The 111,479-nt window shown below is 68.8% G+C and carries 109 protein-coding genes, 3 tRNA genes and 2 pseudogenes (2 of these 114 cut by a window edge); 79 read left to right on the plus strand and 35 right to left on the minus strand.

Annotated elements, in window-relative coordinates:
• Together G5B46_RS00415 and cobA are read left to right on the plus strand one after the other, a co-directional pair.
• Positions 1-1,511, plus strand: the 3' portion of a protein-coding gene (locus tag G5B46_RS00415) for a nitrate reductase (protein ID WP_165255141.1). The gene continues 1,189 nt to the left of window position 1, outside the view; the window shows 1,511 of its 2,700 coding nt (coding positions 1,190-2,700); its start codon lies beyond the left edge, outside the window; it ends in the stop codon at positions 1,509-1,511.
• Complete coding sequence (cobA, locus tag G5B46_RS00420) at positions 1,504-2,286, plus strand: uroporphyrinogen-III C-methyltransferase (RefSeq protein ID WP_165255143.1); 783 nt, start codon at positions 1,504-1,506, stop codon at positions 2,284-2,286. Before G5B46_RS00415 ends, cobA begins: the two co-directional genes overlap by 8 nt.
• A gap of 3 nt (positions 2,287-2,289) precedes the next feature.
• On the opposite strand, the gene mdoH is transcribed toward cobA, so the two are convergent.
• Positions 2,290-4,197: a glucans biosynthesis glucosyltransferase MdoH gene (mdoH, locus tag G5B46_RS00425; RefSeq protein ID WP_276611477.1), complete on the minus strand. Its 1,908-nt coding sequence runs from the start codon at positions 4,195-4,197 to the stop codon at positions 2,290-2,292.
• 229 nt (positions 4,198-4,426) lie between these two features.
• Positions 4,427-5,581 (minus strand): cystathionine beta-lyase, encoded by a 1,155-nt coding sequence (gene metC, locus G5B46_RS00430; RefSeq protein WP_165255146.1) that lies wholly within the window; start codon positions 5,579-5,581, stop codon positions 4,427-4,429.
• Between the two features lie 156 nt (positions 5,582-5,737).
• Here metC and G5B46_RS00435 point away from each other — a divergent pair, with 156 nt between their 5' ends.
• Positions 5,738-6,274 carry a hypothetical protein gene (locus tag G5B46_RS00435; protein ID WP_165255148.1) on the plus strand — a complete coding sequence of 179 codons (537 nt, stop codon included), beginning with the start codon at positions 5,738-5,740 and terminating at the stop codon, positions 6,272-6,274.
• A gap of 362 nt (positions 6,275-6,636) precedes the next feature.
• Here G5B46_RS00435 and G5B46_RS00440 read toward each other — a convergent pair whose 3' ends face one another.
• The 5 genes from G5B46_RS00440 to G5B46_RS00460 form a co-directional block, all read right to left on the minus strand.
• The gene (locus G5B46_RS00440; protein WP_165255149.1) at positions 6,637-8,133 is read right to left on the minus strand and encodes a GDL motif peptide-associated radical SAM/SPASM maturase; all 1,497 of its coding nucleotides are present in this window, start codon (positions 8,131-8,133) and stop codon (positions 6,637-6,639) included.
• A gap of 98 nt (positions 8,134-8,231) precedes the next feature.
• A complete protein-coding gene (locus tag G5B46_RS00445; RefSeq protein WP_165255150.1) occupies positions 8,232-8,411 on the minus strand; it encodes a DUF1843 domain-containing protein in 180 nt (59 codons plus the stop codon).
• 5 nt (positions 8,412-8,416) lie between these two features.
• Complete coding sequence (locus G5B46_RS00450; RefSeq protein ID WP_165255152.1) at positions 8,417-8,590, minus strand: DUF1843 domain-containing protein; 174 nt, start codon at positions 8,588-8,590, stop codon at positions 8,417-8,419.
• Between the two features lie 230 nt (positions 8,591-8,820).
• Entirely contained in the window at positions 8,821-9,675 is an 855-nt protein-coding gene (sseA, locus tag G5B46_RS00455; protein WP_165255154.1) for a 3-mercaptopyruvate sulfurtransferase, read from the minus strand.
• A 50-nt stretch (positions 9,676-9,725) separates the two neighbouring features.
• A complete protein-coding gene (locus tag G5B46_RS00460) occupies positions 9,726-10,520 on the minus strand; it encodes a LytTR family DNA-binding domain-containing protein (protein WP_165255155.1) in 795 nt (264 codons plus the stop codon).
• A gap of 137 nt (positions 10,521-10,657) precedes the next feature.
• Here G5B46_RS00460 and G5B46_RS00465 point away from each other — a divergent pair, with 137 nt between their 5' ends.
• Complete coding sequence (locus G5B46_RS00465; protein ID WP_165255157.1) at positions 10,658-12,247, plus strand: carboxylesterase family protein; 1,590 nt, start codon at positions 10,658-10,660, stop codon at positions 12,245-12,247.
• Here the strand turns inward: G5B46_RS00465 and G5B46_RS00470 are convergent.
• The 4 genes from G5B46_RS00470 to G5B46_RS00485 form a co-directional block, all read right to left on the minus strand.
• Complete coding sequence (locus G5B46_RS00470; RefSeq protein ID WP_165255159.1) at positions 12,195-13,193, minus strand: cysteine synthase A; 999 nt, start codon at positions 13,191-13,193, stop codon at positions 12,195-12,197. The genes G5B46_RS00465 and G5B46_RS00470 overlap by 53 nt on opposite strands.
• Positions 13,194-13,307: 114 nt before the next feature.
• The gene (locus G5B46_RS00475; RefSeq protein ID WP_116489535.1) at positions 13,308-13,592 is read right to left on the minus strand and encodes a hypothetical protein; all 285 of its coding nucleotides are present in this window, start codon (positions 13,590-13,592) and stop codon (positions 13,308-13,310) included.
• A gap of 13 nt (positions 13,593-13,605) precedes the next feature.
• Entirely contained in the window at positions 13,606-14,832 is a 1,227-nt protein-coding gene (locus G5B46_RS00480) for a cyclopropane-fatty-acyl-phospholipid synthase family protein (RefSeq protein WP_165255160.1), read from the minus strand.
• Between the two features lie 87 nt (positions 14,833-14,919).
• Positions 14,920-16,374, minus strand: a complete 1,455-nt coding sequence (locus G5B46_RS00485) for a deoxyribodipyrimidine photo-lyase (protein ID WP_165255162.1) — start codon at positions 16,372-16,374, stop codon at positions 14,920-14,922.
• Between the two features lie 70 nt (positions 16,375-16,444).
• Here G5B46_RS00485 and kdsA point away from each other — a divergent pair, with 70 nt between their 5' ends.
• From kdsA to G5B46_RS00500, 4 genes and pseudogenes are all read left to right on the plus strand, one after another.
• Positions 16,445-17,311: a 3-deoxy-8-phosphooctulonate synthase gene (kdsA, locus tag G5B46_RS00490; protein WP_165255163.1), complete on the plus strand. Its 867-nt coding sequence runs from the start codon at positions 16,445-16,447 to the stop codon at positions 17,309-17,311.
• Positions 17,308-17,371, plus strand: a pseudogene (locus G5B46_RS24230) (hypothetical protein); the annotation flags it as partial. The gene kdsA and the pseudogene G5B46_RS24230, both read left to right, overlap by 4 nt.
• 86 nt (positions 17,372-17,457) lie before the next feature.
• Positions 17,458-18,459 carry an ADP-glyceromanno-heptose 6-epimerase gene (gene rfaD / locus G5B46_RS00495; protein WP_165255165.1) on the plus strand — a complete coding sequence of 334 codons (1,002 nt, stop codon included), beginning with the start codon at positions 17,458-17,460 and terminating at the stop codon, positions 18,457-18,459.
• A 103-nt stretch (positions 18,460-18,562) separates the two neighbouring features.
• A complete protein-coding gene (locus G5B46_RS00500; RefSeq protein WP_165255166.1) occupies positions 18,563-20,041 on the plus strand; it encodes an OB-fold domain-containing protein in 1,479 nt (492 codons plus the stop codon).
• A 7-nt stretch (positions 20,042-20,048) separates the two neighbouring features.
• On the opposite strand, the gene G5B46_RS00505 is transcribed toward G5B46_RS00500, so the two are convergent.
• Together G5B46_RS00505 and G5B46_RS00510 are read right to left on the minus strand one after the other, a co-directional pair.
• Positions 20,049-20,429: a type II toxin-antitoxin system VapC family toxin gene (locus tag G5B46_RS00505; protein ID WP_205691418.1), complete on the minus strand. Its 381-nt coding sequence runs from the start codon at positions 20,427-20,429 to the stop codon at positions 20,049-20,051.
• Positions 20,426-20,680, minus strand: coding sequence for a type II toxin-antitoxin system VapB family antitoxin (locus G5B46_RS00510; RefSeq protein WP_165255168.1), 255 nt, complete (start codon positions 20,678-20,680; stop codon positions 20,426-20,428). Before G5B46_RS00510 ends, G5B46_RS00505 begins: the two co-directional genes overlap by 4 nt.
• Positions 20,681-20,738: 58 nt before the next feature.
• Here G5B46_RS00510 and G5B46_RS00515 point away from each other — a divergent pair, with 58 nt between their 5' ends.
• The 6 genes from G5B46_RS00515 to G5B46_RS00540 all read left to right on the plus strand — a co-directional run bounded on the left by G5B46_RS00515 (position 20,739) and on the right by G5B46_RS00540 (position 26,903).
• Positions 20,739-21,941, plus strand: coding sequence for an acetyl-CoA acetyltransferase (locus tag G5B46_RS00515; protein WP_165255169.1), 1,203 nt, complete (start codon positions 20,739-20,741; stop codon positions 21,939-21,941).
• A 32-nt stretch (positions 21,942-21,973) separates the two neighbouring features.
• Positions 21,974-23,113: a DUF3089 domain-containing protein gene (locus tag G5B46_RS00520; RefSeq protein WP_165255171.1), complete on the plus strand. Its 1,140-nt coding sequence runs from the start codon at positions 21,974-21,976 to the stop codon at positions 23,111-23,113.
• 329 nt (positions 23,114-23,442) lie between these two features.
• Entirely contained in the window at positions 23,443-25,842 is a 2,400-nt protein-coding gene (gene lon / locus G5B46_RS00525; RefSeq protein WP_165255173.1) for an endopeptidase La, read from the plus strand.
• Positions 25,843-25,988: 146 nt separating this feature from the next.
• On the plus strand, positions 25,989-26,267 hold the full coding sequence (locus G5B46_RS00530) for an HU family DNA-binding protein (protein WP_110117750.1): 279 nt from the start codon (positions 25,989-25,991) through the stop codon (positions 26,265-26,267).
• A 106-nt stretch (positions 26,268-26,373) separates the two neighbouring features.
• Positions 26,374-26,448 (plus strand) — tRNA-Val (locus G5B46_RS00535).
• Between the two features lie 86 nt (positions 26,449-26,534).
• Positions 26,535-26,903, plus strand: coding sequence for a GFA family protein (locus G5B46_RS00540; RefSeq protein ID WP_165255175.1), 369 nt, complete (start codon positions 26,535-26,537; stop codon positions 26,901-26,903).
• 70 nt (positions 26,904-26,973) lie between these two features.
• On the opposite strand, the gene G5B46_RS00545 is transcribed toward G5B46_RS00540, so the two are convergent.
• Positions 26,974-28,224 carry a glycosyltransferase gene (locus tag G5B46_RS00545; protein ID WP_165255177.1) on the minus strand — a complete coding sequence of 417 codons (1,251 nt, stop codon included), beginning with the start codon at positions 28,222-28,224 and terminating at the stop codon, positions 26,974-26,976.
• Between the two features lie 272 nt (positions 28,225-28,496).
• Here G5B46_RS00545 and G5B46_RS00550 point away from each other — a divergent pair, with 272 nt between their 5' ends.
• On the plus strand, positions 28,497-29,660 hold the full coding sequence (locus G5B46_RS00550; RefSeq protein ID WP_346764869.1) for a glycosyltransferase: 1,164 nt from the start codon (positions 28,497-28,499) through the stop codon (positions 29,658-29,660).
• A 16-nt stretch (positions 29,661-29,676) separates the two neighbouring features.
• On the opposite strand, the gene G5B46_RS00555 is transcribed toward G5B46_RS00550, so the two are convergent.
• The 3 genes from G5B46_RS00555 to G5B46_RS00565 all read right to left on the minus strand — a co-directional run bounded on the left by G5B46_RS00555 (position 29,677) and on the right by G5B46_RS00565 (position 31,054).
• A complete protein-coding gene (locus G5B46_RS00555) occupies positions 29,677-30,690 on the minus strand; it encodes an LLM class flavin-dependent oxidoreductase (protein ID WP_165255180.1) in 1,014 nt (337 codons plus the stop codon).
• A gap of 141 nt (positions 30,691-30,831) precedes the next feature.
• Positions 30,832-30,908: transfer RNA gene (locus G5B46_RS00560), tRNA-Asp, on the minus strand.
• Positions 30,909-30,977: 69 nt separating this feature from the next.
• Positions 30,978-31,054: transfer RNA gene (locus tag G5B46_RS00565), tRNA-Asp, on the minus strand.
• Positions 31,055-31,254: 200 nt separating this feature from the next.
• Between G5B46_RS00565 and G5B46_RS00570 the strand changes: the two genes are divergently transcribed.
• The 27 genes from G5B46_RS00570 to G5B46_RS00700 all read left to right on the plus strand — a co-directional run bounded on the left by G5B46_RS00570 (position 31,255) and on the right by G5B46_RS00700 (position 55,218).
• Positions 31,255-31,632 carry an NADH-quinone oxidoreductase subunit A gene (locus G5B46_RS00570; RefSeq protein ID WP_165255182.1) on the plus strand — a complete coding sequence of 126 codons (378 nt, stop codon included), beginning with the start codon at positions 31,255-31,257 and terminating at the stop codon, positions 31,630-31,632.
• Positions 31,602-32,207, plus strand: coding sequence for an NADH-quinone oxidoreductase subunit B (locus G5B46_RS00575; protein WP_101712996.1), 606 nt, complete (start codon positions 31,602-31,604; stop codon positions 32,205-32,207). Before G5B46_RS00570 ends, G5B46_RS00575 begins: the two co-directional genes overlap by 31 nt.
• The gene (locus G5B46_RS00580) at positions 32,204-32,806 is read left to right on the plus strand and encodes an NADH-quinone oxidoreductase subunit C (protein ID WP_101719851.1); all 603 of its coding nucleotides are present in this window, start codon (positions 32,204-32,206) and stop codon (positions 32,804-32,806) included. Before G5B46_RS00575 ends, G5B46_RS00580 begins: the two co-directional genes overlap by 4 nt.
• Before the next feature lie 3 nt (positions 32,807-32,809).
• Positions 32,810-34,060, plus strand: a complete 1,251-nt coding sequence (locus G5B46_RS00585; RefSeq protein WP_165255184.1) for an NADH-quinone oxidoreductase subunit D — start codon at positions 32,810-32,812, stop codon at positions 34,058-34,060.
• Complete coding sequence (locus G5B46_RS00590; RefSeq protein ID WP_165255185.1) at positions 34,057-34,389, plus strand: nuclear transport factor 2 family protein; 333 nt, start codon at positions 34,057-34,059, stop codon at positions 34,387-34,389. The genes G5B46_RS00585 and G5B46_RS00590 overlap by 4 nt, the downstream gene beginning before the upstream one ends.
• On the plus strand, positions 34,386-35,069 hold the full coding sequence (nuoE, locus tag G5B46_RS00595; RefSeq protein WP_165255187.1) for an NADH-quinone oxidoreductase subunit NuoE: 684 nt from the start codon (positions 34,386-34,388) through the stop codon (positions 35,067-35,069). Before G5B46_RS00590 ends, nuoE begins: the two co-directional genes overlap by 4 nt.
• A complete protein-coding gene (locus tag G5B46_RS00600; protein ID WP_165255189.1) occupies positions 35,069-35,305 on the plus strand; it encodes a hypothetical protein in 237 nt (78 codons plus the stop codon). The genes nuoE and G5B46_RS00600 overlap by 1 nt, the downstream gene beginning before the upstream one ends.
• On the plus strand, positions 35,302-35,562 hold the full coding sequence (locus G5B46_RS00605; RefSeq protein WP_101719846.1) for a hypothetical protein: 261 nt from the start codon (positions 35,302-35,304) through the stop codon (positions 35,560-35,562). Before G5B46_RS00600 ends, G5B46_RS00605 begins: the two co-directional genes overlap by 4 nt.
• Before the next feature lie 4 nt (positions 35,563-35,566).
• Complete coding sequence (gene nuoF / locus G5B46_RS00610; protein ID WP_165255190.1) at positions 35,567-36,886, plus strand: NADH-quinone oxidoreductase subunit NuoF; 1,320 nt, start codon at positions 35,567-35,569, stop codon at positions 36,884-36,886.
• Between the two features lie 5 nt (positions 36,887-36,891).
• On the plus strand, positions 36,892-38,952 hold the full coding sequence (gene nuoG, locus G5B46_RS00615; protein WP_165255192.1) for an NADH-quinone oxidoreductase subunit NuoG: 2,061 nt from the start codon (positions 36,892-36,894) through the stop codon (positions 38,950-38,952).
• A 3-nt stretch (positions 38,953-38,955) separates the two neighbouring features.
• Complete coding sequence (gene nuoH, locus G5B46_RS00620) at positions 38,956-40,020, plus strand: NADH-quinone oxidoreductase subunit NuoH (protein ID WP_101719843.1); 1,065 nt, start codon at positions 38,956-38,958, stop codon at positions 40,018-40,020.
• Positions 40,017-40,259, plus strand: coding sequence for a hypothetical protein (locus G5B46_RS00625; protein ID WP_165255194.1), 243 nt, complete (start codon positions 40,017-40,019; stop codon positions 40,257-40,259). Before nuoH ends, G5B46_RS00625 begins: the two co-directional genes overlap by 4 nt.
• On the plus strand, positions 40,256-40,747 hold the full coding sequence (nuoI, locus tag G5B46_RS00630; protein WP_058346359.1) for an NADH-quinone oxidoreductase subunit NuoI: 492 nt from the start codon (positions 40,256-40,258) through the stop codon (positions 40,745-40,747). The genes G5B46_RS00625 and nuoI overlap by 4 nt, the downstream gene beginning before the upstream one ends.
• An 82-nt stretch (positions 40,748-40,829) precedes the next feature.
• Positions 40,830-41,447 (plus strand): NADH-quinone oxidoreductase subunit J, encoded by a 618-nt coding sequence (locus G5B46_RS00635; RefSeq protein WP_101719842.1) that lies wholly within the window; start codon positions 40,830-40,832, stop codon positions 41,445-41,447.
• Positions 41,444-41,749, plus strand: coding sequence for an NADH-quinone oxidoreductase subunit NuoK (gene nuoK / locus G5B46_RS00640; protein ID WP_101719841.1), 306 nt, complete (start codon positions 41,444-41,446; stop codon positions 41,747-41,749). Before G5B46_RS00635 ends, nuoK begins: the two co-directional genes overlap by 4 nt.
• Positions 41,750-41,753: 4 nt before the next feature.
• A complete protein-coding gene (gene nuoL, locus G5B46_RS00645; RefSeq protein ID WP_165255196.1) occupies positions 41,754-43,847 on the plus strand; it encodes an NADH-quinone oxidoreductase subunit L in 2,094 nt (697 codons plus the stop codon).
• Positions 43,848-43,857: 10 nt separating this feature from the next.
• A complete protein-coding gene (locus tag G5B46_RS00650; RefSeq protein ID WP_165255198.1) occupies positions 43,858-45,342 on the plus strand; it encodes an NADH-quinone oxidoreductase subunit M in 1,485 nt (494 codons plus the stop codon).
• Between the two features lie 8 nt (positions 45,343-45,350).
• Complete coding sequence (nuoN, locus tag G5B46_RS00655) at positions 45,351-46,790, plus strand: NADH-quinone oxidoreductase subunit NuoN (protein WP_165255199.1); 1,440 nt, start codon at positions 45,351-45,353, stop codon at positions 46,788-46,790.
• 1 nt (position 46,791) lies between these two features.
• Positions 46,792-47,562 (plus strand): biotin--[acetyl-CoA-carboxylase] ligase, encoded by a 771-nt coding sequence (locus tag G5B46_RS00660; protein ID WP_165255201.1) that lies wholly within the window; start codon positions 46,792-46,794, stop codon positions 47,560-47,562.
• Positions 47,559-48,347, plus strand: a complete 789-nt coding sequence (locus G5B46_RS00665) for a type III pantothenate kinase (RefSeq protein WP_165255203.1) — start codon at positions 47,559-47,561, stop codon at positions 48,345-48,347. The genes G5B46_RS00660 and G5B46_RS00665 overlap by 4 nt, the downstream gene beginning before the upstream one ends.
• Entirely contained in the window at positions 48,344-50,023 is a 1,680-nt protein-coding gene (locus G5B46_RS00670; RefSeq protein ID WP_165255205.1) for a ribonuclease J, read from the plus strand. Before G5B46_RS00665 ends, G5B46_RS00670 begins: the two co-directional genes overlap by 4 nt.
• Before the next feature lie 7 nt (positions 50,024-50,030).
• Positions 50,031-50,777: a rhomboid family intramembrane serine protease gene (locus G5B46_RS00675; protein WP_165255206.1), complete on the plus strand. Its 747-nt coding sequence runs from the start codon at positions 50,031-50,033 to the stop codon at positions 50,775-50,777.
• A gap of 62 nt (positions 50,778-50,839) precedes the next feature.
• Positions 50,840-51,259 carry a methylmalonyl-CoA epimerase gene (gene mce, locus G5B46_RS00680; RefSeq protein WP_165255208.1) on the plus strand — a complete coding sequence of 140 codons (420 nt, stop codon included), beginning with the start codon at positions 50,840-50,842 and terminating at the stop codon, positions 51,257-51,259.
• A complete protein-coding gene (locus G5B46_RS00685; protein WP_165255210.1) occupies positions 51,259-51,519 on the plus strand; it encodes a DUF1467 family protein in 261 nt (86 codons plus the stop codon). The genes mce and G5B46_RS00685 overlap by 1 nt, the downstream gene beginning before the upstream one ends.
• Before the next feature lie 417 nt (positions 51,520-51,936).
• Entirely contained in the window at positions 51,937-53,265 is a 1,329-nt protein-coding gene (proS, locus tag G5B46_RS00690) for a proline--tRNA ligase (RefSeq protein WP_165255211.1), read from the plus strand.
• The gene (locus G5B46_RS00695; protein WP_165255212.1) at positions 53,265-54,539 is read left to right on the plus strand and encodes a lipoprotein-releasing ABC transporter permease subunit; all 1,275 of its coding nucleotides are present in this window, start codon (positions 53,265-53,267) and stop codon (positions 54,537-54,539) included. Before proS ends, G5B46_RS00695 begins: the two co-directional genes overlap by 1 nt.
• On the plus strand, positions 54,532-55,218 hold the full coding sequence (locus G5B46_RS00700; RefSeq protein ID WP_165255213.1) for an ABC transporter ATP-binding protein: 687 nt from the start codon (positions 54,532-54,534) through the stop codon (positions 55,216-55,218). Before G5B46_RS00695 ends, G5B46_RS00700 begins: the two co-directional genes overlap by 8 nt.
• Positions 55,219-55,221: 3 nt before the next feature.
• On the opposite strand, the gene G5B46_RS00705 is transcribed toward G5B46_RS00700, so the two are convergent.
• On the minus strand, positions 55,222-56,178 hold the full coding sequence (locus G5B46_RS00705) for a nucleoside hydrolase (protein ID WP_165255214.1): 957 nt from the start codon (positions 56,176-56,178) through the stop codon (positions 55,222-55,224).
• A gap of 173 nt (positions 56,179-56,351) precedes the next feature.
• Between G5B46_RS00705 and sidA the strand changes: the two genes are divergently transcribed.
• From sidA to G5B46_RS00820, 23 genes and pseudogenes are all read left to right on the plus strand, one after another.
• A complete protein-coding gene (sidA, locus tag G5B46_RS00710) occupies positions 56,352-56,441 on the plus strand; it encodes a cell division inhibitor SidA (RefSeq protein WP_058346375.1) in 90 nt (29 codons plus the stop codon).
• A 22-nt stretch (positions 56,442-56,463) separates the two neighbouring features.
• A complete protein-coding gene (gene dnaE, locus G5B46_RS00715) occupies positions 56,464-59,895 on the plus strand; it encodes a DNA polymerase III subunit alpha (protein WP_165255215.1) in 3,432 nt (1,143 codons plus the stop codon).
• A 330-nt stretch (positions 59,896-60,225) separates the two neighbouring features.
• Complete coding sequence (locus G5B46_RS00720) at positions 60,226-60,576, plus strand: GFA family protein (protein ID WP_165255216.1); 351 nt, start codon at positions 60,226-60,228, stop codon at positions 60,574-60,576.
• A 427-nt stretch (positions 60,577-61,003) separates the two neighbouring features.
• Positions 61,004-61,103 (plus strand): annotated as a pseudogene (locus G5B46_RS00725) (IS5/IS1182 family transposase); the annotation flags it as partial.
• An 866-nt stretch (positions 61,104-61,969) separates the two neighbouring features.
• Positions 61,970-62,788: a 30S ribosomal protein S2 gene (gene rpsB, locus G5B46_RS00730; protein WP_165255217.1), complete on the plus strand. Its 819-nt coding sequence runs from the start codon at positions 61,970-61,972 to the stop codon at positions 62,786-62,788.
• A 110-nt stretch (positions 62,789-62,898) separates the two neighbouring features.
• On the plus strand, positions 62,899-63,840 hold the full coding sequence (gene tsf, locus G5B46_RS00735; protein WP_165255218.1) for a translation elongation factor Ts: 942 nt from the start codon (positions 62,899-62,901) through the stop codon (positions 63,838-63,840).
• Positions 63,841-64,042: 202 nt separating this feature from the next.
• On the plus strand, positions 64,043-64,774 hold the full coding sequence (gene pyrH, locus G5B46_RS00740) for a UMP kinase (RefSeq protein WP_165255219.1): 732 nt from the start codon (positions 64,043-64,045) through the stop codon (positions 64,772-64,774).
• Positions 64,775-64,801: 27 nt separating this feature from the next.
• Complete coding sequence (frr, locus tag G5B46_RS00745) at positions 64,802-65,368, plus strand: ribosome recycling factor (RefSeq protein WP_165255220.1); 567 nt, start codon at positions 64,802-64,804, stop codon at positions 65,366-65,368.
• 65 nt (positions 65,369-65,433) lie between these two features.
• On the plus strand, positions 65,434-66,210 hold the full coding sequence (gene uppS, locus G5B46_RS00750) for a polyprenyl diphosphate synthase (protein WP_165255222.1): 777 nt from the start codon (positions 65,434-65,436) through the stop codon (positions 66,208-66,210).
• Entirely contained in the window at positions 66,188-67,036 is an 849-nt protein-coding gene (locus G5B46_RS00755) for a phosphatidate cytidylyltransferase (protein ID WP_165255223.1), read from the plus strand. The genes uppS and G5B46_RS00755 overlap by 23 nt, the downstream gene beginning before the upstream one ends.
• Positions 67,024-68,214, plus strand: coding sequence for a 1-deoxy-D-xylulose-5-phosphate reductoisomerase (gene dxr, locus G5B46_RS00760; protein ID WP_165255225.1), 1,191 nt, complete (start codon positions 67,024-67,026; stop codon positions 68,212-68,214). The genes G5B46_RS00755 and dxr overlap by 13 nt, the downstream gene beginning before the upstream one ends.
• 63 nt (positions 68,215-68,277) lie before the next feature.
• Complete coding sequence (locus G5B46_RS00765) at positions 68,278-69,444, plus strand: M50 family metallopeptidase (RefSeq protein WP_240903281.1); 1,167 nt, start codon at positions 68,278-68,280, stop codon at positions 69,442-69,444.
• 17 nt (positions 69,445-69,461) lie between these two features.
• A complete protein-coding gene (gene bamA, locus G5B46_RS00770) occupies positions 69,462-71,837 on the plus strand; it encodes an outer membrane protein assembly factor BamA (RefSeq protein WP_165255228.1) in 2,376 nt (791 codons plus the stop codon).
• Positions 71,838-71,859: 22 nt separating this feature from the next.
• A complete protein-coding gene (locus G5B46_RS00775) occupies positions 71,860-72,528 on the plus strand; it encodes an OmpH family outer membrane protein (RefSeq protein WP_165255230.1) in 669 nt (222 codons plus the stop codon).
• A gap of 136 nt (positions 72,529-72,664) precedes the next feature.
• Positions 72,665-73,690 carry a UDP-3-O-(3-hydroxymyristoyl)glucosamine N-acyltransferase gene (lpxD, locus tag G5B46_RS00780; protein ID WP_165255232.1) on the plus strand — a complete coding sequence of 342 codons (1,026 nt, stop codon included), beginning with the start codon at positions 72,665-72,667 and terminating at the stop codon, positions 73,688-73,690.
• Positions 73,687-74,163, plus strand: a complete 477-nt coding sequence (gene fabZ, locus G5B46_RS00785; protein WP_109101924.1) for a 3-hydroxyacyl-ACP dehydratase FabZ — start codon at positions 73,687-73,689, stop codon at positions 74,161-74,163. The genes lpxD and fabZ overlap by 4 nt, the downstream gene beginning before the upstream one ends.
• Positions 74,160-74,954, plus strand: a complete 795-nt coding sequence (gene lpxA, locus G5B46_RS00790) for an acyl-ACP--UDP-N-acetylglucosamine O-acyltransferase (RefSeq protein ID WP_165255234.1) — start codon at positions 74,160-74,162, stop codon at positions 74,952-74,954. The genes fabZ and lpxA overlap by 4 nt, the downstream gene beginning before the upstream one ends.
• 2 nt (positions 74,955-74,956) lie before the next feature.
• Positions 74,957-75,790, plus strand: coding sequence for a UDP-2,3-diacylglucosamine diphosphatase LpxI (gene lpxI / locus G5B46_RS00795; protein WP_165255236.1), 834 nt, complete (start codon positions 74,957-74,959; stop codon positions 75,788-75,790).
• Complete coding sequence (gene lpxB / locus G5B46_RS00800) at positions 75,790-76,974, plus strand: lipid-A-disaccharide synthase (protein ID WP_165255238.1); 1,185 nt, start codon at positions 75,790-75,792, stop codon at positions 76,972-76,974. The genes lpxI and lpxB overlap by 1 nt, the downstream gene beginning before the upstream one ends.
• A 70-nt stretch (positions 76,975-77,044) precedes the next feature.
• Positions 77,045-78,709: a flagellar hook-length control protein FliK gene (locus G5B46_RS24795; protein ID WP_165255240.1), complete on the plus strand. Its 1,665-nt coding sequence runs from the start codon at positions 77,045-77,047 to the stop codon at positions 78,707-78,709.
• On the plus strand, positions 78,706-78,969 hold the full coding sequence (locus G5B46_RS00810) for an EscU/YscU/HrcU family type III secretion system export apparatus switch protein (protein WP_101720286.1): 264 nt from the start codon (positions 78,706-78,708) through the stop codon (positions 78,967-78,969). Before G5B46_RS24795 ends, G5B46_RS00810 begins: the two co-directional genes overlap by 4 nt.
• A gap of 79 nt (positions 78,970-79,048) precedes the next feature.
• Positions 79,049-79,753 (plus strand): glutathione S-transferase N-terminal domain-containing protein, encoded by a 705-nt coding sequence (locus tag G5B46_RS00815; RefSeq protein ID WP_165255241.1) that lies wholly within the window; start codon positions 79,049-79,051, stop codon positions 79,751-79,753.
• An 82-nt stretch (positions 79,754-79,835) separates the two neighbouring features.
• On the plus strand, positions 79,836-80,405 hold the full coding sequence (locus G5B46_RS00820) for a 2'-5' RNA ligase family protein (RefSeq protein ID WP_165255243.1): 570 nt from the start codon (positions 79,836-79,838) through the stop codon (positions 80,403-80,405).
• Position 80,406: 1 nt separating this feature from the next.
• Here the strand turns inward: G5B46_RS00820 and G5B46_RS00825 are convergent, their stop codons facing one another.
• From G5B46_RS00825 to G5B46_RS00835, 3 genes are all read right to left on the minus strand, one after another.
• Positions 80,407-80,601 carry a hypothetical protein gene (locus G5B46_RS00825; RefSeq protein WP_165255245.1) on the minus strand — a complete coding sequence of 65 codons (195 nt, stop codon included), beginning with the start codon at positions 80,599-80,601 and terminating at the stop codon, positions 80,407-80,409.
• Between the two features lie 71 nt (positions 80,602-80,672).
• On the minus strand, positions 80,673-81,116 hold the full coding sequence (locus G5B46_RS00830) for a YbaN family protein (RefSeq protein ID WP_165255246.1): 444 nt from the start codon (positions 81,114-81,116) through the stop codon (positions 80,673-80,675).
• Positions 81,094-81,693 carry a biliverdin-producing heme oxygenase gene (locus G5B46_RS00835; RefSeq protein WP_165255248.1) on the minus strand — a complete coding sequence of 200 codons (600 nt, stop codon included), beginning with the start codon at positions 81,691-81,693 and terminating at the stop codon, positions 81,094-81,096. The genes G5B46_RS00830 and G5B46_RS00835 overlap by 23 nt, the downstream gene beginning before the upstream one ends.
• Positions 81,694-81,824: 131 nt before the next feature.
• Here G5B46_RS00835 and G5B46_RS00840 point away from each other — a divergent pair, with 131 nt between their 5' ends.
• The 9 genes from G5B46_RS00840 to der all read left to right on the plus strand — a co-directional run bounded on the left by G5B46_RS00840 (position 81,825) and on the right by der (position 89,563).
• Positions 81,825-82,172 carry an ArsC family reductase gene (locus G5B46_RS00840; protein ID WP_165255250.1) on the plus strand — a complete coding sequence of 116 codons (348 nt, stop codon included), beginning with the start codon at positions 81,825-81,827 and terminating at the stop codon, positions 82,170-82,172.
• A 123-nt stretch (positions 82,173-82,295) separates the two neighbouring features.
• The gene (locus G5B46_RS00845; protein ID WP_346764850.1) at positions 82,296-82,967 is read left to right on the plus strand and encodes an HAD hydrolase-like protein; all 672 of its coding nucleotides are present in this window, start codon (positions 82,296-82,298) and stop codon (positions 82,965-82,967) included.
• Between the two features lie 115 nt (positions 82,968-83,082).
• Positions 83,083-83,478, plus strand: a complete 396-nt coding sequence (locus G5B46_RS00850; RefSeq protein ID WP_165255252.1) for a DUF6249 domain-containing protein — start codon at positions 83,083-83,085, stop codon at positions 83,476-83,478.
• A gap of 33 nt (positions 83,479-83,511) precedes the next feature.
• On the plus strand, positions 83,512-84,087 hold the full coding sequence (locus G5B46_RS00855) for a sigma-70 family RNA polymerase sigma factor (RefSeq protein ID WP_165255253.1): 576 nt from the start codon (positions 83,512-83,514) through the stop codon (positions 84,085-84,087).
• Positions 84,080-84,460, plus strand: a complete 381-nt coding sequence (locus tag G5B46_RS00860) for a hypothetical protein (RefSeq protein WP_165255255.1) — start codon at positions 84,080-84,082, stop codon at positions 84,458-84,460. The genes G5B46_RS00855 and G5B46_RS00860 overlap by 8 nt, the downstream gene beginning before the upstream one ends.
• 54 nt (positions 84,461-84,514) lie before the next feature.
• The gene (gene panB / locus G5B46_RS00865; RefSeq protein WP_165255257.1) at positions 84,515-85,342 is read left to right on the plus strand and encodes a 3-methyl-2-oxobutanoate hydroxymethyltransferase; all 828 of its coding nucleotides are present in this window, start codon (positions 84,515-84,517) and stop codon (positions 85,340-85,342) included.
• A gap of 257 nt (positions 85,343-85,599) precedes the next feature.
• Positions 85,600-86,349: a tetratricopeptide repeat protein gene (locus G5B46_RS00870; protein ID WP_165256458.1), complete on the plus strand. Its 750-nt coding sequence runs from the start codon at positions 85,600-85,602 to the stop codon at positions 86,347-86,349.
• Complete coding sequence (locus G5B46_RS00875; RefSeq protein ID WP_165255258.1) at positions 86,346-87,773, plus strand: PQQ-like beta-propeller repeat protein; 1,428 nt, start codon at positions 86,346-86,348, stop codon at positions 87,771-87,773. Before G5B46_RS00870 ends, G5B46_RS00875 begins: the two co-directional genes overlap by 4 nt.
• 122 nt (positions 87,774-87,895) lie before the next feature.
• Positions 87,896-89,563 carry a ribosome biogenesis GTPase Der gene (der, locus tag G5B46_RS00880; RefSeq protein ID WP_165255260.1) on the plus strand — a complete coding sequence of 556 codons (1,668 nt, stop codon included), beginning with the start codon at positions 87,896-87,898 and terminating at the stop codon, positions 89,561-89,563.
• A 108-nt stretch (positions 89,564-89,671) separates the two neighbouring features.
• Here der and G5B46_RS00885 read toward each other — a convergent pair whose 3' ends face one another.
• From G5B46_RS00885 to radA, 6 genes are all read right to left on the minus strand, one after another.
• Positions 89,672-91,171 carry a methyl-accepting chemotaxis protein gene (locus G5B46_RS00885; RefSeq protein ID WP_165255262.1) on the minus strand — a complete coding sequence of 500 codons (1,500 nt, stop codon included), beginning with the start codon at positions 91,169-91,171 and terminating at the stop codon, positions 89,672-89,674.
• Positions 91,172-91,438: 267 nt separating this feature from the next.
• Positions 91,439-92,191, minus strand: a complete 753-nt coding sequence (locus G5B46_RS00890; RefSeq protein ID WP_165255263.1) for an SDR family NAD(P)-dependent oxidoreductase — start codon at positions 92,189-92,191, stop codon at positions 91,439-91,441.
• Positions 92,192-92,237: 46 nt separating this feature from the next.
• Entirely contained in the window at positions 92,238-93,221 is a 984-nt protein-coding gene (locus G5B46_RS00895) for a bile acid:sodium symporter family protein (protein ID WP_165255265.1), read from the minus strand.
• Between the two features lie 110 nt (positions 93,222-93,331).
• A complete protein-coding gene (purF, locus tag G5B46_RS00900) occupies positions 93,332-94,834 on the minus strand; it encodes an amidophosphoribosyltransferase (RefSeq protein WP_165255267.1) in 1,503 nt (500 codons plus the stop codon).
• Positions 94,831-95,454: a CvpA family protein gene (locus G5B46_RS00905; RefSeq protein WP_165255269.1), complete on the minus strand. Its 624-nt coding sequence runs from the start codon at positions 95,452-95,454 to the stop codon at positions 94,831-94,833. Before G5B46_RS00905 ends, purF begins: the two co-directional genes overlap by 4 nt.
• Positions 95,451-96,833, minus strand: a complete 1,383-nt coding sequence (gene radA / locus G5B46_RS00910) for a DNA repair protein RadA (RefSeq protein WP_165255270.1) — start codon at positions 96,831-96,833, stop codon at positions 95,451-95,453. Before radA ends, G5B46_RS00905 begins: the two co-directional genes overlap by 4 nt.
• Before the next feature lie 183 nt (positions 96,834-97,016).
• Here radA and G5B46_RS00915 point away from each other — a divergent pair, with 183 nt between their 5' ends.
• Entirely contained in the window at positions 97,017-98,210 is a 1,194-nt protein-coding gene (locus tag G5B46_RS00915) for a Yip1 family protein (protein ID WP_165255272.1), read from the plus strand.
• A 22-nt stretch (positions 98,211-98,232) separates the two neighbouring features.
• On the opposite strand, the gene alr is transcribed toward G5B46_RS00915, so the two are convergent.
• From alr to rpsF, 7 genes are all read right to left on the minus strand, one after another.
• A complete protein-coding gene (alr, locus tag G5B46_RS00920) occupies positions 98,233-99,315 on the minus strand; it encodes an alanine racemase (protein WP_165255273.1) in 1,083 nt (360 codons plus the stop codon).
• Positions 99,316-99,374: 59 nt separating this feature from the next.
• A complete protein-coding gene (locus G5B46_RS00925) occupies positions 99,375-100,061 on the minus strand; it encodes a MarC family protein (protein ID WP_165255275.1) in 687 nt (228 codons plus the stop codon).
• Between the two features lie 72 nt (positions 100,062-100,133).
• Positions 100,134-101,654, minus strand: a complete 1,521-nt coding sequence (locus G5B46_RS00930) for a replicative DNA helicase (protein ID WP_165255277.1) — start codon at positions 101,652-101,654, stop codon at positions 100,134-100,136.
• Between the two features lie 148 nt (positions 101,655-101,802).
• Positions 101,803-104,244 (minus strand): TonB-dependent receptor, encoded by a 2,442-nt coding sequence (locus G5B46_RS00935; protein WP_165255279.1) that lies wholly within the window; start codon positions 104,242-104,244, stop codon positions 101,803-101,805.
• Between the two features lie 193 nt (positions 104,245-104,437).
• Positions 104,438-105,019, minus strand: coding sequence for a 50S ribosomal protein L9 (rplI, locus tag G5B46_RS00940; protein ID WP_101712928.1), 582 nt, complete (start codon positions 105,017-105,019; stop codon positions 104,438-104,440).
• Positions 105,020-105,032: 13 nt separating this feature from the next.
• Positions 105,033-105,314 carry a 30S ribosomal protein S18 gene (gene rpsR / locus G5B46_RS00945; protein WP_109101895.1) on the minus strand — a complete coding sequence of 94 codons (282 nt, stop codon included), beginning with the start codon at positions 105,312-105,314 and terminating at the stop codon, positions 105,033-105,035.
• A gap of 14 nt (positions 105,315-105,328) precedes the next feature.
• Positions 105,329-105,736: a 30S ribosomal protein S6 gene (gene rpsF, locus G5B46_RS00950; RefSeq protein ID WP_165255280.1), complete on the minus strand. Its 408-nt coding sequence runs from the start codon at positions 105,734-105,736 to the stop codon at positions 105,329-105,331.
• A gap of 313 nt (positions 105,737-106,049) precedes the next feature.
• Here rpsF and G5B46_RS00955 point away from each other — a divergent pair, with 313 nt between their 5' ends.
• Both G5B46_RS00955 and G5B46_RS00960 read left to right on the plus strand, forming a co-directional pair.
• On the plus strand, positions 106,050-106,688 hold the full coding sequence (locus tag G5B46_RS00955) for a hypothetical protein (RefSeq protein WP_346764851.1): 639 nt from the start codon (positions 106,050-106,052) through the stop codon (positions 106,686-106,688).
• A 146-nt stretch (positions 106,689-106,834) separates the two neighbouring features.
• The gene (locus G5B46_RS00960) at positions 106,835-108,994 is read left to right on the plus strand and encodes a TonB-dependent receptor (protein WP_165255283.1); all 2,160 of its coding nucleotides are present in this window, start codon (positions 106,835-106,837) and stop codon (positions 108,992-108,994) included.
• 154 nt (positions 108,995-109,148) lie between these two features.
• On the opposite strand, the gene G5B46_RS00965 is transcribed toward G5B46_RS00960, so the two are convergent.
• On the minus strand, positions 109,149-109,685 hold the full coding sequence (locus G5B46_RS00965) for a peroxiredoxin (RefSeq protein ID WP_165255285.1): 537 nt from the start codon (positions 109,683-109,685) through the stop codon (positions 109,149-109,151).
• Positions 109,686-109,844: 159 nt separating this feature from the next.
• Between G5B46_RS00965 and fabD the strand changes: the two genes are divergently transcribed.
• Together fabD and fabG are read left to right on the plus strand one after the other, a co-directional pair.
• Positions 109,845-110,789 carry an ACP S-malonyltransferase gene (gene fabD / locus G5B46_RS00970; protein ID WP_165255286.1) on the plus strand — a complete coding sequence of 315 codons (945 nt, stop codon included), beginning with the start codon at positions 109,845-109,847 and terminating at the stop codon, positions 110,787-110,789.
• A gap of 78 nt (positions 110,790-110,867) precedes the next feature.
• Positions 110,868-111,479, plus strand: the 5' portion of a protein-coding gene (fabG, locus tag G5B46_RS00975) for a 3-oxoacyl-[acyl-carrier-protein] reductase (protein WP_165255288.1). It continues 129 nt past the right edge of the window; only the first 612 of its 741 coding nucleotides appear in the window; its start codon is at positions 110,868-110,870; the stop codon falls past the right edge of the window.

Raw genomic sequence — 111,479 nt, forward strand, 5'->3', positions numbered from 1 at the left:
AGATCAAGGCGATCTGGGTGATGGCCACCAACCCGGCCGTCAGCCTGCCCGACGCCGGCGCGGTGCGCGAGGCGCTGGAAGCGTGCCCGTTCGTGGTCGTCTCCGACTGCGTCGAGACCGACACGACCGCCTATGCCCACGTCAAGCTGCCGGCCCTGGCCTGGGCCGAGAAGGACGGCACGGTCACCAATTCCGAGCGCCGGATCTCGCGCCAGCGGGCCCTGTTTCCAGCTCCCGGCCAGGCGCGCGCCGACTGGCGGATCATGGCCGACGTGGCCCAGGGCATGGGCTTCGACGGCTTTAGCTGGCCCTCGCAGGCCTCGATCTTCCGCGAGTGGGCCCGCCTGACGGCCTATGAGAACCTGGGTGCGCGCCTGCTCGACCTGACCGGCCTCTCGGCAATGACGCCCGAAGACTATGCCGCCATGGCCCCGATCCAGTGGCCGGTCCGCGTCGAAGGGCAGGGGACGCCCCGCCTGTTCGTCGATGGCCGCTTCCAGACCCCGGACGGTCGCGCCCGCACGGTTCCCGTGCGTCCCAAGGGGCCGGCCGACGCCGTCAGCGACGCCTTCCCGATGTCGCTCAACACCGGCCGCATCCGCGACCAGTGGCACACCATGACCCGCACGGGCCTTGCGCCCGACCTCTGCCGCCACGCGCCCGAGCCCTTCGTCGAGATCCATCCGCGCGACGCCGAGGCGGCCGGGATCAAGGACGGCGCCCTGACCCGCGTCTCCACCGCCCGCGGCGAGGCCGTGGCTCTGGCCAAGGTCACCGATCGGCAGCGCGTGGGCGGCCTGTTCATGCCGATGCACTGGACGGACGCCTTCGCGCCGTCGGGCAAGTCCAACCACCTGATCGCGCCGAACCTGGATCCCGCCTCCGGCCAGCCGGAGTTCAAGCACACCCCGGCCCGCGCGCGGCCCTATCGCGAGACCTGGAAGGGTTTTTTCCTGAGCCGCGAGAGCATCGCGGCCCCGGCCAATCTCGATCTGGTCTGGCGGCGCATCCCGCAGGACGCGGCCCAACTGCACGAGTTCGCAGGCCGCGGCGACGCCGCCGAGCGCGAGGCCTTGCGCAAGCGTCTGGTCAAGGGGCTGACCGGCGAGACCACCGTGTTCGAGGACGCCGGCGCCGGCTCGCGTCGCGAGGCCTGGATCGAGAACGGCAAGCTGGTCGCCGTGCTGTTCCAGACCGCCGCCGGCCGCCTGCCGCCGCGCGACTGGCTGGCCGACCTATTCACCCTGGATGTGCTGACCGCCGAGGCCCGCTCGGCCCTGCTGATCGGCCGTCCGCCCGGCGCGCCGGTCGACAAGGGGCCGATGGTCTGCGCCTGCCTGAAGGTGGGCGCCAAGGCCGTTGACGCCGCCATAGCCGCCGGGGCCGCCACCGCCGATGCGGTGGGCGCAGCGACCGGCGCCGGAACCAACTGCGGCTCGTGCCGTCCGGAGATCGCCCGGATGATCGCGGCCGCCGCTTCCCTCAAGGCCAAGGAGACCGCTCATGCGTGACGCTGCTCTCGGAGACGTGCTGCTGGTCGGCGCCGGTCCTGGTCCGGTCGACCTGATGACCCTGCGGGCGGCCCGCGCGGTCGAGAGCGCCCAGGCGCTGCTCTACGACGCCCTGGTCTCGGACGAGGCCATCGCCCTGGCCCCGGCCGGCTGCGTGCGGATCCTCACCGGCAAGCGCTCAGGCCGGCCCAGCATGAAGCAGGAGGCGATCAACCGCCTGATGCTGCGCCTCGCCCGCCGGGGCCTGAGGGTCGTGCGGCTGAAGGGCGGCGATCCCTCGGTGTTCGGCCGGGTGGGCGAGGAGGCCGAGTTCCTGCGCGCCCATGGCGTGAGCGTCGAGGTCGTGCCCGGCGTCACCGCCGCCAGCGCCGCGGCCGCCCAGTTCAACTTCCCCCTGACCCATCGCGGCGAGGCTCGGCGGGTGATCTTCACCACGGCCCGGGTCGGCAGCGGCGACGTCATCGAGGACTGGGCCGCCGCGTCTGATCCTGAGGCCACGGTCGCCGTCTACATGGGCGGCGAGGCGGCCGCCGAGCTTGGCCGCCGCCTGATCGCCGCCGGTCGTTCGCCCGGCACGCCCGCGCTGGTCGTCGAGCGGGCGGGAGATCCGGCCGCGTCGCTGCGGACCGGGCGTCTCGACGCCCTGCCGCAGCTTCTGGCCGGCGGGACCGGAGGTCCGGTCCTGATCGTCATCGGCGCCGTGGCCCGCCGCGCCCAGGACCTGCGCTGGACGCCGGAATTTGCGCGGATCCAGGCCGAGGCGATCTGGGCCTAAGCCTCAGGCCGTGGCCATCGCCGCCGCGCCGTCGTCTTCTTCGCGCAGACGCATCTGCGGTCCGGCCGCCCGGCCGTAGGCCTCGCGCAGAAGACGCGAAGGCGAAAGCTCGCACGGGGCGACCAGCAGGCCGCGCTTGCGAAGCGCCAGGCCCCAGCGGGCGCTGCCGGTCAGCACCGAGGCGGCGGGCGCGATCATCAGGCCGATGGCTGCGGGCAGGATCCACACGCCCAGGGCCGGACCCGCCAGGGCGGCGCAGCCTAGCAGCAGGCCGCCGGCGACGATCTCGGGCGTGTGCCGCTTGAGGGCCTCGCGCCAGAGCGTGCCTTCGGCGTCGCGGCGCTGGGCCGCCCAGCCGGAGTCGCGGCCCGCCAGGATGTCGACCAGGCAGCGGGCGTGACCGAACAGGATGGCCGGCGCGGTCAGGGTCGAATGCAGGGTCTCGACCGCCACCGAGGCCAGCAGCGACCCGACGCCGCCGAAGCCCTCGGCCTTGCCTTCCTTGCAGGTCAGGATCACCGCCAGCAGCTTGGGCGCGAACAGGAAGCCCAGCGACACGGCGAAGGCGGCCGCGGCTCCCTCGACCAGGAACAGTTCGGCCCGCGCCCCGCCCAGGACCGGGAAGGCGGCCAGCATGGCGCTCAGCACCACCAGCAGCAGCCAGACCGGGGCCAGCGCATAGGCCAGGGCGCCGCGCAGCAGGTGCAGGCGGCTGACCGGATGCAGGCCCTTCACGCCCAGGATGCCCAGGTGCTGCAGGTTGCCCTGGCTCCAGCGGCGGTCGCGCACCAGCATGTCCGACAGGGTGGGCGGGGCCTCCTCGTGCACGTCGTCCAGCGACGGGGCCATGCGCACCGCCCAGCCGCCGCGGCGCATTAGGGCGGCCTCGACGAAGTCGTGGCTGAGGATGGAGCCGCCGAACGGCGCCTTGCCGGGCAGGTGCGGCAGGCCGCAGCACTCGGCGAAGGCCTTGGTGCGGATCATGGCGTTGTGGCCGAAATAGTTGGCCTCGGCGCCGCTCCACCAGGCCAGGGCCCAGGTGGCCAGCGGGCCGTAGACCCAGCTGGCGAACTGTTCGGCGCGGCCGAACAGGGTGGTGCGGCCGACGATCGTCGTGCCGGCCTGCAGCACGCCCAGGGTCGGCTCGGTCTCCATCGCGCCGGCCATGCGGCGCAGCGAGCGGGCGCTGATCAGGCTGTCGGCGTCCAGCACCGCCATGCACTCGTAGGCGCCGCCGAACCGGCGGACCCATTCGGCCAGGTTGCCGGTCTTGCGGTCGGTGTTCTGCTCGCGCCGACGGTAGTAGAGGCGGGTGGGCGAGGGGCTGGAGCGGGCGGCGATCACCGCCAGGCGCTCGGCCTCGGCGATGTCGGGATCGCGGGTGTCGCTGAGCACGAAGACGTCGAAGGTGGACGACAGCCGCTCGCGGTCGAGATCGGCGCGCATCGCCTCGATCCGGGCGAACACGGCCGCGACGTCCTCGTTGTAAATCGGCGCCAGCAGGGCGACCTTCTTGCGCAGGTGGGGCGGCGGATCGTCGAGGCGCCGCTCCCAGGTGTCGGGGTTCAGCGCCAGCTGGAAGCCGCCCAGGGCCGCGGCGCAGGAAAAGCCGGTCCAGGCCAGCAGCACCGCCACCAGCAGGGCGTCGATCCATTCCAGAAGGGTGACGCCGCCGGCCGTGAAGGCGTCCAGCATCGTCGTCAGGCCGAAGGCGAAAGCCAGGATGGTGAAGGCGCCGAGCGCCAGCCGCCGCCGCTGCCGCGAGCGGGCTAGGCGGCGCCAGCCGACATCGGGATCCGACAGTTCGCGAACGGGCATTTCCATCGCGGACTCGGCGGGGAGCCAGGCGGCCGGCGGCGCCTCATCGGGAACGTTGCAAGGCGGAAGCCGGTCGGCGAGGCGTATGTCCATCAAGGGTCCTTTCGCGCGAAGAACCCCCACGGCGACGATCAGTTGCGATGCGAAGGAAATATAACCACGGTCAAGTTTCCCTGGGCGTGGCCGCGCGTATGTACTGCTGAATAACTTCGCATATTCAGCCGTTTGGGCATAATCTGGCCCTGCTTGCGGCAGGGATGTGGCGCCGTGTTGCGGTGCGGAAACAGTCCGTTCGGCGCGCCGCAACCCGCCCCCTTCGTCCTCAGGCCGCCGCCAGCGCCCGGAAGCCGCGCTCCAGGTCGGCGATCAGGTCGATCGGATCCTCCAGCCCGATATGCAGGCGCAGCAAGGGGCCTTCGAAGTTGACCGGCGTGCTGCGGCTCTTCAGCTGCGGGTCGCAATGGATCGCCAAGCTCTCGAAGCCGCCCCAGGAGAAGCCGAGGCCGAACAGGGTGAGCGCGTCGAGGAAGGCGTGCACCGAGCGCTGCGTCGTCGGCTTCAGCACCACCCCGAACAGTCCGCAGGCGCCGGAGAAGTCGCGCTTCCAGATCGCATGGCCGGGATCGTCGGGCAGGGCTGGGTGCAGCACGCGGGCGACCTCGGGCCGCTGCTCCAGCCAGCGGGCCACGGTCAGGCCGTTCTGCTCGTGGCGGGGCATGCGCGTGGCCAGGGTCCGCAGGCCGCGCAGCATGGTGTAGGCGTCGTCGGGCGACACCGACCAGCCCACGTCCCACATGGCGTTGCCCAGTTCGTCGCCGATCACCGGGTCCATCGTGGTGGCGCTGCCCATGAAGCAGTCGGAGTGGCCGCCGACATACTTGGTCAGGGCCTGGACGCTGATGGTCACGCCATGGGCCAGCGGCTTGAAGAGCAGGCCCGCGCCCCAGGTGTTGTCGATCAGGGTGAGGACGCCGCGCGCATTGGCGGCCGCGGCGATGGCCGGCACGTCCTGCATCTCGAAGGTCAGCGAGCCGGGCGCCTCCAGCAGGATCAGCCGGGTGTTGGGCTGGGCCAGGGCCAGCAGGGCGTCGGCGTCGAGGGCCGGGTCGTAATAGCGGGTGGTGACGCCGAAGCGGGTCAGGAACCGGTCGCAGAACCGGCGCGTGGGCTTGTAGGCGCTGTCGACCACCAGCACGTCGTCGCCGGCCTTGAGAACCGCCATCATCGCCCCGGTGATCGCCGCCAGGCCCGAGGGGTAGAGGGTCACGTCGGGCGAGCCTTCCAGTTCCGCCAGGGCCGCCTGCAGGGCGGCGGGCGAGGACAGGCCGGTGATGCCGTAGGTCAGCTGGCTGTCGTCGTACAGCGAGGCGGCGCTGGGCATCAGCACGGTGGAGCCGCGCTGGATCGGCGGATTGACGGTCCGCGCCAGGGACGGGGCCTGCAGGCCCGAGCGGATCAGGCGGGTCTTTTCGTCCATGGCGGCGGGACTCGTAAGCACGGGAGGGAACCCGTCGTTTAAGGGCGCGGGCGGGCGGGGTTCAAGCGTTCGATCAACGTCATGGCGAGCGGTGCGGGGAATCGGCCATCTAGGCGCGGACGTCCGGCGGGGGCCGGCGTCGCATCGGGGGATGAGATGAGAGTTCCGGTTCTGCTCCTGGCGCTGTCGGCGTCGATGGCCGCGGCCGTCGCGCGGGCCGAGGATCCGCCGCCCGCGCCGCCGCCGGCCGAGGTTTCGGCCCTGGCCGGCTGCTGGAAGGGCGAGGGGACGGTGATGGGCAAGCCGGTGAGCATCGCTCTTGCGGCCAGGCCGATCGTCGGCGGCGCCATGATGCTGGTCGAGGCCGACAGCGCGGCCAAGGCCGATCCCGCCGACACCTACGCCGCCCACCTGCTGTTTGGCGGGCGCGCGACCAAGGCCGGCGAGCCGGCCGCGATCGTTGGCCTGTGGGCCGACAGCTTCGGCGGCGACGGCGCCTCCCAGGGCGCGGGCCAGGCAGCCGCTGACGGTTTCGAGGTCAGCTACCCCTATGGCGAGGCTGTCTTCGTCAATCGCTGGGCTTCGGCGGGAGAGCATCTGGGCTGGTCCATCGTCATGCGTGGGGCGGGCGGCAAGGAGCAGGGGTTCGCCAGCTACGCGCTGGTCCGGGCGGAGTGTCCGAAGGGCCGCTGAACCGCCGGCGCTGGCCCCTCCGGCCCTCCGTCCATAATGCTCCCCCTGAAGGGGGAGCTGTCGCGGAGCGACTGAGGGGGAAGGGACTTCCCTCGTTGGGGCCCGGCTCAGGCTCATCAGGAACTTCCCCCTCCGGCCCTCCGGGCCACCTCCCCCTTCAGGGGGGTCTTGATCGGCGGACCTCCCCCACAGGGGGAGGATCTGCGGTTGGCGGCTTGCGTCCTTCGAGGCCCGCTGTGCGGGCGCCTCAGGATGAGGAAGGCGATGCAACGCAGCCACCTGCGTCCTCATCCTGAGGAGCGAGGCGAAGCCGAGCCTCGAAGGACGCACGGCTTCCCGGCTATGGCGATGGAGAAGGATGGCTAGGCGGGGCCTATGCCGTCCAGGACGCGGCGGGCCTGCTGGATCAGGGCGCGGCGGTGTTCGGCGGCTTGCGCGTGCTGGCGTTCGACCTCGGCGAGGTCGGCCGCGCAGTGGGGGCATTCGGTTTCGTGGGGCCAGACGTACTGGTCGCAGGAACGGCAGACCTTCAGCCTGGGGGGCAGGGCGCCGCCGGCGGCCGTGCGTTCGCGGTGGGCGATGTGCACCCCGGCCGGGTCGCGGACGGGCAGGGGCTGCGTCTGGGCGCCGGGTATGGCCTCGCGCACCAGGGCGAACTCGCCGATGGCGAAGCTGGCGGCGGGCGCATCCTTGACCTTGGTCACCCGTTCGCGCCAGCCGTGACGGGCGAGATCGAGCACCCGGTGGTGGCAGTAGGGATTGTTGCCGCGCTTGCCCAGCAGCGATTCCGAGGTCCAGGTGCAGCCGGCCCGGCAAACGTCGGCATAGTAGCAGGTGCGGCAGTAGTCGTAGAGCTCCTCGACGTCGCGCACGCGGCCGAAGGCCATCTTCTCGCTGTGGCGCCAGATGTCGGCGATGCTCATCTCGCGCACGTTGCCCGCGGCGTAGAGCGAGGTGGCCAGCGAGGGACAGCCCTTGATCGTGCCGTCGGCCTCGATGCCGATGCCGCCCTGGCCGGCGGCGCAGCCGTTCCAGTGGTCGGCCTCGTCGCCGAGGCCCCGCCACATGCGCTCATAGGGGCCGAAATAGCCGACATTGTTGCCAACGATCATCAGCAGGCCCCGCTTCTGCCCCTCGCGATAGAGCCGGGCCAGCAGCGGCATGACCTCGAGCAGCTGATAGGGCTGGAGCAGCAGGTCGGGGTTGTCGACGGCGTTGCCCATCGCCACGGTCAGCTGGATCTGCCAGTGCGTGGCCCCGGCCGCGATGATCCGTTCCATCAGTTCGGGCAGGTGGGCCGCGGTCTCGGCGCCGATCTGGGTGTTGACCGACACGGCCAGCCCTCGGGCCTTGGCCCGCTGCAGGGCGCTGATCGCCTGGTCGTAGGAGCCAGGTACGCCGCGCACCCGGTCGTGCAGGTCGGGCAGACCGTCGATCGACACGCCGATGCCCTGCAGGCCCGCGTCGGCGGCCTCGTCCAGGCGCTTGTCGGTGAGGTTGCGGGCGCCGGTCTGGACGGCGGTGCGGATGCCGTGGGCGCGGCTCCTGCGGATCAGCTCGATCCAGTCGCGGCGCAGATAGGCCTCGCCGCCGATCAGGGTGAGCTCGCGCGTGCCCAGGGCGGCCAGGTGGTCGATCAGCTCCAGCGCCTCGGCGGTGTTCAGTTCGTCCGGACGCGGCCGGCCGGCGCGCGAGCCGCAGTGCTGGCACTTGAGATTGCAGGCGAGAGTGACCTCCCAGACCACGTGGACGGGGGTCAGCTCGGCATAGTCGCGCTCGGTGCGGAAGCGGACGGACTTGCCTTCGGGCGTCGCCCGGGCGCCGGCCGGCGCGGTTTCGGAGGGCAGGGTGTCGGTCATGGGCGCGCTTTCCCCCCGAAATATCTTGGCCCTGAAGTATCTTGGCCTCGAACGCGAAACGGAGGCGGCGTCTCCACAAGGGAGGCGCCGCCCGCGCGTCAGTAGCTCTTCTTGGCTTCCAGCTTGGCGATCTCCAGCCGCAGCAGCGGCAGCAGGGTCGCCACGTCGCCATACTGGTCCAGGTGGGCCTGGGCGGCGGCTTCGGCTTCCTTCAGGCGCGAGAGGTCGCCCGAGGCGATGGCGTCGGTCACGGCGACGCCGTAGGGCTTGATGTTCATGGTGGTCAGGCCTCGGCTTTGGCGATTTCGATCTTCAGGGCGGCCAGCAGGGTGGCGATGTCGCCGTACTGGTTGAGGTGCTCCTGGGCTTCGGCCTCCAGCTTTTTTAGCTGTTCGAGATCGCCGGCGGCGACGGCGTCGGTGATGGTGACGGCGTAGAGCGGTCGGAACGACGACATGGCGTTTTCTCCCCACGGGCGCGCCGACGGCTCCGCCGGTCGCGCGGTTGCGTGCTCGGCGCGGTCTGCGCCGAAGTCCTTAAGCTGACGGGCACTGGCGGGGAGCGACGCGCGGCCTGGCCGCGCCTCTAGGCGGCGAAAGGCCGACCCCCAACACGTCGAGGGTCGGCCACATGGGTCGCCTTGTCAATTCAGGATTGTATTTGAAAATCGCGTAACTTTGGGTGTTTTTACACAGCCGGGCCGGTCGCGACCGGGGCGTCGTCGCGGCCGCCCCACTCGGTCCACGAGCCGTCGTAGACGGCGGCCCGCGGCTTGCCCAGGCGATGCAGGGCCAGCGACACCACCGAGGCGGTGATGCCCGAGCCGCAGGTGGTGGCGATCGGCTTTTCGATGTCGACCCCAGCCTCGGCGAAGACGGTTTTCAGCTGGTCGGCGGACAGCATGGCGCCGTCGGGGCCCAGGAGGGCCGACAGCGGGACGTTGCGCGAGCCGGGGATGTGGCCGCTGGCCAGGCCCGCGCGCGGCTCGGGGACCTCGCCGTTGAAGCGGCCGGCGGCGCGGGCGTCGATCACTTGCTCGCGGCCGGTCTCCAGGTTCTTCTTCATCTGGTCGAACGAGCGGACGAGGTCGGCCTGCAGGCGCGGGGTGAAGTGGCGTTCCTGCGGGGCGGCGGGGCCGTCCTCCAGCGGGCGGCCCTCCGCGATCCACTTGGGCAGGCCGCCGTCCAGCACCACCACGTCCTCGTGGCCCATGACGCGGAAGTTCCACCACACGCGGGCGGCCGGCAGGATGCTGGTGCTGTCGTAGACGACGATGCGCGAGCCGTCGCCGAGGCCCAGCTTGCGCACCCGCGAGGCGAACTTGACGCCGCTGGCCAGCATGTGGGGCAGGGGCGAGGCCTCGTCGGAGATCTCGTCGATGTCGAAGAACACCGCGCCGGGGATGTGGCCGGCCAGGAACTCTTCCTTCGGGTCGCGCGGCGTGCCGGGCATGAACCACGAGGCGTCGACGATGCGCACGTCCGGGGCGTCTAGGTGGTCGGCCAGCCAGGCGGTCGAGACGAGAGGATCGGCGTTGGTCATGGCTGGCCTTTCGGGAACAGGAACGCGTCCCTTGCGACGGGCGCGCAACTTCACGTGAGCGGGCGCTCCACGCAAGCATCAAGACGGTCGACCAGCGCTCGCCGGTGATTGCGCGAGAGCCGAAGGCGCGCGCCGTCGCTCATGCGCACCTCGGCGTCGCCGTTGGTCAGCGGCGACAGGGCCTCGACATGGGCCACCGCGACGAGCGTCCGGCGGTGGATGCGCACGAAACGGCCGGGATCCAGTTCGCGTTCGAGGGAGGCCAGGGTCCGGCGCACCAACCGCAGGCCGTCCGGCGTGCGCAGGGCCTGGTAGTTGCCCTGGCTCTCGATCCATCGGACCTGGTCGAGGTCGATGACCGTGATCCGCCCGCGCTCGCGTTCGACCAGGCGGCGGACCGGGGATGCGGCCGGGGCCCTGGCCTGCGCCCGAGTCTGGGCCAGGTGGACGATGCCGAGAAAGACGGCCAGGCCGAACGCCAGCAGGGCGAGGTTGGCCGAGAGCTGGCTCACGACGTCGGCGGGCGTGGGCAGCCAGCGGCCCTGCAGCAGCCAGGCGGCCAGCAGGCACGAGACGACCACGAGGGCGGGCGCCAGCAGGACCACGCCCAGCGCCTGCTCGATCCATTTTCCCCGGCGGGCCAGCACCAGCAGGGCCGGCGCGCTGGCCGAGCCGAGCACGCCGGCGCCGAGCAGGCGAACGATCTCGGAGGTCCAGTCCGGCGGAAGGCCGCCGCGCAGGTTGCCGGGTTCTAGTGCGCAGACCAGGCCGAACCAATAGAGGAAGGCAAGGCCCGTCCAGCGGCGGACGGCGGCTGCATCGGGTGCGGAAGCGGAAGCGAGCATGGCGGCATCTGACAGCGCCGCTCGGGCTGCGTCCAGCTGGCCCGGCCGCGAGTGACGAGGCGGGGCTGGGGCGGGACGGGCCGGTCTTGGCCGCGACCGCCGCCGTCTCCCAGTCTCGACGGACGGAGGAGGCTCGCATGAGACGACGACTTTTGGCGCTGCTGATCGGGCTGGGCCTGGCGCACGGGGCGATCGCCGGGCCGGTGGCGCGCGTCGAGACCGGGCGGCTGGAAGGGATCTCGCAAGGCGGCGTGGACGCCTTTCTCGGGACGCCCTACGCCGCGCCGCCGACGGGGGAGCGGCGGTGGCGGCCGCCGGTCGCCGCGAAAGCCTGGCGGGGCGTGCGGCGCGCCGACGCCTATGCTCCGGCCTGTCCGCAGGCCGGGGTCTCGATGCCGGGCGAGTCGCCGCCCCGCACGGACGAGGACTGCCTCTATCTGAATGTGTGGCGGCCGGCGACGCGATCGGGCGAGCCGCTGCCGGTGGTGGTGTGGATCCACGGCGGCGGATGGAACAACGGCGCGACCTCCCTGCCGCTCTATGCGGGCGACCGGCTGGCCGCGCGGGGCGTGGTCTTCGTCTCGATCGCCTACCGCCTGGGCGCGCTGGGCTTTCTGGCGCATCCGGCCCTGAGCGCCGAAGGCGGCGGCCAGTCGGGCGACTACGGCCTGATGGACCAGGTCGCCGCGCTCCGCTGGATCCAGCGCAACATCGCCGCCTTCGGGGGCGATCCAGGACGGGTGACGATCGCGGGGCAGTCGGCCGGGGCCATGTCGGTCAGCGCCCTGATGGCTTCGCCGGAGGCAGAGGGGCTGTTCCATCGGGCCATCGCCCAGAGCGGGGGCCTGTTCGAACCGCTGGAGCTGGCGCCGAACTACCGCCTGGCCGGGGCCGAGAAGGACGGCGCGGCCTGGGCGGCGGACGAGGGGGCGCGCACGACGGGCGAGCTGCGGGCCTTGCCGCTGGAAAGGCTGTTGACGCCTGCCGCCCGCCGCCTGGCTCATCCAGTGGTCGGAACCCGCGTGCTGCCGCTGTCGCCTTACGAGGCCTATGTCGCGGGGCGGTGGAACCGGGTCCCGCTGCTGCTGGGCTACAACGCCGAAGAGGCGCGGTCGCTGGTCGACCTGGCGCCGGTGACCGCCCGAAGCTTTACGGCCGAAATCACTCGTGACTGGGGACCGCTGCCGCCGGCCCTGCTGGCGGGCTATCCCTTCACCGACGACGCCGGAGCGCGCCGGGCGCGCGCGGACTTCGAGCGCGACCTGCGGTTTTCATGGGACATGTGGGCGTGGGCGAGGCTGCAGGCCGGCGCGGGCCAGCCGGTCTGGCTCTACCGCTTCTCCCGCCGGCCGCCTTTTCCGGCCGACAGCGTCCGCGCCGACTGGGGCGCGGGCCATTTCGCCGAGCTCTGGTACATGTTCGACCACCTGGAGCAGGAGCCCTGGGCCTGGACGGCGCAGGATCGCGCCCTGGCCGAGGTCATGGCGGGCGCCTGGGCCGCGTTCGCCCGCGAAGGCCGGCCCGGCGAGCACTGGCCCGCCTATCGGCTCGATGAGCCGAGCCTGCTGGACCTGGGCGAGGTCGCAGCGCCCGGTCCGGTTCCCGAACTGCCGGGCCTGCGGGTGTTCGACGCCGTCTATGACGCGGTGCGAGGACGGCCTTTCGGCGCGCCGCCTACAGCCAGGGCGGGGTCGGAAGGCCCTTCTCGGCCAGGAAGGCGGGATTGAAGAGCTTGCTCTGGTAGCGCGAGCCGTGGTCGCAGAGGATGGTCACGATGGTGTGGCCGGGCCCCAGGTCGCGGGCCAGGCGCACGGCGCCGGCGACGTTGATCCCCGTAGAGCCGCCCAGGCACAGGCCCTCGTGCTGCACCAGGTCGAAGATCTGCTGCATCATCTCCTCGTCGGAGACGCGGTAGGGGTGGTCGATGGCCAGGCCTTCGAGGTTGGCGGTGATCCGGCCCTGGCCGATACCCTCGCTGATCGAATTGCCCTCGGCCTTCAGTTCGCCGGCGGCGTACCAGTTGTAGAGCGAGGCGCCGCCCGGGTCGGCCAGGCCGATCTTCACGTCCGCCTTGCGCTCGCGCAGGGCCTGGGCCACGCCGGCCAGGGTACCGCCCGAGCCCACGGCGCAGATGAAGCCGTCGACCTTGCCGGCGGTCTGTTCCCAGATCTCCGGACCGGTCGTGTCGTAGTGGGCCTGGCGGTTGGCGACGTTGTCGAACTGGTTGGCCCAGATCGCGCCGTTGGGCTCGGTCTTGGCCAGTTCCTCGGCCAGGCGGCCCGAATAGCGGACGTAGTTGTCGGGGTTGGAGTAGGGGACGGCGTCGACCTCGACCAGCTCGGCGCCGAGCAGGCGGATGGCGTCCTTCTTCTCCTGGCTCTGGGTGCGCGGGATGACGATGGTGGTCTTGTAGCCGAGCGCCGAGGCGACCATGGCTAGGCCGATGCCGGTGTTGCCGGCCGTGCCCTCGACCACGCGGCCGCCGGGGCGCAGCAGGCCTTTCGCTTCGGCGTCGCGGATGATGCTGAGCGCGGCGCGGTCCTTGACCGACTGGCCGGGGTTCATGAACTCGGCCTTGCCCAGGATCTCGCAGCCGGTGGCCTCGCTGGCCCGATTGAGGCGGATCAGCGGGGTGTTGCCGATGGCGTCGAGAACGTTGGCGGTGACGGGCATGGTGGAAAATCTGCGGCTTCGCGCGAAGAGGCGCCGTTGAAGGCCAGGGTAGATCGCGATGCGGCCGCCCGGATCAATCGAGTTTTCCTGAAAGCGGCGGCCGGCGAGCCAGGTTCAGTGGGCCGTGGGCTCGGTCTGGATGACGTTGAGCAGGGCCAGGCCCCCGGCGGCGGCCGTCGCCGCGCACCAGGCGCCGCACAGGCCGTCGATGCCCACCAGGCTGTTCTCGACCGCGTCGGCCATGATGCCTTCGGCCACCAGCGAGGACGGCTCGCCCAGCAGCTGGTTGTCATGCAGTTCGCGGCACCAGGCGCCGACCGCCTCGACGGGCGTCGCCGCGTCGAACTGCGAGAGGTAGGTGCCGCCGTGGTAGTCGAGGACCAGGGTGAAGAGCGACACGCTTGATCCTCCTCTAGCCGCGGGCCAGGCCAAGCTGGACGACGTTGGTGCGTTCGGTGCGGAAGCCCGCCTCGCAGTAGCTCAGGTAGAAATGCCAGAGCCGGCGGAAGCGCTCGTCGAAGCCGAGCGGGCGGATCTGGTCCCAGGCCGCCTCGAAGCGCCGGGCCCATTCGGCCAGGGTGTCGGCGTAGTCCTGGCCAAAGCGCCGCACGCCGTCCCACGAAAGGCCGGCCTTGTCGGTCTCCTGCCGCAGCCGCGTCTCGCTGGGCAGCATGCCGCCCGGGAAGATGTAGCGCTGGATGAAGTCGGTGTGCCGGCGATAGCTGTCGAACAGCTCGTCCTTGATGGTGATGATCTGCAGACCGGCGCGGCCGCCGGGGGTGAGCACGTCGTGGATCTTGCCGAAATAGGTGGGCCAGTACTCCTCGCCGACGGCCTCGAACATCTCGATCGAGGCGACGCCGTCGAACTTGCCCTGCACGTCGCGATAGTCGATCAGCCGGATGTCGGCCTTCTCGGCCAGGCCTTGGTCGAACAGGCGCTTCCTGGCGAAGTCGTGCTGGGCGGGCGAGATGGTGATGCCGGTGACCTTGGCGCCGACTTCCTTGGCCGCGTACTCGGCGAAACCGCCCCAGCCGCAGCCGATCTCCAGCACGTGCTTGCCGGGCGCCAGGCCGATGGACTGGGCCAGGGCCTCGTACTTGCGGGTCTGCGCCGCGTCGAGCGAGGAGGCCGCGTCCTTGTCGTAGAGGGCGGACGAATAGGTCATCGTCCGGTCCAGCCACTGGGAATAGAAGGCGTTGCCGAGGTCGTAGTGGGCGTGGATGTTGCGCTTGGAGCCGCTGCGGTCGTTGCGGTTCATCCAGTGGAAGATGACGTTGATCAGGTGCATGACGGGATTGCCCCGCACCAGCGCCGCCAGCTTGTCGAAGTTCAGCGCGAAGGCCGTCAGCACCGCCGAAAGGTCGGGCGTGTCCCACTCGCCGGCCATGTAGCCCTCGGCGAAGCCGATGTCGCCCGAGGCGAAGGCGCGGCGGATGAAGCGATAGTCGCGCACGTGGACCACGGCGTCGGGGCCGGGCGTCTTGCCGTCGATACGCAGGGGCTTGCCCGAAGGCAGGACGAAGGTCAGGGAGCCGATCGCCCAGTTCTCGACGGCGATGCGCAGCGCCGTGCGGAAGGCCGGCGGCGCGGCCCGGAGATCTTCGTCTCGCCACGAGGCGGGCAAGGTGTCGGTCATCAGCGCTCCCAATCCCTTGTGTGGGACAAGTAAGACCCCCGAAAGCCGAACTGTAAATGGGGCCGCTGAGCAACGTTCACCAGGGGATCATTCGTCGGCGGCGTCTCCTCGCAGCTGGCGATAGGCCTCCAGCGCCGCGGCCCGGGCGCGGGGATGGTCGACGATCGGCTTGCCGTAGACGGCCTTTGCGCCGGCGCTCAGCCGTTCGGGCGCGGTCCACGGCTGGTGGACGACGTCGGCCGGCAGGTTGGCCAGTTCCGGGATCCAACGTTTGACGTAAGTCCCCTTGGGGTCGAACTTTTCGCCCTGGCCGATCGGGTTGAAGATCCGGAAGTAGGGTGAGGCGTCGGCGCCGCTGCCGGCCACCCACTGCCAGTTGCCGACATTGTTGGCGAGATCGGCGTCGACCAGCGTGTCCCAGAACCAGGCCTCGCCCTCGCGCCAGTCGACCAGCAGGTGCTTGATCAGGAACGAGGCGGTGATCATCCGCACGCGGTTGTGCATGAAGCCGGTGGCCCAGAGCTCGCGCATGCCCGCGTCGACCAGCGGATAGCCGGTGCGCCCTTCGGTCCAGGCCTCGAAACCTCGCGGGTTCTGCGACCAGGGGAAGGCGTCGAACTCGGGGCGGAAGTTCTTGGTCGGCAAGTCCGGCCAGTTGAACAGGATCGCGTGGTTGAACTCGCGCCAGCCCACCTCCGACAGGAACTTCTCGATCTCGCCATGCGGGGCGTCGCCGGCCTCGGCGGCGTTGCGGGCGGCGGTCCAGACCTGGCGGGGGCCGATCTCGCCAAAGTGCAGGTGGGGAGAGAGGCGCGAGGTCGCCTCCAGGCCCGGAACGTCGCGACCCTCGCCGTAGCCCTCGACCGGCCCGGACAGGAAGTCGTCCAGCCGCGCCAGCGCGCCGGCCTCGCCCGGCGTCCAGATGGAAAAGCCCTTCGACCAGTCGGGCTTGCGGGGGTGAAGGTCCCAGCCGTCCAGCGCGTCGCTGTGAGGCCAGTGCTCGGGCGCCTCGAGCCGCTTGGGGGCGGCTTCGGCCTCGACGTGAGTCAGGTGCGCGCGGGCCGCCCGCCAGTAGGGGGTGAAGACCTTGTAGGGCTGCTTGGAGCCGTTCACGACGGTCCAGGGCTCGTTCAGCAGGCCGGCGAGGCAGCTTTCGACGACCACGCCGTCGGCCTTCAGCGCCGTCTTGATCTGCGCGTCGCGCTCGATGGCGGCGGGCTCGTACAGGCGGTTCCAGGCGACGCCGGCCGCGCCTGCGTGGACGATCACGTCCTTGAGCACCTCCTGGGCGGGGCCGCGCCGCAGGATCAGCTTCGAGCCGATCGCCTTCAGGCTCTCCGAAAGCGCCCGCAGCGACTTGTCGAGCCACCACAGCGAGGCCGCGCCCATCGGCCGCACGCCGCTGGTCTCGTCGAGGATATAGAGCGGGATCACCGGCCGACCCGTGTCGGCGGCGGCTTTCAGCGCCGGATTGTCGGCCAGGCGCAGGTCGTTGCGCAGCCACACGATGACGGGTCCGGGGACGCCTGGATCGATCCGCACTTGCACCTTTCCGCCGTTGGGGCCACCTGTGGGGCCAATTCAGCGCCCACCCTTATTCGGAAGTTCCGCCTTGAGTCAGCCCGTCGCCCCCAACGCCGTCGTCGAAGTGAAGACGGAGACCGGCAAGGCCGTCCGTATCGGCAACGCCGAGCGCCTGACCCTCATCGCCGGTCCGTGCCAGATGGAGAGCCGCCAGCACGCGCTGGAGACGGCCCACGCGCTGAAGGAGATCGGCGAACGCCTGGGCGTCGGCCTGATCTACAAGACCAGCTACGACAAGGCCAACCGCACCTCGGCCACGGCCGCGCGCGGCATCGGCCTCTATGACAGCCTGCCGATCTTCCAGGAGATCCGCGAGGTCACTGGCCTGCCGACCCTGACCGACGTGCACGAGATCAGCCACTGCGATCCGGTGGCCGAGGCCGTCGACGTGATCCAGATCCCGGCCTTCCTGTGCCGCCAGACCGATCTCTTGCTGGCCGCCGCCAAGACCGGCCGGGCGATCAACATCAAGAAGGGCCAGTTCCTGGCCCCGTGGGACATGAAGAACGTTATCGCCAAGGTGACCGGCGCGGGCAACCCCAACGTCATGGCCTGCGAGCGCGGCGCCTCGTTCGGCTACAACACCCTGGTGTCGGACATGCGCAGCCTGCCGATCATGAAGGAGATCGGCTGCCCGGTGGTGTTCGACGCCACCCACAGCGTGCAGCAGCCGGGCGGGCAGGGCACCTCGTCGGGCGGCCAGCGCGAGTTCGTGCCGGTTCTGGCCCGCGCCGCGGTCTCGATCGGCGTGGCCATGGTGTTCATGGAAACCCACCCGGATCCGGATCACGCCCCGTCGGACGGTCCCAACATGGTGCCGCTGAGCCAGTTCGAAGGCCTGGTGGCCGAACTGCTGGAGTTCGACGCCCTGGCCAAGCGCAAGCGGGCGGCCTGATCACTGCGTCCTTCGAGGCTCGGCTGAGCCTCGCACCTCAGGATGAGGTCGGTTTCGCACTGAATTCCTCATCCTGAGGCGCCCGCGACGCGGGCCTCGAAGGACGCACGGCTTGCCCGCTCCGTCCCCTGTGCCATAACCCGCCCATGTCCAGACGCATCGTTCTCGTCACCGGCGGCGCCGGGTTCATCGGCTCCAACATCGTGGCCAAGCTCTGCGAGGATCCGGCGCTGGACGTCGTGGTCTGCGACTGGCTGGGCCAGGCGGGCGAGGGCAAGTGGCGCAATATCGCCAAGCACCCGATCGCCGACTTCGTCGCGCCCGAGCAGATGTTCGACTGGCTGGCCGAGCGCGGCGCCGAGGTCGAGCTGGTCATCCACATGGGCGCGATCTCTTCGACGACGGAAGCCGACGCCGACCTGATCGTGCAGTCCAACTTCGTGCTGTCGCGCGACATCTGGCGGTGGTGCGCCAGGAACGGCGTGCGCCTGATCTACGCCTCGTCGGCCGCCACCTACGGCGACGGCACGCAGGGCTTCGACGGCAAGGACGACATCGACACGCTGATGGGCCTGCGCCCGCTGAACGCCTACGGCTGGTCCAAGGCGCTGTTCGACGTGTTCGCCGTGCGCGAGGCAGCTCGCGGCCACGCCCCGCCCCAGTGGGCGGGCCTGAAGTTCTTCAACGTCTATGGCCCCAACGAGGACCATAAGGGCGGCATGAAGTCGGTGGTCTGCCAGATCTGGCCGAAGATCGCCGCCGGTGAAGGCGTGCGCCTCTTCAAGTCGCATCACTCCGACTACGAGGACGGCGGCCAGCTGCGCGACTTCGTCTATGTGCGCGACGTGGCCGACGTGATCGCCTGGCTGGCCAAGAGCCCGCACGTCAACGGCGTCTACAACCTGGGCTCGGGCCATGCGCGGTCTTTCAAGGACCTGGCCGAGGCCACCTTCGCCGCTGTCGCCCGCGAGCCGGACATCACCTATTTCGACATGCCCGAGGTGCTGCAGGGCAAGTACCAGTACTTCACGCAGGCCGACATGAGCCGCCTGCGCGCGGCCGGCTACAACGCGCCGATGACCTCGCTGGAGGACGGCGTGGCCGACTATGTGGCGGGTTTCCTCAACACCGACGATCCCTACCGCTGACGCGCGCTTCGGTTGACCAAGGGGCACGCTTGCGGACCCCTGCCGTGCGCGTAACCTGAACCCTGATAAGTCGCCGAGACAGGCGTCGGTCAGGGAGTGGAACATGGTCGGCATCGCCGCCTGGGGCGCTTATGCGCCGCGTCTTCGCCTCAGCCGCAAGGCCGTCGTCGCCGCCAACGCCTGGGTCGCGCCCGGCCTGGCGGGCAAGGCCAAGGGCGAACGGTCCATGGCCAACTGGGACGAGGACGCTCTGACCATGGCCGTCGAGGCCGCCCGCGACGCCCTGGGTCCCGACGACGAGGGCCGGACGGCGATCGAGGCGGCGATCTTCGCCTCGACGACCGCGCCCTTCGCCGATCGCCAGAACGCCGGGATCCTGGCCGCGGCCCTGACGCTTGAACCCTCGATCGCCTCGGCCGACGTCACCGGTTCGCAGCGTTGCGGCCTGACCGCGCTTGGCCAGGCGCTGGACGCCGCCGCTTGCGGCAAGCGGGTGCTGGTGGCCGCTGGCGAGCACCGCCGCGCCCGCGCCGCCTCGCCCCAGGAGCTGGATTTCGGCGACGCGGCGGCCGCCTTCGTCGTCTCGCCGGACGGCGGAGCGGCCACCTTCCTGGGACGCGGCACGGTCACCGACGACTTCGTCGACCACTTCCGCGGTTCGGACGCGCAGTTCGACTATGCCTGGGAGGAGCGGTGGATCCGCGACGAGGGGATCGTCAAGCTCGTGCCGCCCGCCGTGCGCGCGGCCCTGGACGCGGCGGGGCTGGACGCCGCCGCCGTCGATCATTTCTGCTTTCCGTCGGTGTTCGCCGGCATGGGCGCGACCCTGGCCAAGATGCTGGGGATCAGGCCCGAGGCGGTGCGCGACACCCTGGGCCTGCAGTTGGGCGAGGCCGGTTGCGCGCACGGCCCGCTGCTGCTGGCCCACGCGCTGGAAGAGGCCCGACCCGGCGAGGTGGTGCTGGTCGCCCAGTTCGGCCAGGGCGCCGAGGCGCTGGTCTTCCGCGTCGGGGAGGCGAGCGTGCGCCCCGCGCGCGGCGTGACCGGGTCGCTGGCCGACCGCCAGGAAGAGTCCAACTACCTGAAGTTCCTGGTCTTCAACGACCTCGTCGAGTGGGACCGGGGCATGCGGGCCGAGAAGGACAACAAGACGGCCCTGACCACGCTCTATCGCAACCGCGACCAGATCCTGGGCCTGGTCGGCGGCCGCTGCCGCGAGACCGGCGTCGTGCAGTTCCCGCGCACCCGCATCTCGGTGGCGCCCAACAACCCCGCCGTCGACACCCAGGAACCCTACCGTTTCGCCGAACGCGCCGCGCAGGTGCTGACCTATTCGGCCGACTACCTGACCTTCTCGATGAGCCCGCCCAACCACTACGGCATGGTCGTCTTTGCGGGCGGCGGCCGGATCATGCTCGACATCACCGACGTCGCGCCCGGCGAGGTCGAGACCGGCCTGCCGGTGAAGATGGTCTTCCGCATCAAGGACCGCGACGAGAAGCGCGGCTTCGTCCGCTACTTCTGGAAGGCCGCGCCGGACCGGACGGCGGTGGCCGCGGCTTCGGCCCAGGCGGCGGAGTAGGGCGGTGTCAGACCGCGCGCTTCACGTCTGTGGCGGCGAAGTCCTCGCCCTTGAACAGCAGCGGCAGGTCGCGGGCCTTGGCCAGGGCGTAGGCGAAGAAGTCGCCGAAGTTCAGGCCGTGGCGGCCTTGGCGATATCTGTCGTAGGCGTCTTTGGCTATCGCCAGTTGTCCCTCGTCGAAGGCCTCGGTGATCACGTCGAGTTCGGACAGGAACCGCTCCACTATTTCGACGTCACCCCTGCGGTGCAGGCAGACGGCGTGGAGTTCGAGGCGCGTGCTCGCCGAGATCAGCACGCTGTTCGTCACGGAGACAGCCCTCATGAAGTCTTCGGCTTCAGGTTCATTCCAGATGATGGCCAGAACCGCCGAGGTATCGAGGACGATCATTTCGGCAAGCCGTATTCGTCATACAGGATGTCGTCGGGGTCGCGCGGGTCGAGTACGGGAAGCTTCGCGCTCCGCTCCTGCAGCATGCGCATGAAAGCCATCTTCTCTTCGGGCGTGCGTGGCTTGGCGGATGTGCGCTCGAGGCGTTCACGCAGGGCTACGACGACGGCTTCGGTCAGGGTTTCTCCCGTCCGTTCCGTCAGTTGTCGGGCCAGTCGGTCGGCCTCGGCGTTGCGGATATAGAGGCTCATGGCCCTGTATATACACCCGATCAATACGCCCGAGAAGGCGAGCTAGGGAGAGACCCCAATGGCCAGCGGCATTCGCGACAAGGTCGCCATCCTCGGCATGGGCTGCAGCAAGTTCGGCGAGCGCTGGGACGCCGGGCCCGACGACCTGATGGTCGAGGCCTATGTCGAGGCCATGGCCGACGCCGGGATCGAGGCCAGCCAGCTGGACGCGGCCTGGTTCTCGACCCACATCGACGAGATCGGCACGGGCAAGGGCGGCACGCCGCTGTCGATCGCCCTGCGCCTGCCCAACATCGCCGTCACCCGGGTGGAGAACTTCTGCGCCTCGGGTTCTGAGGCGTTCAGGGGCGCGGTCTACGCCGTCGCCGCGGGCGCGGCCGATATCGCGCTGGCCGTCGGCGTCGAGAAGCTGAAGGACACCGGCTATGGCGGCCTGCCGTTCGGGGCGCCGGGCACGCTGGCGCCGCAGGTCATGCCCAACGGCTCGGCCCCCGGGAACTTCGCCCAGCTGGCCAGCGCCTATCGCGCCAAGCACGGGGTCTCCAAGGAGGACCTCAAGCGCGCCATCGCCCACGTTTCGGTCAAGAGCCACGCCAACGGCGCCAAGAACCCCAAGGCCCACCTGCGCAAGCCCATCACCGAGGAGCAGGCGCTGAAGGCCCCGATCATCGCCGAGCCTCTGGGCCTGTTCGACTGCTGCGGGGTTTCCGACGGCGCGGCCGCGGCCATCGTCACGACGCCCGAGATCGCCCGGGCGCTGGGCAAGCATGACCTCGTCACGGTCAAGGCGCTGCAGCTGTCGGTCTCCAACGGCTACGAGAGCCAGTACAACGGCTGGGACGGCAGCCACTTCCACACCGCCCGCATCGCCGCCGGCAAGGCCTACAAGGAGGCGGGCATCGAGCGCCCGCGCGAGCAGATCTCGATGATGGAGGTGCACGACTGCTTCTCGGTGACCGAGCTGGTGACCATGGAGGACCTGTTCATCTCGGCCGAAGGGCGCGGCTGGCGCGACGTGCTGGACGGCTTCTACGACGCCGACGGCGCGGTGCCGTGCCAGATCGACGGCGGCCTCAAATGCTTCGGCCATCCGATCGGCGCGTCGGGCCTGCGGATGCTCTACGAGATGTACCTGCAGCTGCAGGGCAGGGCGGGCGAACGGCAGTTGCGCGACCCGGTTCTGGGCATGACCCACAATCTGGGCGGCGCGCCGGCCAGCAATGTCTGCTCGGTCGCCATCATCGGGCGGGAAGGGGCGTAGTGCGACGCCCCGACCTGGTGTAGTCGAGAGGCATGTCGGGACGCTTCAAGGGCTTCAAGCGCTGGATCTTCGCCGGATGCGTCCTGGTGCTGGGGCTCGTCCTGACGGCGGCGTTCTACTGGCGCTACGACATCCTGCGCACGACGCTGGATCCGAAGGTTCCGTTCCAGACCTACGACCCGCCGCCGGCTCCCAACTATGCCGACCCGGCCGCCTGGGCGCTGCTGCCGCGGGGCGCGACGGGCATGGACCGCGCCGCCGACGTGTTCTTCGTCCACCCGACCACCTTCGACGGCGGGCGCGACTGGAACGCGCCCTTCGACCAGCCCAAGGCCAATCGCTATCTCAACCGGGTGGTGCTGCCCAACTACGCCGCGCCGTTCTCGCGGGTCGGGCGGATCTTCGCGCCGCACTACCGCCAGGCCAGCCTCTACACCTTCCTGACGCTGCGCGACGACGCCCGCGAGGCCCGCCGCTTCGCCTATGGCGACGTGCGCGACGCCTTCCGCGCCTGGCGCGACCGCTACGACCAGGGCCGGCCGCTGGTGCTGGTCGGGGTGGAGCAGGGCGGCGGCCTGCTGGCCCGCCTGGTGGCCGAGGAGATCGCGCCCAACCCCGCGCTCAAGGCCCGCCTGGCCGGCGTCTATCTGATCGAGACCGCCGTGCCGGCCGACGAGTACGGCCCCGGCGCGTCGGTTCCCGCCTGCGCGCGCCGCGACGAGGCCGGCTGTGTGGTGGCCTGGGCCTCGCTGACCGACGGCGACTTCCAGAAGGCCCAGGAGTGGCTGGGTCGCTCGCTGACCTGGCGGGGCAGCGACCAGCTGGAAAACCTCAACGGCCGCAAGCCGCTGTGCGTCAATCCGCTGCTGGGCGCCAGGACCGAGGAGAGGGCCCCCGCGCGCCTCAACCTGGGTTCGGTCAACGCCACGGGCCTGGAGTGGGGCGCCCGCCCGGCCTTCCTCAAGCGCCAGGTCTGGGCCCAGTGCGAGAACGGCCTGCTTCACACCGGCCGGCCCAAGTCGGCCTCGTTGCGCGACACGGGCTCGTGGACCGATCGCCGCAAGGTCGACGGCTACAACCTGTTCTGGGCCGACATCGAGGCCGACGCGGCCGCCCGGGTGGCCGCGCTTGAAAAGCGTGAGCCGCCGGTGATCAGGGCCTCGCAGCCCTAGGACGTTGCGGAACCTCTTTTTCGAAGGGGCTCAAGGGCCCGCGCTGCGGTGCGGCAGCGGACGATTTTACCGCCAAGCCCGCGGCCAAGCCGCCGATCTTGCCTCCGGCGCGCTCCGCCCAGCTTGTTTTTCTGCAGCTCCACCACCACGGCGCGACTTGTCGCCGCTGGAAGGCGAGCGCGCTTGAACCGCGTCGCAAAAGGTCCACATAAATAACGACCATCCGCCCAGTCCCGGGCGGACGGACTGTACGACTCAGGCGCATCGTCTGAAGTGACGGCAGTCCGCATGGCAAGGCGCGGGTTCTCGCGCCGGCCGGGAGTGAAAATATGTCTGAGATCCGTACGCTTCCTGTGTTGCCCCTGCGGGATATCGTTGTGTTCCCGCACATGGTGGTTCCGCTGTTCGTGGGCCGCGACAAGTCGGTTCGCGCCCTCGAGGAAGTGATGCGCGGCGACAAGCAGATCCTGCTCGTCACCCAGAAGAACAGCGCCGACGATGATCCTGCCCCGACCGACATCTATGATGTCGGCGTGCTGGCCACCGTGCTTCAGCTGCTGAAACTGCCCGACGGCACCGTCAAGGTGCTGGTCGAGGGCAAGGGCCGCGCCGCGGTCGTGCGCTTCACCGACCAGGAGGCCTATTACGAGGCCCAGGTCGGCGAGGTCAGCGAGGACCAGGGCGCCGGCCCCGAGGCCGAGGCGCTGTCGCGCGCGGTCGTCGAGCAGTTCGAGAACTACGTCAAACTCAACAAGAAGGTGCCGCCCGAGGCCCTGGCCGCGATCCCGCAGATCGCCGAGCCGGGCAAGCTGGCCGACAGCATCGCCGCCCACCTGTCGGTGAAGATCGGCGACAAGCAGCACCTGCTGGAAATCTTCGACGTCACCAAGCGCCTGGAGAAGGTCTTCGCCCTGATGGAAGGCGAGATCTCGGTGCTGCAGGTCGAGAAGAAGATCCGCTCGCGCGTGAAGCGCCAGATGGAGAAGACCCAGCGCGAGTACTATCTGAACGAGCAGATGAAGGCGATCCAGCGCGAGCTGGGCGACCCCGACGACTCGCGCGACGAGCTGATCGAGCTCGAGAAGCGCATCAAGAAGACCAAGCTTTCGAAGGAAGCCCGGGCCAAGGCCGAGGGCGAACTGAAGAAGCTGCGCAACATGAGCCCGATGTCGGCCGAGAGCACCGTGGTCCGGAACTATCTGGACTGGCTGCTGTCGATCCCGTGGGGCAAGGCCAAGGGCAAGAAGATCGATCTCGCCGAGAGCGAGGACATCCTCGACGCCGACCACTACGGCCTGGAGAAGGTCAAGGAGCGGATCCTGGAGTACCTGGCCGTGCAGGCCCGGACCAATTCGCTGAAGGGCCCGATCCTGTGCCTCGTCGGCCCTCCGGGCGTCGGCAAGACCTCGCTGGGCAAGTCGATCGCCAAGGCCACGGGGCGTGAGTTCGTGCGCATGAGCCTCGGCGGCGTGCGCGACGAAGCCGAGATCCGCGGTCACCGCCGCACCTACATCGGCTCGATGCCCGGCAAGGTCATCCAGTCGATGAAGAAGGCCAAGACCACGAACGCCTTCGTCCTGCTGGACGAGATCGACAAGATGGGCAGCGACTATCGCGGCGATCCCGCCTCGGCCCTGCTCGAAGTGCTCGATCCGTCGCAGAACTCGACCTTCGGCGACCACTACCTGGAGGTCGACTACGACCTGTCGCAGGTGATGTTCGTCACCACGGCCAACAGCCTGAACATGCCCCAGCCGCTGCTGGACCGCATGGAGATCATCCGCATCCCCGGCTACACCGAGGACGAGAAGCTGGAGATCGCCAAGCGCCACGTCCTGCCCAAGCTGGCCAAGGATCACGGCCTGAAGGACAGCGAGTTCATCGTGCCGGACGCGGCCATCCGCGACCTGATCCGCTACTACACCCGGGAAGCCGGCGTGCGGTCGCTGGAGCGGGAACTGGGCAACCTGGCCCGCAAGACGGTGCGTGACCTGGCCCGCGAGAAGCTGACCAGCATCACGATCGACGACGCGCGCCTGGCCAAGTACGCCGGCGTCAAGAAGTACCGCTACGGCGAGACCGACGAAGTCGACCAGGTCGGCATCGTCACCGGTCTGGCCTGGACGGAGTTCGGCGGCGACATCCTGACCATCGAAGCCGTGAAGATGCCGGGCAAGGGCCGCATGACGGTCACCGGCAACCTCAAGGAGGTGATGAAGGAGTCGATCTCGGCGGCCAACAGCTACGTCCGTTCGCGCGCCACCTCGTTCGGCATCAAGCCGCCGATCTTCGAGAAGACCGACGTCCACGTGCACGTGCCGGACGGCGCTACGCCCAAGGACGGTCCGTCGGCCGGTATCGCCATGGCCCTGGCCATGGTCTCGGTACTGACCGGCATCCCGATCCGCAAGGACATCGCCATGACCGGCGAGATCACCCTGCGCGGCCGGGTCACGGCCATCGGCGGCCTGAAGGAAAAGCTGCTGGCGGCCCTGCGTTCGGGCGTGAAGACCGTGCTGATCCCGCAGGAAAACGAGAAGGATCTCGTCGACGTGCCGGAAAGCGTGAAGTCGGGTCTCGAGATCATTCCGGTCTCGACGGTCGACGAAGTGCTCAAGCACGCCCTGGTTGGACCGCTGACTCCGGTGGAGTGGAGCGAATCGGAGGAGCCCCTTTCGGGCCCCGCCAAGGCCGACGACGCCGGGGACGACGCAGTTCTTACGCACTGACAGTAACTTATTGTTGATAAGTAGGGCGGCGCGGGATCTTTCCGCGCCGCCTTCGTTTGACGGGGCTTGCGAAGCCCGCATACTTCCACGCGAGCGAAGCGGCGTAAGCTGTTGCAGCGCCGCCGCTTATTGGCTGGGAGACAAAAATGACCACGAAAGCCGAACTCGTCACGGCGATCGCCGAAAAGGCGGGCATCAACAAGAACCAGGCGAAGGACGCTCTGGAAGCTTTCATCGACACCGTCACCGCTTCGCTGAAGTCGGGCTCGGACGTGCGTCTGGTGGGCTTCGGCACCTTCAAGGCCGTGACCCGCGCCGCCGGCACCGCGCGCAACCCGCGCACCGGTGAGACCGTCGAGCGTCCGGCCTCGAAGACCGCCCGCTTCCAGGTCGGCGAAGGCCTGAAGACCACCCTGAACGGCTGATCCCGTTTCGGATTCTAAGGGGCGGGACGTTGGATGACGGCCCGCCCTTTTCTATGCGCGCTTCCCATCTCGCCCGACTGCGGCTAGAAGGCGCGACCCTGCGAAAGGGCGGTTAGCTCAGCGGTAGAGCGTCTCGTTTACACCGAGAGGGTCGGGGGTTCGATCCCCTCACCGCCCACCAGGATCTCCAGCGGCGCATGCTGACACCAGGCTGTCAGCGGGCCTTGGGCAGTCTCCCCGGCGTTCGACGCCACAAGGGAGATCGTCATGTCCGTCAAGGGAAGCTGCCACTGCGGCGCCATCCAGTTCGAGGTCGAGACCGGACCGACCGAACTGACCGACTGCAACTGCTCGTTCTGCGCCAAGCGCGGCAATCTGGTCGCCTACTACCAACCTTCCAGCTTCAAGCTGCTGACCGCCCGCGACCGGGTCTCGACCTATCAGTGGGGCGCGTACATGGGCTCGCACCATCACTGCAGCATCTGCGGCTGCGGAACCCACGGCGAATTCCCCGACTTCAGCAGCGGCGAGGCCGACTACGACCATCCGCGCATCAGCATCAACGTGCGGCTGCTGGAGAATTTCGACCTTTCGCCGCTGCCGGTGGTGTACCTGAACGGGCGGGATGACTGGTAGGGGGGCATTCAAGATCTGTCATCCCGGCCGTCCGCTTCGCTGCGGCCGGGATGACAATGAAAGTAGCGTTCTAGACTAGCGCCTCCAGCGCCCGGGCCGCGCTGCGGCCCTCGGCGTCGCGGGCGATCCTGGCGCCCAGCGTTCTGGCCGCCTGGCCATAGCTCGGATCGTCCAGAAGCTGGCCCAGCGCATGGGCGATCTTCTCCGGCGAGGCGTCTGGCGAGAGCGTGATGGCCGCGCCGCGGTGGGCGGCGCGTATGGCGTTGTCGTTCTGGTCGCGGCCCATCGGCAGGCACAGCAGCGGAACGCCGGCCATCAGCGGGCGCAGGGTCGAGCCGTGTCCGGCGTGGGTGATGAAGGCGGCGGCCTGGCCCAGCACCGCGCCATGGGGCGCGCTGCGTACGACCTTTACATGCGGCGGGGCCTCGAACTCGGCGGGATCCAGCGTCGGCCCGGTCGTGACCAGGGCGCGGACGGGCAGGCCGGAAAGGGCGGCGATCACGTTGCGCAGCGTCTGCTCCTGCGCCTGGTAGAGGCTGGAGAACGACACCACCACCAGCGGCGCATCGCCGTCCGGCAGCGGGGCGGGGCGGGCCCAGGCCGGATCGGCGAGATAGGGGCCGACATGGGCGAACGGGGCGGGCAGGGGATCGGGGGCGAAGTCGAAGGCGGCGCTGGTGGCCAGCAGGATCGCGTCCGCCGCGTCGAACTGCGCGAACAGGTCGTCCAGGGGCGCAAGACCGTGCTCGGCGCGGGCGGCGTTCAGCGCGGGCAGGCCCGACTGGAAGAGACCGCGCGCCATCTGGGCGACCATGGCGTGCATGGACCGTTCCTGGTCGTCGGCCGCCGGGGCCATGCCGGCGCCGAACGGCGGGGCGCCGGCCAGGTTGGGCAGCGACCAGATGTTGGCCGACAGCAGGGCGAGCCTGGTCCCACGCGCCTGGGCCGCGACCATCACGCCCAGCAAGAGTTCCTGGGTGACGATCACGTCGGCGGGGAAGTCGTCCAGCGCGCCCAGCACATCGTGGGCGTAGGCGGCGGACGGGCCGGTCATCACCCGATCCAGCAGGCGTTCGATCACGGCCATCGGATTGTCGGCTTCGAAGTCGCGCAGGCGATCGTCGTCGCGGGTCTTGCCGGTCTGGAACGGCGCGCTCGTCCAGGCGCGGAACGGAACGCCGAGGGCCTGGGCGTCCGCGGCGTTGGCCGGATCGCTGATCGCCAGCACTTCGTGGCCGCGGGCGATCATGTCGGCGGCGACCAGCAGCAGCGGCTGCACGTGGCCGCCGCCTTCCCAGGTGGTGAACAGAAAACGCGCCATGTCGGATACCCCCGTTTGGCCCCTCGTACGACGGCCCGGGCGTTCAATCCAGGCGAACCGAAATATGGTTTTTGCGCCGATGCGCGACGCGACGTAGGGTGGCGTCGGGTCGCTGGACAACGGCCCAGCTTCGGAGGAACCTCCCGGCGCTCGAGCACCTTATCGCTTGGCGGCCGCGCAAGATGGCTCCTTCTGCAGTAGCGAGGTACGGCGTGATCGATTTGCTGCCCTCTTCCCCGCCGAGCCCGGACGCCGGCGCGCCGCAGGACCAGATCAGATCAGCTTCCGGCCGGCCGGCCCGTCTCATCGACACGACGATGCTCTATGCGCCCCGTAGCGGCGGGGTGCGCCGCTACCTCAACGCCAAGCGCTCCTGGCTGGCCGAGAATCGGCCCGGCGTGCGCCACACGCTGGTGGTGCCGGGGCCGCGCGACGCCCATGACGGCCACGGCCGGGTGTCGATCTACGCCGCGCCGCTGCCGTTCGGCGACGGCTATCGCTGGCCGATCGGCAAGACCAGCTGGATGGAGCGCCTGATCCGCCAGCGGCCCGACGTCATCGAGGCCGGCGATCCCTACACGCCGGGCCTGGCGGCGCTGAAGGCCGGGGCCGCCCTGGGCGTGCCGGTCGTCGGATTCTGCCACACCGACCTGGGCGCCCTGGCCGCGCTGCACATCGGCGAATGGGCGGAAAAGCCGGTCCAGAAGCGCTGGGCGGCGATCTATCGCCAGTTCGACCAGGCCGTGGCCCCCAGCCATTTCATCGCTGGCCGGCTGATCGAAGCGGGGGTCCGCGACGCCATCGGCCTGCCGTTGGGCGTGGATGTCGACACCTTTCATCCGATGCGGGGCGACCGCGCGGCCTTGCGCCAGCGCCTGGGCCTGACCGACCGCCACCGGATCCTCGTCTTCGCTGGCCGCCCGGCGCGGGAAAAGAAGCTGGACGTGCTGGTCGACGCGGTCGAGCGGCTGGGCGAGCCCTATGTGCTGCTGCTGATCGGGGCCGGCGCGGGCGCGCGGGCCAGCGATCGCGTGATCTGCATGGATTACCAGCGCGACCCGGAGGCCCTGGCCGCCGTGCTGGCCGGCTGCGACGCCTTCGTCCACGCCAATGACAACGAGCCGTTCGGGCTGATCGTGCTGGAGGCCCTGGCCTGCGGCCTGCCCGTGGTCGGCGTCGCCGCCGGCGGGGTCGCCGAAAGCGTCGACGAGCAGGTCGGGGTGCTGGCCCAGGCTTCGGAAGGCGGCGTGTTCGCCGAGGCGGTCGAGGCGCTGTTCGCCCGCGACATGGCGGCCCTGAGCCGCGCCGCGCGCCTGCGGGCCGAAACCCGCCACGGCTGGACGCCGGTGTTCGAGCGGTTGACCGAAATCTATGGCCGGCTCAGCGGCGCGCGGGCCTTCCTGGGCGAAGCGGCCGCGGCGGCCGCTTCGCACTGATAGAAGAAGACAGGCCTCAGGCGGCCTTGCGCAGATCTTCGCGCAGGGACGCCAGGATCTCGTAGCTGCGCAGGCGCGCGGCGTGGTCGTGGATCTGCGAGGCGGCCATCACCTCGTCGGCGCCGGTGGCCTCGATCACCGCCCGCAGCTTGGCCGACACGGTCTGGGGCGAGCCGATCGCCGAGTAGCGGAAGGTGTTGTTGACGCCGGCCAGTTCGGCGGGCGAGGCGATGGCGCTGATGTCGTCGACCGGCGGCGGCAGCAGGCCCGGATTGCCCCGGCGCAGCGCCAGGAACTGCTGCTGGGTCGAGGTGTGCAGGCGCTGGGCCTCCTCGTCGGTGTCGGCCGCGCAGACCCCGATGCAGATCATGAAGTAGGGCTTGTCGAGCTGGGCCGACGGGCGGAAGCCGCGGCGATAGACCTCGACGGCCTGCATCAGCTGCTCGGGCGCGAAGTGGGCGGCGAACGCGTAGGGCAGGCCCAGCGCCGCGGCCAGCTGCGCGCCGTAGGTGCTGGAGCCCAGCAGCCACAGCGGCACGTCCTGGCCTTCGCCGGGAATCGCGCGCACGGCCTGGTCTTCCGTGGCCGGCTTGAACCAGTGCTGCAGCTCGACGACGTCCTCGGCGAAGCGGTCGACCGAACCCGCATAGCGACGCAAGGCGCGGATCGTGGCCTGGTCGGTGCCCGGCGCGCGGCCCAGACCCAGGTCGATTCTGCCCGGATGCAGGGCTGCGAGCGTGCCGAAAGCCTCGGCGATCATCAGCGGCGCATGGTTGGGAAGCATGATCCCGCCCGATCCGACCCGGATTTCTTTGGTTCCGGCGGCGACGTGACCAATAACCACGGTTGTGGCGGCGCTGGCGATACCGGGCATGTTGTGGTGCTCGGCCAGCCAATATCTGTGGAAACCTAGCGACTCGGCATGTCGCGCGAGGTCCAAAGTATTGGCGAGCGCTTTACTGACCGTTGTTCCTTGAGGAACCGGCGACAGGTCGAGGACGGAAAAAGGGAGATCGGCGGACTGGGTCATGCCCGCTACATCGGGATGCGACCGGTCGGTAACAACCGCCTGGCGACACAATTTGTCGCAGTCGTGCCGGCGGACGCGCGCGCAAACGGCAGCGCTCGACGCTTAAACGGGCAACTTGAAAAAGTGGGGGGGAGGGGAAAGTGGCGCGAATGACGGGGCTCGAACCCGCGACCTCCGGCGTGACAGGCCGGCGCTCTAACCAACTGAGCTACATCCGCGTCGCGTAGGGCCGCAAAACCCTACGAAGCGCTCGCTTTTACCTCGGATCGCTGCCTTCCAGAAGAAGGTGGCGCGAATGACGGGGCTCGAACCCGCGACCTCCGGCGTGACAGGCCGGCGCTCTAACCAACTGAGCTACATCCGCATTTGCTGTCCGCCGAGGCGGAAGTGCGACCCGCCGTGCGGCGAGGGGCGTCTGATATGTCGGGCCGAGACTCGTGTCAACGGCCATGTCGCAGAACCTGTGGATGGCTTGCAGTTGCGATCGTTTCTCAATGTGCCCCAGGCGTTTGAAGCGTGGGAAATGCTGGGCTACAACGCGGCCGATTCAAGCCAAGGGCTGTCATGACCGCCTTCCTTCTCCAGTACCTGCCGATCGTGATCTTCATCGGGATCGCGGCTGTTATCGGCATCGTCTTCATGTTGGCCGCCGCCGTGCTCGCGCCCAAGGCGCCGGACCCGGAAAAGCTGTCCGCTTACGAATGCGGCTTCAACGCCTTCGACGATGCGCGCATGAAGTTCGACGTCCGGTTCTACCTGGTGTCGATCCTCTTCATCATCTTCGACCTCGAAGTGGCGTTCCTGTTCCCGTGGGCCGTCACTCTTATGAAGTTGCCTGCCGACGTCGCCGCTTACGCCTTCTGGTCCATGCTGGCCTTCCTGGGCGTTCTGACCGTCGGCTTTATCTACGAATGGAAGAAGGGCGCCCTCGAATGGGAGTGATCGTTCCCGCCAACAGCTCGCCCGTCGTTCCGGCCGGCGCCGCTGGCCGCTCGACCGTGCAGGGCTATGACCCCAAGCTGCACGACGCCTTCTTCGACGGCGTCTCCCAGCAGCTGGCCGACAAGGGCTTCATCACGGCCGCCGCCGACGACCTCATCACCTGGGCCCGCACCGGCTCGCTGATGTGGATGACGTTCGGCCTGGCCTGCTGCGCCGTCGAGATGATGCACTCGGCCATGCCGCGCTACGACCTGGAGCGCTACGGCTTCGCCCCGCGCGCCAGCCCGCGTCAGTCGGACGTGATGATCGTCGCCGGCACGCTGACCAACAAGATGGCTCCGGCTCTGCGCAAGGTCTACGACCAGATGCCCGAGCCCCGCTACGTCATCTCGATGGGCAGCTGCGCCAACGGCGGCGGCTACTATTACTATAGCTACAGCGTCGTGCGCGGCTGCGACCGCGTCGTGCCGATCGACATCTACGTGCCGGGCTGCCCGCCGACGGCCGAAGCGCTCGTCTACGGCGTGCTGCAGCTCCAGAAGAAGATCCGTCGCACGGGGACCATCGAGCGATGAGCCAAGACCTCGAAGCCCTCGGCCAGGCGATCGTCGCCAATTCGGCCGGCGCGATCTCGTCGTATCACGTGGCGTTCGGCGAGCTGAACGTGCTGGGTTCGACCAATCGCGTGGTCGAGCTGCTGACCTATCTGCGCGACCACCCCGACTACCGCTTCCACCAGCTGGTGGACCTGACGGCGGTCGACTACCCCGAGCGCGCCGCGCGCTTCGACGTGGTCTACCACCTGCTGTCGATGGTGAAGAACGTCCGCATCCGCGTGAAGGTGCAGACCGACGAAGACACCCCGGTTCCGAGCGCCACGCCCGTGTTCCCGGTCGCCGACTGGTTCGAGCGCGAAGTGTTCGACATGTACGGCGTGTTCTTCGAGGGCCACCCCGACCTGCGCCGCATCCTGACGGACTACGGTTTCCACGGCCACCCGCTGCGGAAAGACTTCCCGATGACCGGCTATGTCGAGGTCCGCTACGACGACGAGCTCAAGCGCGTCGTCTACGAACCCGTGAAGATCACCGAGTACCGCGCATTCGACTTCCTCTCTCCGTGGGAGGGCGCCAAGTACGCCCTGCCGGGCGACGAGAAGGCGGAGAAGGCTTAAGTCATGACTGGCACGAACGCTCCCGCCGCGGCGACCGACTTCTTCCGCGATGAACCGACGGTTCCGGCGATCCCGGAAACCCCGGTCCGCAAGTTCAACATCAACTTCGGCCCCCAGCACCCGGCCGCGCACGGCGTGCTGCGTCTGGTGCTGGAGCTCGACGGTGAAATCGTCGAACGCGTCGATCCGCACATCGGCCTGCTGCACCGCGGCACCGAGAAGCTGATGGAAGCGCGCACCTACCTGCAGAACATCCCGTACTTCGACCGCCTCGACTACGTGGCGCCGATGAACCAGGAACATGCGTTCTGCCTGGCGATCGAGAAGCTGCTTGGCGTGGAAGTGCCCAAGCGCGGCCAGATCGTCCGCGTGCTGTTCTGCGAGATCGGCCGCATCCTGAACCACCTGCTGAACGTGACGACCCAGGCCATGGACGTCGGCGCCCTGACGCCGCCGCTCTGGGGCTTCGAAGAGCGCGAAAAGCTGATGATCTTCTACGAGCGCGCCTGCGGCGCTCGTCTGCACGCCAACTACTTCCGTCCGGGCGGCGTCCACCAGGACCTGACCCCGAGCCTGATCGACGACATCGAGAGCTGGGCGAAAGCCTTCCCGAAGGTGTGCGACGACATCGAGGGCCTGATCACCGACAACCGCATCTTCAAGCAGCGCAACGTCGACATCGGCGTCGTCAGCAAGGAAGACGCCTGGGCCTGGGGCTTCTCGGGCGTGATGGTGCGCGGTTCGGGCATCGCCTGGGACCTGCGCCGCAACCAGCCGTACGAGAACTACAACGAGTTCGAGTTCGACATCCCGCTGGGCAAGAACGGCGACTGCTACGATCGCTATCTCTGCCGCATGCAGGAAATGCGCGAGAGCACCAAGATCATCCTGCAGGCCGTGGCCATGCTGCGCGCCACGCCGGGCCCGGTGCTGAGCGAGGACAACAAGGTCAGCCCGCCCCGTCGCGCGGAGATGAAGCGCTCGATGGAAGCCCTGATCCACCACTTCAAGCTCTACACCGAGGGCTTCAAGACGCCGGAAGGCGAGGTCTACGCGGCCGTCGAAGCCCCCAAGGGCGAGTTCGGCGTCTACGTCGTCAGCAACGGCACCAACAAGCCGTACCGCTGCAAGATCAAGGCTCCGGGCTTCTCGCACCTGGCCGCCATGGACTGGATGAACCGCGGCCACCAGCTGGCCGACGTTTCGGCCATCCTGGGCTCGCTCGACATCGTGTTCGGCGAGGTCGACCGATGAGCCTCGAGACCATCGCCCAGGCCCAGCTCGACGCCTACAACGCCCAGGACCTGGACGCCCACTGCGCCCACTTTTCGGACGACGTGGTCGTTGCCGGCCTGAACGGCGAAGTGGCGCGCACGGGCATCGAGGCCTATCGCGCCTTCTACGCCAAGACCTTCGCCGAGTTCCCCAAGAACAACGCCAAGCTGCTGAACCGCATCGTGGTCGGCTCGAACGTGATCGATCACGAGCACGTCGACCGCGGCAACGGCGACGAACCCTTCCAGGTCGCCGCCATCTACACCTTCAAGGGCGACAAGATCGTCCGCGTGGATTTCGCCCGATGAGCGTCCGTCGTCTCGCCAAGGAACAGCCCGAGAGCTTCGCTTTCTCGAAGGAAAGCCAGGCCAAGGCCGACTGGTGGAAAGCCAAGTACCCCGCCGCCCGCAAGCAGTCGGCGGTGATCCCGATGCTGTGGCTGGCCCAGAAGCAGGAAGGCTGGGTGCAGGAGCCCGCGATCCAGGAGATCGCGCGCCAGCTCGAGATGCCGGTCATCCGCGTTCTGGAAGTGGCCACCTTCTACGTGATGTTCCAGCTGGCCCCGGTGGGTAAGACCGCCTTCGTCCAGCTGTGCGGCACCACGCCCTGCCAGCTGCGCGGCGCGCTCGACCTGCGCTCGGTGCTGGAAAAGAAGATCGGCCCGGCCCACTCGGTGTCGGCCGACGGCAAGTTCAGCTGGGAAGAGGTCGAGTGCCTCGGCGCCTGCTGCAACGCCCCGATGGCGGCGATCAACGACTACTACTACGAAGACCTGACGCCGGAGAGCCTGGCCCAGATCCTCGACGACTTCGCCGCGGGCAAGGCCCCGCAGCCGGGCAGCTATGAGGGCCGCAAGGCCTCGGAGCCGAAGGACAAGATCCAGACCCTGACCGATCCGAAGCTGTACGACGGCTCGGCGGCCAAGAAGATCAAGATCCCGAACCTGCCCGAGAAGCCGAAGAAGACCAAGGCGGAGCCCGCCGCCTGATGACCGACGTGGCCGTCCAACAGAAGAAGCGCTTCACGACGATGATCGCCATCGACGTCGTGTGCTTCCTGCTGGCCGGCGCGGCGATCGTCGGCCACGTGGCCATGGGCGTGGGCTGGCTGCTGCCGGTCTTCGTCCTGGCCATCGTCGCGGGCCTGGGCGCCCAGATCTGGTTCGTGGTCGGGTGGCTGAAGGCCACCAAGCCGCAGGATCCGCAAGCGGGGAGGGCGCCATGAGCGACGACCTCGCCGACAAGCGTCGGGCCTACGTCGCCACGATCCGGAGCCTGTACCGCAAGGAACGGGCCTTCGGGTTCCTGGCCAGCTTGGCCGGGGTGCTGCTGCTGATCTGGGGCCGGGAGGTCCCCGGCGCGCCAGCCTGGGCTACGCCCACAGGTCTTTTGGTGATCGGCGCCGGTTGGCTGCTTTTCGCCTATGTCATCGTCCGGCGGACGCGCTATGTCCGCACCCATCCATTCGATCCGCAAAGCTAGAGTCATGGTCGGTATCCTCGAAGACAAGGATCGCATCTTCACCAACCTTTACGGGCTCCAGGACTGGGGTCTGGAAGGTGCGAAGGCGCGCGGTTGCTGGAACGGCACCAAGGATATTCTGGACGCCGGGCGCGACTGGATCATCGAGAACATGAAGAACTCCGGTCTGCGAGGCCGTGGGGGCGCTGGTTTCTCGACCGGTCTGAAGTGGTCCTTCATGCCCAAGGAAGTGAAGGAAGGTCGTCCGCACTATCTCGTCGTCAACGCCGACGAGTCCGAGCCGGGCACCTGCAAGGACCGGGAGATCATGCGGCATGACCCGCACCTCCTGATCGAGGGCTGCCTGATCGCCTCGCGCGCCATGCTGGCCCACGCCTGCTACATCTACATTCGCGGCGAGTACGTCTTCGAGCGCGAACGCCTGGAAGCGGCGATCAAGCAGGCCTACGAGGCCAAGCTGGTCGGCAAGGACAACATCCACGGCTGGGACTTCGACATCTACGTCCACCACGGCGCCGGCGCCTACATCTGCGGCGAAGAGACGGCCCTGCTGGAAAGCCTGGAAGGCAAGAAGGGCCAGCCGCGCCTGAAGCCGCCGTTCCCGGCCGGCGCCGGCCTCTACGGCATGCCGACCACGGTCAACAACGTCGAGAGCATCGCGGTCGCCGGCACCATCCTGCGCCGCGGCGCCTCGTGGTTCGCGGGCTTTGGCCGTCCCAACAACGCCGGCACCAAGCTGTTCTGCGTCTCGGGCCACGTGAACCTGCCCTGCAACGTCGAAGAAGCCATGAGCATCCCCTTCCGTCAGCTGATGGAAGACCACTGCGGCGGCATCCGCGGCGGCTGGGGCAACCTCAAGGCCGTGATCCCGGGCGGCTCGTCGGTTCCGATGATCCCGGCCGAGCAGTGCGAAGACCTGCCGATGGACTTCGACGCCCTGCGCAACCTGCGCTCGGGCCTGGGCACCGCCGCCGTCATCGTCATGGACAAGTCCACCGACCTGGTCCGCGCCATCGCCCGCCTGTCGTACTTCTACAAGCACGAGAGCTGCGGCCAGTGCACGCCGTGCCGCGAAGGCACCGGCTGGATGTGGCGCGTCATGGAACGCATGGCCACCGGCGAAGCCGATCCGAAGGAAATCGACACCCTTCTGGACGTCACGACCCAAGTCGAGGGTCACACCATCTGCGCCCTGGGCGACGCGGCCGCCTGGCCGATCCAGGGCCTGTTCCGCCACTTCCGCCACGAGGTGGAGGAGCGGATCGCTTCCTATCGTAGCGGTCGCCTGCACGTGCAGGGCGCCAAGCTGATCGCGGCGGAGTAACGAGAATGGCAATCGCCAAGGTCAACGGCGTCGAGGTCGAGTTCGAACCCGGCATGACGGTTCTGCAGGTCGCGGAACTGGCTGGGGAAGAGATCCCGCGCTTCTGCTATCACGAGCGTCTGAGCATCGCCGGCAACTGCCGCATGTGCCTGGTCGAGGTTAAGCCCGGTCCGCCGAAGCCGCAGGCTTCGTGCGCCCTGCCGGCCGCCGAGGGCCAGGAGATCTTCACCAACACCCCGATGGTCAAGAAGGCCCGCGAAGGTGTGATGGAGTTCCTGCTCATCAACCACCCGCTGGACTGCCCGATCTGCGACCAGGGCGGCGAGTGCGACCTGCAGGACCAGGCCGTCGGCTACGGCCGCGACGACAGCCGCTACGACGAGAACAAGCGCGCGGTCGAAGAGAAGGCCATGGGCCCTCTCATCAAGACCGTGATGACGCGCTGCATCCAGTGCACCCGCTGCGTCCGCTTCATCACCGAAGTCGCCGGCTCGCCGGAGATCGGCCTGATTTCGCGCGGTGAAGACGTCGAGATCACGACCTACCTCGGCGCCGCGGTGACCTCGGAACTGTCGGCCAACGTCATCGACCTGTGCCCGGTCGGCGCGCTGACCTCCAAGCCGTACGCCTTCGAAGCCCGTCCGTGGGAACTGAAGAAGACCGAAAGCATCGACGTGATGGACGCGCTGGGCTCGTCGATCCGCGTCGACGGCCGCGCCAACGCCGTGCTGCGCGTGCTGCCGCGCATCAACGAGGACGTCAACGAAGAGTGGATCTCCGACAAGACCCGCTACGCCGTCGACGGCCTGCAGCGCCAGCGCCTGGACCGTCCGTACGTCCGCGTCGACGGCAAGCTGAAGCCGGCCACTTGGTCGGAGGCTTTCGCCGCCGTCTCGGCCAAGATCAAGGCGACCGCGCCTGAGCGTATCGGCGTCATCGCCGGCGACCTGCAGGACGCCGAAAGCCTGAAGGCGACCAAGGACCTCTTCACCGCCCTGGGCGTGAAGAACCTGGACGCCCGCCAGGACGGCGCCGCCCTGGGCGCCGGCCCGCGCGAAAGCTGGCTGTTCAACTCGACCATCGCCGGCATCGAAGACGCCGACGTCGTCCTGTTCGTCGGCTCCAACCCGCGCCTCGAGGCTCCGGTCCTCAACGCCCGCTTCCGCAAGCAGTGGCTGGCCGGCAAGACCCGCTTCGGCGTCATCGGCGAGCAGGTCGACCTGACCTTCGGCTACGACTACCTCGGCGCCGGCGCCAAGACGCTGTCGGGCCTGGCCAAGGCCAAGAACGACTTCGTGGCCGCCTTCAAGGCCGCCGAGCGTCCCGCGATCATCATCGGCCAGGGCGCCATCGCCCGCGCCGACGGCGCGGCGATCCTCAAGGCCGCCGCGGGCCTCGCCAAGACCTTCAAGGTCGTGCGCGAAGGCTGGAACGGCTGGAACGTGCTGCACACCGCCGCCGCCCGCGTGGCCGGCCTCGACCTGGGCTTCGTCCCGGCCGAGGGCGGCCTGGCCGCCGGCGACATGCTGAAGCCGGGCGCGCTGGACGTGCTGTTCCTGCTGGGCGCCGACGAGTGCGAAAGCGCCGCTTCGGACGCCTTCAAGATCTACCTCGGCACCCACGGCGACGCCGGCGCCCACAAGGCGGACGTCATCCTGCCGGGCGCGGCCTACACCGAGAAGAACGGCCTGTACGTCAACACCGAAGGCCGCGTCCAAATGGGCAAGCGCGCCGTGTTCCCGAAGGGCGAGGCCAAGGAAGACTGGTCGATCCTGCGGGCGCTGTCGGAAACCCTGGGCCAAAAGCTGCCGTACGACAGCCTGGACCAGCTGCGCGCCAAGCTGTTTGCCGATCACCCGACCTTCGGCCAGATCGACTTCGCCCCGGGCTCGGTTGCCACCGTGTTCGACCTCGCCGCCGTCGGCGGGGAAGGGGAGGTCTCCGACGCTCCGTTCGAGAGCCCGGTGAAGGCCTTCCACCTGACCAATCCCATCGCGCGCGCCAGCGTGACCATGGCCGAGTGCGCGGCCAACGTCTCGGCCGCCTCCAAGATCGCCGCGGAGTAAGCCGTGAACGAGATCAATCCGCTTCTCTGGTTCGGCCTCACGCTCGGCGGCATCCTGCTGGTCGTGATCTGGGTTCTGCTGAGCCTGGCCTTCCTGCTGCTGGCCGACCGCAAGATCTGGGCCGGCGTCCAGATGCGCAAGGGTCCCAACGTCGTTGGTCCCTTCGGCCTGCTTCAGTCGTTCGCCGACTTCGGCAAGTTCGTGCTGAAGGAAATCGTCATCCCGGCCGGCGCCGACAAGGCCATCTTCCTGCTGGCCCCGCTGATCAGCCTGGTTCTGGGCTTCATCGGCTGGGCCGTGGTGCCGTTCGCTCCGGGCTGGGTCGTCTCCAACCTGAACGTCGGCATCCTCTACCTGCTGGCGATGAGCTCGCTGGGCGTCTACGGCATCATCATGGGCGGCTGGGCTTCGAACTCGAAGTACCCGTTCCTGGGCGCGCTGCGTTCGGCCGCGCAGATGGTGTCGTACGAAGTGTCGATCGGCCTGATCATCATCACGGTGATCCTGCTGGCCGGCTCGATGAACCTGTCGACGATCGTCGAAGCCCAGTCGGGCTGGATCTGGAACTGGAACGTCTTCGGCGGCGGCCTCAAGAACATCGTCCTGCTGCCGGTCATGGTGATCGCCATGGGCATGTTCTACATCTCGGCCCTGGCCGAGACGAACCGCCCGCCGTTCGACCTTCCGGAAGCTGAATCCGAACTCGTGGCCGGTTACCAGGTCGAGTACTCCTCGACCCCGTACCTGCTGTTCATGGTCGCCGAGTATTCGAACATCGTTCTGATGTGCGCCATGATCAACGTGCTGTTCTTCGGCGGCTGGAACCCCGGCTTCCCGACGGACTTCATGGCCACCTGGCCGACGTTCGCGGCCAACCTGCTGCTGGCCTTGGTGTTCTACGCCAAGATCTGCTTCTGGTTCTTCATGTTCGCCATGGCCAAGGCCATCGTGCCCCGCTACCGCTACGACCAACTGATGCGCCTGGGCTGGAAGGTCTTCCTGCCGATGTCGCTGGTGCTGGTCGTCCTGGTCGCGGCCTGGCGCGTCTTCTCGCCGGTGGCGGGATGAGGCGTCCGCTCGCCCTGGCCCTGACGGGGCTGGCCCTGGTCTCGACGGGCGCGTGCGCGACCGCCGAGACGGCCGGTTCCTATTCGCTGGGGCGAGGGATCGTGAACTACGACGAGCTGCGTCGGGCCGGCGACAAGTGCCAGGCCGAAGGCGGAACGTTGCAAGCCAAGATGGACGGGGGAGATCCCGCCCAGCTTTCGAACTACACCTGCGTCATTCCGAAGGTTAAGCGGCCATGATGAGTCGTATCACCCAAGCCGTCAAAGGCGTCGCCCTGCTGGACTTCGCAGGCGCCTTCGGCCTGGCCATGAAGTATCTGGTCGCGCCGAAGAAGACCGTGATCTATCCGAACGAGCGCGGCCCGCAGTCGCCTCGTTTCCGGGGCGAGCACGCTCTGCGCCGCTATCCCAACGGGGAAGAGCGCTGCATCGCGTGCAAGCTGTGCGAGGCCATCTGCCCGGCCCAGGCCATCACCATCGAGGCCGAACCGCGCGAGGACGGCAGCCGCCGTACGACCCGGTACGACATCGACATGGTCAAGTGCATCTACTGCGGCCTGTGCCAGGAGGCCTGCCCGGTGGACGCCATCGTCGAAGGCCCGAACATCGAGTTCGCGGTCGAGACGCGTGAAGAGCTCTACTACGACAAGGAAAAGCTGCTCGACAACGGTGACCGTTGGGAGCGGCTGATCGCGAAGAATCTGGAGTTGGACGCTCCGTACCGGTAAACGGTCGGCGCGAATCCGAGGTTGGCGGCGTGCGCTTCGCACGTCGCTGTTATTTGAACTTATCAGGGGAGCACCTGGGCCAATGGCCTTGCAGGCGATAGCTTTCTACTTGCTGGCGTTCGTGACCATTGCGGCGGGTCTTCTCGTCGTCTCGGCCAAGAACCCCGTGCACTCGGTGCTCTTCCTGATCACCGCCTTCTTCTCGGCCGCAGGCCTCTTCGTCCTCCTGGGCGCGGAGTTCCTCGCGATGCTGCTGATCGTCGTCTATGTGGGCGCGGTCGCGGTGCTGTTCCTCTTCGTCGTCATGATGCTCGACATCGACTTCGAAGCGCTTCGGGACGGCTTCGCCCAGTACCTGCCCATCGGCGGTCTGGTCGGCGGCGTCCTGACGATCGAGATGATCATGGTCGCCGTCAGCGTGGCCACCAACGGCGCGGCCGCCAAGAACGCCGCTCCGCTGGCGTCGCCGGGCGGTGTCAGCAACACCGAGGCCATCGGCCGGGTGCTCTACACCGACTACATCTTCTTCTTCCAGGCGGCGGGCCTGGTGCTGCTGGTCGCGATGATCGGCGCCATCGTCCTGACCCTGCGTCATAAGCCGGGCGTCAAGCGCCAGGACATCGGCAAGCAGGTCGCCCGCACGCCCAAGACCGGAATGGAACTCGTGCAGATCAAGCCGGGCGAGGGGATCAGCGAATGATCGGCCTTCCGCATTACCTCATCGTCGCCGCCATCCTGCTGACGATCGGCGTCTTCGGGATCTTCGTGAACCGCAAGAACATCATCGTCATCCTGATGTCGATCGAGCTGATCCTGCTGGCGGTGAACATCAACCTGGTCGCCTTCTCGGCCTACCTGCACAACGTGGTGGGCCAGATCTTCGCGATGTTCGTGCTGACCGTGGCGGCCGCCGAGGCCGCCGTCGGCCTCGCCATCCTGGTGACCTTCTTCCGGAACCGCGGCGACATCGCGGTCGACGACGCCAGCATGATGAAGGGCTGACCCAGTGCAATCGCTCGTCACCATTCTCGTCTTCGCCCCGCTCGTGGGCGCGATCATCGCCGGCCTGTTCGGCCGGCGGATCGGCAACGTCGCTTCGCAAGCCGTCACCACGGGCCTGCTGATCCTGGCCTGCGCGCTGTCGTGGGTCACCTTCAGCCAGTGGACCTGGGGCCACATGGAGGCCTTCACGGTCTCGCTGCTGCCCTTCATCCACGTGGGCGACTTCATCGCCAACTGGTCGATCCGCATCGACGCCCTGTCGGCGACCATGCTGATCGTGGTCACGACCGTCTCGGCGCTCGTGCACATCTATTCCTGGGGCTACATGGCCGAGGACGACAGCAAGCCGCGCTTCTTCGCGTACCTGTCGCTCTTCACCTTCGCCATGCTGTCGCTGGTCACCGCCGCCGACTTCATGCAGCTGTTCTTCGGCTGGGAAGGCGTGGGTCTGGCCTCGTACCTGCTGATCGGCTTCTGGTTCAAGAAGCCGTCGGCCAGCGCGGCCGCCATCAAGGCCTTCGTCGTCAACCGCGTCGGCGACTTCGGCTTCGCGCTCGGCATCATGACCGTCTACTGGGCGTTCGGCACGATCAACTTCGCCGAGCTGTTCCCGATGATCCAGGCGGGCGCCGCCCGCAGCTGGGAGTTCGCCGGCCATCAGTGGCCGCTGGTCGACATCGCCTGCTTCCTGCTGTTCATCGGCGCGATGGGCAAGTCGGCGCAGTTCTTCCTGCACACCTGGCTTCCTGACGCCATGGAAGGCCCGACCCCGGTGTCGGCCCTGATCCACGCGGCCACCATGGTGACCGCGGGCGTCTACATGCTGTGCCTGCTGTCGCCGATGTTCGAATACGCCCCGGTGACCAAGAACATCGTCACGGTCATCGGCGCGGTGACGGCTCTGTTCGCCGCCACGGTCGGCCTGACCCAGAACGACATCAAGCGCGTGATCGCCTACTCGACCTGCTCGCAGCTGGGCTACATGTTCTTCGCGGCTGGCGTCGGCGCCTATCAGGCGGCCATGTTCCACCTGTTCACGCACGCCTTCTTCAAGGCGCTGCTGTTCCTGGGCGCCGGTTCGGTGATCCACGGCATGCACCACGAACAGGACATGCGTCGCTACGGCGCCCTGGCCAAGATGCTGCCGGTGACCTTCATCGCGATGACGATCGGCACGATCGCCATCACGGGCCTCGGCTTCCCGCCGCTGCACCTGGGCTTCGCCGGCTTCTACTCGAAGGACACCATCATCGAAGCCGCGTTCGCCGCGGGCGGCCACAACCAGATCGCCATGTTCGCGTGGGTGATCGGCGTGCTGGTCGCGGGCCTGACCTCGTTCTACTCGTGGCGCCTGGCCTTCTTCACCTTCAACGGCAAGGCTCGCTGGGGTCATGACGATCATGGCCATGACGCTCACGCGGCTCACGGCCACGACGATCACGCGCACGCCGCCCATGGTCATGACGACCACGCCCACGGCGCGCACGACGATCACGGTCACGACGACCATGGCCACGGCCATGATCACAAGCCGCACGAGAGCCCGGTGGTGATGCTGTTCCCGCTGGTCGTGCTGGCCCTGGGCGCGATCTTCGCCGGCTTCTTCTTCGTCGACTTCTTCGTGGGTCACCACGAGGCCGAGTTCTGGCGCGGCGCCATCGCCACGGCCCCTGGCAATCACGTGCTGCATGAAGCGCACGAGGTCGCCAACTGGGTGAAGTGGAGCCCGCTGATCGCCTCGCTGATCGGCCTGGCCATCGCGATCTACGTCTACCTGATCAGGGGTGACGAGCGCCTGGGCCTGAAGCTCGCCGAGCGCAAGGGTCCGCTGTACGTGTTCTTCTACAACAAGTGGTTCTTCGACGAGCTCTACGACGCCACCTTCGTGCGCGCCGCCAAGTTCCTCGGCGACCTGTTCTGGAAGGGCGGGGACCAGAAGATCATCGATCGCCTGGGTCCCGACGGCGTCAGCGCCGTCTCCTACGCCGTCGGCCGCAAGACGGGCAAAGCCCAGACCGGCTACGTGTACCACTACGCTTTCGTCATGCTGCTCGGCGTCGCCGGCCTGCTGACGTTCGCCCTTTACGCATTCCGTTGAGGACGGATCGATGACTGGTCTGCTCAGCCTTACGACCTTCGCTCCGCTCGTCGGCGTGGCCCTGATCCTGGCGGCTCGCGCCGCCAAGGGGACGGGCGCGGCCACCGACGCCCTGGCCAAGTGGATCGCGCTCGCGACCACGCTGGTGACCTTCGCCCTGTCGCTGGTGGTCACCCTCCAGTTCGACGCCAAGAACCCGGGCTTCCAGTTCGTGGAAGACTTCGCCTGGTTCGCCGGCCTGCACTACCGCATGGGCGTCGACGGCATCTCGGTGCTGTTCGTCCTGCTGACCGCCTTCCTGCTGCCGATCTGTATCGTGGCCAGCTGGAAGTCGGTCGAGAAGCGCGTCGTCGAGTACCTGATCGCCTTCCTGGTCCTGGAGACCCTGGTGATCGGCGTGTTCTGCGCGCTGGACCTGGTGCTGTTCTACCTCTTCTTCGAAGGGGGCCTGGTGCCGATGTTCCTGATCATCGGCATCTGGGGCGGCAAGCGCCGGATCTACGCGGCCTACAAGTTCTTCCTCTACACGCTGCTCGGCTCGGTGCTGATGCTGGCGGCCATCCTGGCGATGATCTCGATCGCCGGCACCTCGTCGATCCCCGAGCTGATGGCCTTCAAGTTCGCCCCGTGGTTGCAGACCTGGCTGTGGCTGGCCTTCTTCGCCTCGTTCGCGGTGAAGATGCCGATGTGGCCGGTGCACACCTGGCTGCCTGACGCCCACGTGGAAGCCCCGACGGCGGGTTCGGTCATCCTGGCCGGCATCCTGCTGAAGATGGGCGGCTACGGCTTCATGCGCTTCAGCATCCCGATGTTCCCGAACGCTTCGGAGCTGTTCCAGCCCCTGGTGTTCGCGATGTCGGCCATCGCCATCGTCTACACCTCGCTGGTCGCCTTCCGTCAGACCGACATCAAGAAGCTGATCGCCTACTCGTCGGTGGCCCACATGGGCTTCGTGACCATGGGCATCTTCTCGGGCAACGCCGCGGGCGAGCAGGGCGCTCTGTTCCAGATGCTGAGCCACGGCGTGATCTCCGGCGCGCTCTTCCTCTGTGTCGGCGTCGTCTACGACCGCATGCACACCCGCGAGATCGCCTTCTACGGCGGCCTGACGGCCCGCATGCCGCACTACGCCTTCGTGTTCCTGCTGTTCACGATGGGCAATGTCGGCCTGCCGGGCACCTCGGGCTTCGTCGGCGAAATCCTGACGATGACCGGCGTCTACCAGGCCTCGACCTGGACGGCGATCGTGTCGGCCACCGGCGTGATCCTGTCGGCGATGTACGCCCTGACGCTGTACCGCCGCGTCATGTACGGCGAGATCGTCAACCCGGAACTGAAGACGATCACCGACCTCGACGCGCGCGAGATCCTGCTCTTCGTGCCGCTGATCATCATGACCCTGGTGCTCGGCATCTATCCTAATCTTGTGTTCAACCTGACCGCGTCGTCCGTCGACGGGCTCGTCGGCGCCTGGCGCGCCGCCGTGGGCGGGTGAGGGATCCCATGACGTTCTCCGCCAACATCTCCCTCGTTCTGCCGGAACTGGTCCTGGGCGTCTCGGCCCTGGTCCTGCTGGTCTGGGGCGCCTTCTCCAAGAAGACCACGCCGGTCTTCACGGGCGCCTCGGTGCTGGCGCTGCTGGCCGCCGCCGTCCTGGCGGCGATCGGTCCGCACGGCCACGCCTTCAACGGCGTCTACTCGGCCGACGCCGCCGCCAGCTACGCCAAGGTTGCGATCTTCCTCTTCAGCGCCGTGGCCGTCGTGCTGGGCGACCGCTGGCTGGCCGCCCGCGGCGACCAGAAGTTCGAGTTCCCGGTCCTGGTCGTGCTGTCGGCCGTCGGCATGGGCGTCACCGCCTCGGCCGGCGACCTGATCAGCCTCTATATCGGCGTCGAGCTGCAATCGCTGGCCCTGTACGTCCTGGCGGCCTTCCGCCGCGATGACGCCAAGGCCTCGGAAGCGGGCCTGAAGTACTTCGTGCTGGGCGCGCTGTCGTCGGGCATCCTGCTGTACGGCGCCTCGTTGATCTACGGCTTCGCCGGTTCGACCCGCTTCGCCGACATCGCCGCCGCCTCGCACGGCGCCCACGGCCTTGGCCTGCTGTTCGGCCTGATCTTTGTGATCTGCGGCCTGGCGTTCAAGGTTTCGGCCGCGCCGTTCCACATGTGGACCCCGGACGTCTATGAAGGCGCCCCGACCCCGGTCGTCGGCTTCTTCGCCGCCGCGCCGAAGCTGGCCGCCATGATGATGTTCGCCCGCGTGCTGGGCGACGCCTTCCCCGACGCCGTGGCCCAATGGCGCCAGGTGCTGATCATCGCCGCCCTGCTGTCGGTGTTCGTCGGTGCCTTCGCGGGTCTGGCCCAGACCAACCTCAAGCGCCTGTGGGCCTACTCCTCGATCGCCAACGTCGGTTACGCCCTGCTGGGCGTGGCGACCGGCGGCGAGACCGGCCTGCACTCGATGCTGGTCTTCATGGTGCTCTACATGGTGGACGTCACCGGCTTCTTCGCCTGCCTGCAGGCCCTGAACCGCGACGGCAAGCCGATGGAGACCATCGAGGACATGGCCGGCCTGGTGAAGGAACGTCCGGGCATCGCCCTGGCCATGACCGCGTTCTCGCTGTCGGCCCTCGGCCTGCCGCCGTTCTCGGGCTTCTGGGCCAAGTTCTACGTCTTCAAGGCCGCCATGGGCTCGGGCGACGTGCCGCTGCAGTGGGCCGCCGTTCTGGGCCTGGTCGGCAGCGTCGTGGCCGCGTTCTACTACCTGCGTCTGATCAAGACGATGTGGTTCGACGCGCCCGTCGGCGGCGTGGACAAGCCGCAACCGACCGCTCGCGCGATCGGCTTCGCCGCGGCCCTGTTCTCGTTCCCGATCGTGCTGGCCGCCCTGGTCTGGCTCGACCCCGCCGCCAAGGCGGCGGCGGCCGCCTTCGGCCACCTCTGACGTGACGGGCGGCCCCCCGTTCGACAACGGGGCGGGCAAGGGGCCGCCCGTCGTCGTTCTCGACGAGATCGACTCGACCAACGCCGAGGTCCGCCGCCGCGCAGAAGCGGGGCGGACCGAGCCCGTCTGGATCGTCGGCCTGCGACAGACCGCGGGCCGAGGCCGCCGGGGCCGCGCCTGGGAAACCGGCGACGGCAACCTGGCCGCCACGCTTCTGCTCACCCTCGACAAGCCGCCTGCCGAAGCCGCCCAGGTCTCGTTCGTCGCCGCCCTGGCGGTGGCCGACCTGCTGGCCGCCTACGTGCCCGAGCGCCTGGTCAGCCTGAAATGGCCCAACGACCCGATGGTCGGCGGCCTCAAGATCAGCGGCATCCTCATCGAGTCCGGCAACTCGCCGGACGGCGGCCTGTGGCTGGCCGTGGGGATCGGGGTGAACCTTGCCCGCAAGCCCATCGACAGCGAGCGCCCGACCACGGCCCTGCCGACCTGGCGCGCCGAACCGCCGCCGTCTCCGGTCGAGGCGATCGGAGTGCTGGCCGCCGCCTTCGCCCGGTGGCTGGACGTCTGGATGCGCCTGGGCTTTCCCGCCATCGCCGACGCCTGGACCGCCAAGGCCCACGGAATGGGCGAACCCTGCATCGCCCGGCTCGGCAACGAGACGGTCGAGGGCATAGCCGAGGGCCTGGACGGCGACGGGGCCTTGCGCCTTCGTCTCGCTGACGGCCAACTGCGCCGGATCACCGCCGGCGACGTCTTCTTCGGAGCTTCGTGATGCTGCTGGCCATCGAACAGGGCAACACCAACACCATGTTCGCCATCCACGACGGCCAGTCGTGGATCGCCCAGTGGCGCGCGGCCACCGAGAGCACCCGCACCGCCGACGAGTACGTCGTGTGGCTGTCGCAACTGATGTCGATGCAGGGCTTGAGCTTCCGCTCGCTGGACGCCTGCATCATCTCCAGCGTCGTGCCCCAGTCGCTGTTCAACCTGCGCAACCTGTCGCGCCGCTATCTGAACGTCGAGCCGCTGGTCATCGGCGAGAACGCCAAGCTGGGCGTCGATATCCGCATCGACAAGCCGTCCGAGGCCGGCGCCGACCGCCTGGTCAACGCCGTGGGCGCCAGCATGCTCTACAAGGGCCCGCTGATCGTCATCGACAGCGGCACGGCCACCACCTTCGACGTCGTGGCCGCCGACGGCGCCTTCGAGGGCGGCATCATCGCCCCGGGCATCAACCTCTCCATGCAGGCGCTGCACGAAGCGGCCGCCAAGCTGCCCCGCATCGCCATCCAGCGTCCCGCGCGCAACCGCGTGGTCGGCACCGACACCGTCAGCGCCATGCAGTCGGGCGTGTTCTGGGGCTACATCTCACTCATCGAAGGGCTCGTCTCGCGCATCAAGAAAGAGCGCGACGAGGCCCTGACCGTGGTCGCCACCGGCGGCGTCGCCTCGCTGTTCGAGGGCGCCACCGACAGCATCGACCACTTCGACCCTGATCTGACCATCCGTGGTCTCCTCGAAATTCACCGCCGCAATACCCACCTAGAGACCGAATGAAAAAGCAAACCAACGACGAACTCGTCTTCCTGCCGCTGGGCGGGTCGAACGAGATCGGCATGAACTTCAACCTGTACGGCTACGGGCCCGCGCACGATCGCAAGTGGATCGTCGTCGACCTGGGCGTCACCTTCGGCGACCAGACGACGCCGGGCGTCGAGATCATCCTGCCCGACCCCGAGTACATCGTCCCCTATGCCGACGACATCCTCGGCATCGTCCTGACCCACGCGCACGAAGACCACCTGGGCGCGGTCGCCTGGCTGTGGCCGCAGCTGAAGGCCCCGGTCTACGCCACGCCGTTCACCGCCTTCCTGCTGCGCGAGAAGCTGCGCGACGCCAACCTGTTGGACGAGGTCGAGATCATCGAGGTGCCGCTGAGCGGCAACTTCGACCTGGGCCCGTTCCACCTGGAAATGGTCACGCTGACCCACTCGATACCCGAGCCGAACGGCCTGGCGATCAAGACGCCGCTGGGCACTGTTCTGCACACCGGCGACTGGAAGATCGATCCCGATCCCCAACTGGGCGCCGCCACCGACGTCGACGCCCTGCGCCGCCTGGGCGACGAGGGCGTGCTGGCCATGGTCTGCGACAGCACCAACGTCTTCGTCGAGGGCGAGTCCGGCTCGGAAGCCGACGTCCGCGTCGAGCTGAACAAGCTGATCGGCAGCCTGACGGGCAAGATCGCCGTGGCCTGCTTCGCCTCGAACGTGGCGCGCATGGACACCGTGATCCGCGCCGCCCAGGCCGCGGGCCGCAAGGTGTGCCTGGCCGGCCGCTCGATGCACCGCATGGCCGCCGCCGCCCGTTCGGTGGGCCTGCTGGACGGCCTGGACCCGTTCGTCACCGACGACCAGGCCAAGCACATGCCGGAAAACGAGATCCTCTATCTCTGCACCGGCAGCCAGGGCGAGGCGAGGGCGGCCCTGGCCCGTATCGCCGAGGGCAACCACCCGCACGTCAAGCTGTCGTCGGGCGACCACGTGGTGTTCAGCTCGCGCGTGATCCCGGGCAACGAGATCCCGATCCGCAACCTGCAGAACAAGCTGGCCGATCGCGGCGTGCGCCTGCACACCGAGCGCGACACCCCCGGCATCCACGTCAGCGGCCACCCGTGCCGCGACGAACTGAAGCAGATGTACCAGTGGGCCCGGCCGCAGATCGCCGTGCCGACCCACGGCGAGCGCCGCCACCTGCTCGAGCACGCCGCCTTCGCCAAGGATCTGCAGGTTCCCCACGCCGTCAGCCCGCGCAACGGCGACATGGTTCGCCTGGCGCCGGGCCACCCGGAGATCATCGACGAGGTGCCGGCGGGGCGCCTGTACGTCGACGGCGGCGTCGTGACGCCCGAGAACGGCGAGGCCCTGCGCGAGCGTCGCCACGCGGCGTTCAATGGCGTGCTGGCCGTGTCGATCGTGCTCGACGGCCGCAACAAGATCGTTTCGGGCCCGCAGGTTCGTGGCCTGGGCCTGGCCGGCGACGAGGAGTATCCCCTCGACGAAGCCCTGGACGACCTGGCCGAAGAGGCCGAAGAGGCCTTCAAGCGCCTGTCGGGCGACGACCGCGAGATCGACGAGACCATCGAGAACGCCATCTCGCGCGCGGTGAAGAAGGCCGCCTTCCGCATCTGGGAACGCAAGCCGGTCGTCGAGACGACCGTCCTGCGCCTCTGATCGCCGCATGAGCACCGACGACCAGACCCCGAACGGTTCCGACACGCCCCCGCGGCGCGAAGGGCTGTTCGGGCGCAGCCCGGCCATCCTGTGGTTCGAGGCCTGGCCGATGGTCGTCGTGCTGGCGCTGATCTGGCTGGCCTTCCTGGTCCAGTCGGCCTTCGAGCTGATGGGGCAGGGGCAGCTGGCCTTCGCCCTGGGCGGACTGTGGAAGCCCGGCGTCTACCAGGGCCTGTGGTGGACGCCGCTGACCCACATGTTCATGCACATGAGCTGGGGTCAGTCCTGGGGCTGGCTGCACATCGTGTTCAATAGCGGCGCCCTGGTGGCGCTGGGGCCGGCGATCGCCCAGCGGTTCGGCCGCGACGCCCTGGGCGGGGTGCTGTTCCTGTTCTTCTACCTCGCCTGCGGCCTGGCCGGGGCGGGCGCCTTCCTGCTGCTGGGACCCGACCAGGTGCTGGCCGTCGGGGCCTCGGGCGCCATCTTCGGCCTGTGGGGCGCGGTTGCGCGGCTGAGCGGGCCGGGCGAAGCCAGGCTCGCGCCGATCCTGGCGCCTTCGGTGCTGCGCCAGGTCGGTTCGGCGCTGATCTCCAACCTGGTCGTCCTGGGCGCGGCGTTCGGCTACGGCGCGCTGTCGGGCGGGGGCGGCGGCATCGCCTGGCAGGCCCACCTGGGCGGTTTCGTCGCCGGCTTCCTCCTGATCCAGGTCATGCCGGTGCGCTTCCACTGGCTGAAGGGCCTTCGCGGCGCTTGACTGCCGCGACCGGAGGCGCGGTTAGTTGGGCTCCAACACCGCTCCAGCCCGGGACAGGAACCATGATCGGCAGGCTCAACCACATCGGCGTCGCCACGCCCTCCATCGACGAGTCGGTGAAGATGTACCGCGAGCTGCTCGGGGCCACCTCGGTGACCGACAAGTGGGCCATGCCCGAGCAGGGCGTCTGGGTCTGCTTCGTCAACCTGCCCAACAGCCAGATCGAACTGATCGAGCCCTATGGCGAGAAATCGCCGATCCACGCCTTCCTGGCCAAGAACCCCAAGGGCGGCCAGCATCACGTCTGTTTCGAGGTCGAGAACATCTATGAGGCGCGCGACGCGCTGGTCGCCAAGGGCGCGACCGTGCTAGGCGAGCCCAGGATCGGCGCCCACGGAACGCTGATCATCTTCGTTCACCCCAAGGACATGGGCGGCATGCTCGTGGAATTGATGGAAAGCCCCAAGGACGCGCATCACTGATGGGCCCGATCACCAGCGTCGCGATCTTCCTGACCATCTGGTGGACGGTGCTGTTCGCCGTGCTGCCTCTGGGCACGCGCAGCTACCACGAGATGGGGATCGAGCCGCCGCCGGGAGCCGATCCCGGCGCGCCGGTGAACCCCAATCTGAAGCGCAAGTTCCTCACCACCACCTGCGTGGCGCTCGTGCTGTTTGCGATTCTGTGGCTGGTGGTGAAGTTCCAGCTGGTCAGCCTGCCGGACCTGCCCGCGACCTACTGAAAACTTTTGCAGCCGGGGGCTGGGCGCCCAAGGCTTGTGCGAACGGCGATCTCCTGCCCGTCAAACGCCCATGTCTTGGGCGAAACGCGCGGAGCTTGAACGCCAGCGGCAATCGCATGCCCCAACAGTCGTTCGACGGTCGTACATTGTCATGACGAGGCCGGGTTCGGCCTTGCTCTGTGGCGTCTTCCCCGACGATGAACTTGAACGGCCGCGCGATTGAACCGCGCGGCCTTCTTTTCGTTTAGCCTGGCCCTGGGGGCTTCAGCGAAGGCGTCGAGCGGCCTGGCCGCCCAACTCTTTCGGCAGTCGGACGCTCTCGACACTCAAAACGTCATCTTTTCGCCGCGCGCGTTGCCAAGCTGAATGGCGACCGGCTATCTCAACGCCTCGAATACTCCCGGAGACGTCTCGTCCATGCGCCTGTCGCGCTACTTCCTGCCCGTCCTGAAAGAAGCTCCTTCCGACGCCCAGATCGCCTCGCACCAGCTGATGCTGCGCGCGGGCATGATCCGCCAGGAGGCCGCCGGCATCTACGCCTGGCTGCCACTGGGCCTGCGGGTGCTCAACAAGATCGAGCAGATCGTCCGCGAGGAAATGGATCGCGCCGGCGCCATCGAGCTCCTGATGCCGACCCTGCAGCTGGCCGACCTGTGGCGCGAGTCGGGCCGCTACGACGCCTACGGCCCGGAGATGCTGCGCATCACCGACCGCCACGAGCGCGAGCTGCTGTACGGGCCCACCAACGAGGAAATGGTCACCGAGATCTTCCGCGCCTCGGTGCGGAGCTACAAGGATCTGCCCAAGAACCTCTACCACGTTCAGTGGAAGTTCCGCGACGAGCGCCGCCCGCGCTTCGGCGTGATGCGTGGCCGCGAGTTCCTGATGAAGGACGCCTACAGCTTCGACCTCGACGCCGAGGGCGCGCGCAAGTCGTACAACCGCATGTTCGTGGCCTATCTGAACTTGTTCTCGCGCATGGGCCTGAAGGCCGTGCCGATGCGGGCCGATACCGGCCCGATCGGCGGGGACCTGTCCCACGAGTTCATCGTGCTGGCCGAGACGGGCGAAAGCGCCGTCTTCTGCCACAAGGACCTGGTCGAGATGGCCGCGCCTGGTCCCGACGTCGACTGGTACGGCGACCTGCAGCCGCTGGTGAACGAGCGCACCGCGCTCTACGCCGCGACCGAGGAAATGCACGACGAAGCCGCCTTCGACGCCATCCCCGAGGGCGAGCGCCTGTCGGCCCGCGGCATCGAGGTCGGCCACATCTTCTCGTTCGGCACGAAGTATTCCGAGCCGATGAAGGCCCTGGTCATGGGTCCCGACGGCAAGGAAACGCCGGTCCAGATGGGCAGCTACGGCGTCGGCGTCTCGCGCCTGCTGGGCGCGATCATCGAGGCCAGCCACGACGACGGCGGCATCATCTGGCCGGAAAGCGTCGCGCCGTTCCACGTCGGCATCGTCAACATGCGCCAGGGCGATGCGGCCTGCGACGCGGCTTGCGACGAGGCCTACAAGGCCCTGCAGGCGGCCGGCGTCGACGTGCTCTATGACGACACCGACGCACGCGGCGGCGCCAAGTTCGCCACCATGGACCTGATCGGCCTGCCCTGGCAGCTGATCGTCGGCCCCAAGGGCATCGCCGAGGGCGTGGTCGAGCTGAAGAACCGCAAGACCGGCGAGCGCGTCTCCGAGCCGCTCGACGCGGTGATCGCCCGCCTGACCGGCAAGGCCGCCGCCTGATGGCGTTCGGCGCGGGGCCCTTCGGGATCTGGGAACGGACGGTCGCCTGGCGTTACCTGCGCACCAAGCGCAAGAACGGCGGCGTCGCCCTGATCTCGGTGATCTCGTTCAGCGCGGTGATGCTGGCGGTTTTCGCCCTCATCACCGTGATGAGCGTCATGAACGGCTTCCGCGCCGAGCTTCTCGGCCGGCTGCTCGGCTTCAACGGCCACATCTACGCCCAGGGGCCGCTGGTCAACGGCCCCGACCGCGAGGGCGTCATCGCCCGCATCAAGGCCAGCCCCGGCGTGGTCCAGGCCGCGCCCCTGGTCGAGGCCCAGGCCATGGTGATCGGCCCCAACCAGGTGACCGGCGCCATCGTCCGCGGCGTCAATCCGGCCGACCTGCGCGGCATGACCCTGATCTCCAAGAACATCAAGCAGGGCTCGCTCAACGGCTTCGGCGAGGGCGAGTACGGCGGCGACATGGTGCTGATCGGCGATCGCATGGCCCGCAACCTGGGCCTGTCGGTCGGCGACCCGATCACCCTGATCTCGCCCTCGGGCCCGGCCACGGCGTTCGGCACGTCGACGCGCGAGAAGGACTACGTCGTCGGCGGCGTGTTCAGCGTCGGCATGAGCCAGTTCGACGAGAGCTATGTGATGATGCCGCTGGCCCAGGCGCAGCTGTTCTTCGGGCGCGACACGGCCATCGACTATGTCGAGGTCAAGCTGACCGATCCGGACGACGCCAAGCAGGCCAAGGCCGCCATCGAGCAGGCCGTCGGCCCCGGCGCCTTCATCACCGACTGGATGGACAAGAACAGCAGCTACTTCAACGCGCTGCAGGTCGAGCGCAAGGTGATGCGCCTGATCCTGTTCTTCATCGTCGCCATCGCCACGCTGAACATCATTTCCGGCCTGGTCATGCTGGTGAAGAACAAGGGCCGCGACATCGCCATCCTGCGCACCATGGGCGCCAGCCAGTCGTCGATCCTGCGCATCTTCATCATGGCGGGCGCCTCGATCGGCGTGGCCGGAACCCTGACCGGCCTGCTGCTGGGCGTGCTGTTCTGTGCCAACATCACCGCCATCCAGAACTTCGTCGAATGGGCCACCGGCACCGCCGTGTTCAGCGCCGACATCTATTTCCTGGCCCACATCCCGGCCAAGATCGACTGGGTCGAGGTCGGCGGTGTCGTCTCGATCTCCACCCTGATGAGCGTGCTGGCGACCCTGCCGCCGGCGCTGCGGGCCTCGCGCCTCGATCCCGTTGAGGCCCTTCGCTATGAGTAGCCCCGTCCTGTCGCTGCGCGGCGTCGAGCGCACCTACGTCACCGAGGCCGGCAAGCTGACCGTGCTGCGCGGCGCGGATCTCGACGTCTATCCGGGCGAGGTCGTGGGCCTGATCGGCCCGTCGGGCTCGGGCAAGTCGTCGCTGTTGCACGCGGCAGGCCTGCTGGAGCGCCCCGACGCCGGCATCATCGCTGTCGACGGCAAGGACTGCTCCAAGCTGTCCGAGCGCCAGCGCACCAAGGTTCGCCTGTCGACCGTGGGCTTCGTCTACCAGTTCCACCACCTGCTGCCGGAGTTCACGGCCGGCGAGAACGTGGAGCTGCCGCAGATGATCGCCGGCCGCCGCCGCGCCGAGGCTCGTGAACGCGCCGTCGGCCTGCTGGGGCAGCTGGGCCTGGCGGCGCGGGTAGACCACCAGCCCGGCCAGATGTCGGGCGGCGAACAGCAGCGGGTGGCCATCGCCCGGGCCCTGGCCAATTCGCCCAAGCTGCTGCTGGCCGACGAGCCGACCGGCAACCTCGATCCGGCCACCTCGGCGGCCACCTTCCAGGCGCTGTACGACCTGGCGCGCGGGCAGGGCGTCGCCGCCCTGATCGCCACCCACAACATGGAGCTGGCCCGCTACATGGACCGGGTCTTCGCCCTGCGCGACGGCCACCTGGAGCCGCAGAGCTTCTAGGCGCTAGAGCAGCGCCTGCCGCATCGCCGCGAAGAACCCCGCCTGGTCGATCTTCTTGATCACCCGGGCGTTGGGCTCGCGGCGCTTGAGGGCCGGGTCGGCGATCTCGATGTCGGGCAGGATCGAGTGCGAGACGCTGAGATAGCCGCGCGTCAGCTCGCCCATGGTCTCCACGTCGATCACGCAGCGCTCGGCTTCCAACACCAGGGCTTCGTCCAGCATGGCCGCGCAGGTCAGGGCGTCGGGGTGCAGGCTGCCGTCCAGGCCCTCGGTGTCGCGGGCGAAGGCCAGCGAGGCCTCGTTGACCTTGGTGAAGAACCTGGCGCGCGGCGTGCCCAGGGCGTCGAGCTCGCCCAGCTGCGCCGTGGTCAGCAGTCCGTCGCGCAGGGTTTCGGTCCAGGTGACCACGTGCAGGTCGAAGCCGGCGTTGACGACGATCTTGGCCGCCTCGGGATCGACATAGAAATTGTACTCGGCCGCCGGCGTGACGTTGCCGACGCCGTTGTCGGTGCCGCCCATCACCCACAGGGCCTTGGCGGCCTTCGCGATTTCCGGCTCGCGCAGCACGGCCAGGGCGATGTTGGTCAGCGGGGCCTGGGCCAGCAGGGTGATCTCGCCGGGCGCCTGCATCACCCGCCGCACGATCTCGTCGGCGGCATGGCCGGGGCAGGGGCGCTGGGCGGCCTTGGGGAGCGCTGCATCGCTCATGCCGTCGGCGCCGAACACGTAGGCGGCGTCCAGCGGGATGCGGCTGAAGGGCTTCTGCGCGCCCATGTAGACCGGCACGCCGGCCGCCTCGCAGGCTTCCAGCGTCACCAGGGCGTTCTCGGCGTGCTGTTCGAAGCCGACATTGCCGTGGCTGATGGTGATCGCCTCGACGCTGACGCCGGGGCGGCGCAGGGCGAGCATCAGGGAGAAGACGTCGTCTCCGGCGGTGTCGGTGTCGATGATCAGGCGCATGGCGCGGCTTCTGCCGCGTTCCGGCCGGGAAGGCCAGAGCCGCCCGGTTGATCCGCGACGATCGGCCCCTTGCGGCAAAAAAGCTCGCAACTTGCCTGTGGACTATTGCGGTGAGAACGAAAGGGGAATATGGAACAAAAAGGCAACTGGCCAACGAGCTGTGGAGGGATGTTATGGTCCGGATCGCGCGTGAGTCTTTGGCGCTTGTATCTGTCGCCGGCTTCGTCTGGATGATGTGTTCGGTCGCCCAGCTGGTGGCCTGAGTCGAATAGCGAGGGTCTTGTGATGTCGGGTGTGGAAGGCCAGGGTTTCGTCCACCTCCGCGTCCGGTCGGCCTATTCGCTGCTGGAAGGGGCCATCAAGGCCGACAAGATTCCGGGCATGGCCGCCGCCGGCGGCATGCCCGCCGCGGGGATCGCCGATCGGGCCAACCTGTTCGGCGCCCTGGAGTTCTCCGTCTATTCCAAGGACAACGGCGTTCAGCCGATCATAGGCTGCGCCCTGCCGGTGAAGGGCATCGGCGCCAAGCCGTCCGAGCGCTGGTCGCGCGAGCCGACGATCACCCTGCTGGTGCAGAACGAGCGGGGCTATCTGAACCTCTCGGAGTTGTCGTCGCTGGCCTATCTGGAAAGCGGCGAACTGGCCGAGCCGGTCGTGCCGTGGGCCAAGGTGGTCGAGTACTCCGAAGGCCTGATCCTGCTGTCGGGCGGCACCGACGGCCCGGTCGACAGCCTGTTCGCGGCCGGCAAGACGTCCGAGGGCGTCGCCGCCCTGGCCGAGATGCAGAAGGTGTTCGGCGACCGCTTCTATGTCGAGCTGCAGAGGCATGGCCTGCCGCAGCAGGCCGCGGCCGAGCCGGGCCTGGTGGACTGGGCCTACGAGCACGACGCGCCGCTGGTCGCCACCAACGACTGCTACTACGCCAAGCCCGAGCTCTACGACGCCCACGATGCGCTGCTGTGCATCGCCGACGGCTCGTTCGTGGGCCAGGACGAGCGTCGCCGGGTGACGCCCGAGCACTGGTTCAAGCCGGCCGACGACATGCGCAAACTGTTCGCCGACCTGCCCGAAGCCTGCGACAACACGCTCGACATCGCCCGCCGCTGCGCCTTCATGGTCAAGAAGCGCGACCCGATCCTGCCCAGCTTCCCGACGGGCGACGGCCGCAACGAGGCCGAGGAACTGGCGCACCAGGCGCGCGAAGGGCTGCGCAAGCGGCTCGACGGCCTGACCCTGGCCATGGAAGAGCACGTCTATTGGGAGCGGCTCGACTTCGAGCTCGGCATCATCGTCAAGATGGGCTTCCCCGGCTACTTCCTGATCGTTTCCGACTTCATCAAGTGGGGCAAGGATCACGGCATCCCGGTCGGTCCGGGGCGGGGGTCGGGCGCCGGCTCGCTGGTCGCCTGGGTGCTGACCATCACCGACCTCGACCCGCTGCGCTTTGGCCTGCTGTTCGAGCGCTTCCTCAATCCCGAACGGGTCTCCATGCCCGACTTCGACGTCGACTTCTGCCAGGAGCGTCGCGAAGAGGTGATCTCCTACGTGCAGGAGAAGTACGGCCGCGACCGCGTGGCCCAGATCATCACCTTCGGTTCGTTGCAGGCCCGCGCCGTGCTGCGCGACGTCGGCCGGGTGATGCAGCTGCCGCTGGGCCTGGTCGACCGTCTCTGCAAGATGGTGCCCAACAACCCGGCAGCGCCGGTCACTCTGGCCCAGGCCATCGACATCGAGCCGCGCCTCAAGCAGGCCAAGAACGAGGACGCCAACGTCTCCAACTGCCTGGACGTGGCCCTGCAGCTGGAAGGCCTGTTCCGCAACGCCTCGACCCACGCCGCCGGCGTGGTGATCGGCGATCGCCCGCTGACCCAGCTGACGCCGCTCTACAAGGATCCGCGCTCGGACCTGCCCGCCACCCAGTTCAACATGAAGTGGGTCGAGAGCGCCGGCCTGGTGAAGTTCGACTTCCTGGGCCTGAAGACCCTGACCGTGCTCGACCGCGCGGTGAAGCACCTGCGCAAGCGCGGCATGGAGGTGGACCTGGGCCGCCTGCCGTTCGACGACGCCAAGAGCTACGAACTGCTGGCCTCGGGTCAGACGGTCGGCGTGTTCCAGCTGGAAAGCCAGGGCATGCGCGACACCCTGCGCAAGATGCGCTGCGGCTCGATCGAGGAGATCACCGCGCTGATCTCGCTCTATCGCCCGGGTCCGATGGACAACATCGACACCTTCGTCGACTGCAAGTTCGGCCGAAAGCCCGTCGACACCCTGCATCCCTCGCTCGAGAACGTGCTGCGCGAGACCTACGGGGTCATCGTCTACCAGGAGCAGGTGATGCAGATCGCCCAGATCCTGGCCGGCTACAGCCTGGGCGAGGCCGACCTGCTGCGTCGCGCCATGGGTAAGAAGAAGAAAGAGGAGATGGATCTCCAGAAGATCCGCTTCGTCTCCGGCGCCAAGGAAAAGGGCGTGCCGGAAGAGCAGTCGGGCTCGATCTTCGAACTGGTGGCCAAGTTCGCCGGCTACGGCTTCAACAAGAGCCACGCGGCCGCCTACGCCCTGATCGCCTATCAGACGGCCTGGCTGAAGGCCAACACGCCGGTCGAGTTCCTCGCCGCGTCGATGAGCCTGGATATCTCCAACACCGACAAGCTGGCGGTGTTCCACCAGGACGCCCGCCGCTTCAACATCACCGTGCGGGCCCCGGACGTGAACCGCTCGGGCGCCGACTTCGAGGTCGAGAACGGCGAGGTGCTCTACGCGCTGGGCGCGGTGCGCAACGTCGGCCTGGAAGCGATGAAGCATCTGGTGGCCGTGCGCGAGGAGGGCGGGCCGTTCCGCGACATCTTCGACTTCGTCGAGCGCGTCGATCCCAAGCAGGTCAACAAGCGGGCCATCGAAAACCTGGCGCGGGCAGGGGCCTTCGACTCGTTCAACAAGAACCGCGCCCAGGTGTTCGCCAACGCCGACGTGCTGATCGCCCACGGCCAGAGCGTCGCGGCCGATCGCCAGGGCGGCCAGCACGCGCTGTTCGGCGGCGATGCGGCCGCCAGCCGTCCGCGCCTGAAGAAGGTCGAACCCTGGACCCAGGTCGACCTGCTCGACGAGGAACTGTCGGCCGTCGGCTTCTACCTGACCGGCCACCCGCTGGAGGACATGGTCGGCATGCTGCGCCGCCGGCGCACCGTGATGCTGACCGAGGCCATGGCCCAGGCCGAGGCCGGGGCCGAGGCCCTGCGCATGTGCGGCATCGTCCGTCGCCGCCAGGAGCGCGCCTCCCAGAGCGGCGAGCGTTTCGCCTTCGTCTCGCTGTCGGATCCGTCGGGCGAGTACGAGGTGCTGTTCCCGCCAGAGTCCCTGCGCAAGTGCCGTGACGTGCTGGAGCCCGGCAAGGGCGTGGTCATCAAGGTCCGCTCCAAGGCCCGCGACGGCGAGGTGCGCTTCTTCGGCGACGACGCCGAGCCGATCGAGAAGGCCATCGAGAACGTGGTGGCGGGGCTGCGCGTGCACCTGTCGCCGGCGGCCACCGAGATCGAGGCCCTCAAGCGCCGCATCGAGCCGGCCATGACCCAGAAGGGCGGCGAGATCAGCTTCGTCGCAGCCCTGGGCGGCGGACGCGAGATCGAACTGAAGCTGCCGGGCCGCTACACGCTCGACGCCTCGCTGCGCGGCGCGTTGAAGACCGCGCCGGGCGTGGCGCTGCTGGAAGACATCTAGGCGCGCGCGGCGCCCTGATCGGGCTCGTTGCGCCTTGGGGCGGGAGCGGGCTTGGACTGGCCGAGAACCTCGGTGGCCCGAGGCTGGATCGTCGCTGGCGGTTTCGCGCGGCGGTCGCGGTGGATTGGTTTCGTCGGCGTGGCGGGCGGCGCTGCTCCGCGCCGGCCTGGTGCCGGCTGCGCCTGGGCAGCCCGAGCAGTACGGGCGGCGCGGGTGGCCTGTGTACGGCGTGGTCGGTGCATGTCCTGCGCCGTCGGTCGCATGGCGTGGGCTGGTGAGAGACGACAAGACCGCCGGATCCGCGGCCCGGCGTATCCAAGGGAGGAAGCCATGAGCAAGCATACCGGCGGCTGCCAATGCGGCAGGGTCCGTTTCGAGGTCGAGGGCGATCTGTCTCAGACCATCGCCTGCAACTGTTCGCGCTGCGCCAAGCTGGGCTCGGTTCTGGCCTTTGCGCCCATCGAAGCCTTCACGCTGCTGTCGGGCGAGGACGCCCTGACCGAATACCGGTTCAACACCGGCAAGATCCAGCACCTGTTCTGCGCCGACTGCGGCATCGAATCCTTCGCTCGCGGCGAGGCGCCGAACGGCGCGAAGATGGCGGCGATCAACGTCCGCTGCATCGACGGCGTCGACGTCTTCGCCCTGGAGCCGCAGCAGGTGGACGGCAAGTCCTTCTAAGCGCGGGGGCGGCGTAAGCCGAGCGGCCGGGAAGGGCGGGGCGGTGTTCGATCGCGCTGCCGCGCCGGCCTGGCTCTCGGCGTCTTAGGGGGCGCTGGCAGTCACCCGGCACGGGCTTCCAAACCCGCTTCTCTGCGCGGTGGAGATCTAAGCGCGGTCAGCGGGGCGTCCTCGGCCCCGCCACCCCTTGGGAGACAGCTTGGGCCCCCGCCTTCGCGGGGGAATTCGGAGGGAAGTTGGCCGGTTAGCGTAGTGTCGATCCCGCTCTAGCCGGCTCAACTGCCGTAGGCTTCGCTGGGAGGCGTCTCGACGATCTGAGGTCTGTCATCCCGGCCGCAGCGAAGCGGAGCGCCGGGATCCCCCGCAATTGGCGAGCCTGTAGACGTGGGACGTCCTGGCTCTACGAACAGCTGACGCGCTTCTTCGGAAGGCGCACCGCTCGGCGGCGGGCACAAAGGGGAGGCTTCCTCCAAGCCATAGGTCGCTCGCGCGGCGGCCGCACGACCAAGGTTCACGGCTTGGTCGATGAGCGCGGCAAGCCGCGAGCGTTGCTGTTCAGCGCTGGGAACATCAACGTTATCAGCATGGCGGCGGCCCTGATCCGGGCCGCCGGCCATTCCGTCGCCCGCTCGCCGTCCGGGCCTTCGACGCTAGCCATTTCGGCCAGAGACTGGCCGAGCGCGGCGCTGTCATTCCTTCCACGCCGGAACCCAAGTACAGTACCCAGGTCGAAGTAGAACGTTCTGCCGGGCGGCGACGCCGAGCGGGCGAACGACATTGAGCTGGGACGACCGAGAAGTCTTGGAGAGGGTCCGGTCGAAGTCGTTGGGCGACCTGCGTGGGCCTGGCCGGGAAGCCCGACTGTGGGGACTTTGAGTGGCGGCGAGGCTCCCGTGAGAGGCACGCGAGGGATCAGGAGCAGGGATGCGGCGATGGGCGCTGCCGCCAAGGCGGTCAGCGTCCGCCAGGGTGAGCGTCCCAGATGGCTCCATCCGGGCGCTGCTGGGGCCGTCGCCGTCGAGGCGCGTTCCATTCAGGCCCAAGGCCGCGAGCACGGCGCGCCTCTCCTTGCCCGTCTTGGCCGCCCGAGTGACTGGAGCCCCGAGCGCGCCGCCCGGTCGCGATTCTCCTCGAACTCGTCCATGACGGGGAAGGGGCGGGGCCGCGCGTACCGCCACGGCGGCGTTTCGGGTCCGATCCGGCCCCGGACGGGGGGCTGCGGGCCTTTTGGCTTGCTTTTCGACGGGCGAGCGACTATCTGCGCGCCATTCCACACGTGGACGTTCGGCAGCGCCGGGGAGACATCCCGTCGTCGCCGTTCCGGTCCCGTCTCCAGAATGGTCTGGAGCGGGGGTGTCCACGGAGGTTCAACCGGAAAAAGGATAAAGGCCCGATGGCTCTTCCCGAATTCTCCATGCGTCAGCTCCTGGAAGCCGGCGCCCACTTCGGCCACCAGACGCACCGCTGGAACCCGAAGATGGACCGCTACATCTTCGGTTCGCGCTCGAACATCCACATCATCGACCTGTCGCAGACCATCCCGCTGCTGCACCAGGCCCTGGTGAAGGTCCGTGAAGTCGCCGCCGCCGGCGGCCGCGTGCTGTTCGTCGGCACCAAGCGTCAGGCTTCGGATCCGGTCGCCACGGCCGCCAAGCGCTGCGCCCAGTACTACGTCAACCACCGTTGGCTCGGCGGCACGCTGACCAACTGGCGCACCGTCTCGGGTTCGATCGCGCGTCTGCGTGAACTCGAAGGCGTCCTGTCGGGCGAAGGCGTGGGCCGTTCCAAGAAGGAACTGCTGCAGCTGACCCGCGAGCGCGACAAGCTGGAACTGTCGCTGGGCGGCATCAAGGACATGGGCGGCATCCCCGACATCATGTTCGTGATCGACACCAACAAGGAAGCGATCGCGATCCTGGAAGCCCGCAAGCTGAACATCCCGGTCGTCGCCATCCTCGACACCAACTGCGACCCGGACGGCATCACCTACCCGATCCCGGGCAACGACGACGCCGCCCGCGCCCTGCAGCTGTACTGCGACCTGATCGCCGACGCCGTCCTGGACGGCCTGGCCGCTGGTCAAGCCGCTTCGGGCGTGGACCTGGGCGCTTCGGCCAACCCGGTCGAGCCGGCCCTGGCCCGCGAACTGGCCCCGGAAGCCGCCGCTGAAGAAGCCGTTGCTCCGGCCGCCGACGAATCGGCCGCTGGCTGATTTTTCTTCGGCCGCCGGCTCTCCTGACGAGGGCCGGCGGCCGTCGCGCTACCGACACGCGACCGGGCTATCAAGCTCGGTCGCTAAACGTTTGAATCTGGAGATTTTCCATGGCTGAGATCACGGCTGCGCTGGTCAAGGAACTGCGCGAGAAGTCCGGCGTCGGCATGATGGACTGCAAGAAGGCCCTGGCCGAGAACAACGGCGACATCGAGGCCTCCATCGACTGGCTGCGCGCCAAGGGCCTGTCCAAGGCCGCCAAGAAGGCCGATCGCGCCGCCGCCGAAGGCCTGGTGGCCATCGCCGTGTCGGAAAACGGCGCGGGTGAAACCGCCACCGCCGTCGAAGTGAACGCCGAAACCGACTTCGTGTCGCGCAACGACCTGTTCCAGGTCGCCGCTCGTCAGATCGCCGGCGCCGCCCTGGGCACCGACGGTTCGATCGACGCCATCACCAGCGCCAAGCTGGCTGGCGGCGAGACCGTTCAAGACCACCTGACCAACCTGATCGCCACGATCGGCGAGAACATGATGGTCCGTCGCGCCGCCAAGCACAGCGTCGAGAACGGCGTCGTCGCCTCGTACGTCCACAACGCCACCGCGCCGGACCTCGGCCGCATCGGCGTGCTGGTCGCCCTCGAGTCGACCGCCGGCGACAAGGCCGCCCTGCGCGAGCTGGGCCGCAAGATCGCCATGCACGTGGCCGCGACCGCCCCGCTGTCGCTGTCGCCGGACGATCTGGACCCGGCCGCCATCGAGCGTGAAAAGGCCGTGTTCACCGAGCAGGCTCTGGAATCGGGCAAGCCGGCTTCGGTCATCGAGAAGATGATCGAAGGCCGCATCCGCAAGTTCCTGGAAGAAGTCGTGCTGCTGAAGCAAGCCTTCGTCATGAACCCGGACCAGACCGTCGAGCAGCTGGTGGCCGAAGCCGGCAAGACCCTGGGCGCCCCGATCACCGTGAAGGGCTTCACCCGTCTCGCCCTCGGCGAAGGCGTGGAAAAGAAGCAAGACGACTTCGCCGCCGAAGTCGCCTCGATGACCGGTCAGGCCTAAGGCCGATCAAGACAGTGAAAGCGGCGAGCCTCGGGTTCGCCGCTTTCAAGGTCTACAAAGCAAGGGCGCGGCGCGGATCGAACGCGCGCCGCGCCCTTTTTTTGCGCTTGCACGGCGTCGCGCCGTGATGGCGCAAAACCGATCCCACTTTTGTGTAACGCGCTCTATGGTGCGTGCCGACGACTCAGGAAGAGCCCGGTCCATGTCTGATCCCACCCCCGCCAAGCCGTATCGTCGCCTTCTGCTGAAGGTTTCCGGCGAAGTGCTGATGGGCGACACGCCCTACGGGATCGACACCAACACCGTCCAATCGGTCGCGCTGGATATCGCCGAGATCGTCAAGTCGGGCGTCGAGCTGTGCCTGGTGATCGGCGGCGGCAACATCTTCCGCGGCATGGCCGGCGCGGCCAAGGGCATGGAGCGCTCCAGCGCCGACTACATGGGCATGCTGGCCACGGTCATGAACGCCCTGGCCATGCAGGACGCCCTCGAGCGCATCGGCGTGGAAACGCGCGTGCAGTCGGCCATCCCGATGGCCACGGTCTGCGAGCCCTACATCCGTCGCCGCGCCCAGCGCCACCTCGAGAAGGGCCGCGTGGTGATCTTCGCCGCCGGCACCGGCAACCCGTTCTTCACCACCGACACCGCCGCCGCCCTGCGCGCCGCCGAGATGCAGTGCGACGCGCTGTTCAAGGGCACCAGCGTCGACGGCGTCTACACCGCCGATCCCAAGAAGGATCCGACCGCCCAGCGCTATGATCGCCTGAGCTACATGGACGTGCTGGCCAAGGACCTGCGCGTCATGGACGCCTCGGCGGTCGCGTTGATGCGCGACAGCAACATCCCGATCGTGGTGTTCTCGATCAAGGGGCGGGGCAACCTGCTCAGCGTGCTGCGTGGCGAAGGCACGCACACCGTCGTCGCGAACGCCTGATTTCATAAAGCGAAGAGAGCCCTAGCCATGGCCGCCGCCGAAAAGCCCGTCCTTTCCCGCTACAAAGACCGCATGGACAAGGCCGTGCTCGCCCTGAAGGACGAGTTCGGCTCCCTGCGCACCGGCCGCGCTTCGGCCAGCCTGCTCGATCAGGTGATGGTCGAGGCCTACGGTTCGACCACGCCGCTGAACGCCGTGGCCTCGGTCAGCGTGCCCGAGCCCCGCCAGATCAACGTCAGCGTCTGGGACCGCGGCGTCGTCGTCTCGGTCGAGAAGGCCATCCGCGCCTCGGGCCTGGGCCTGAACCCGGTGGTCGAAGGCCAGAACCTGCGCATTCCGATCCCGCCGCTGACCGAAGAGCGCCGCAAGGACCTCTCGAAGATCGCCGGCAAGTACGCCGAACAACAGAAGATCGCCGTTCGCAACGTCCGTCGTGACGCCAACGACGACCTGAAGAAGGCGGAAAAGGACGGCGTCATCAACGAAGACGACCGCAAGAAGATGGAAACCGAGGTTCAGAAGCTGACCGATGAAGCCGTCAAGCGCATCGACGAGGCCTTGAAAACCAAGGAACAAGAGATCATGCAGGTCTGATCGTCCTCTCTGGTCAAACCCGATTAGCGGGCTCCTGGGGGATGAGAAGGGAAGGCTAAGAGCGCATGTCGCCGAAGACCGGCCTGCAGACCAAGACCGCGCGCCCCGGGGGCGAGGCCGGCGCGGGACTGCATGCGGCCATCATCATGGACGGCAACGGCCGGTGGGCCAAGCGACGCGGCATGCCGCGCGCGCTTGGGCACCGGGCCGGCGTCAACGCGCTCAAGCGTACCGTCGAGGGCGCGCCGTCGGCGGGCGTCGGCGTGCTGACGGTGTTCGGCTTCTCGACCGAGAACTGGCGCCGCCCGGCCCAGGAAGTCTCCGAACTGATGGGCCTGCTCAAGGCCTATGTCGAATCGGACCTCGACCGGCTGAGCCGTGAGGGCGTCCGTGTGCGGATCATCGGCCGCCGCACGGGCCTGTCGCCCGACGTGCTCGAAGTGATCGAGCGGGCCGAGCGCCGCACCGCCCATAACGACCGCTTCCTGCTGCAGGTGGCTTTCAACTATGGCGGCCAGGCCGACATCGCCGACGCCGCGCGGCGCTTCGCCGAGCGGGTCGAGCGGGGCGAGGCGAGGGCGGCCGACCTGGACGAGGCGATGTTCGGCTCGTTCCTGTCGACCTCGGCCGCGCCCGCGCCCGACCTGATCGTGCGCACCAGCGGCGAGCACCGCATCTCGAATTTCCTGCTCTGGGAATGCGCCTACGCCGAGCTGGTGTTCCAGGACGTGCTGTGGCCCGACTACGGGCCCGAGCACCTGGCCGCCGCCGTCGCGGAGTATCGTAGCCGTGACCGGCGCTATGGAGGCATTGCGGCCGATGACGTCGCCGTCGCCGGCTAAGCGCTTCAACTGGGGCAATCTGGGAACGCGCGTGGCTTCGGCCACCGTGCTCGTTCCCACGGTCGTGGCCGCCGTGTGGTTCGGCCAGGTGTGGTTCCTGCTGCTGCTGGCCGTCTGCACCGCGCTGCTGGCGCGCGAGTGGGGCATGATGAGCGCCCCCAAGGCCCCGATCGGGGTTGCGGTCGCCGTCGGCGTGGCGGTGCTGATCTCGCTGGTCGCCGCCTTCCGCGGGCACTACATCCTGACCTGGCCGCTGGCCGCCGCCGGCGCGGTCGCCGCCGCCCTGCTGGCCCGCGGCGCCGTCGAGCGCCGGGCCGACGCGGCCTATGGCGTGATCTACATCGCGCCGGCCTGCATCACCCTGCTGTGGCTGCGGCTGAGCCCCGCCGGGCTGTCGTGGACGCTGCTGCTCTTCGCGGTGACCTGGTTCGCCGACATCTTCGCCTACGTCACCGGCAGCATCTTCAAGGGGCCCAAGCTGTGGCCCCGGTTCTCGCCCAACAAGACCTGGTCGGGCTTCTTCGGCGGCCTGCTGGCCGCGGCCCTGGCGGCGGTCGGCGTCGACCAACTGGCCGAGGCCCTGCCGCGCCTGCCCGACATGGACCTGACCTGGCCGGTGGCCGCCGTCATCGGCTTCCTCGGCGGCCTGGCCACCATGACCGGCGACCTCTGGGAATCGATGCTCAAGCGCCGCTTCGGCGTGAAGGACTCCGGCGACCTGATCCCGGGCCATGGCGGGCTGCTCGACCGGGTCGACGGCCTGATGTTCGCCGCCATCGTCGTGGCCGCCGTACGCCTGTTCGACCAGTGGGGATGGCTGCCTTGACCGCACGTAAGGTGGTGGTGCTCGGTTCGACCGGCTCCATCGGCGTTTCCACCCTCGATCTCTTCGAGCAGTCCAAGGTTCCGGTCGAGATCCTGGCCTTGGCGGCCGGCCGCAATGTCGAGCGGCTGGCGCAGCAGGCGCTGCGCTGGCGTCCAAAGCTGGCGGTGATCGAGGACGAGGCCCTTCTGGGCGAGCTTCGCGAGCGCCTGGCCGGTTCCGGCGTCGAGGCCGCCGCCGGCTCGGACGCGGTCGCGCAGGCCGCCGCCATGGGCGCCGACTGGGTGATGTCGGCGATCGTCGGCGCCGCCGGCCTTGCGCCCACCCTGGCCGCAGCCCGCACGGGCGCGGTCGTGGCTCTGGCCAACAAGGAAAGCCTGGTCTGCGCCGGCCCCGAACTGCTGCGCATCTCGCGCGCGGCGGGCGGGACGGTGATCCCGGTTGATTCCGAGCATTCGGCGATTTTCCAGGTGCTGCAGCCGGCCTGCTTGGACCGCGTCGCCCGCCTGATCCTCACCGCCTCGGGCGGCCCGTTCCGCACCTGGACCCGTGAGCAGATGGCCGCGGCCACGCCCGAGCAGGCGATCGCCCACCCGAACTGGTCGATGGGCGCCAAGATCTCGGTCGATTCCGCCTCGATGATGAACAAGGGGCTCGAGATGATCGAGGCCTCGTACCTGTTCGACACGCCCGAGGAGCGGATCGGCGTCGTCATCCATCCCCAATCGGTGATCCACAGCCTTGTGGAGTACACCGACGGCTCGACCTTGGCGCAGCTGGGCCCGCCCGACATGCGCAGCCCGATCTCCTACGCCTATTCCTGGCCCGAGCGCCTGGCCTGGCCGGCCAAGCCGCTGGACCTGGGCGCCTACGCCCAGCTGACCTTCGAGGATCCGGACCTTTCGCGCTTCCCGCTGCTGGGCGTCGCGCGCGAGGCGCTGCGCCTGGGCGGAGGGGCTCCGACGGCGATGAACGCCGCTAACGAAATCGCCGTCGCGGCTTTCCTTGACCGGCAGATCGGCTTTCTCGATATTGCCGCGTCGGTTGAGGGGACGCTGGAACGCATGAACGGGGTAGGGGACCTCGCCGTAACGGCGGGTGACGTTCTTGATACAGCCGTCATGATCGACGGTTCCGCTCGCCGTATTGCGGCCGAGGTTGTCGCTCACAAGCGGCATTAGGAAAAGTGACCGGGGAGCTCTGATTCCAAGCCGATGATCAGTCTTCTGATCGCGATCGTGTCCATGATCATCGTGTTGTCCGTCGTGGTGACGGTGCACGAGCTGGGACACTATTGGGCCGCGCGGGCCTGCGGGGTGGCGATCGATCGCTTCTCCATCGGCTTTGGCGCGCCCCTGGTTTCCTGGCGCGACAAGCGGGGCGTCGAGTGGCGCATCGCCACGATCCCGCTGGGCGGCTACGTGCGCTTCGCCGGCGACGAGAACGCCGCCAGCGTGCCCGACCAGAACGACCTGGACGCCATGAAGGCCGAGATCGCCCAGCGCGAGGGCGCCGAGGCGGTCAAGAAGTACTTCCATTTCAAGCCGATCTGGCAGCGGGCGGTGATCGCCGCCGCCGGCCCGTTCGCCAATTTCGTGCTGGCGACGCTGATCTTCGCCATCGTCCTGCTGTTCGTCGGCGACCTGAAGTCGCCCGCCACCGTTTCGGCGGTGATCCCGGGCGGCGCTGCGGCCGAGGCGGGCTTCCGCCCTGGCGACACCATCGTCCGCATGGACGGCCGCAACGTGAAGGACTTCCAGCAGGTCCAGCGCTACGTCAACCTGCGCGCCAAGCTGCCGATCGAGTTCGTCGTCGAGCGCGGCGGCCAGACCGTCTCGCTGACCGCCACTCCGCGCCTGGTCGAGCAGAAGGACCGGTTCAGCGGCCGCGTGAAGGTCGGCCGGCTGGATCTCGAAAGCCGCAGCCGACCCTATCTGCAGAAGTCCACCCTGCTGAGCGCCATTCCTGACGCCGTCGGTCAGGTCTGGGACATGATCAAGACCATCGGCTTCTATCTGGGGCGTCTGCTGACCGGTCAGCTGCCGGCCGACCAGATCAGCGGCATCATCGGCATCGGCCACTCGGCCGGCGCGGTGACCAAGGCCAGCGTCGAGGGCGCGCCTGACGTCGGCACGGTGATGCTGCGGTTGCTGTTCAACCAGCTGCTGTTCATCGCCAGCCTGTCGGTCAGCATCGGCTTCATGAACCTGCTGCCGATCCCGGTGCTCGATGGCGGCCACCTGCTGCTCTATGCCTATGAGGCCGTGTTCCGGCGTCCTCTGCGAGCCGATTTCCAGGCCGCCGGTTTCCGGGCTGGCCTTGCCTTGATCCTGTGTTTCATGCTGTTCGCGGCCTGGAACGACCTCAACCGCTTCGACGTGTTCAAATTCATCGGCGGCCTGTTCACGTGAACGATCGCCGCCCGTCCATGATTGGTCCCATGAGCAAAATTCGCGCCCATAGCGCCGCGTTCGCCACCGGCGTTGCGCTTCTCTTCGGCTCCACCGCCCTGATCGCGCCCCAGGTCGCGTTCGCACAGGCCCAGACCTCGGGCGTGGTGCAGCGCATCGTCGTGCAGGGCAACGAGCGGATCGAGGCGGGCACGGTGCTCTCCTACCTGCCGATCCAGCCCGGCGAGACGGTCGATCCGGCCCGTCTCGACCTGGCGCTGAAGACCCTGGCCCGCACCGACCTCTTCGCCGACGTCTCGATCGAGCTGGTCGGCGGCGACCTGGTGGTCAAGGTCGTCGAGAACCCGATCATCAACCAGGTGGTCTTCGAGGGGAACTCGGCCCTCAAGGAAGACAAGCTGAAGGACGAGGTGCAGATCCGTCCGCGCGGCATCTTCACCCGCGCCAAGGTGCAGGCCGACGTCCAGCGCATCATCGAACTCTATCGCCGCTCGGGCCGCATCTCGGCGACCGTGACGCCGAAGGTGGTCGAGCTGCCGCAAAAGCGCGTCGACCTGGTGTTCGAGATCAACGAAGGCCCCAAGAGCGGCGTCCTGGGCGTCAACTTCCTGGGCAACAAGGAGTTCTCGGACAACGAGCTCTCCGACGTCATCGTCACCAAGGAGTCGCACTGGTACAAGTTCCTGACCAGCAACGACAACTACGACCCTGACCGGATCGAGTACGACCGCGAACAGCTGCGCAAGTTCTACCGCAACCGCGGTTTCTTCGATTTCCGTGTCGTTGCCACCACGGCCGAACTGGCGACCGACAAGAACGGCTTCGCCGTCACCTACACGATCGACGAAGGCCCCAAGTACAAGTTCGGCAAGGTCACCGTCGAAACCGAGCTGAAGAAGCTGGACGGCAACCTGCTGGCCCAGATCCTGCCGATCAAGACCGGCCAGATCTACGAAGACGAGCGCATCGAGCAGGCCACCGACGCCCTGACCTTCGCGGCGGGCGCGGCCGGCTTCGCCTTCGTTGACGTGCGTCCGCGCTACGTGCCCAACCGCGAGACCCAGACGGTCGACGTGGTGTTCTCGGTGCGTGAAGGCCCGCGGGTCTACGTTGACCGCATCGACATCGTCGGCAACACCGCCACGCTCGACTACGTCCTGCGCCGCGAGATGGAAGTCGCCGAAGGCGACGCCTACAACCGCGTCCTGGTCGACCGCTCGCGCAACAACATGCGCCGCCTGGGCTTCTTCAAGGACGTGACCATCGAGGAAGTGCCGAGCAACGCTCCGGACCGCACCAACCTGCGGGTCAAGGTCGAGGAGCAGCCGACGGGCGAACTGTCGTTCAGCGCCGGCTACAGCTCGGTCGACCAGCTCGTGCTGGACGTCGGCGTCACCCAGCGCAACTTCCGCGGCCGCGGCCAGAACCTGCGCGCCCGCGTTTCGGTCGGCTCGCTGCGTCAGCAGGTCGACTTCGCCTTCACCGAGCCGCGTTTCCTGGGCCGTAATTTGGCCGCGGGCGTGAACCTCTATTCGTACCGATATGACCTCAGCGAGTTCGCGGCCTACGACACCAAGTCGCTCGGCGGCGGCTTCACCATGGGCTTCGGCTTGACGCAAAACACCTCGATGAGCCTGCGGTACACCCTGCGCCAGGACGAGGTGGACGTGGCCGACAGCTACTGCGTGCCCGACTCCAGCGGCGTCACGCAGGTCTCCACGGTGCTCTGCGCCCAGCGCGGCGCCTACATGACCTCGCTGATCGGCTATGGCCTGCGGCTCGACAAGCGGAACGATCCGCTGCGTCCGACCCGCGGCTTCTTCGCCGACCTGAACCAGGACCTGGCCGGCTTCGGCGGCGACGTGAACTACCTCAAGACCGAGGTGGACGGCGGCTGGTACTGGGGCTTCAACAAGGACTTCGTGTTCAGCGCCACCGGTTCGGCGGGCTACATCGAAGGCTGGGGCGGCGACAGCGTCCGGATCAACGACCGCTTCTACAAGGGCGGCCAGTCCTTCCGCGGCTTCGAGACGGCCGGTATCGGCCCGCGCGACACGCTGACCGACAACAGCGCGCTGGGCGCCAAGCTGTATGCGATCGGCTCGCTGGAGCTGACCATTCCGACCTTCCTGCCCGAACAATACGGCATCAAGGCCGCGCTGTTCTCCGACTTCGGCACCGCCGGCCAGCTGGACGACATCGACCGCCTGCTGCCCAACGGCGAGTTCAGCGAGACGATCAAGGACAACCTTGGTCTGCGCGCCTCCGCCGGCGTCAGCATCGACTGGAAGTCGCCGATGGGACCGATCCGGTTCGACATCAGCCGCATCCTGGCGAAGGAAGACTACGACCGGACGGAAACCTTCCGTTTCTCCACCTCCACTCGTTTCTAATCTCCACAAGGCTTTAGACGACATGTCCTCCAAGTTCTTCGCCGCCGCCGCTTCGGGCCTGGCCGCGTTCGCCGTGGCCTCGGGCGCCTTCGCTCAAGCCGCCGCCCCGCTCGCCAAGGCTCCGGCCGCTCCGGCCGCCCCGGCGATCACCCATGGCGCGCCGATCGCCAGCCTGTGCGTGTTCTCGGCCGGCGCCGTTCGCGGCACCTCGGCCACCGGCAAGGCGCTCGACGCCCGCCTGAAGGCCCTGCAGACGACGGCCGAGGCGCCGCTGTCGGCCCGTGAAAAGGCCCTGCAGACCAAGATCGACGCGTTCAACGCCGCCGCCAAGACCCCGGCCGCCGACATCAACGCCCGCGAAAAGCAGAAGTCGGACCTGGAACTGGAGCAGAGCGCCCTGCAGCGCGATGCCGCCCACACCCAGATGGAACTGGTCGCCACGGCCGACGCCGCCCAGCAGACCTACTCGGTCGAGCTGCAGCCGGCCGTGATCTCGGCCTACCAGTCCAAGCAATGCGGCGTGCTGCTCGAGCGCAGCGCCGTGGCCATCTTCAACCCGGCCATGGACATCACCCCGCAGATCGTCAGCGCCCTGGACGCCCGCGGCAAGGCCGCTTCGTTCCAGGCCCTGGAGCGCACCAAGCTGACCCCGCAGCAAGCCGCCCAACTGGCCGCCCAGCTGCAGCGCTAAGCACTGTGAGCGCCCGCTCGGCCTTTCCGGCTGGGCGGGCGCTTTCCGTTACGGCATTGACTCGGGGCGGCTTTGGGCCGCCTACACTTCGTCCGTATCGGGCGATTCCCGTGACGGCCGTCGTCGAGAGGTTTGCATGCCGGACCCCCGCTTTTTCGAGACCCTGGGTCCGGTTTCCGTGTCCGATCTGGCGCTTGCCGGCGGAGCGGAACTGGCTGATCCGGGCCTTGGCGAGCGCCTGATCGCCACCGTCGCGCCGCTGGACGGCGCGGGCCCGAACGCCGTCTCCTTCCTTTCCGATCCGCGCAGGGCCAAGGGCCTGTCGGCCTGCCAGGCCGGCGCGATCTTCATGCGTCCCCAGCATCGCGAGTTCGCGCCGCAAGGCTGCGCCGTGCTGCTGACCCCGCATCCTCAGGCCGCCTGGGCCGCCGCCGCCGCGCTGCTGCATGCGCCGCGCCGTCACGAGGCCGGCGCGCCCGCCATCCATCCGTCCGCCGTGCTGGAGGAGGGCGTGCGCCTGTCGCCGGGCGTGGTCGTCGGCCAGGACGCCCGCATCGGCCGCGGCACGGTGATCGGCCCCGGCGCCGTCATCGGCCCCGGCGTCGCTATAGGCCGCGACGGCTTCGTCGGCGCCAACGCCGTTGTCGGCTTCGCCCTGATCGGCGACCGCGTCAGCCTGCACGCCGGTTCGGTGATCGGCGAGGCGGGCTTCGGCGCCGCGCCCGGCGCCAAGGGCGTGGTCGACCTGCCGCAGTTGGGCCGCGTGGTCCTGCAGGACGGGGTGACGCTGGGCGCCAACAGTTGCATCGATCGCGGCGCCTTCGACGACACCACGGTGGGCGAGAACACCAAGATCGACAATCTGGTCCATGTTGCGCACAACGTGCAGCTGGGCCGTAACTGCGTGCTCGCGGCCTATACCGGGCTGTCGGGCACCACGGTCGTCGGCGACGGCGTCGCCTTCGGCGGCAAGGCCGGCGTCGCCGACCACTTGACGATCGGCCCCGGCGCCAGCATCGGGGCGTCCGCCTCGGTGTTCAAGGACGTGCCGGCGGGCGAGACATGGACAGGGTTTCCCGCGCGACCGATCAAACGGTGGCTGCGAGAGACCGCATGGCTGTCGCGCAGCGCGCGCAGTCGGGGGATGAAAGACGAGGCATGAGCCAGACCGAAACCGCGGCCCCGCAGACCGACATCGACATCGCCGAGATCCTCAACCGGATCCCGCACCGCTACCCGTTCCTGCTGGTCGACCGGGCCGAAGCCTACGAGCCGCACAAGTCGATCGTCGGCATCAAGTGCGTGACGGTGAACGAGCCGTTCTTCCAGGGCCATTTCCCGGGCAACCCGGTGATGCCGGGCGTGCTGATCATCGAAGCCTTGGCCCAGACGGGCGCGGTGCTGATGAGCAAGTCGCTGGAAGTCGACACCGCCGGCAAGACGATCTTCTTCATGTCGGTCGACAACGCCCGCTTCCGCAACCCCGTGCGCCCGGGCGACGTCCTGCGCATGGAGGTCGAGGTGCTGCGCGCGCGGTCCAGCATCTTCAAGTTCAAGGGCGTGGCCAAGATCGGCGACAAGGTCGCCGCCGAGGTCGAGTTCGCCGCCATGGTCGTGGAGACCCCGACGAAATGACCAAGATCCATCCGACCGCCATCGTCGACGCCGCCGCCAAGCTGGCTGACGACGTCGAGATCGGGCCGTTCTGCATCGTCGGCCCGGACGTGACCCTGCAGGCCCGCGTGCGCCTGCTGTCGCACGTGGTGGTCGATGGCGTCACCACCATCGGCGAGGACACCGTCGTCCACGCCTTCTCCGCGCTGGGCGGTCCGCCCCAGCATCTGGGCTACAAGGGCGAGCGCACCGAACTGCTGATCGGTCCGCGCAACGTGATCCGCGAGCAGGTGACGATGAACACCGGCACGGCCTCGGGCCGTGGCGTGACCACGATCGGCGCCGACGGCTTCTTCATGGCCGAGGCCCACGTCGCCCACGACTGCACGGTCGGCGACAATGTGGTGCTGGCCAAGGGCGCGACCCTGGGCGGCCATGTCGACGTCGGCAACTTCGTGTTCGTCGGCGGCCTGGCGGCCATCCACCAGTTCTCGCGCGTGGGCCGCTACAGCTTCATCGGCGGCCTGGCCGCCGTGACCAAGGACGTCATCCCGTACGGCTCGGTGTGGGGCAACCACGCCCACCTAGAGGGCCTGAACCTAGTGGGCCTCAAGCGCCGGGGCTTCTCGCGCGAGAGCATCAACGCCCTGCGCGCGGCCTACCGCCTGATGTTCGCCGACGAAGGCACCTTCCAGGAGCGCCTGGACGACGTGGTCGAGACCTATTCGGCCGTGCCTGAGGTGATGGAGATCGTCGACTTCATCCGCGCCGACGGCAACCGTCCGCTGTGCCTGCCCGAGCGCGAGGTCTGATCTTGCGCAAGCTTGGACTGATCGCCGGCGGCGGGGCCCTGCCGATCGAACTGGCCGCCCACTGCGAGCGGGCCGGCCGGCCGTTCTCGGTGATGCGCGTCAAGGGCTTCGCCGATCCGTCGCTCGAGCAGTATCCCGGCGCCGAGGTCGGCATCGCCGAGTTCGGCAAGGCCTTCAAGGCGCTGAAGGAGGAGGGCTGCGAGGCCGTCTGCTTCGCCGGCGTCGTCGATCGCCCCGACTTTTCGGCCCTGATCCCCGATTTCCGGGGTGTGAAGGTGCTGCCGGGCCTGATCAAGGCCGCGCGCGAGGGCGACGACGCCCTGCTGCGCCGCGTGCTTACGGAGTTCGAGAAGGAAGGCTTCATCGTCGAGGGCGCCCACGAGGTGCGCGGCGAGATGACCCTGCCGGCCGGCCCGCTCGGCCGCTACGCTCCGCGCGAACAGCACGGCGCCGACATCGATCGCGCCCTGACCGTGGCCCGCGCCATCGGCGGGCTGGACGTGGGGCAGGGGGCCGTGGTCTGCGACGGCCTCGTTCTGGCCGTCGAGGCCCAGGAAGGCACCGACGCCATGCTGCGGCGGGTCGCCGACCTGCCGCAGGCCGTTCGCGGCTGCCCCGAGGCGCCCAAGGGCGTGCTGGCCAAGGCGCCCAAGCCGATCCAGGAAACCAAGGTCGACCTGCCGACCATCGGCGTCGCCACCATCCAGCGCGCGGCGCGCGCGGGCCTGGCCGGTGTCGTCGGCGAGGCGGGCCGCCTGCTGATCGTCGACCGTGACCAGGTGATCGCCTGCGCCGACGACCTGGGGCTCTTCGTCTACGGCGTCGAGCCGCGCTGATGAGCGCCGGCCGGCCGCTGACGGTCATGCTGGTCGCGGCCGAAGCCTCGGGAGACAATCTCGGCGCGGGCCTGGCCAAGGCGCTGCGGGCGCGGCTGGGCGGCCAGGTGCGCTTCGTCGGCCTGGGCGGCGCGCGTATGGCGGCCGAAGGCGTGCAGAGCCCCTTCGACATCTCCGAACTGTCGATCCTGGGCCTGTTCGAGGGGCTGAAGGCCTATCCGCGCGTGCTGCGCCGGCTGAAGGACGTCGAGGCCCTGGCCGTGCGCGAAAAGCCCGACGTGGCCGTGCTGATCGACGCCTGGGGCTTCAACATCCGCTTGGCCAAGCGCCTGCGGGCGCTCGATCCTTCCATGGCGCTGATCAAGTACGTCGCGCCGCAGGTCTGGGCCTCGCGTCCGGGGCGGGCCGCCACCCTGGCCCAGGCCGTGGACCTGCTGCTGGCCACCCAGCCGATGGACAAGCCGTTCTTCGACGCCGTGGGCCTGCCTAGCGTCTTCGTCGGCAACCCGGCCCTGGCCCGCGACTTCAGCGGCGCCGACGCCGGTCGGGCGCGCGCGGCCATCGGCGCGGGTCCGGACGATCCGATCCTGGCCGTGCTTCCCGGCAGCCGTCCGTCCGAGATCGAGCGCGTGCTGCCGGCCTTCGAGGACGCCGTGCGCATCCTCAAGGCCGACCGCCCCGGCCTGCACGTGGTGGTTCCCGCTGCCCAGACGGTGGCGGCGGCGGTGAAGGCGCGCGTCGCCGGCTGGCCGTTCCGCGCCCACGTCATCGAGGACGACCAGGCCAAGGACGACGCCATGAAGGCCGCGACGGTGGCCCTGGCCTGCAGCGGCACGGTGACCATCGAACTGGCCCTGGCCGGGGCGCCGATGGTCGTGGGCTACAAGATCGGCGCGATCACCTACGCCCTGCTCAAGCGCCTGATGACGCCGCGCTGGGTGACGCTGTTCAACATCGCCGCCGACCAGGAGGTCGCGCCCGAACTGCTGCAGCACGCGTGCACGGGCGAGCGGCTGGCGGCGGCGCTGGCCCGGCGGCTGGACGATCCGGTGCTGCGCGAGCGGCAGGTGGCGCAGCAGTTCGCGGCGCTCGAACGCCTGGGGCGCGGCATGCCCGACCCGGCCGAGGCGGCCGCCGAGGCCATGCTCGACTTCCTGGAAAAGCGAAGCGCTAAAACGGGTTAAGACCCGCTTCACGCCTGTGGATTAATCTCGCGGCAACCTTCTGCGCTCTTGCGCCGCCGTGGAGTCCGCCGTGTCGGTCCAGCCGATTGGAACCGTCGTTCCCAACCTCGCCCCGGTGCAGCCGACGGCGATGGTGGCGGCCGCCGGCCTCCAGGGCGGCCAGACGGGGCAGGCGGGCCTGCCGCCGCCGGCCATGCTGGCCCAACTGGCCATGGCCGAGGCGACCGAGGCGCTGGGCAAGATCGCCGCCCAGCCCGGCGCCGCTCCCGAAACGCCCGACACCGTCGAGAGCCTGCTGAAGGGCGGGGCGACGGGTCAGGCCCGCGAGATCCTGCTGGCCAGCCCGACGATCCAGGCCAGGGTGGTTTCCGACATGGTCGGCCGCGCCGCGTCGGTGCAGGGCGGCATGGCGCCGTTGCTGGCCGACCTGGAGCGGGTCTCGACCTCACCCCAGGCGCCGGCCCTGGTGCGCCAGGCCGCCGCCAACATGCTGGCCCTGCGCTCGCCCATCGACGGCGCGGTGACCGCCGGCGAGATCCGCCAGGCCTTCGGCCGCTCGGGCCTGTTCATGGAAAGCCGCCTGGCCGAGGAGGCGCCCGCGCCGGGCGCCGCGCCGCTGGCCGCCAAGGACCTGAAGGCCGCCATGCTGGTGCTGCGGGCCGCCGTGGCCAGCTGGAGCGCCCAGACCGGCCCGGCCACGCCCCAGGCCCCCCTGACGTCCCGGGCTCCGTCGGCGACGCCCACGCCGATCCCCGCCGCGCCGCAGGGCGCGGCCGCTCCGCCGTCGACCTTGACGGCGAGCGCTCCGGGCCTTCCGCAGCCGATCGCCGAACCGCCTGCCGGCGCCCTTGCGGCCACGCCCGGCGCGCCGCCGCCGGCCGCGATGGCCTCGACGGCCCAGGCCGCGGCCAGGAGCGATCCGCAGCCGCTTCCCGCGACGCCGACTTCCGTTCAGGCCGACGAGGCCGCCGACTCGCCCGTCGCCCGCTTCCTGGCGGCCGTCGCGCCGCCGCCGGCCCCTCGGCAGGCGGCCCAGCCCGCTGCAGCCCTGTTCGTCCTGGCCCAGGAGGCCGCCGCCGGTTTCGAGGAGACGCCTGTCGCCCGGCAGGCCGTGACGCCGCTGGCGCCGCCGCCTGGCAAGGGACCGCCGCCGCCGTTCGCCGGTGGGCCCGTGGTCGCCCAGGCGGCCGCGCCCTCGACGCTGGCGCCCGGCGCCGCGCCGGCTCTCGTGGCCCAGCAACTTGCCAAGGGCGTCGATGCTGCCCTTGCCCGGCAGGAGCTTCTGCAGGCCGCCTCGCTGCCCGAACGAGCGGAGACCGTCCGCCCGTTCGAGAACCGGCTCGTCGACGACAAGCCGGGGCCGCGCTGGGTGTTCGACGTGCCGTTCGCAACGCCGCAGGGCTCGGCCGTGGCCCAGTTCGAGATCAGCCGCGACGGCGGCGGGGGCGGGGCCGCAGGCGGCGTCGCCGAGGCCCGCACTTGGAAAGTCCGTTTCTCGCTCGACGTCGAGCCCATGGGCCGCATCGACGCCCAGCTGGCCCTGACTGGCGAGCGCGCCCGCGTGTCGCTGTGGGCCGAGCGTCCGGAGGCGATGGCCCGGCTGCGCGGCGGCGAAGAGATGCTCAACGCCGCTCTGCGCGAAGCCGCCCTGGAGCCGGAGGTGGCCTTCCACGCCGCCGCGCCGCCGGTCGCGACGCCGGCCGCGCCCGGCCGCTTCCTGGACCAGGCCACATGACCCGCGTCTCCGGTCCCCGCATCGCTGTCGCCCTGCGCTACGACGAGCCGAACGCCCCGCGCGTTGTCGCCAGCGGCCGCGGCTGGGTGGGCGACAAGATCGTCGAGACCGCCCGCGAGCACGGCGTGCCGCTGGAGGAGAACCCCGCGCTGGCCCAGGCCCTGTCGACCATCCCGATGGAGGAGGAGATCCCCGAGGCGCTCTACGTCGCCGTCGCCGAGATCCTCGGCTTCATCCTGCGCTCCGCCAATCGTAACTGACACCAAGAAAGTTACGGTAGGGGGCTGGGCCACGCTCGCGCGGCGCCTATATCGGCCTGGACCCCTTCGAGGAGCTTCCATGACCGACCTCTCGGCCTTCCCGATCGCCAGCCGCTGGCCCGCCGCCCATCCGGATCGCATCCAGCTCTATTCGCTGCCCACGCCCAACGGCGTGAAGGTGTCGATCATGCTGGAGGAGGTGGGCCTGCCGTACGAGCCGCACCTGATCGACATCGGCAAGAACGAGACCTGGACCCCGGAATTCCTCAGCCTGAACCCCAACGGCAAGATCCCGGCGATCATCGATCCCGACGGTCCGGACGGCAAACCCTTCGGCCTGTTCGAGAGCGGCGCGATCCTGGTCTATCTGGCCGAGAAGGCCGGCAAGCTGCTGCCGACCGATCCGGCCGCGCGCTACGAGACCCTGCAGTGGGTGTTCTTCCAGATGGCGGCCGTCGGCCCGATGTTCGGACAGCTGGGCTTCTTCCACAAGTTCGCGGGCCGCGAGTACGAGGACAAGCGCCCGCTGGAGCGCTACCGCGCCGAAAGCCAGCGCCTGCTGGGCGTGCTGGAGACCCGCCTGGAGGGCCGCGATTGGCTGATGGGCGACGACTACACTATCGCCGACGTCGCCACCCTGGGCTGGGTGCGCAACCTCGTCGGCTTCTACGAGGCGGCCGAACTGGTCGACTTCAAGAGCCTGAAGAACGTGCCGGCCTGGCTGGAGCGGGGTCTCGCCCGTCCGGCCGTGCAGCGCGGTCTCAACATCCCGGCGCGCGGCTGATCCCGCAGCGGAGCGGGCGGCGACAGCCGCCTGCTCCGGCGCCATAAGGCAGGCCACCCCTCAACGGCCGCCGATTCTCGTCATGTCGCTGTTTCCCGAACTGGATGGCCCGCCGTCCGACCGCCTGTTCTTCGGCGTCTTCCCCGAGCCGGCCGTGGCCGAGACGATCGCCGGCCGGGCCCGCGATCTGCGGGGGCGGCTTGGCCTTTCCGGCGCGCCGCTGACGCCCGAACGCCTGCATGTCACCCTGCACCACATCGGCGACTACGCCGGCCTGCCGCGCGGCATCGTCGCCCAGGCGCTGGAAGCCGGCGAGGCGGCGTCCTCGGCCGCGCCGTTCGGCGTGACCTTCGACAAGGCCGCCAGCTTCAACAATCGCGGCAACAACCCCTGCGTGCTGCAGGGCGGGGAGGGGCTGCTCGCCCTGCACGACTTCCAGAAGGCGCTGGGCCTTTCCATGGCCCGCGCGGGGCTGGGCAAGCAGGTCGCCAGGCAGTTCAACCCGCACGTGACGCTGCTCTACGACCGCGCCCTAGCGCCGGAGACGCCGGTCGAGCCCGTGTCGTGGGGCGTCTCCGAGTTCCTGCTGATCCACAGCCTGCTGGGCCAGACCCGGCACATCGTGCTTGGGCGCTGGCCCCTGAAGGGATGATCTAGCGATCCTGCACGTTGCCGGAATGGCTGGTGTTCTGGCGCAGGTTCCCGTGCCGGCCCTGTTCGGCCAGGTTGACGTCGGCGTTGCCAGGATCGGGTGATTGCAGGCCTTCGCGGCTGGCGTGGCCTTCGATGTCGGGCTTCTGGCCCTTGAAGGCGCGTTGCTCGCGCGGAATGGGCGGGGCCTTGGACATGGCTTCCTCCTTGGGGTTGTCGGAGGAAAACCGTCGGGGCGCGGGCGGCGTTCCCAGCGCCCAGCTTGCCGTCAGGCCGCCGGCGGAGCCGGGCGCGAGACCACGAAGGCCGCGCACGCGGCCATGATCGCGCCCACCAGCAGGCCCAGCCACAGCTTGGGACGGGCCGCGACCAGGAAGATCGCCATGCCGCTGGCCATCCCCAGGCAGGCCAGCACCTTGGCCTTGCGCGGGATCGCGCCATTGGCGCGCCAGGCGCGGATCGACGGGCCGAACCGCGGATGGTTCAGCAGCCAGGCCTCCAGCCTGGGCGAGGACTTTCCAAAGCAGCCGGCCGCCAGGATCAGGAAGATCGTCGTCGGCAGCAGCGGCAGGAAGGCCCCGGCTATGCCAAGGCCGGTGAACGCCAAGCCGGCGACCAGGTAGCCGACCCGCAGGCCGCGCGAGGCGGGCAGGGCCGCCTCCGGGGCGTCCAGTTCCAGGGAAGGCGGTTCAGCCGAAGGCGGCGTCGACATAGGCCTGCACCCGTGAGAAGGCGGCTTCCGCGCCGGCGATGGCGCGCGCCTCGCCCGCTTCGTCCAGCCCGGCCGCGTCCAGGGAGGCGGTGAACTGGCGCCAGTGGGCGGCGCGACCGTCAGGATGACCCGCAAGGTGGCGCGCGCCGAAGGTCTCGTCCAGGCCGAGCTTGGCGGCGGCCTTGAACAGGAACGCCGCGCCCAGGTTCGAGCCTTCGGCCACGTAGAGCCAGCCCAGGGCGGTGGCGAGATCCGGCTCGTCCTCGGCCGTGAAGGCCGGCGGCGGCAGGTCGGCGAGGGCGTCGAGGCCAAGGTCGGTTCGGTCCTGGGCGATCTGCGAGAAGCGGCGGCGGCCGTCGAGGTCGGGCAGGCGCTCGGCCAGTTCGGGCCGCAGGTAAAGGCCGTCGATGTCGCGATGGAACCGATACTGCACGTCGAGGAACCGTCCATAGCGCGCGCGGTCGGCGAACGGCTGGCCTGCCATGATGCTCTTGTCGAGACGCTCGTGCGTCGCCTCCGTGCCGGCCTTCAGCCGCTTGGCGAGGGAAGGGGCTTGGGCGAGGGCGAGATCGGTCATGGAAGTCATGTTGTCATGTCGCGACTGAGACGCAACTGCTCCGGGTCAAATCCGACCGCGCCTCGGACGAAAATGCTAATCGGATGGGGAAGGGGCCGACTCGCGGCCCGGGATCTCTGGAGCGCGCCCCGATGACGGTGACGATCTACGGCATCAAGGCCTGCGACACGATGAAGAAGGCCCGCACCTGGCTCGACGAGCACGGCGTGGCCTACGCCTTCCACGACTACAAGGTCTCGGGCGCGGACCGCGCCGACGTCGAGCGCTGGGTCGCGCAACTGGGCTGGGAGACGGTTCTCAACCGCGCCGGCACGACCTTCCGCAAGCTGCCCGACGCCGACAAGGCGGGCGTCGACGCCGGCAAGGCCGTCGAGCTGATGCTGGCGCAGCCCTCGATGATCAAGCGGCCGATTCTCGACGTCGACGGCAAGCTGCTGGCGGGCTTCAAACCCGATCAGTACACGGCCATTCTCGCCTGACGAGCGAAACGCCGCTTGCGCGATTGACGCGAGTTGGCGAACTTTGGGGCGACAAGGACCGCGTGCAGCGGCTAAGTCTAGAGGAAACGGCCGGTTCGTCCGGCGGCAGGGCATTGAGTGGGCGTGACTTCGGGGCTTCCCTACGATCTGGCGATCTTTGATTTCGACGGCACGCTGGCCGACAGCGGCGCCGTGGTGCTGAAGCTCGTCAACCCGATGGCCAGGATGTACGGCTTCAAGAGCGTCACCGACGAGGAAGTCGAGATGCTGCGCGGCCGTCCCAACCGCGAGATCATCAAGTACTTGGGCGTCTCGGCCTGGAAGATCCCGATCATCGCCGCCCACGGCAAGAAGCTGATGGCCGCCGAGATCGGCTCGATCGGGCTGTTTCCCGGCGTTCCCGACATGCTCAAGGCCTTGGCGGCCGGCGGCGTGCGCCTGGCCGTGGTCAGCTCCAACAGCGAGGCGACGATTCGCACCGTGCTGGGACCCGACCTCGCCAAGCTGATCGACCACTATGGCTGCGGCGCCTCGCTGTTCGGCAAGGCCAAGAAGTTCACCAAGGTCATCAAGACCGCCCGGGTGAAGCCGGGCCGGGTGATCTCGATCGGCGACGAGACCCGCGACATCGACGCGGCCAACGCGCTGGGCCTGGCGTCCGGCGCCGTCACCTGGGGCTACGCCACCCGCCAATTGCTGGTCGACCATGCGCCGACCGTGCTGCTCGACGCGGTCGACGACATCGTCGCGCGCCTGACCCTGCGGGCCGAAGCGCCGGCCGTCGCTACGGCCTGATCTCCCTTACGAAAGTTTCATCTCGGACGGCGCCTCCAAACGGCGCCGTCGAAGCCTCTTCCCTGTACGAGACGAAAGCGACAGGCTCTCGTCGGACTTTCGAGGGGAACGAGTCATGGAAGACATTCTGGTCCCGCTGGGCTTTTTCGCGATGATCGCCGCCATCGTGCTGGTGCCGGTGTGGTTGCGGGCCCGCAACAAGCAGGAAATGCAGGCGACCGTGCGCACGGCGATCGAGAAGGGCCAGGCCCTTCCGCCTGAGCTGGTCGATGCGATGACCAAGGACATCAAGCCGCCGAAGGAATCGACGGCGGTGCGCGACATCCGGGCCGGGGTGATCCTGATCGCCGTCGGCGCGGGCCTGGCCGTGATGGGCCTGATCCTGGGTCAGAGCCACGACGAGGCCTTTCATCCCCTGCTCGGCGCGGCGGCCATCCCGGCCCTGATCGGCGCCGCCTACGTGGTTCTCAGCTTCTTCAACCCCAACAAGGGTTACCGGCCGGACGCCTGACGCAGACGCCTGGGGGAAGAGGGGACTTTCATCATGGGCATCGAACGCCCACCCACCACCGGTCACGACGTCGAGCTGGCGGCTCTTGCCGCCACAGGCGACCGCCGGGCCTACGGGGAGCTGGTGCGCAGGCACGGCTCGGCCGTGAGAGGCCTGCTGCGTCGCCTGGGCGCGGATCCGGCCACGGCCGACGACGTCGCCCAGGACGCCTTCCTGGTCGGCTTCGAGCAGATCGCCGACTATCGCGGCGAGGGGGCTTTCGGCGGCTGGATCAAGAAGACCGCCGCGCGGCTCTACCTGCGCAAGGTCAAGCGCGACGCGCGCCTGATCTTCTCGGACGCCGCGCCGGAAGAGCCGTCGCCGACGATCTCGGACGCGGCGCCCGGCGACCGGCTGGATCTCGACGAGGCGCTGAAGGGCCTGTCGCACGGCGAACGGCTGTGCGTCTCGCTCTGCTACGGCGCGGACTGGTCTCATGCGGAGGCGGCGGAGGCCTTGAACATCCCGATCGGCACGGTCAAATCCCATGTCAAACGTGGTCTGGATAAACTCAGGGCCAGGCTGGCCCCGCCCACGGACGCCTCGGCGCGGAGGGAAGGTCATGGTTGATCGCGACTTCGATGCGCAGCTGTCGCGTCTGTTCGCCGAGCCGCCGGGGTTCCCCGACGCCGAGGCCTTCCACGCGCGGGTCGAAGGGCGGCTCGACCGGGGCTGGGCGCTGCGTCGCCTGGCGATCGGCGCGGCCGGCGGCGTCGCGGGCCTGATCGCGGTCGGGCAGCTGATCGCCAGCCGCTTCGCCGGCGACCTGCGGCGCGCTTCGGACCAGGGCGTCAGCTCGGTGGATCTGGGCGTCGACAAGCTGATGGACCAGGTGAATCAGTTCGTCGCCACCCCGGCCAGCGTAGAAACCCTTTGGCTCGGCGCCGCTCTTGCGGCTATCGCTCTGGCCTTCGCCGTCACCCGACTGGTCGAAGAGTTCTAATCCGGAGGCGGCCCCGCCGCGCTCCGGGCGTCCGCAATAGAGCCGGAGCGAGTATTGTCCGCCCATCGTCAGGAGACGGTCCGCCGTCTCGCCGCCCCCGATATCGCCGCCCGTAAGGGCGGCGTTCCGATCGTCTGCCTCACCGCCTACACCGCCCCGGTGGCGGCCGCCCTCGACGACGCCTGCGACGTGCTGCTGGTCGGCGACTCGCTGGGCATGGTCGTGCACGGCCTGCCCAACACCGTCGGCGTGACGATGGAGATGATGATCCTGCACGGCCAGGCGGTCATGCGCGGTTCGCGCAAGGCCATGGTCGTGGTCGACATGCCCTTCGGTTCGTACGAGGGCGCGCCGGAAGAGGCCTATGCCAACGCCGTGCGCATCATGAAGGAAACCGGTGCCCAGGCCGTGAAGGTCGAGAGCGGCCCGACGGTGCCGCAGACCATCCGCTATCTCGTCGACCGCGGCGTGCCGGTGATGGGCCATGTGGGCCTGCGCCCGCAGGCGGTGCTGGTCGACGGCGGCTTCAAGGCCAAGGGCCGCGACGAGGAAGGCCGCCAGAAGATCCTGGCCGAAGCCCGCGCCACCGCCGACGCCGGCGCCTTCGCCGTCGTCATCGAGGGCGTGGCCGAGGCCCTGGCCCGCGAGATCACCGAGGCCATCGCTCCGCCGACCATCGGCATCGGCGCCTCGGCCGGCTGCGACGGCCAGGTGCTGGTCAGCGACGACATGCTGGGCCTGTTCGACTGGACGCCCAAGTTCGTGCGCCGCTACGCCGACCTCAAGGGAGCGATCGAGAAGGCCGCCGCCGACTACGCCCGCGACGTCAAGGACCGCAGCTTCCCCGGCGCGGCCGAGACCTACTACGCCAAGAAGGACTGATCGGGCCGCCCCCTCAGTCGCTCCGCGACGGCTTCCCCTTTTGGGGGAGGCTGCCCGGAGGGCCGGAGGGGGTCTGCGCCGACAGTTGTCGATGGGCCGGCAAACCGGGGTTCCCCGCCGTTGCGGCGGCGGCGGACACGCTATAGGTTCGCCGCCTGCGTCGCGGCCCGCGCCTCGACTCCTGATGTTTCAACCTCGCGTCGCGTTTCATGACCGACGCCCCGGCGCCGCCCGGCGCCCGTACTGGAGCCTCGTTCGTGGTCGATGTGTTTGACGAGGTCGAAGAGCAGCTTCGCTCCGACCGCTACAAGACCTTCGCGCTGAAGTCGCTGCCCGTCCTGGGCGCGGTCGCCGCGATCGCGGTTCTGGGCGTCGGTGGCTGGTGGGGCTGGAGCGTCTACGAGAGCAGCCGCGCCAACAAGGCCTCGGAAGCCATCCAGAAGACCCTCGAAGTCTACGAGAAGGACGGCCCGGCCAAGGCGTTCGCCGAGTTCGAAAAGCTGTCGAAGGACGGCAACCCGGGCTACCGCGCCCTGGCCTTCATGCAGATGGGCGGCATCCGCCTCGACGAGGGCAAGACGAAGGAAGCTGTCGGTTATTTCGACGAAGCGGCCAAGATTGCTCCCGATCCTGTCATGGGTGACATAGCGCGCCTCAAATCCGCCTTCGCGCTCATGGACACGGCTCCGTATCAGGAGATCGAGTCGAGGCTGACCCCGTTGACCGGCGAGAAGAGCCCTTACCGCGTGCAGGCCAAGGAAGCCTTGGCGTTCGCCAAGCTTCAGGCCGGCAAGCCGGCCGAGGCGCGCGGCGACTTCGTCGTGCTCTCGCTGCTGTCGGACGCCTCGGACGACACCCGCCAGCGCGCCCAGGCGGCGATCCAGATGATCGACTCCGGCTCGGCCAAGGCCCTGCCGGCCGCCGTCAAGGCCGCTCTCGCCCTGCCGCCGCAGGTCCAACTCGCGCCCGGCCAATTGCCGCCGGGCCTGCAACCCCAAGCTCAATGAGCCGCCGACCCATGACCCTGAAGCGTTCCCTGCTGCTCGCCGCGATGATGTCGGCCGCGGTGTCGGTGACCGGTTGCTCGACGGTGTCGAAGCTCAACCCCTTCGGCAAGGACGACAAGAACAAGGCCACCGCCAGCCAAGGCCAGCGGATCTCGGTCATCGCCTTTGACCAGAAGGTCGAGGCGGCCGACGGCCTGAAGGGCGTCGACTTCTTCCTGCCCGAGCCGCAGGCCCAGGCCGACTGGCGCCTGCCGGGCGGCAGCCCCGAGCAGTCGGTCGAGCACGTCGCCGCCGGCAAGGACTTCGAGATCGCCTGGCGCAAGGGCTTTGGCCAAAAGGCCAACCGCACCTTCCACATCACCGCCAATCCCGTCTCGGCCGAGGGCAAGATCTTCGTGCTCGACGGCGAGGCCAAGGTCTCGGCGCTCGACGCCGTCACCGGCGAGACCCTGTGGCGCCAGGACCTGCGTCCGGCTCGCCAGCCGGGCAAGCGCGGCTTCATGGGCATCGGCGGCCGCAAGGACGACACCAAGGGCTTCGGCGGCGGCGTGGCCTATGCCGACGGCAAGCTCTACGTCTCGTCGGGCTTCCGCTTCGTGGCCCAGCTGGACGCCGCCACCGGCAAGGAAAACTGGCGCCAGGCCACCAGCACGCCGGTCCACGCCGCGCCGACCGTGGTCGACGGCCGCGTCTTCGTCGTCTCGACCGACAACGAGCTGCTGACCTTCGCCGCGGCCGACGGCACGCCGGGCTGGACCTATCAGGCCCTGATCGAGCCGGCTCGCATCCTGGGCGCCTCTAGCCCCGCCGTCAGCGGCGACACCGTCGTCGCCGGCTTCGCTTCGGGCGAACTGGTGGCCCTGCGCACCGGCAACGGCAACGACCTGTGGAGCGAGGCCCTCAGCCGCGCCAGTCGCACCAACGCCCTGTCGGAGATCCGCGACATCGCCGGTCGTCCGGTGATCTACAAGGGCGACGTCTACGCCGTCAGCCACTCGGGCGTGTTCGCCGCCACCGACCTGCGCACCGGCCAGGCCCGCTGGACCCTGCCGGTCACCGCCATCACCACCCCGTGGCCGGTCGGCGACGTGGTCTACGTGGTCGACAAGGCCGGCCAGGTGATCTGCGCCTCGCGCGACAGCGGCCAGGTCCACTGGATCCGCGACCTCAACGAGACTGACAAGCTTTCCAAGAAGCAGAAGAAGAAGCTGGCCAAGCGTCCGCGCATTTGGTCCAGCCCGATCCTGGCTTCTGGCCGCCTGATCACGGTGTCGAGCTACGGCGAGGCCGTGGCCCTGAACCCCAAGACCGGCGCCACGGAAAAGACCCTGAAGATCGGCGCGCCGGTGCTGCTGGCCCCGATCGCCGTCGGCGACAAGGTCTTCGTCACCACCGACGAGGCGGACCTGATCGCGATCCGCTGACGCCGTCCGGGGCCTCCAACGGCTCCGGTTGAAGTTCAAACCCGTCCCGGGCCCGGGCTGGCGAATCGCCGGCCCGGGCTTGTTGCTTTGCCGGGACCAGAAAAATCGACTACTGACCGCCTATGCCTTTGAAACTCGCCATCGTCGGCCGCCCCAATGTGGGCAAGTCCACGCTGTTCAACCGCCTCGCCGGCAAGAAGCTGGCCCTGGTCGACGACCAGCCGGGGGTCACCCGTGACCGTCGGTTCGCGCACGGCCGCCTCGGCGACCTCGATCTGGAGCTGATCGACACCGCCGGCTTCGAGGACGTCACCGACGAGAGCCTGGAAGCGCGCATGCGCGCCCAGACCGAGCTGGCCATCGACGAGGCCGACGTGGCGCTGTTCGTGTTCGACGCCCGCGAAGGCCTGACGCCGCTCGACAAGATCTTCGCCGAGATGCTGCGCCGCCGGAACAAGCCGGTGGTCGTGGCGGCCAACAAGTCCGAGAGCAAGCAGGCCGAGGCCGGCGCCGCCGAAGCCCACCAACTGGGCCTGGGCGCGCCGGTGCCGATCAGCGGCGAGCACGGCGAGGGCATGGCCGATCTCTATGCGGCGCTTCTGGCGGTGACGCCCGAGGAGCTGCAGGAAGAGTTCGAGGACTACGACGACGACACCAAGCCGATCAAGATCGCCATCATCGGCCGTCCGAACGCCGGCAAGTCGACCCTGGTCAACCGCCTGATCGGCGAGCAGCGCCTGCTGACCGGACCCGAGGCCGGCATCACCCGCGATTCGATCTCGGTCGACTGGACGTGGGACGGCCGCAAGATCCGCCTGGTCGACACCGCCGGCCTGCGCAAGAAGGCCAAGGTCAACGAGAAGCTCGAGAAGCTTTCGACCCAGGACACCATCCGCTCGATGACCTTCGCCGAGGTCGTGCTGCTGGTGATGGACGCCACCCATCCGTTCGAGACGCAGGACCTGCAGATCGCCGACCTGGCCGAGCGGGAAGGGCGTTGCGTCGTCTTCGTGCTGGCCAAGTGGGACCTGATCGAGGATCCCGGCCAGATCCTCAAGGAATTCAACGAACACGCCGAGCGCATGCTGCCCCAGCTGCGCGGCGCGCCCGTCGTGGCGCTGTCGGGCGAGACGGGCCGCGGGGTCGAGCGCCTGATGCCGGCCGTCATCAAGACGCACCGCGACTGGTCGACAAAGGTCAAGACCCGCGACCTGAACGACTGGCTGCAGATGGCCATGCAGCGCCACCCGCCGCCCGCCGTGAACGGAAAGCGCGTGAAGCCTAAGTACATGGCCCAGACCAAGGCCCGTCCGCCGACGTTCGTGCTGTTCTCCAGCCGCGCCGACCAGATGCCCGACCACTATCGGCGCTACCTGGTCAACAGCCTGCGCGAGAGCTTCGACCTGCCGGGCGTGCCGCTGCGCATCACCATCAAGTCGGGCGCCAACCCCTATGCCGACGCCGACCAGGGTCCGGCGCGGGGCAAGCGCGCCTTCGACAAGAAGGAAGCCGAGAAGGCGCGCCTGAAGGCGGCTCGCAACACGGTCAAGAAGTCGGCCCAGAAGGCGACGATCTCGGCCGAGGCGCCGGCCGACGCCGGCAAGGCCGCCGTCAAGTCGGTCAAGCCGCAGGGACCCAAGGCGCAGAAGAAGGTCTCGACCGCTCCCAGCTACAAGGTCGGGACCAAGGCCGCCGGCGGCAAGGCCGGCTCGGCGCCCCGCCGTCCCGTGGCCGGCTCGCGCGTCGTGCGTGGCAACAAGACCCCCGGCGGCAAGCCCAAGGGGCGGTAGTCAACGCCGGCTCGAACGCTGAAAGCCTCGCCCTGGAAGCCAGGGCGAGGCTTTTTGCTTTTGGGGACGGCGGATGTTCCTGGGCGATCTGGTGAAGATCGATCCGACCTAGAACTCTTCCCAGTCCTGGCCGACGGCGACGCCGGGGCGGAACGACTGGGCGATGCGGGTCTGGGCGGCGGCGACCGGGTTCTCGGCCGCCGGTCGATGGGCCGGCGCGGGCGCGGGGCGAGAGATCACCTGGGCCGGGGGAGCGCCGGTCTCGAAGCGCGAGACCAGTTCGGCCAGGGACGAGGCCTCGTTGCGCAGGCAGGCCGCCGCGGCCGTGGCCTCTTCGACCATCGCCGCGTTGCGCTGGGTCACCTGGTCCATCTGGTTGATGGCGGTGTTGACCTGGTTGAGGCCCGTGGCCTGCTCGTGGGCCGACTGGGCGATCTCGGAGATCAGGGTATCGATCTCGGCGATGCGGCCGACGATGCCGGTCAGCGAGTGGCCGGTGTCGCCCACCAGCTTGGCGCCGCGCTCGACCTGGGCGCTGCTGTTGGCGATCAGGGTCTTGATCTCCTTGGCCGCCTCGGCCGAGCGCTGGGCCAGCGCGCGGACTTCCTGGGCCACGACCGCGAAGCCGCGACCGGCCTCGCCGGCGCGTGCCGCCTCGACGCCGGCGTTGAGGGCCAGCAGGTTGGTCTGGAAGGCGATCTCGTCGATGACGCCGATGATCTGGCCGATCTTGCCCGAGCTCTGCTCGATCTCGCCCATGGCCGCGATGGCGTCGCGCATGATCTCGCCCGAGCGGGTGACCTCCTGGCGCGTGCTGGAGGCGGCGGTCGAGGCCGCGCGGGCTCCTTCGGCGCTGCGGCGCACGGTGGCGGTGATCTCGTCGAGGGCCGCGGCGGTCTCTTCGAGGGCGGCGGCCTGCTGCTCTGTGCGCTTGGAGAGGTCTTCTGAAGCGCCGGTGATCTCGTTGGAGCCGTTGTGCACGCCCTGGGTCGACGAGCCGATCTCGGTCATGGCCTGGCGCAGCGACTGCAGGGCGGCGTTGTAGTCGCTCTTGATCGAGGCGAAGCGGCCGTCGAAGGCGGCGGTGATGTCGGCGGTCAGGTCGCCGCCGGCCAGGCGCTTGAGGTTGTCGGCCAGGGTCAGAACCACGGCGCCCTGTTCGGCCTCTGTGCGGCGCAAGGCCTCGTTGGCCATCCGCTCCTGCTCGGCCTGGGTGATGTCGGTGCAGAACTTGATGACCTTGCAGGGCTTGCCTGCGGCGTCGAACACCGGGTTGTAGGCACCCTGGATCCAGATCTCGACGCCGCCCTTGCCCTGACGCTGGAACTTGCCGGCGAAGAACTCGCCGCGGCCCAGGTTCAGCCAGAACTGCTTGTACTCGTCGCTGCGGGCGAAGTCGGGGTCGGCGAACATGCTGTGATGGCGGCCGCGGATCTCGTCCAGCGAGTAGCCCACCGTCTTCAGGAAGTTGGTGTTGGCCGCCAGGATGGTGCCGTCGAGCTGGAACTCGATGACGGCCTGAGAGCGATGGATCGCCGCGACGGTGGCTTCCAACTCGGCGAGACGCTCGTCGGCCGCGGCGCGGCCACGCTTGAACGCAAACGGCATTGTCCAAACCCCCGAGGGATCGCGCCCAGGCAGCGCTGCATCCTTAGGGTGAGACTTCGAGTCTTATTCCATGCTTAACGAGCGACGGTTTCCGAAAGCGTCATCTGCGTCAGGTTGTCGCAGTTTCCTGTCTTCAAGCCTTATGTCGTGGAGTCGACTGCCAGCTTGGTCGCAGAAAATCCGTATTTTCCGTCAGGCGGGAATTTTTCGTGATTTATCTGTATTTCACGTGCGAAAACTGAACCTGCGAATGTTTACGAGGTTCAGTTATCGGCTGACGCTTGCTGACTCTTGACCTCGTTCCTTGAAGCGAACGACGCCCTTGGGCGGCTCGCGGCCAGGGCGAGCCAGGTCGACGACGAACGGCGCGATCTCGGCCGGGTCCTGCACGGTCTCGGGGTCTTCGCCCGGAAAGGCGCCGGCCCGCATCTTGGTGCGCATGGCGCCGGGATCGATGCAGAAGGCGCGGACCTTGGTGTTCTCCATCTCGTCGGCGTAGCAGTCGACGATGGCCTCCAGGCCGGCCTTGGAGGCCGCGTAGGCGCCCCAGAAGGCCCGGTGGCTCTTGGCGACGCTGCTGGTCAGGAAGATGGCCCGGCCGGCGTCGGAGGCGCGCAGCAGCGGGTCCATGGCCCGGATCAGCCGCCAGTTGGCCGTCAGGTTGGTCGACATGATCATGTCCCAGCCTTTGGGGTCCAGGTGACCGACGGGGGTCAGGGCACCCAGCACGCCGGCCGCGCCCACCAGGATGTCTAGCTTGCCGAAGCGCTGGTGCAGGGCCGCGCCCAGGTGATCCAGGCCGTCGGCCTCGCGCAGGTCCAGCGGCACCAGGGTGGCGTGCTCGCCGGTGGCGGCGAAGATCGCGTCGTCCAGCGCCTCCAGCGCGCCCTGGGTGCGGCCCAGCGCGATGACGTGGGCGCCGGCCTTGGCCAGGCCCAGGGCGATGGCGTTCCCGATGCCGCGCGTGGCGCCGGTGACGAGGGCGATGCGGCCGGCCAGCGGCGTGTCGGTGGTGGTCATGAGCGTTTCCTGCGCCTCTGGCGGGCGTTTGCTTGTCTGGGAGGGATCAGGCCTCGTCGGCCGGCCGCGCCGCATAGCGCTGCGCCAGGACCGAACAGGCCATCAGCTGGATCTGGTGGAAGATCATCAGGGGCAGCACCAGCACGCCGGCCGTGGCCCCGGGAAACAGGATGCCGGCCATGGGCACGCCGGTGGCCAGGCTCTTCTTGGAGCCGCAGAACACGATCGCCACCTCGTCGGCCTTGGAGAAGCCCAGGAGGCGCGCGCCCCACATGGTGGCCAGCATGACCAGCGTCAGCAGCACGCCGCAGACCAGAAGCAGCACGATCAGCTCCAGCGGCGAGACTTTGCGCCACAAGCCCTCGACCACGGCGGCGCTGAAGGCCGAATAGACGACCAGCAGGATCGAGCCGCGGTCGACGCGGCCCACCAGGGTCTTGTGCTTCTCGATCCACTTGCCGACCAGCGGCCGGGCGATCTGGCCGGCGATGAACGGCAGCAACAGCTGGATGATGATCGACTTGATCGAGTCCCACCCGCCGACGTCGCCGTGGGCGTTCATCAGCAGGCCCACCAGCACCGGCGTCAGGAAGATGCCGAACAGGTTCGAGGCCGAGGCCGCGCAGACGGCGGCGGCGACGTTGCCGCGGCCGATCGAGGTGAAGGCGATCGACGACTGCACGGTCGAGGGCAGGCAGGCCAGGAACACCATGCCCGCGGCCATGGTCGGCGTCAGCACCCCGACCTTGCTGATCGCCAGGCCCAGGATCGGGAACAGCACGAAGGTGAAGGCCAGGATCGTCAGGTGCAGCCGCCAGTGGGTGATCCCGGCGACCACGGCCTCGCGCGACAGCTTGGCGCCGTGCAGGAAGAACAGCAGGGCGATCGCCAGCTTGACCACCCAGCCGACGATGGTCGCCGCTTCGCCTCGCACCGGCAGGATGGAGGCCAGCACCACCATGCCGAACAGGGCGATGATGTAGGCGTCGATCTTCAGCTTGGAGAGGACGGCGGAGACGGGATTGGCCAAGACGCTGGTTCTTTCGTGCGACCTCGCCGGCGAGCGGCGTAACGTACCGCTAGCCGGTTAGCGCAGCTTGGGTCCCCCGAACAAGTCGGAGGACCCTGCAAAGGCGCGGATTAGGCGCTGACCAGCAGCGACAGCTGCTTTTCGGCCTGGTCGTTGCGGCCTTCGGCGATCTCGCGGTCGGTCAGGCGCGTGGGGTAGTCGCCGGTGAAGTAGTGGTCGGTGAACTGCGGGGCGACCGGATCGCGCGGCGCGCATTCCAGGGCCTCGTACAGGCCTTCCACCGACAGGAAGCCCAGGCTGTCGACTTCCAGGAACTTGGCCATCTCTTCCAGCGACTTGGTGGCCGCCAGCAGCTGTTCGCGCTCGGGCATGTCGATGCCGTAGAAGTCGGGCCACTTGATCGGCGGGCTGGCCGAACGCAGGTGCACTTCCTTGGCGCCGGCCTCGCGGACCATGCGGACGATCTTCAGCGAGGTGGTGCCGCGCACGATCGAGTCGTCGATCAGCACCACGCGCTTGCCGGCCAGGATGGCGCGGTTGGGGCTGTGCTTCATGCGCACGCCCAGCTCGCGAACGCCCTGGGTCGGCTGGATGAAGGTGCGGCCCACATAGTGATTGCGGATGATGCCCATCTCGAAGGGCAGGCCGCTTTCCTGGGCGAAGCCCAGGGCGGCCGGCACGCCCGAGTCGGGCACCGGCACGACGACGTCGGCCTCGACGCCGGTCTCGACCGCCAGGCGGCGGCCCATGCGCTTGCGCACTTCATAGACCGAGCGGCCGTTCACGACGCTGTCGGGGCGAGCGAAGTAGACGTACTCGAACACGCAGGGGCGGGCGGCCGGGGCGGCGAACGGGCGCAGCGATTTGACGCCAGTGTCGCTGATCACCACCATCTCGCCGTGCTCGACGTCGCGCACGAAACGGGCGCCGATCATGTCGAGGGCGCAGGTTTCCGAGGCCAGGACCGGCTTGCCGTCCAGGTCGCCCAGCACCAGCGGGCGGATGCCCAGCGGGTCGCGCACGCCGATCATCTTCTTGTTGGTGATGGCCACCAGGGCATAGCCGCCTTCGATCTGGCCGATGGCGTCGATGAAGCGGTCGACGATCTTGGCTTTGCGCGAGCGGGCGATCAGGTGGAGGATCACCTCGCTGTCGCTGGTCGACTGGAAGATCGCGCCTTCCTGCACCAGGCGCTCGCGCAGGGTCAGGAAGTTGGTCAGGTTGCCGTTGTGGGCGAGGGCCAGGCCCCCGGTCTCCAGGTCGGCGAACATCGGCTGGACGTTGCGGATGAAGCTGCCGCCGGCGGTGGAATAGCGGGTGTGGCCGATGGCCATGTTGCCCGGCAGGCGCTGGACGAGGTCGGCGCCGGTGAAGGCGTCGCCGACGTGGCCCATGTGGCGCTCGGTATGGAAGCGGGCGCCGTCGAAGGCGGCGATGCCGCAGGCTTCCTGGCCGCGGTGCTGCAGGGCGTGCAGGCCCAGCGCCGCGATGGCGGCGGCGTCACGGGCGCCGAACACGCCGAACACGCCGCATTCCAGGCGCAGCGTGTCGTCCTCGGGATCGCGCCAGGGCGCGGACGAGAAGCGGTCGGTCGACTGGCCGATAGACGTCATTGCGATTTCTCCACCAGGTCGTCGAGCTTCCGACGCTGGTCCTTATCATAGCCTTCTTCGCCGCGCTCGGCGTCGGACGGTTTGTCGCTGGCCCCGTCGCGGACGGCGTCCTCGATGGCGGGCGCCAGCTTGCCGGCCAGGCCCGCGCCCTTGGGGGCGAACACCTTCAACACCTGGGCGCTGGCGTTGGACAGCGGGTAGAACATCGACTCCGACACCCAGGCCGGCACGCGGTCGCGCGGCGTGGCCATGTGGAAGACGAGGTTGAAGACGCCCAGCACGACGAGGGCGCGCAGCAAGCCGAAGCCCAGGCCGATCAGCCGGTCGAGCAGGCCCAGGGTGCCGTCGGCGTGCAGGGTCTTGGTCAGTTGCGCGCCGACTAGGCGCAGCACCACGAAGGCGATGACGAAGGTGACCAGGATGGCCGCGGCGGTCGCCGCCCAGTCCGGGTCCATGAATTCGCGAAAGAGCGGGCCGGTCAGGCGCAGGCCCAGCAGGGCCACCACGGCGGCGAGGATGAACGACAGCGCCGAGGTCAGTTCCCGCGAGGCGCCGCGGAAGAAGCCGACGGCGCCGGAAACCAGCAGGATCAGTCCGGCGATGATGTCGAACGGCGTCACGCGTGCGAGCTCCAGATGTCGTTCTCGATTCGGCGGACCGCGTCAGCCAGCCGCGCCGCGCCGGCCACCGGCAGGGCGCCGCCGCCTTCGGGCAGACCCGACAGCGGTCCCAGCGCGCGGCCGAACCCGAGCTTGGCGGCTTCCTTCAAACGCGACTCCATTCGGCTCACGGGCCGGATCTCGCCGGAGAGGCTGACCTCGCCGAACACCACGCAGTCCTGCGGCAGGGCGACATCGAGGGCCGAGGAGGCCAAGGCGGCCGCCGCCGCGAGGTCGGCGGCGGGTTCGGTGATCCTCAGCCCGCCAGCGACGTTCAGATAGACGTCCTTGTCGCCAAAACCAAGGCCGCAACGCGATTCCAGCACGGCCAGCACCATCGCCAGGCGTCCGGAATCCCATCCGACCACGGCGCGTCGGGGCGTTCCGTACGCGGAAGGCGCGACCAGGGCCTGGAATTCGACCAGGACGGGACGCGATCCTTCGATGCCGGCGAACACGGCCGCGCCCGCCGCGCGCTCGCCGCCTTCGTTGAGGAACAGGGCCGAGGGGTTCTTGACCTCGCGCAGGCCGACGTCGCCCATCTCGAACACGCCGATCTCGTCGGTGGCCCCGAAACGGTTCTTGGCCCCGCGCAGGATGCGGAACGGATAGCCGCGCTCGCCCTCGAAGCTCAGCACGGCGTCCACGAGGTGCTCGACCACGCGCGGGCCGGCGATCTGGCCGTCCTTGGTGACGTGGCCGACCAGCAGGATCGCCACGCCCCTCTGCTTGGCCAGGCGAACGAGCTCGGTGGCGCAGGCGCGCACCTGGGTCACCGTGCCGGGGCCGGCCTCGTGGGCGTCGCTCCACATGGTCTGGATCGAGTCGATGACCACCAGGTCGAACTTGTCGCGCTTCAGTCCGTCGAGGATGTCGCGCAGGCTGCTCTCGGCGGCCAGCTTCACCGGCGCGCCGGCCAGGCCCATGCGGTCGGCGCGGCCGCGGATCTGCTCGACGGCCTCTTCGCCCGAGATGTAGGCGCAGGCCACGCCTCGGCTCGAGGCGTTGGCGCAGACCTGCAGCAGCAGGGTGGACTTGCCGACGCCGGGGTCGCCGCCGATCAGGATCGCCGAGCCGGGCACCACGCCGCCGCCGCAGACGCGGTCGAACTCGTCGACGCCGGTCAGGATGCGGGGAGGGGCCGGGGTGTCGCTTTCGAGCCCCGTGAACTGCAGGCCGCGCGAGCGCGTGGCCTTGGTCGTGGACATCGCGCCGGGCGGCCGGACGCCGACCTCTTCGACGAGGGTGTTCCAGCTCTGGCAGGCCGGGCATTGCCCGGCCCACTTGGTCTGGACCGCGCCGCAGGACTGGCAGGCGTAGGCGGCGCTGTCGCGGGCCATGGGGTCTCCTGATTCTCGAATGGGTGGAGATTACAGGCTGGCGGTCGCCTGCGCCAAAGCCGGACGCAGGCCCGGGCGGCCCTGGGGCTGGCGATGTCGCCGAACCTTGTTCCCGTTTTGAGTGTGATCGGTGTAGATAAGTATCGGGGGGCGCAGATTCAGGATCTTGCTGGAGGCGCCTAGATGTCCGTGGTCGAACCCGGAGCCGTTTCTTCCGATCTCGTGGGCCGCGTGAAGCGGATCCTGCTGACGCCATCGCCTGAGTGGGAGCGCATCGACACCGAGCCCGCGACGATCAAGGGCCTCTATGTCGGCTATGTCTGCATCCTGGCCGCCATCCCGGCGGTGGCCGGGCTGGTGGGCAGCCTGGTCTTCGGGCACGGCATCCCCGGCCTGGCGACGATCCGGCCCTCGCCGGTCGGGGCGATCATCGGCGCGGTCGTGGGTTATGGCCTGTCGCTGCTGTCGGTGTTCCTGCTCAGCCTGATCATCGACGCCCTGGCCCCGTCTTTCGACGGCCAGAAGAACAGCCTGCAGGCCTTCAAGGTGGCCGCCTATTCCGGCACCGCCGGCTGGGTGGCGGGGATCTTCAGCCTGTTTCCGCCGCTGGCGATCATCGGCGGCCTCCTGGGCCTCTATGGCCTCTACCTGCTCTATACGGGCCTGCCGCGGGTGATGAAGGCGCCCAAGGAGAAGGCGATCGGCTACACCGCCGTCACTGTGATCTGCGCCATCGTGCTCTATGTCATCGTCGGCATGGTCACCGGCGCGATCGTCGGCGCGGCGGCGATCGGCGGCGGGCTGGCGGCCTCCAAGGCAGCCGGCGCCGACAGCGGTTCGGTGACCCTGGGCGGCCAGACCTACGACCTGGGCAAGATGGACGAGGCCAGCAAGAAGATGGAGGCCGCGGCCGCCTCGATCGAGGCCGGCAAGGACATCCCCCTGACCTCGCCGGACGTGCTCAAGGGCCTGCTGCCCGGCGCGGCCGGCGGCTATGCCCGCACCTCGCTGGAATCCAGTTCCGGCGGGGCCGGCGGCATGGGCATGTCGGTGGCGCGCGGCGACTACGAGAAGGACGGCAAGCGCTTCACCCTGGCCGTCACCGACCTGGGCGCGCTGGGCGGCATGACCGCCATGGCCTCGGCGATGCACGCCCAGAGCACCTCGGAAACCGAGACCGGCTACGAGAAGACCAGCACCGCCGGCGGCCAGCTGACCACCGAGAAGTGGGACCGCGAAGCCAAGTCCGGCGGCTACACCGTCGTGGTCGGCAACCGCTTCTCGATCGAGGCCAACGGCGACGCCGAAAGCATCGACGACCTCAAGCGCGCCGTCGCCTCGGTCGATGCGGGCAAGCTGAAGAGCCTGGCGCGTTAGGTTTGAGAAAGGGGCGGGGCCTTCAGGCCTCGCCCAGCACCACCCGTCGGGCGCGGCCGGCCAGGCGGACGAGCAGCTCATAGGCCGTGGTGCCGGCTGCCGCGGCGGCGTCGTCCACCGGCAGGTTGGGTCCGATCAGCTCGACCAGGGCGCCGGGACGGGCGGCGTCGCAATCGGTGACGTCGATGGCGATCAGGTCCATCGACACCCGGCCCAGCAGCCGCCGGCGCGCGCCGTCGAACCACACGTGGCCGGCGGGGCTGGAGCCGCGCAGCACGCCGTCGGCGTAGCCGCAGGCCAGCACCGCCACCCGCGTCGTCTCGCTCGCCGTGAAGGCCGCGCCGTAACCGATCGACTCGCCGCGCGGCACGACCCGCACCTGCAGGATGGGCGCTTCCAGCGTGGCCACGGCCGCAAGGCGGGCGTCCGCCACGTCGCGCGGGCCGCCGCCATAGAGCGCGATCCCCGGCCGGCACTGGTCGAAGTGATAGTCGCCGCCCAGGAAGATCCCGGCCGAGTTGGCGAGGCTTCTGCGGGCGTTCGGGAACAGCGCCGCCGCATCGGTGAAGCGGGTCAGCTGGCGGGCGTTCAGCGGATGCTCCGGCTCGCCGGCGCAGGCCAGGTGGCTGACCACCAGCGAGACGTTCAGATGCTTGAGGCGGTCCATCGAGGCCGTCAGCACCGCGGCCTCTTCGTGGCGCAGGCCAAGGCGGTTCATGCCGGTGTCGACATGGATCGCCGCCTCCAGCACGCCCTTGCCGGCCTGGCTGTTCCAGGCCTCGACCTGGGGCAGGCTGTTGAGCACCGGGATCAGGCCGGCCTGGACCAGCGTCGGGCCCGAGCCGGGCGTCGCGCCGTCCAGCACGTGGATCTTCGCCTCGCGCTCGCCCAGCGCCTTGCGCAGCGCCAGGCCCTCGGACAGCCGGGCGACATAGAAGCTGCGCGCGCCTTCATCCCACAGGCGGCGGGCGACGAGGCCCGCGCCCAGGCCGTAGCCGTCGGCCTTCACGGCCGGCGCCAGTTCGGCGTCGCCGGCCTGCGTCTTCAGCAGGGCGTAGTTGGCCGCGAGGGCGTCGAGGTCGAGGGTCAGGCGGGCGTCGGTCACGGCTGCGGAGGTAGCCGACCCGCGCCTGCAAGGCCAGTGCAGATGCTGTGGAGATGCGGCTAGCGCGTGCTCAGGAACTGGCTCACCAGCGCCTCGACGCCGCTGGCGACGATCTGCACGCCGATGCACATCAGGAGGAACGCCATCAGTCGCGACATCACCCGCGCGCCATTGACGCCCAGCAGCGACAGCACCCGGTCCGAGGCGCGATAGAACACCCAGACCATCAGGGCGATGACGGCGACCGCCAGGCTGGCGCCCATGAAGAACGGGACCACCGAATGGCCCTCTGCCGGACGCTGGGATGACAGGGCGATGGCCACCGAGATCGCCCCGGGGCCGGTGGTGAACGGCATGGTCAGGGGGAAGAAGGCCATGTCCTCGGCTCGCGCCTTGGCGGGAGAGCTGGCCTGGTCGGCCTTGCGCTCTTCGTGCTCCTCGGGAGCCATCAGCAGGGCCCAGGCGCGGATCGCCACCACCAGGCCCCCGGCCACCCGCAGGGCGCCCAGGCTGACGCCGAAGAAGTTCAGCACGTAGCCGCCCAGCAGCAGCGAACCCAGCAGGATGAAGAAGGCGTAGAGCGCGATGGTCGGCGCCAGGCGCTTGCGCGTCTCGGCCGGATGATCGGCCAGCATCTGGTGGAAGATCAGCGCCGCCCCGACCGGATTGACGATCGAGAACAGGGCCGGAAAGGCCAGCAGGAACGCCCCGACGAAGGTCGAGACGGGCAGGGGGCTGAATTCCATGATGCGCGCTCGACTCCTGAATCGCGCGCCGAGCGTTGCCCGACGCGCATCCAGAGGTAAAGCGCGAGGCGGTTATTCGTCGTCGCCGCCGCGCATCTGGTGGAAGTAGTGATCGCGCGAGAGGTTGCCGAAGCGCGTGGTGTCGCTGTTGAACGACAGGCGCACCGTGCCGATGGGGCCGTGACGCTGCTTGGCGATGATCACCTCGGCCAGGCCCTGCAGCTTGTCCATTTCCTCTTGCCAGGTCAGGTGCTCGGGCGTGCCCTCGCGCGGTTCGGCCCGGCCGACGTAGTAGCTTTCGCGGAACACGAACCACACCATGTCGGCGTCCTGCTCGATCGAGCCGGATTCACGAAGGTCGGACAGCTGCGGGCGCTTGTCGTCGCGGCTTTCCACCTGACGCGACAGCTGCGACAGCGCGATGACCGGGCAGGCCAGTTCCTTGGCCAGGGCCTTGAGGCCCATGGTGATCTGCGAGACTTCCTGCACGCGGCTGGCGTTGGAGCCCAGGTCCGAGCCGGTCACCAGCTGAAGGTAGTCGACGACGATCAGGTCCAGGCCCACCTGGCGCTTCAGGCGTCGGGCGCGGGCGGTCAGCTTGGCGATCGAGATACCACCGGTGGCGTCGATGTAGAGCGGCGCTTCCTGCAGCTCCATGGCCGCGTCGCGCACCCGGCCGAACTCCGAGGCGTCGATCTCGCCCTTGCGGAGCTTGTCGCCCGACACGCCGGAGGCGTCGGCCAGCATACGCAGGGCCAGCTGCTCGGCGCTCATTTCCAGCGAGTAGAAGGCCACCACGCCGCCGCTGACGGTCTTGCGGCTGCCGTCGGGCTGGGGCTCCCAGGCGTATTTCTTGGCGACGTTGAAGGCGATGTTGGTCGCCAGCGCGGTCTTGCCCATCGACGGACGGCCGGCCAGCACGATCAAGTCCGACGGGTGCAGGCCGCCGATCTTCTGGTCGAGGTCGATCAGGTCGGACGCCAGGCCCGACATGCCGCCGTCGCGCTGGAAGGCCTCGGCGGTCATTTCCACCGCGCCGCGCAGGGCGTCGCCGAAGCTGACGAAGCCCGAGCTGGCGGTGCCGCTTTCGGCCAGGGTGTAGAGCTGCTGTTCGGCCGCCTCGATCTGGTCGCGGGCCGGGCGCTTCTCGTCGCCGTGGCCGTGGGCGGCCGAGGCGATCTCGCCGCCGATGCGGATCAGGTCGCGGCGCAGGGCCAGGTCGAAGACGGCGCGGGCGTAGTCGCCGACGTTGGCGGCCGGCGGCGCGCGGTCGACCAGGTCGGCCAGGTAGCGGATGCCGCCCAGTTCCTCGAACGCCGGATCGCGCTTGAACTCGTCGGCCAGCAGGATCGGCTCGGCCAGCTGGCCCTTGCGGATGTGCGTCTCGATCGAGCTGAACAGCCGCTGGTGGAAGGGCTCGTAGAAGTGGCGTCCCTGCAGGCTGTCGGTCAGCCGCTCGTAGGCCGAGTTATCGTACAGCAGCACGCCCAGCAGCGCCTGTTCGGCTTCCAGGTTGTGCGGCGCGACGGTGATAACGGGGGCGTCTTGCGCCGGCGGGCGCAGGTCGAGAGCAGGAACGAGAGACATCGCCATAAGTTAACGCGAACGCCGCGGCGACGCGCGCTCGGAGCGTGGTCAACGGCGCAGATGGATGGGGATGTTCTGTGTATATCTTCGCGGCGACAAAAGGGGACGCAGCGTTTCCGCTACGTCCCCCTTCGCGATCCGTCGGCTCAGCGACCTACCAGGTGACGGCGACCCGGCCGTAGACGAAGCGGCCGTTGAAGCCGTACGGCGAGAAGCTGGACCACGGGTTGCCGCCGCTGGTGTTCAGGTTCGGCGGCACCTGGTCGGGGTACTGGTCGAACAGGTTGTCGGCGCCGACCGAGACGGTCAGGTGATCGCCGAAGCGACGGCGGCCTTCCAGGTCGACGATGCCGGTCGTGCCGGTATGCCAGTCGCCGCTGCCGTCGGCGGCCGTACCGGGCGAGAGGACGTCGTCATAGAGCGTGGTGCGCAGCGTGGCGCCCCACGGACCCTTGCTCCAGTCGCCCTGCAGCGTGACTTTCCATTCGGGCGTGCCTTCCTCGAAGCGCAGCGTGGCCTGGCGGGCGAACAGTGACACCGGGGTCGGCAGCACGGTGGTGGTGGGCGTGCGCTCGACCTTGAAGTCGTTGACGTTGCCGGCCAGCGTCAGGTCGAAGGTCCCGGCCTGCTCGTCGACGATGCGATAGCGGGCGACGACGTCCACGCCGACGGTCTTGGTGTCGACGCCGTTGGTGAAGAAGCGGCCCGCCGAGGCGCCGTAGGGCGACAGCAGGTCGAAGATCACCCGGGCGTTGGTGCCCGCCGCGGCCGTGGCGCTGCCCGTCAGGGTCTCGGTCAGGACGATGCGGTTCTCGACGTCGATGCGGTAGGCGTCGATCGTCAGCTCGAACGGGCCCTTGTGGTAGACCGCGCCGATCGAGAAGTTCTCCGAGGTCTCAGGCTCCAGCGGCTTGCCGCCCAGGGCGCGGCCGATGGTGCTGACCGACGGGAAGGTGCCGGTCTCGAACGGCACCGCCGTCGTCACCCCGCCGACCGTCTGGTTGATGTAGAGGATCGAGGTCGAGGTGAAGTACTGCTGCTGCAGGCTCGGCGCGCGGAAGCCCGTCGAGGCCGCGCCGCGGATGGCGAAGGCGTCGGTGAAGTCGTAGCGGGCCGACAGCTTCCAGCTCGTGTTGTCGCCGAAGTCGGAATAGTCCTCGTAGCGCAGGGCCGCCGAGCCGGTCAGCTTCTCGGTCAGCTTGCCTTCCAGGTCCAGGTAGACGCCGACGGCGTCGCGATCGACGTCGACCTCGTTGCTGGGCGTGAAGCCGGTGAAGCCGCGCGAGCCGAAGGCCAGGCTGGGCGAGACCGTGCCGCGGGCGTAGGAGGCGACTTCGCCGGCGTTGATCTGGAAGGTCTCGCGACGGGCTTCCAGGCCGAAGGCCACGTTCAGCGGACCGGCCAGGCCGACCTCGATCTCCTTGCTGACGTCCAGGCCGAAGGCCAGCTGGTCATAGGTCAGGCCGCCGGCCTTGAAGCTGGTCGGCGAGGTGGGGCCATACGACGGGTTGAGGGTGTTCTTCACCCCGAAGTCGATGTCGTTCTTGCCGTAGACGAGGTTGGCGTCGATGCGGAAGCCGTTCCAGTCGCCGCGCAGGCCGCCGGCGGCGGTGACGTCCTCGTTGTTCGTGGTGATCAGCGGCAGGTAGCCGTTGGGATAGACGCTGAGGATGTTCTGGCTGGCGTCGGTGGGCAGGCGGTAGGTCGCCGAAGCCTCGGCGTCGCGCTGCTGATAGCCGTACCAGCCGTAGGCTTCCCAGTTCTCGCCGATCGGCTTGCCGGCGTTGGCGTAGAAGCTGACGTCCTCGACCTCGGGATCGCCGAAGCGCGAGGTCACGCGCTGGGGCGTCACGCGGGTGTCGATGTCCGAGCGGTTGGTGAAGTCGCGGTCGCGATACTCGGCCGACAGCGTCAGGAAGCCGTCCGAGCCCAGCTTCAGGCCCTGCCAGCCGGCGACGGTGATGGTCGCGCCGTCTTTGATCTTTTGCTTCTGGCCGGTCTGCAGGCCGGTGAACTCGGTGAAGTACTTGCCGGCGGTGGCGGTGACGCCGCCGCCGTGGTCGGCCTCGCGCAGGCGCAGGTTGACGACGCCGGCGATGGCGTCCGAGCCGTACTGGGCGGCCGCGCCGTCGCGCAGCACCTCGATGCGGTCGACGGCCGAGGAGGGGATGGCGTTCAGGTCGACGGCGGCCGAGCCGCGGCCCACCGAGCCGTTGACGTTGATCAGGGCGCTGGCGTGGCGGCGCGCGCCGTTGACCAGCACCAGGGTCTGGTCGGGGCCCTGGCCGCGCAGCACGGCCGGGCGCACCGAGTCGGTGCCGTCGGTGTTGGACGGGCGCGGGAAGGTGATCGACGGAACGGTCGAGGCCAGGGCCGTGGCCAGCTCGGTGCTGCCGCGCTGCTGCAGGGTCTTGGACGAGACGACGTCGACGGGCGCCAGGGTGTCGAGGCGCGAGCGGCCGACGACGCGGGTGCCGGTGACGACCACTTCCTCGACGGCGACCTGGTCGTCGGCGGGGGCGGTCTGGGCTTGGGCGATGGAGGCGGTCAGCGCCGAGGCCGAGGCGGCCGCCAGCAGAAACAGTTGAGTACGCATGGTGTAATCCCCTCGAAACGCTGTCGGTCGGGGGCGCTTTCGCGTCTCGTTCTGGCCGACAGGCGGTTAGACAGGCTCAACCTGCGCGAACGCCGCTTTTTGTACAATCTGAGCAATTCTAGGTTTCGGCGCAGAAAAAAACGGCGCGGATTGCTCCGCGCCGTTCTCATTCGTCTGCGAAGGTCCTGAAAAATCAGGCTTCGTAGTCGCCTTCTTGCGCACCGGCGCCGCCTTCCAGGAGGTCCTGGGCGGCTTCGGCGTCGGCCAGACGCTCTTCCTCGAACTGCGAGGCGATGACGTTTTCGCCGCGCGCTTGGCGCTCGGCTTCGTCGGCGCTGCGCGCGATGTTGAGGGTGACCGTGACGGTCACTTCAGCGTGCAGCTTCACCTTCACTTCGTGGACGCCGAGCGTCTTGATCGGCTTGTCCAGCACGATCATCGAGCGGTCGACCTTGCCGCCTTCGGCCTTGATGGCGTCGGCGACGTCGCGGCCCGCGACCGAACCGTACAGCTGGCCGCTTTCGCCAGCCTGACGGATCAGGACGTACTGCGTGCCGTCCAGCGACTCACCGGACTTGCCGGCGGCTTCGCGGTTGCGCAGGTTGCGGGCTTCGATCTCGGCGCGTTGCGCCTCGAAGGCCTTCAGGTTGTTCGAGTTGGCGCGGAGAGCCTTGTTGCGCGGCAGCAGGAAGTTACGGGCGAAGCCGTCCTTCACCGTCACCACGTCGCCCAGGACGCCCTTGCCTTCGACTCGTTCGAGCAGGATCACTTTCATCGTGGCGTCTCCCTTACTTCACGACGTAGGGGAGCAGAGCCAGGAAGCGGGCGCGCTTGATGGCCTTGGCCAGTTCGCGTTGCTTCTTGGCCGACACCGCGGTGATGCGCGACGGAACGATCTTGCCGCGCTCGGAAACGTAACGCTGCAGCAGCTTCACGTCCTTGTAGTCGATCTTCGGAGCGTTGGCGCCCGAGAACGGGCAAACCTTGCGGCGACGGAAGAACGGACGGCGGGCGCCGCCAGCGGCGGCGGCGGCCGGAGCCGCGGCTTCGGGAGCAGTCGTATCGGTCATGATCTATTTCTCCCTTACGCTTGCGGGGCGAAGTCTTCGCGCGGACGCTCGGAACGCTCAGGGCGGTCCGAACGCTCGGGGCGATCGCTGCGCTCACGGTCGCGACGGGCCAGAACCGGCGACAGTTCCAGGTCCAGCTCTTCCACGCGGATGGTCATGAAACGCAGCACGTCTTCGTTGATCGACAGCTGACGTTCCATTTCCTTCACCGCCGGCGCCGGGGCGTCGATGGCGAGCAGGGAATAGTGGCCCTTGCGGTTCTTCTTGATGCGGTAGGTGAGGTTACGCAGACCCCAGTATTCGATCTTGGCGATGTGACCACCACCTTCTTCGATCAGGGTCTTGATTTGCTCGTTGAGAGCTTCGGCCTGTTGCGGCGAGATGTCCTGCCGCGCGATGACCACGTGTTCGTAGAACGCCATGTTTTCCTTCTTCCGTTATGGAAAGCGGCGCGGGCGGCGGCGGAAGTCCGACGACCACGATGGATCCTGTGCGACGAGCGGGAAAATCCCGGCCCCGTGAGGGGTTCGCTCAAGACCGCCTTCCGTGAGAACGCGCGCTACTACAGGAAACCTGGCGCGGAAGCAAGGCTGGCCTTGGCCCGGCGGCGGGCAGGGCGGCGCCCGCCTCGTGTGCGAAACCGGAAAAAGGCGCGTCCGCAGTCGCTTTCGGGGCCGAAGGCAGCTTGCCGTTAATACCTAGGGTGGTTAGGGAAGGGGCATGCGGGGTGCAACCGTGAAAAGCCTGATCCTGGGCGGCGCGTTCGCGCTGTCGATGACGGCTGCCCCGGTGCTGGCCCAGGCGATCAAGAAGCCGGACCTGTCGGTGTCGTCCAACGACGGCCGCTTCACGGGCTATTCGGCCGCCCTGCCGCTCGACCTGTCCTCCGACGCCGAAAGCACCACCTTCGTTGCCAAGGTCGCCGGCAGCCTCGAGCAACCCACCTACGACTTCAACCTGAACATGACGGCCAAGGCCGAAGAGGGGCCCAGCCCCCGGGCCCTGGCGCTGGGCGCCTCGCTGAACAAGCGCGAGGCGGGCGTGCGCTCGTCGCTGTCGCGGCTGTTCGGGTTCGGCGACCTGCCCAAGTCCAACTATGTCAGCGTGTCGGTCGATATGAACGCCACGCGCTCGATGATCCTGCCGGCGTCGGTTCCGATCGCCCGCGCCAACGTGCGCTCGGCCCTGACTCTCGACGGCCGCCAGATCGCCTCTATCGGCCTGGGCGGCGGCACCATGGGCGACGAGGGCGTCGATTTCAGCCTGATCCGCCCGTTCGACATCCCGGCCGAGTTCTCGGTCAGCGTCCGCGCCGAGGACGAGCGCGTCCAGGACGGCCGCTTCATGGTCAAGCTGGTCAAGACCAACTGGTGACCGCCGGCGCAGTCGCGCCGCTTTCCCGGCAATTCGCCTGGCCCTTCCCGAAAGCCTGTCCGACCTGCGGGCGCCGGCGAGGGCGGGTTTGCGCCCGCACGCAGGGCTTTCCCTCCTGATCGCTCCACCAGAGGGGGAGCGGATACATGCAGAAGTCGGTTCTATGGGGCGTCTCGGCCCTGGCCATGCTGGCCGGCGGGGCGCCGGCCCTGGCGCAGGAGGCGCCGGTCGCGGTCGAGGATCTGGTCGTCACCGCCCAGCGACGCGAGCAGAAGCTGCAGGACGCGCCGGTCGCGGTCAGCGCGTTTGGCGCCAAGGCGCTGGACCAGCTGCAGATCACCAGGGCCGAGACCCTGGGGGCCGCCGTGCCCAGCCTCTACGTCTCGCAGATCAGCGCCTCGCCTTCGACGGTGCAGGTGGCCCTGCGCGGCGCGCTCGACCAGACCGGCGGCATGATCACCTCGGAGCCGCCGGTCGGCATCTATGTCGACGACGTCTACCAGGCCCGGCTGTCGGTCGCGAACCTGGATCTCGCCGACGTCGTGCGGGTGGAGGTGCTGCGCGGGCCCCAGGGCACGCTCTACGGCCGCAACTCGATGACCGGCGCGCTGAAGTACGTCACCCGCCAGCCCGACGGGACGCCCGGCGGCTTCGCCGAGGCCTCTTGGGGCGACTATGGCCTGCAGCGCTATCGCGCCGGCGCCGGCGGCAAGGTCGCCGACCATGTCGGGGCCACGGTCTCGGCCCTGTTCTCCGACCGTGACGGCTGGCAGCAGAACACCGCCCTCAAGCGCCGCGTGGGCGAGCGCCGCGACGCCGGCGCCCGCTTCTCGCTCGGCCTGATCGACACCGGCCCGCTCAGCGCGACCTTCTCGGCCGCCTACGCCCGCACCGACACCGACGGCCAGCACTTCTCGCCACTCGACCCCGTGACGCTGGCGCCGCTGGCCGGCGGCGAGTTCGGCTCGACCCGCTCGCCGCTGAACACCGACACCAAGACCGAGCAGAAGAGCCTGGCCCTGCACCTGGGCTACGACCTTTCCGGGATCCAGCTGAAGTCGATCACCGCCTACCAGCGCCTGGACGACCGCTGGACGCTGGACTTCTCGGGCGGGCTGGTGGCCGGTTCGGGCCTTGTCGCCGGCTTCCTGCGCGGCAGCGACACCGGCCAGGAGCAGGCCAGCCAGGAGTTCCAGGCGCTGGGCGAGGCCTTCGAGGGCCGCCTGCAATGGATCGGCGGCTTGTTCTGGTTCAAGGAGACCGGATCCCAGGTGCTGTCAGACACCATCGGCTCGGGCATCTACGGTCCGTTCCCCGTGCCGCTGCTGCCGACGACGATCCACGCGACCTCGGAAAGCATCGCCGCCTACGGCCAGATGGAATGGCGCTTCACCGAGCGTCTGAAGGGCTCGGCCGGTCTGCGCTGGACCAAGGACGAAAAGACCATCGCCGGCACGATCCAGGACGGCCTGGCGGCCTATCCGGCCAGCCTGACCAGCCGATCGAACGCCGGCGAGTGGAAGGTCTGGACCCCGAAGGTCAATCTTCAGTACCAGGCCAGCGACGACGTCATGGTCTACGGCACGATCGCACGCGGCTACCGGGCCGGCGGCTTCGTGGCGCTGTCGATCGCCGATCCGTCGATCTTCACCAAGGCCTATGACCCCGAGTTCGCCTGGTCCTACGAGGCCGGCGCCAAGATCGAGGCCTTCGACCGCCGCGCCCGGCTGAACCTGGCGGCCTATGTCCAGCAGCTGAAGGACCTGCAGCAGAACGTCATCAGCAACGGCTCGATCCTGACCCAGAACGCCGCCGAGGCCCGCATCGCCGGGCTCGAGGTCGAGGCCGCCGCCACGCCGGTGAAGGGACTGGATCTCTTCGCCTCGCTGGCCCTGACCGACGCCGAGTACGAGAAGCTGGATCCCTCCACCGCCGCGGCTCAGGCCGGCGCGAAGACCCTGCCGCTGGTTTCCAAGGTGCAGGCCCAGGTCGGCGGTTCCTGGCGCATCGAGCCGGAGATGCTGAAGGGCGGAGCGATCATCGTCTCGGCCGACTACAGCCATCGCGGCCCGCGCTACGCCGAGGCGACCAACGCGCAGACCGGCCGCATCGGTTCGGTCGATCGGGTCAATGCGAGCATCGCCTGGGAATCGCCCTCGGCGGCATGGCGGGTGTTCGTGCAGGGCCGCAACGTCTTCGATGCGGAGGACTACGTCTCCGGCGCCGTCTTCATCCCCGGCCTGATCGTCTATCGCCTGGCCGACGAACCGGCGATGTGGAGCGCCGGTGTAAAGGTGAAGTTCTAGGAGGGAGGCTCGGGAGGCTCAATAAGGCCTGTCATCCCGGCCGGAGGACCGCGTCAGCGGTCCGCAGAGCCGGGATCCTCCACGCCAGACGGATCAACCGTGGGAGATCCCGGCGCTCCGCTGCGCTGCGGCCGGGATGACAAGCAGCAGGAGCCTACTTCTTCTTGTAGGCCTTCACCGCGTCCATGGTCTTGGTCACGTGGCCGGCGAAGTTGCCGTCGGTGTAGGCCATCAGGACCTTGCCGTTCGGGGCGATGACGTACGAGGTGCGGTTCGACCATTCGGGGCGCTTGTCCAGCACCACGTCGTAGGTCTTGATCAGCTCGGGCGTGGCGGCCGCCACCGCGAACTTGTCGCGGCAGTGCTCCTTGGAGAAGTCCTTGATGCGGTCGACATTGCCGGCCGTGACGCCGATCACGGTCGCGCCCAGCTTCTGGAACTCGGGCGTGGCCTCGGCGAACTCGTGGGCCTCGGCCGTGCAGCCGGCGGTGTAGGCGGCGGGGAAGAAGTACAGCACCACGGGGCCCTTCTTGAGGGCCTTGCTGAGCTTGAACTCGAAGTCCTTGCCGGCCAGGGCGCCGGGGGCGGTGAAGTCGGGCGCCTTGTCGCCCGGCTTCAGGGCCGCGAGAGCCGGCGAGGCGGCGGCAAGGCCCAGGGCGAGCAGGCTGGCGGCGAGGGCGGGGCGGTTCATCTTGGCGACTCCGGGGCCTTGGATGCGGCGTGGCCAGCAATGTGGACGTGCCCCAACGGAAAGCAAGTATCGGCAAAACAGCGGTCCGGCTTGCCCAGTCCCCGGCTTTCCCCTAACCCTCCGCGCCCAAGACATTGAATCTTAGAGGAGCGGGCCGTCATGAGCATCGCCTTCATCTTCCCGGGGCAAGGCAGCCAATCGGTCGGCATGGGCGTCGAGCTGGCGGAGGCCTTCGCCTCTGCTCGCGAGGTGTTCCAGGAGGTCGACGACGCCCTGGGCCAGAAGCTCTCCCTGCTGATGCGCGAAGGTCCCGAGGGCGACCTGACCCTGACCGAAAACGCCCAGCCGGCCCTGATGGCCGTCAGCCTGGCCGTCACCCGCACGCTTGAAAAAGAGTTCGGGGTGGGCGTCGACCGCGCCGCGTTCGTGGCCGGTCACAGCCTTGGCGAGTACTCGGCCCTGGCCGCCGCCGGCGCCATCAGCCTGGCCGACACCGCGCGCCTCCTGAAGCTGCGCGGCCAGGCCATGCAGCGCGCCGTGCCGGTGGGCGAGGGCGCCATGGCCTCGCTGATCGGTCCCAAGACCGACATCGCCCTGGCCGAAGCCGCCGCCGCCGCCGGATCGGAAGTCGGCGTCTGCGTCGTGGCCAACGACAACAACAACGGCAACGTCGTGATCTCCGGCGCCAAGGCCGCGGTCGACAAGGCCATCGAGAAGGCCAAGGAACTGGGCGCCCGCGCCATTCCGCTGAACGTCTCGGCGCCCTTCCACTGCCCGCTGATGCAGCCGGCCGCCGACGAGATGGCCGCCGCCCTGGCCAGCGCCACGATCCTGGCCCCGCGCGCGCCGCTGGTCGCCAACGTCACCGCCGCCCCGGTCCACGACCCGGACGTCATCCGCAAGCTGCTGGTCGAGCAGGTCACCGGCCGCGTGCGCTGGCGCGAGAGCATGACCTGGCTGGCCGGCGAGGGCGGCGTCACCCGCTTCGCCGAGGCCGGCGCCGGCAAGGTGCTGTCGGGCATGGCCAAGCGCATCGCTCCGGACGCCGAGGCGACCCCGCTGAACAGCCCGGCCGACCTGGAAGCCTTCGCCAAGTCGCTCTGATCCCTTCGTGCTCCTCGTCCCGGGCTTGCCCGAGGGCGAGGATCTCGCTTCATCCTTCCTCCGAACGGAGAACCTTCAATGTTTGATCTGACGGGCAAGACCGCCCTGGTCACCGGCGCCACCGGCGGCATCGGCGGCGCCATCGCCCGCGCCCTGCACGGCCAGGGCGCCCATGTCGTGCTCTCGGGCACCCGCGAATCGGCGCTGACCGAGCTGAAGAACGAGCTGGGCGAGCGCGCCTCGTTCGTCGTGGCGAATCTGTCGGACGCCGACGCCGTCGACGGCCTGGTCGCCAAGGCCGAGGAAGCCGCCGGCGCCCCGCTCGACATCGTCATCGCCAACGCCGGCATCACCCGTGACGGCCTGATCGTGCGGATGAAGGACGAAGACTGGGACACCGTCATCAAGGTGAACCTGGAAGGCTACTTCCGCCTCGCCCGCGCCGCCGCCAAGGGCATGATGAAGCGCCGCGCCGGCCGCATCATCGGCATCACCTCGATCGTGGGCGTCACCGGCAACCCCGGCCAGACCAACTACGCGGCCTCCAAGGCCGGAATGATCGGGTTTTCCAAGGCCTTGGCCCAGGAACTGGCCAGCCGCGGCGTGACCGTCAACTGCGTCGCCCCCGGCTTCATCGCCAGCCCGATGACCGACGCCCTGAACGACGCCCAGAAGGCCGGCATCCTGTCG

This window comes from Caulobacter sp. 602-2, assembly GCF_011043625.1.
In the GTDB taxonomy this organism is placed as follows: Bacteria; Pseudomonadota; Alphaproteobacteria; order Caulobacterales; family Caulobacteraceae; genus Caulobacter.

Excerpts from the sequence above, each read along its gene's own strand:
- cobA (WP_165255143.1), top strand. The coding sequence starts at position 1,504 with ATGCGTGACGCTGCTCTCGGAGACGTGCTGCTGGTCGGCGCCGGTCCT.
- mdoH (WP_276611477.1), bottom strand. The coding sequence starts at position 4,197 with ATGGACATACGCCTCGCCGACCGGCTTCCGCCTTGCAACGTTCCCGAT.
- metC (WP_165255146.1), bottom strand. The coding sequence starts at position 5,581 with ATGGACGAAAAGACCCGCCTGATCCGCTCGGGCCTGCAGGCCCCGTCC.
- G5B46_RS00435 (WP_165255148.1), top strand. The coding sequence starts at position 5,738 with ATGAGAGTTCCGGTTCTGCTCCTGGCGCTGTCGGCGTCGATGGCCGCG.
- G5B46_RS00440 (WP_165255149.1), bottom strand. The coding sequence starts at position 8,133 with ATGACCGACACCCTGCCCTCCGAAACCGCGCCGGCCGGCGCCCGGGCG.
- G5B46_RS00445 (WP_165255150.1), bottom strand. The coding sequence starts at position 8,411 with ATGAACATCAAGCCCTACGGCGTCGCCGTGACCGACGCCATCGCCTCG.
- G5B46_RS00450 (WP_165255152.1), bottom strand. The coding sequence starts at position 8,590 with ATGTCGTCGTTCCGACCGCTCTACGCCGTCACCATCACCGACGCCGTC.
- sseA (WP_165255154.1), bottom strand. The coding sequence starts at position 9,675 with ATGACCAACGCCGATCCTCTCGTCTCGACCGCCTGGCTGGCCGACCAC.
- G5B46_RS00460 (WP_165255155.1), bottom strand. The coding sequence starts at position 10,520 with ATGCTCGCTTCCGCTTCCGCACCCGATGCAGCCGCCGTCCGCCGCTGG.
- G5B46_RS00465 (WP_165255157.1), top strand. The coding sequence starts at position 10,658 with ATGAGACGACGACTTTTGGCGCTGCTGATCGGGCTGGGCCTGGCGCAC.
- G5B46_RS00470 (WP_165255159.1), bottom strand. The coding sequence starts at position 13,193 with ATGCCCGTCACCGCCAACGTTCTCGACGCCATCGGCAACACCCCGCTG.
- G5B46_RS00480 (WP_165255160.1), bottom strand. The coding sequence starts at position 14,832 with ATGACCGACACCTTGCCCGCCTCGTGGCGAGACGAAGATCTCCGGGCC.
- rfaD (WP_165255165.1), top strand. The coding sequence starts at position 17,458 with ATGTCCAGACGCATCGTTCTCGTCACCGGCGGCGCCGGGTTCATCGGC.
- G5B46_RS00500 (WP_165255166.1), top strand. The coding sequence starts at position 18,563 with ATGGTCGGCATCGCCGCCTGGGGCGCTTATGCGCCGCGTCTTCGCCTC.
- G5B46_RS00505 (WP_205691418.1), bottom strand. The coding sequence starts at position 20,429 with ATGATCGTCCTCGATACCTCGGCGGTTCTGGCCATCATCTGGAATGAA.
- G5B46_RS00510 (WP_165255168.1), bottom strand. The coding sequence starts at position 20,680 with ATGAGCCTCTATATCCGCAACGCCGAGGCCGACCGACTGGCCCGACAA.
- G5B46_RS00515 (WP_165255169.1), top strand. The coding sequence starts at position 20,739 with ATGGCCAGCGGCATTCGCGACAAGGTCGCCATCCTCGGCATGGGCTGC.
- G5B46_RS00520 (WP_165255171.1), top strand. The coding sequence starts at position 21,974 with ATGTCGGGACGCTTCAAGGGCTTCAAGCGCTGGATCTTCGCCGGATGC.
- lon (WP_165255173.1), top strand. The coding sequence starts at position 23,443 with ATGTCTGAGATCCGTACGCTTCCTGTGTTGCCCCTGCGGGATATCGTT.
- G5B46_RS00530 (WP_110117750.1), top strand. The coding sequence starts at position 25,989 with ATGACCACGAAAGCCGAACTCGTCACGGCGATCGCCGAAAAGGCGGGC.
- G5B46_RS00540 (WP_165255175.1), top strand. The coding sequence starts at position 26,535 with ATGTCCGTCAAGGGAAGCTGCCACTGCGGCGCCATCCAGTTCGAGGTC.
- G5B46_RS00545 (WP_165255177.1), bottom strand. The coding sequence starts at position 28,224 with ATGGCGCGTTTTCTGTTCACCACCTGGGAAGGCGGCGGCCACGTGCAG.
- G5B46_RS00555 (WP_165255180.1), bottom strand. The coding sequence starts at position 30,690 with ATGACCCAGTCCGCCGATCTCCCTTTTTCCGTCCTCGACCTGTCGCCG.
- G5B46_RS00570 (WP_165255182.1), top strand. The coding sequence starts at position 31,255 with ATGACCGCCTTCCTTCTCCAGTACCTGCCGATCGTGATCTTCATCGGG.
- G5B46_RS00575 (WP_101712996.1), top strand. The coding sequence starts at position 31,602 with ATGGAAGAAGGGCGCCCTCGAATGGGAGTGATCGTTCCCGCCAACAGC.
- G5B46_RS00580 (WP_101719851.1), top strand. The coding sequence starts at position 32,204 with ATGAGCCAAGACCTCGAAGCCCTCGGCCAGGCGATCGTCGCCAATTCG.
- G5B46_RS00585 (WP_165255184.1), top strand. The coding sequence starts at position 32,810 with ATGACTGGCACGAACGCTCCCGCCGCGGCGACCGACTTCTTCCGCGAT.
- G5B46_RS00590 (WP_165255185.1), top strand. The coding sequence starts at position 34,057 with ATGAGCCTCGAGACCATCGCCCAGGCCCAGCTCGACGCCTACAACGCC.
- nuoE (WP_165255187.1), top strand. The coding sequence starts at position 34,386 with ATGAGCGTCCGTCGTCTCGCCAAGGAACAGCCCGAGAGCTTCGCTTTC.
- G5B46_RS00600 (WP_165255189.1), top strand. The coding sequence starts at position 35,069 with ATGACCGACGTGGCCGTCCAACAGAAGAAGCGCTTCACGACGATGATC.
- G5B46_RS00605 (WP_101719846.1), top strand. The coding sequence starts at position 35,302 with ATGAGCGACGACCTCGCCGACAAGCGTCGGGCCTACGTCGCCACGATC.
- nuoF (WP_165255190.1), top strand. The coding sequence starts at position 35,567 with ATGGTCGGTATCCTCGAAGACAAGGATCGCATCTTCACCAACCTTTAC.
- nuoG (WP_165255192.1), top strand. The coding sequence starts at position 36,892 with ATGGCAATCGCCAAGGTCAACGGCGTCGAGGTCGAGTTCGAACCCGGC.
- G5B46_RS00625 (WP_165255194.1), top strand. The coding sequence starts at position 40,017 with ATGAGGCGTCCGCTCGCCCTGGCCCTGACGGGGCTGGCCCTGGTCTCG.
- nuoI (WP_058346359.1), top strand. The coding sequence starts at position 40,256 with ATGATGAGTCGTATCACCCAAGCCGTCAAAGGCGTCGCCCTGCTGGAC.
- G5B46_RS00635 (WP_101719842.1), top strand. The coding sequence starts at position 40,830 with ATGGCCTTGCAGGCGATAGCTTTCTACTTGCTGGCGTTCGTGACCATT.
- nuoK (WP_101719841.1), top strand. The coding sequence starts at position 41,444 with ATGATCGGCCTTCCGCATTACCTCATCGTCGCCGCCATCCTGCTGACG.
- G5B46_RS00650 (WP_165255198.1), top strand. The coding sequence starts at position 43,858 with ATGACTGGTCTGCTCAGCCTTACGACCTTCGCTCCGCTCGTCGGCGTG.
- nuoN (WP_165255199.1), top strand. The coding sequence starts at position 45,351 with ATGACGTTCTCCGCCAACATCTCCCTCGTTCTGCCGGAACTGGTCCTG.
- G5B46_RS00670 (WP_165255205.1), top strand. The coding sequence starts at position 48,344 with ATGAAAAAGCAAACCAACGACGAACTCGTCTTCCTGCCGCTGGGCGGG.
- G5B46_RS00675 (WP_165255206.1), top strand. The coding sequence starts at position 50,031 with ATGAGCACCGACGACCAGACCCCGAACGGTTCCGACACGCCCCCGCGG.
- mce (WP_165255208.1), top strand. The coding sequence starts at position 50,840 with ATGATCGGCAGGCTCAACCACATCGGCGTCGCCACGCCCTCCATCGAC.
- G5B46_RS00685 (WP_165255210.1), top strand. The coding sequence starts at position 51,259 with ATGGGCCCGATCACCAGCGTCGCGATCTTCCTGACCATCTGGTGGACG.
- proS (WP_165255211.1), top strand. The coding sequence starts at position 51,937 with ATGCGCCTGTCGCGCTACTTCCTGCCCGTCCTGAAAGAAGCTCCTTCC.
- G5B46_RS00695 (WP_165255212.1), top strand. The coding sequence starts at position 53,265 with ATGGCGTTCGGCGCGGGGCCCTTCGGGATCTGGGAACGGACGGTCGCC.
- G5B46_RS00700 (WP_165255213.1), top strand. The coding sequence starts at position 54,532 with ATGAGTAGCCCCGTCCTGTCGCTGCGCGGCGTCGAGCGCACCTACGTC.
- G5B46_RS00705 (WP_165255214.1), bottom strand. The coding sequence starts at position 56,178 with ATGCGCCTGATCATCGACACCGACACCGCCGGAGACGACGTCTTCTCC.
- sidA (WP_058346375.1), top strand. The coding sequence starts at position 56,352 with ATGGTCCGGATCGCGCGTGAGTCTTTGGCGCTTGTATCTGTCGCCGGC.
- dnaE (WP_165255215.1), top strand. The coding sequence starts at position 56,464 with ATGTCGGGTGTGGAAGGCCAGGGTTTCGTCCACCTCCGCGTCCGGTCG.
- G5B46_RS00720 (WP_165255216.1), top strand. The coding sequence starts at position 60,226 with ATGAGCAAGCATACCGGCGGCTGCCAATGCGGCAGGGTCCGTTTCGAG.
- rpsB (WP_165255217.1), top strand. The coding sequence starts at position 61,970 with ATGGCTCTTCCCGAATTCTCCATGCGTCAGCTCCTGGAAGCCGGCGCC.
- tsf (WP_165255218.1), top strand. The coding sequence starts at position 62,899 with ATGGCTGAGATCACGGCTGCGCTGGTCAAGGAACTGCGCGAGAAGTCC.
- pyrH (WP_165255219.1), top strand. The coding sequence starts at position 64,043 with ATGTCTGATCCCACCCCCGCCAAGCCGTATCGTCGCCTTCTGCTGAAG.
- frr (WP_165255220.1), top strand. The coding sequence starts at position 64,802 with ATGGCCGCCGCCGAAAAGCCCGTCCTTTCCCGCTACAAAGACCGCATG.
- uppS (WP_165255222.1), top strand. The coding sequence starts at position 65,434 with ATGTCGCCGAAGACCGGCCTGCAGACCAAGACCGCGCGCCCCGGGGGC.
- G5B46_RS00755 (WP_165255223.1), top strand. The coding sequence starts at position 66,188 with ATGACGTCGCCGTCGCCGGCTAAGCGCTTCAACTGGGGCAATCTGGGA.
- dxr (WP_165255225.1), top strand. The coding sequence starts at position 67,024 with ATGGCTGCCTTGACCGCACGTAAGGTGGTGGTGCTCGGTTCGACCGGC.
- G5B46_RS00765 (WP_240903281.1), top strand. The coding sequence starts at position 68,278 with ATGATCATCGTGTTGTCCGTCGTGGTGACGGTGCACGAGCTGGGACAC.
- bamA (WP_165255228.1), top strand. The coding sequence starts at position 69,462 with ATGATTGGTCCCATGAGCAAAATTCGCGCCCATAGCGCCGCGTTCGCC.
- G5B46_RS00775 (WP_165255230.1), top strand. The coding sequence starts at position 71,860 with ATGTCCTCCAAGTTCTTCGCCGCCGCCGCTTCGGGCCTGGCCGCGTTC.
- lpxD (WP_165255232.1), top strand. The coding sequence starts at position 72,665 with ATGCCGGACCCCCGCTTTTTCGAGACCCTGGGTCCGGTTTCCGTGTCC.
- fabZ (WP_109101924.1), top strand. The coding sequence starts at position 73,687 with ATGAGCCAGACCGAAACCGCGGCCCCGCAGACCGACATCGACATCGCC.
- lpxA (WP_165255234.1), top strand. The coding sequence starts at position 74,160 with ATGACCAAGATCCATCCGACCGCCATCGTCGACGCCGCCGCCAAGCTG.
- lpxB (WP_165255238.1), top strand. The coding sequence starts at position 75,790 with ATGAGCGCCGGCCGGCCGCTGACGGTCATGCTGGTCGCGGCCGAAGCC.
- G5B46_RS00810 (WP_101720286.1), top strand. The coding sequence starts at position 78,706 with ATGACCCGCGTCTCCGGTCCCCGCATCGCTGTCGCCCTGCGCTACGAC.
- G5B46_RS00815 (WP_165255241.1), top strand. The coding sequence starts at position 79,049 with ATGACCGACCTCTCGGCCTTCCCGATCGCCAGCCGCTGGCCCGCCGCC.
- G5B46_RS00820 (WP_165255243.1), top strand. The coding sequence starts at position 79,836 with ATGTCGCTGTTTCCCGAACTGGATGGCCCGCCGTCCGACCGCCTGTTC.
- G5B46_RS00825 (WP_165255245.1), bottom strand. The coding sequence starts at position 80,601 with ATGTCCAAGGCCCCGCCCATTCCGCGCGAGCAACGCGCCTTCAAGGGC.
- G5B46_RS00830 (WP_165255246.1), bottom strand. The coding sequence starts at position 81,116 with ATGTCGACGCCGCCTTCGGCTGAACCGCCTTCCCTGGAACTGGACGCC.
- G5B46_RS00835 (WP_165255248.1), bottom strand. The coding sequence starts at position 81,693 with ATGACCGATCTCGCCCTCGCCCAAGCCCCTTCCCTCGCCAAGCGGCTG.
- G5B46_RS00840 (WP_165255250.1), top strand. The coding sequence starts at position 81,825 with ATGACGGTGACGATCTACGGCATCAAGGCCTGCGACACGATGAAGAAG.
- G5B46_RS00850 (WP_165255252.1), top strand. The coding sequence starts at position 83,083 with ATGGAAGACATTCTGGTCCCGCTGGGCTTTTTCGCGATGATCGCCGCC.
- G5B46_RS00855 (WP_165255253.1), top strand. The coding sequence starts at position 83,512 with ATGGGCATCGAACGCCCACCCACCACCGGTCACGACGTCGAGCTGGCG.
- G5B46_RS00860 (WP_165255255.1), top strand. The coding sequence starts at position 84,080 with ATGGTTGATCGCGACTTCGATGCGCAGCTGTCGCGTCTGTTCGCCGAG.
- G5B46_RS00875 (WP_165255258.1), top strand. The coding sequence starts at position 86,346 with ATGAGCCGCCGACCCATGACCCTGAAGCGTTCCCTGCTGCTCGCCGCG.
- der (WP_165255260.1), top strand. The coding sequence starts at position 87,896 with ATGCCTTTGAAACTCGCCATCGTCGGCCGCCCCAATGTGGGCAAGTCC.
- G5B46_RS00885 (WP_165255262.1), bottom strand. The coding sequence starts at position 91,171 with ATGCCGTTTGCGTTCAAGCGTGGCCGCGCCGCGGCCGACGAGCGTCTC.
- G5B46_RS00890 (WP_165255263.1), bottom strand. The coding sequence starts at position 92,191 with ATGACCACCACCGACACGCCGCTGGCCGGCCGCATCGCCCTCGTCACC.
- purF (WP_165255267.1), bottom strand. The coding sequence starts at position 94,834 with ATGACGTCTATCGGCCAGTCGACCGACCGCTTCTCGTCCGCGCCCTGG.
- radA (WP_165255270.1), bottom strand. The coding sequence starts at position 96,833 with ATGGCCCGCGACAGCGCCGCCTACGCCTGCCAGTCCTGCGGCGCGGTC.
- G5B46_RS00915 (WP_165255272.1), top strand. The coding sequence starts at position 97,017 with ATGTCCGTGGTCGAACCCGGAGCCGTTTCTTCCGATCTCGTGGGCCGC.
- G5B46_RS00925 (WP_165255275.1), bottom strand. The coding sequence starts at position 100,061 with ATGGAATTCAGCCCCCTGCCCGTCTCGACCTTCGTCGGGGCGTTCCTG.
- G5B46_RS00930 (WP_165255277.1), bottom strand. The coding sequence starts at position 101,654 with ATGGCGATGTCTCTCGTTCCTGCTCTCGACCTGCGCCCGCCGGCGCAA.
- G5B46_RS00935 (WP_165255279.1), bottom strand. The coding sequence starts at position 104,244 with ATGCGTACTCAACTGTTTCTGCTGGCGGCCGCCTCGGCCTCGGCGCTG.
- rplI (WP_101712928.1), bottom strand. The coding sequence starts at position 105,019 with ATGAAAGTGATCCTGCTCGAACGAGTCGAAGGCAAGGGCGTCCTGGGC.
- rpsR (WP_109101895.1), bottom strand. The coding sequence starts at position 105,314 with ATGACCGATACGACTGCTCCCGAAGCCGCGGCTCCGGCCGCCGCCGCC.
- rpsF (WP_165255280.1), bottom strand. The coding sequence starts at position 105,736 with ATGGCGTTCTACGAACACGTGGTCATCGCGCGGCAGGACATCTCGCCG.
- G5B46_RS00960 (WP_165255283.1), top strand. The coding sequence starts at position 106,835 with ATGCAGAAGTCGGTTCTATGGGGCGTCTCGGCCCTGGCCATGCTGGCC.
- G5B46_RS00965 (WP_165255285.1), bottom strand. The coding sequence starts at position 109,685 with ATGAACCGCCCCGCCCTCGCCGCCAGCCTGCTCGCCCTGGGCCTTGCC.
- fabD (WP_165255286.1), top strand. The coding sequence starts at position 109,845 with ATGAGCATCGCCTTCATCTTCCCGGGGCAAGGCAGCCAATCGGTCGGC.